Origin of the sequence: Acinetobacter sp. 22301 (assembly GCF_052045285.1) — a bacterium.
Lineage (GTDB): Bacteria > Pseudomonadota > Gammaproteobacteria > Pseudomonadales > Moraxellaceae > Acinetobacter > Acinetobacter pittii.
Genome location: NZ_JBQEOR010000003.1, coordinates 173,015 through 288,357, shown reverse-complemented (window position 1 = coordinate 288,357; position 115,343 = coordinate 173,015). Strand labels below are relative to the sequence as shown.

The following is a 115,343-nucleotide window of genomic DNA, read 5'->3' as shown; positions in this document are numbered from 1 at the left end:
GTAAACATTCGAAGTAAGCCATTTCTGGTGCATAACCAGCTTCAACTAAAGTTTCGAAGCCCATTTTCACCAATTCAACCGCGCCACCACAAAGAACTGCTTGCTCACCGAATAAGTCAGTTTCAGTTTCTTCACGGAATGAGGTTTCGATAATACCTGTACGGCCGCCACCTACGCCAGAAGCGTAAGAAAGAGCAACGTTACGTGCATTACCAGAAGCATCTTGGTGGATTGCAATTAGGTCAGGAACACCTGAACCACGTTGGAACTCTGAACGTACAGTGTGACCTGGTGCTTTTGGAGCAACCATGATTACGTCTAAATCTTTACGTGGAACAACTTGGTTGTAAAGAACAGAGAAACCATGAGCAAATGCAAGAGTCGCGCCTTCTTTGATGTTTGGCTCAATCACGTCACGGTAAAGTTGTGATTGGAATTCATCTGGAGTCAAAATCATTACGAGGTCAGCTTGCTTAACAGCAGCAGGAACTTCTGCAACTTTAAGACCTGCGTTTTCAGCTTTCTTCCAAGAAGCTGAATCTGCACGTAAACCTACAGTTACGTCTACGCCTGAGTCTTTAAGGTTAAGTGCATGAGCATGACCTTGAGAACCGTAACCAATAATCGCTACTTTCTTGCCTTGGATGATTGATAAGTCACAGTCTTTATCGTAAAAAATTTGCATTTGTGTTCTCCGCTAAAATACTTTTTAAAAAATTAAATGGCTAATACTTTTTCGCCACGGGCGATACCAGATACACCTGAACGAACGACTTCTAGAATAGTGTTTTCTGCAAGCGCATCGATAAAACCATCTAATTTTTCAGTTGTCCCTGCTATTTGAATGGTATAGGTAGTTGGTGTCACGTCTACAATCTGCGCACGGAAAATATCCGCTGTTCGCTTAATTTCAGCACGTGAAGCACCTAACGCTTTTACTTTAATCAGCATCAGTTCACGCTCAATGTGTGAACCTTCTGATAAATCAACTACTTTCACAACTTCAACAAGTTTATTGAGCTGCTTTGTAATCTGTTCAATCTTATGGTCATCACCATAGGTTGTTAATGTTAAGCGTGACAAAGTTGGGTCTTCGGTTGGCGCAACATTCAATGTTTCAATGTTATATCCACGTTGGCTAAATAAACCAACAAGGCGAGAAAGCGCACCAGCTTCGTTTTCAACGAGTACAGAAATAATATGTCTCATTATGTACGCTCCCCTTTACCTAACCACATATCCTTCATAGACTGACCTGCGATCAGCATTGGATAAACATGTTCCGTGCGATCAACCATGACATTAATGAATACACATTTATCATTAATCGCCATTGCTTCAGCAAGCTTCGACTCTAGTTCATCGGCATGATCAATCTGGATACCAACGTGACCATAAGCTTCCATTAATTTGCCAAAATCAGGCAATGATTCAACGTATGAGCTTGAGTGACGGCCCTCATAGTTCATATCTTGCCACTGCTTCACCATACCTAAAGCACGGTTATTCAAGCACAAGATCTTCACATTCATGCCGTATTGCTTACAAGTCGAAAGCTCTTGAATACACATTTGAATTGAAGCTTCGCCAGTAATACAAACAACTTGTTGATCTGGGAAAGCGAGCTTCGCAGCCATTGCATAAGGTAAACCTACGCCCATGGTGCCCAATCCGCCTGAGTTAATCCATTGACGTGGACGTTTGTATTTGTAATACAACGCACCAAACATTTGGTGTTGGCCCACATCTGAAGTGATGATAGCATCACCATTGGTCGCTTTATATAAAGCTTCAACAACTTGCTGCGGCTTCATTGTGCCATCAGTCGGAGTTTCAAACTTTAAGCCATGAACTTTACGCCATTCATTAATTTGATCCCACCACGCAGCAATTGCTTCAGGGTTTGGCTTAGACACATTTAATTGTTTCAATTGCGTCAACATTTCCTGAAGTACAGGCTCAACTGCCCCTACAATTGGAATGTGCGCCATAATTGTTTTTGAAATGCTCGCCGGATCAATATCAATATGAATAACTTTAGCATTCACACAGAATTTTGCTGGGTTATTGGTTACTCGGTCATCAAAACGCGCACCAATTGCAAGAATGACATCAGCATTATGCATCGCCATATTTGCTTCATAAGTACCGTGCATACCCAACATGCCTACAAACTGTGGATCATCGCCAGGGAAGCCACCAAGGCCCATAAGTGTGTTAGTTACTGGATAACCTAGTAAATGTGCGAGTTCAGTCAATAATGCCGATGCATTACCTTGAACAACACCACCACCCGTATAAATTACAGGGCGTTTTGCACTTAAAAGCTCATCAATCGCTTTACGAATTTGGCCAGAATGACCACGTGAAGGTGGCTGATAAGAACGCATCTTCACTTTTTCAGGATATTCGTACGCAAATTTTTCTGCAGGATTTGTCGCATCTTTAGGAATATCGACTACAACTGGACCAGGGCGACCACTTGCTGCGATATAAAATGCTTTTTTGATAATTGCAGGAATTTCGCTTGCATGACGAACTTGGAAGCTGTGTTTCACGATTGGACGTGAAATACCTACCATATCAGTTTCTTGGAAAGCGTCTTCACCAATAAGATGTGATGCAACCTGGCCAGACAAAATCACCATTGGGATTGAGTCCATATAAGCTGTTGCAATTGGAGTCACAGTATTAGTTGCGCCAGGTCCAGAAGTGACCAGTACTACGCCTGTCTTACCTGTGGCACGCGAGTAAGCATCTGCCATATGACCAGCAGCTTGTTCATGACGTACGAGGTAATGATTAATTTTGTCTTGTTGAAATAGCGCATCATAAATATGTAATACAGCGCCGCCTGGATAACCAAAAACATGTTCAACGCCTTCGTCCGCAAGAGCACGAACGAGCATTTCACCACCAGATAAAAGTTCCAACGTGATTCACCCTAAAATCTTTATCACTATTTATGGAAGGCACAAATAGTGTTTCATTCATTGAATTGTCTGCACTGTTATAGCACACATATTGTCTAGTTTTCGTTGCAATAGAAAAATTTCTGTTTTTCAGCCGTATAAGCTTTTTTAACATTAATAAAGCATGTCTGGATATACATACTTTAAGTAAAATCAATCTCTCGGCTAGAGAGAATGTCTATTACAAAACATGACGGTTATTCGAAGGGTGATCAAATAATCGCATATAAAACTAAAGGAAGCATTTTTGTTGTTTAATTCACTAAAGTCAAGATTAAAGAAACACTTTTCTATGATTATTTTTTAACTGACTATTTTTTCATCTTATTTGATTTTTCCACTTTTCTTTTTTTATGATTACCCCGCTTTTTTCAGGTTTATTCTTGTTTAATTTTTAACGGAAAATAAATCCATCCCAAAACTGCATTTTTGTCGATTTTGCGCTATGCTGTGCAACAATCTTTAATATCAATTTTTGTTGTATAGCTTACGTCTATGACTATTTCTCACATTGACCCCGAATATCAAGCAAACACGATTGAACCATCAGTTCAACAAGATTGGGAAAATCGTAAAGTCTTTAAAGTTGCCGACACTGTCGAAGGTAAACATCGTTACATCCTGTCAATGTTTCCTTACCCAAGCGGCAAGCTGCATATGGGGCATGTGCGTAACTATACAATTGGCGATGTGATTAGCCGTTTTTACCGTTTAAAAGGTGAAACTGTATTACAACCTATGGGTTGGGATGCATTCGGTTTACCTGCGGAAAACGCAGCAATTGCCCATAAAGTTGCTCCAGCAAAATGGACATTTGAAAACATTGCGTACATGCGTGACCAATTAAAAAAATTAGGTCTATCTGTAGACTGGGATCGTGAATTTGCAACTTGTACACCAGAGTATTATCACTGGGAACAATGGTTATTTGTTCAGCTTTATAAAAAAGGCCTGATCTACCGTAAACTTTCAACAGTAAACTGGGATCCGGTTGACCAAACTGTTTTAGCAAACGAACAAGTTGAAAATGGTCGCGGATGGCGTTCTGGTGCATTGGTTGAAAAACGCGATATTCCAATGTACTACTTCCGTATTACTGACTATGCACAAGAATTATTAGACGACCTAGACACTCTACAAGACGGCTGGCCTCAACAAGTGTTGACCATGCAACGTAACTGGATTGGTCGCTCTACAGGCATGGAAATTACTTTCCCATCTGCCAATACCGAAATTTATGCTGATGGCTTAACTGTTTATACAACACGTGCTGACACGCTTATGGGCGTGACATATGTTGCCGTTGCAGCAGAACACCCTCTTGCGCTTAAAGCTGCTGAAAACAACTCTGAATTGGCTGCATTTATTGAAGAGTGCCGCATGGGTTCAGTTGCAGAAGCGGACTTGGCAACAGCCGAGAAAAAAGGCATGGCGACAGGTTTGTTTGTAAAGCATCCTGTAACTGGTGAAGAGCTTCCTGTCTGGATCGCAAACTACGTATTAATGTCTTACGGTTCTGGCGCAGTGATGGCTGTACCAGCGCATGACGAACGTGATTTTGAATTTGCTAACAAGTTTAACTTGTCAATTAAGCAAGTGATTGATGCCAAAGGCGCTGACGATGCAGACTACTCTGCAACTGAGTGGCAAGAATGGTACGGTTCTAAAGAAGGTAAACTTGTTAACTCTGGTGAGTTTGATGGTTTAGAATTCCAAGCTGCATTTGATGCATTCCTTGCAAAATTAGAACCACAAGGTTTAGCAAATTCTAAAGTTCAATTCCGTTTACGTGACTGGGGTGTTTCTCGTCAACGTTACTGGGGTTGTCCAATTCCAATGATTAACTGTGATACTTGTGGTCAAGTCACAGTTCCAGAAGACCAGCTTCCAGTTGTATTACCAACTGACGTTGTTCCAGATGGTTCAGGTAACCCGCTTAATAAAATGCCTGAATTCTATGAAACTAAATGTCCTTGTTGTGGTGGTAATGCACGTCGTGAAACAGATACATTGGATACATTCGTAGAGTCATCTTGGTACTACGCACGCTATGCGTCTCCAGACTTCACTGGCGGAATGGTGAAACCTGAAGCTGCTCAAAACTGGCTTCCTGTAAACCAATATATTGGTGGTGTTGAACACGCGATTCTTCACTTACTTTATGCACGTTTCTTCCACAAATTAATGCGTGATGAAGGTGTAGTACAAGGTAATGAACCATTTACCAACTTGTTAACTCAAGGCATGGTGCTTGCGGATACATTCTATCGTGAAGCAGAAAATGGTAAAAAAACTTGGTTTAACCCTGCTGATATCGAATTAGAACGCGATGAAAAAGGTCGTATTCTTTCTGCAAAATATTCAGGTGACGGTCAAGAAGTTGTGATCGGCGGACAAGAAAAAATGTCTAAGTCGAAAAACAACGGTATCGACCCACAAGCGATTATTGATCAATACGGCGCAGATACAGCACGTGTATTTATGATGTTCGCTGCTCCACCAGATCAATCTTTAGAATGGTCTGATGCAGGTGTTGAAGGTGCAAACCGTTTCTTAAAACGTGTGTGGCGCCTTGTAGCGAGCTTCCTTGAAAAGGGCAACCAAGCTTCTACGATTGATGCAGCTAACTTGTCTAAAGACGCTCAAGATTTACGTCGCAAAACACACGAAACTATTCAAAAAGTAAGTGATGATATCGAACGTCGTCATGCATTCAATACTGCGATTGCTGCTTTGATGGAATTGTTAAATGCGAGCAACAAGTTTGAAGCAAAAGATGATAATGACGTTGCTGTAGAACGTGAAGCGATCACCACACTGTTAACTTTACTTGCTCCATTTGCACCACATTTAAGTCAAACATTATTGGCTCAGTTTGGTACAGATGTAACAGAAGCGACATTCCCTGAAGTCGATGCTTCTGCATTAACTCGTAATACACAAACGATTGTTGTACAGGTTAACGGTAAACTTCGCGGTAAACTTGAAGTTTCGGTTGATATTTCTAAAGAAGATCTATTAGCTCAAGCTAAAGCTCTTCCAGAAGTTCAACAATTCTTAACAGGACCAACAAAGAAAGAAATTGTGGTTCCAAATAAATTAGTTAACCTCGTGGTTTAATTAAAGTTATTAATGAGAGGATCAAGCATGCACTTTGCCAAACGTTTAGCCGCTGTTGTTTTGACCTTAGGCCTTAGTGCAGGCTTAGTCGGGTGTGGATTTCATTTAAAAGGAACCAACCCGACTGCAACTCCGCTTGTTTATAAAAAATTAAGCCTTGAGTTACCAGCTAAAACTGATGATTTAGAAACCCAGTTAAAAGTTTATTTAGCTGCAAATGGTGTTCAATTCAGCAATGATAATGATGCCTACGTACTCCGTGTTTTAGAGTACACACCACGTCGTCAGCTTTTAAATGGAAAACTAACGGAAGTATTATTACGCTTAACCGTAACCTTCCAGATTGAAGACCGTCAAGGTAATAAAATTACTGAACCACGTTCATTAACTGCATCTCGTAGTTACCAATATGATCTTGCAACGGTTAACACCGAAAATCAGCAAGAATCTTATTTGCAACGTATTGTGATCGATGACATTGCACAGCAAATTACTCGTCAGATTTCAGCAAATCGTTTACCAAAAGCTCAGCCTTAATCTTTATTTTTACCAGCAATGAAAATTGACTATTTACAAGCCTTAAAACGCATTCCGGAAGCACGGGGTGCGTGGATTTTACATGGCCAAGAACCTTTGCTGGAACAAAATTTATTAGATGCTTTTCGTAAAAGTTGGCAACAACAAGAAGTTGAAAGACAGCGCTACGATATTAGTAGTGTAAGCGACTGGAAAAATGTTTTTAACGCTCTTAACAGCTTATCTTTATTTTCTCAGCAGCTTGCCATTGAAGTACATGGCAATATAAAGCCTGACGCAAATGGGCTAAAACAACTTAAAAGCTATATTCAGCATAATGAAACTAACCTGCTTTTAATTGTTCTACCTAAGCAAGATAGTAGTAGCTTAAAGTCTGCTTTTTTCCAAGTTGTGGAAGCAAATGGTGTTGTTGTTGCCCTTACGGCAAACTATCCGCAAGACCGCCAAAGAATTTTATCTGCCGAAGCAGAGAAACTCGAAATTCAACTCGATAATGACGCATGGCAGTGGCTCATGCAGCATCATGAGCATAATCTGCTCGCAGCTAAGAATAGCTTGATGCGTGTAAGAGATACTTTTCCAGACCAGCAACTGATTCAAATTGAACAGTTGTATGCTTGTTTACAAGATCAATCTCGTTACACCACTTACGATTTAAGCGATGCTTTATTAGAAGGTAATCTCGCTCAATCTATTAAAATTTTTCAATATTTAATTGCTGCTGGCGAACCAGAAAGTCTGATTTTATGGACACTAAGCAAAGAAATGCGTTTACTGATGCAATTATTTGAACAGCCTCATAATGCATTACAACTTGGTATCTGGAAAACTAAAGTCAGTTTATATCAACAAGCGTTAAGAAGATTAAATCCTCAACAGTTTTTAGGCTGGTCCACCCTTCTATTGCAAGTTGATGCAGCAATTAAAGGAATGTCGAATGAAAATGCCCAACATTTGATGCAGCAGGCCATTGCTGAATTATGTGGGAAAACGCTATTTATACAATAATTCGGCGGAATCATTTTTCTTCATTCTTGAAATATAATAAAAATTCACGTTTTATCCTCATTTCGCTTTTATACTAAATTAAATTTTAAACTTTTCGACCTCTCACCATGCCAAAAATAAAGCCAATCAAACTTGTTATTATTATCCTCTGTATAGCAGTTATTGCTGTATTAGCTTGGAAGTTTTTAAAGCCTAAAGAGCAGCAACCTCAATATATTACTGCTGAGGTAACACGGGGGGATATTGAAAATAATGTACTTGCGACAGGTACACTAGATGCAACCAAACTCATTAGTGTGGGTGCACAGGTATCTGGTCAGGTTAAAAAGATGTATGTACAGTTGGGTGATCAGGTTAAACAAGGTCAACTCATTGCACAAATTGACTCAACAACCCAAGAAAATAGCTTAAAAACTTCTGATGCGAATATTAAAAATTTAGAAGCACAGCGTCTTCAACAAGTTGCTTCATTAAATGAAAAACAACTTGAGTACCGCCGTCAGCAACAAATGTATGCGCAAGACGCAACGCCGCGTGCAGATTTAGAATCGGCCGAGGCAAGCTATAAAACAGCTCAGGCACAAATTAAAGCATTAGATGCACAGATTGAATCTGCAAAAGTCACAAAATCTACGGCACAAACCAACATTGGTTACACACGTATTGTTGCTCCAACTGATGGAACGGTTGTCGCGATTGTGACTGAAGAAGGCCAAACCGTAAACGCAAACCAAAGCGCACCAACAATCGTCAAAATTGCAAAATTACAAAACATGACGATTAAGGCTCAGGTCAGTGAAGCTGACATTATGAAAGTTGAAAAAGGACAACAGGTTTACTTTACAACTTTAGGTGATGAAACCAAGCGCTATGCAACTTTACGTCAAATTGAACCAGCTCCCGACTCAATTTCGAGCGAATCAACCAGTACAACAAGCTCAACAACCAGTTCAGCTGTTTACTACAATGCCTTATTCGATGTGCCAAATACTGATGGTAAATTGCGTATTGATATGACTGCACAAGTTTATATCGTATTAAATTCAGCTAAAAATGCTTTATTGGTTCCATCTTCTGCTTTAAGTAGTAAACAATTTTCTGGTCAAAGAAAATCAGGTCAATCATCTGAGAAAGCAAGTTCTACCCCAAGTACAGAACGCAAACATGAAGGTAATGGTGCTCGTTTAGAACGCTTAAATTTAACTGCTGAACAAAAACAACTGGTTGAACAAGGTAAAGCAACGCTAAGCGTAGTACGTATTTTACAAGCAGATGGTACAACCAAACCGACTCAAATTTTGGTGGGTATTAATAACCGTGTAAATGCGCAAGTTCTTGCTGGTTTAAAACAAGGTGACCAAGTTGTAATTGCAGATAGTTCAGATACTTCTGCTGCTTCTGCAAATAGTGGTAATAACCGCCGCCGTGGCCCAATGGGAATGTAAGCATGACAAAACAAGCTTTGCTTGAAGTCAGCAATCTAGTCCGGGAATTCCCTGCTGGCGAAAGCACGATACAAATTTTAAAAGGTATTGACCTGACCATTTATGAAGGTGAACTGGTTGCGATTGTCGGCCAGTCTGGTTCCGGCAAATCGACCCTCATGAATATTTTGGGGTGTTTGGACCGACCTACGAGTGGTAGTTACAAGGTTAATGGACAAGAAACCGGTAAACTTGAGCCAGATCAACTCGCTCGACTACGCCGTGAATATTTTGGTTTTATTTTCCAGCGCTACCATTTATTGGGTGATTTATCTGCTGAAGGTAACGTAGAAGTTCCGGCTGTTTATGCAGGTGTTACCCCTTCTGAACGTAAACAACGCGCAACGGCTTTACTGACCGAATTAGGTTTAGGTACTAAAACCCTCAATAGACCAAGCCAACTTTCTGGTGGTCAGCAGCAACGTGTTTCTATTGCCCGTGCGCTGATGAATGGCGGTGACGTTATTCTGGCAGATGAACCAACAGGGGCGCTTGACTCTCATAGTGGTGTTGAGGTGATGCGTATTTTGCGTGAACTCAATGCCGCAGGCCACACTATTATTTTAGTCACCCACGATATGCAAGTTGCAAAAAATGCGACTCGCATTATCGAGATTAGTGACGGAGAAATTATTAGTGACCGCCCTAATGTTCCAGATCAAGCAGCTGAACCAATCAAATCTGATCCTGATGCGGCGCCTGCTTTGCAAGGTAAACAGAAGAAAGGCAAAAGTATTTCTGCATGGCGCTCTACTTTAGACCGTTTATCTGAAGCCTTTCAAATGGCTTTACTGTCTATGAATGCCCACCGCATGCGTACTTTTTTAACCATGCTGGGGATCATCATTGGTATTGCATCGGTTGTTACTGTTGTCGCATTAGGTAAAGGCTCTCAACAGCAAATTTTAAGTAATATTAGTAGCCTGGGAACAAATACGATTACGGTGTTTCAGGGCCGTGGTTTTGGTGACAACTCTAAAACTGCAAGTTTTAAAACCTTGGTGCCTGCCGATGCCGATGCGTTAATGACTCAACCATATGTTAGTGCAGTCAGCCCAATCGTCAGCACATCCAAAACCATGCGTTACCAACAAAATGAAGCGAACGCGACCATTAATGGTGTGAGTAACGATTATTTCGATGTGAAAGGTTTGGTCTTTAAAGATGGACAAACTTTTGATCAACGTAGTGTCCGTGATCGCTCACAGGATGTGGTCATTGATACTAATACTCAAAAGCAGTTCTTTAGTGACGGTACCAACCCTATCGGTCAAGTAGTATTACTCGGTAGTGTACCTGCTCGTATTATTGGCGTTCTAGAACCGCAAACGAGCGGCATGGGCTCAGATGACACTTTAAATGTCTATATGCCTTATACAACCGTGATGAGCCGTATGTTAGGACAATCTAATGTACGTAATATCGTGGTTCGTATTAATGACAAATATTCAACTGCTGCCGCAGAAAATGCGATTGTGAATTTATTAACCCAGCGCCATGGTGCACAAGATATTTTCACCATGAACAGTGACAGTATCCGTCAGACTATTGAGAAAACAACCAGCACGATGACCCTTCTGGTTTCAGCAATTGCCGTAATTTCATTGGTCGTTGGTGGTATCGGGGTAATGAATATTATGTTGGTTTCGGTGACTGAACGTACTCAGGAAATTGGCGTACGTATGGCTGTAGGTGCTCGTCAAAGTGATATTTTGCAGCAATTCCTGATTGAAGCAATTTTAGTATGTTTAATTGGTGGTGTGCTTGGCGTCTTATTGTCGCTTGGACTTGGACAACTTATTAATAAATTTGCTGGCGGTAACTTTAGCGTAGCTTATTCAAGCACTTCTATTATTGCCGCATTTGTCTGTTCAACACTGATTGGTGTCGTATTTGGTTTCTTGCCTGCCAAGAATGCCGCGAAGCTTGACCCTGTTGCCGCACTATCACGAGAATAAGGAAAATTGCATGTCTTTCTCTATGACTAAACTCAGCACAGCACTTCTTCTCACAGGTTCTCTTGTAGGATGTGCAGCTGTAGTAAAAACACCTTATGAAACACCTGCAGTACAAGTTCCGGGTAGTTTTCAGTATGACACAACAAAAACAAAAACCATGTCTGCCGCTCAATATTCTGACCGTTGGTGGACACTCTTTAACGACGCACAGCTCAATCAGCTTGTAAGCAATGTATTAGAGCGTAACAGTGATTTAGCAGTTGCAGGTATTGCTTTAAAGCAAGCCCGTCTACAAGCTGATTTAACCGCTAATAAGCAAGGCTTGCGAACTAGCTCTAGTGTTTCTACTGGACATTCTTTCGATTTAAATTCGGGAGATGACAGCGCTAATGGTCTTTCCATGAGTGCGGGAGTAAGCTATGAGCTTGATTTGTTTGGCAAGCTTGCACGCCAAACCGAAGCAAGTAAATGGGAAGCTTTAGCGACAGAACAAGATTTACAAGCTACTGGGCAAAGTTTAATTGCAACTACTGCCAAACTTTATTGGCAACTGGGTTATTTAAATGAGCGTTATACAACCGCACAGCAAAGTCTAGCAACCTCTCAAAAGCTTTATGACTTGGTACAGATTCAATATAAAGCTGGTGCCGTTTCCGGTGTAGATCTGACTCAAGCAGAACAGTCGGTACAGAGCCAAAAAGCGAGTTTAAGTCAGATTGAACAACAACTGGTTGAAACACGCACAGCCATTGCAGTGTTATTGCATGAACCATTGCAGCAATTAAACATTCAAGAGCCAAAGCGTTTACCACGCACTGCTCTACCTGCAATTGGTGCTGGTTTACCTGCCGATATTTTATCACGCCGCCCTGATTTGCAAGCAAGTGAACTACGCTTAAGAAAAGCATTAGCGACTAAAGATGCTACTAAGGCGAGCTACTACCCGTCGATTAGCTTAACCAGCAGTCTAGGCTCAAGCAGCACATCGTTAACGGAGTTATTACGTAACCCTGCTCTCACGCTTGGTGCAAGTTTAAGCTTACCGTTTTTGCAATATAACGATATGAAGAAAGATATCGCGATTAGCAATCTAGATTATGAAAAAGCGATTATTCAATATCGTCAAACGCTTTATCAGGCTTTTGCTGATGTAGAAAATGCTTTATCGAGTCGTACCGAACTCGATAAACAAGTAGCGTTACAAGAGCGTAATGTTGAACTTGCAGAAAAAACTGAACGTTTAACAGAAGTCCGTTACCGTTATGGTGCTGTCGCATTAAAAACGCTTCTTGATGCACAGCAGACCACACGTACTGCACGATTAAGCCTCGTTGAAACCAAGCAAAGCCAATACAATGCTTATGTCACTCTCATGCAAGCTCTAGGTGGTTCACCTGTAAAAGAACTACCGCAATAACTTGCACCAATTAAAAAAGCCGTAGTCCTTCAACTACGGCTTTTTTATGGCTAAATAAATTTTAAAACTTATTCATCATCCATCATAGATTGGCTCATACCTACAGTATTGAAACCAGCATCTACATATAGGATTTCACCAGTAATACCTGAAGCCCAAGGTGAGCATAGGAATAATGCTGCGTTACCTACTTCTTCAATGGTTACATTACGCTTTAACGGCGCAACTTTTTCATTGGCATCTAACATTTTACGGAAAGATTTAATACCAGAAGCAGCTAAAGTACGGATTGGGCCCGCAGAAATCGCGTTTACACGGATACCATCAACACCAAGGCTTGATGCCAAGTAACGAACACCAGCTTCTAAAGAAGCTTTTGCCATACCCATAACGTTATAGTTAGGCATAACGCGCTCAGAACCTTGGTAAGTCAAAGTTAATAAACAACCTTGGCGAGCTTGTAATAAAGGTTTTGCAGCACGTGCCATTGCAACAAAGCTGTATGCACTGATGTCATGAGCAACTTTAAAACCTTCACGGTCAGTCACGTCAGTGAAGTCACCGTCAAGTGTATGTGCAGGTGCGAAGCCAATTGAGTGTACAACACCGTCTACACCATCCCAATGTTTTGCAAGTTCTGCAAATGCATTATCAATTTCAGCATCAACAGCAACATCACATGGAAACACAAGCTTAGAACCGAATTGCTCAGCAAATTCATCCACACGTTTTTTTAATTTTTCGTTTGGATAAGTAAACGCAAGCTCTGCACCTTCACGGTGTAATGCTTGTGCGATACCAAAAGCAATTGATAATTTACTAGCAACGCCTGCAATCAAAAAGCGCTTACCTGCTAAAAGTCCTTGTGTCATGCCGATCTCACTCAAAACAATTTCAAGCATAATGCCAATATTCGGCGGTTTTCGAAATTGCATAATGCATCTTTTTTCAAAAATCGCACGAAAAAAAATCGCTCCTGATGAGGAGCGACTTCTAGATGAATGCAATCTTAGTCGTCAGACAGTAAGCCCAGTAAACGTAAGAAAGAAATATACATCCATACTAAAGTTGCAAGTAATGCGATACCACACAACCATTCCATGAATTTTGGTGCACGATATGCTGCATTAGTTTCGATTAAATCAAAATCTAAAATCAGATTAAGCGAAGCAATGACCGCGACGAATGCAGCAAAACCAATGCCTAACCAGTTACTTTCAAAAATATAAGGAACACTTGAACCAAATGCTAAACGCATGACCATCTGCACAATAAATACAATAAAGATTGCCAAAGATGCAGAGATTACAACTGACTTAAACTTTTCAGTTGCGCGGATAATTTGGAATTTATATAAACCAAACATCACCAAAGTCGTAACGAAAGTTGCTAATAAAGCCTGAAGTGGAACACCTGGGTATTTCAACTGGAAAGTAAACGAAATACCACCTAAAAAAGCCCCTTCAAATAAGGCATACGGAATTGCCAATGTTGGCGCAGTCGTTGGTTTAAACGTTGTAATTAAAGCTAAAACCAAACCACCAATTGCACCCACAATTGAAGCTGCGTAAGCAATACCAACATTTGCAGTAAAGGCTGCATAGAAAAATAAAGCGACACCCACCGCAGCTGCAATGACCGTCAACATAACAGATTTTTGAATCGCACCTTGCACAGTCATCGGTTGACTATAGTCACTGACCGTTTCAACACGAGTCAGTATCGGGTTATTACTTTGCATAAATGCTCTCTTTTTATAATAAAAATTTAAAACATCATTTTAAGCAAAATGAATATGAAAGCCAAATCAGGCGATCGGCATTATTGTAACAATGTCCTTTATGCAATAAAAAAAGGAGGCCTAAGCCTCCCTTTCATATCACATCTACAACGTAATCAATCTTTACCATCTGTATTCATGATAAAGAAATATTCGCGGTAATATTTCAACTCTGAAATTGAGTCACGAATATCATCCATTGCCAAATGTGATGCATTCTTTTTCAGGCCACTCATAATTTCAGGGCGCCAGCGTTTTGAAAGCTCTTTTACCGTAGATACATCAAGATTACGATAGTGGAAATACTGCTCAAGTTCAGGCATAAGACGGTGTAAGAAACGGCGATCCTGACAGATTGAGTTACCGCACATTGGTGAAACTTTTGGATTCACCCATTTTTTTAGGAATTCTAAAGTTTGTAACTCAGCATCACGAGCTGTTAATTTACTGCGACGAACTCGTTCAATCAGACCAGACTGCCCATGTTGACGAGTGTTCCATTCATCCATTGCATTTAAAATACGATCAGGTTGATGAATAGCCAAAACGGGACCTTCAGCAAGTACATTTAAATGATCATCTGTAATAATTGTTGCGATTTCAATAATTTGGTCATTATCGGTATCTAATCCGGTCATTTCCAGATCAATCCAAATTAATCGTGTATTTAAAGTACTGCTCATGAATGTACGTTCTAAAATGCCGTAAAAACATCAATAGTAGCAAATTTCTTGCTTCCGCGCTGTAATTCTATAGCTGCTTCATGCTATTTTTGCGGTCTTCAAACAATGGTTTTTTTGGGATATGAATGGCTTTAATTCGTAAGCGTCGTTTAACTGAACAACAGCAACGTCGTATTGAAAAACAGCATAAAACTCGCCAAGAAGAGATCGATACTTCACAGGATCTAGACGGACTCGTTGTACAACATTATGGCCGTCAACTTGAAGTACAAGCCCTCTCTGTACCGGAGCATCACCCAGAAAAACCACAAGTTGCCGAAGGAGAACCAGAACCATTCTGGAAGCCGATCGAGCTCAATAGTGTTTGGCGTTGCCATACTCGAACTAATCTTGAGTTACTTGTAACTGGTGATCGTGTTAAATGGCAGGCAGACCCAAATACGGGTTTAGGCATTATTACAGCCATTCACCCACGTACATCTTTACTTACCCGTCCTGACCGCTATCACAAAGTTAAACCAGTAGCCGCGAATATCAGTTTGATTGTGATTGTATTTTCACCGCTTCCTGAACCAGCTCCAACGCTAATCGATCGGTATTTAGTTGCTTGTGCAGATGCAAATATTCCTGCTCTTTTGGTCCTCAATAAGTCTGATTTACTCACTGAAAATGACCCAATTCTTACCCTATTAGAAGAATATAAAACCTTGGGTTATGAGGTGATGATTTGTCAGTCTAAGAAGGGAGATATCTCTGCTTTATCTGAGCGTTTAGATGGTGAAACCGTAGCATTTGTAGGGCAATCAGGCGTAGGAAAAAGCTCTTTAATTAATGTGCTCATTCCAGATGCAGAGCAAAAAACTAATGTTATTTCTGAAAACTCTGCACTTGGACAACACACGACAACCTCTACGCGCTTAATCAACTTCGGTAAAAATGGTGCCTTAATTGATTCTCCGGGAATTCGTGAGTTTGGGCTTTGGCATCTCGATTTAGAAAAAATTCGTATGGGCTTTCCTGACATTGCAGCACATCTAGGATCTTGCCAATTCCGTAATTGCACACATACTCATGAAAAGAATTGTGGGCTTAAACAGGCCGTTGAAGCGGGTGAAATTTTGCCACGACGTTTAGATAGCTTTTTGCGTTTAATCGATGAGATTCAAGAAGCGCAGCAAAAAAACTGATTTTCTGCCCTATTTGCCCTTGAAGTGGTGATTTTGATCACCATCTATATACGCTATACTCTAGGTCAATTTTGTTTTTTAATTTTTTTAGGTGACTTGTGGAACGCTGGTTAGAGTTTATGGGGAATCACCCCATTTTGTTTGGTACGCTCGGAGTCTTGATCGTGTTGTTCTTCATTTTTGAAGGTCAACGTAATGGTCGTAAAATTTCTCCACAGTCGCTTGGTATTTTAGTGAAAGCGAAAAATGCTCTTTTGATTGACTTACGCGATAGCAAAGATTTCCGCGAAGGTCACATTAGTGGCAGTCGCAATATTCCGTATAGCCAAATCGCAAGTCATGCTGACGAATTAAAAGCAAGTGACCGTCCACTGGTATTTATTTGCAACTTGGGGCAAGTTGCTGGAAGTGCTTTGCAAAAAGTTGCTCACCACGATAGCTATCGTCTTGATGGTGGTATTAGTAACTGGAAAGCACAAGGCTTACCTCTTGTTAAAAGCAAACCAAAAGCTTAAGGAGAATTATCATGGCTGCAAATGTCATTGTTTACTCAACTTCTGTATGCCCGTATTGTGTTCGTGCTAAACAGTTACTTGAGCGTAAAGGTGTTGCTTATAAAGAAGTAAATCTTTCTGTTGAAGCACCAGAAGTACGTGTTGAATTAATGCAACGCACAAATCATCGTACTGTCCCACAAATTTTCATTAACGATCAGTTTATCGGTGGTTTTGACCAACTTTATGCTTTAGAGCGTGAAGGTAAACTCGACGAATTATTGGCTTAACATCGCATCCATATTAAGGAAAAAACAATGAGCGAAGAACAACAAGTTCAACCACAATTAGCTTTAGAGCGTATTTATACAAAAGATATTTCTTTTGAGGTTCCTGGGGCGCAGGTTTTTACTAAACAATGGCAACCTGAACTTAATATCAATCTTTCTTCTGCTGCAGAAAAGATTGACCCGACTCACTTTGAAGTTTCTTTAAAAGTTGTGGTACAAGCCGATAACGACAACGAAACAGCGTTCATTGTAGATGTAACTCAATCAGGTATTTTCTTGATCGACAACATTGAAGAAGAGCGTTTACCTTATATTTTAGGCGCATACTGCCCGAATATTTTGTTCCCGTTCTTACGTGAAGCTGTAAATGATTTAGTAACTAAAGGTAGCTTCCCACAGTTACTTCTTACTCCAATCAACTTTGATGCCGAGTTTGAAGCGAACATGCAACGTGCTCAAGCTGCTGCTGTTGAAGGTCAAGCTTAATATTTTAGCTTTCCCTTTTAATAAAAAAACCGCGTAATACGCGGTTTTTTTATGTGTGCTATTAAAATTATTAAAGATCAAGTGAGTGAAGCTGAATAGATGGAAATTGAAAGCCACGGCAAGATAACTCTGAACGCCATGCAACGGTTAATATCATATTGCCCACAATAAAATTTTGATAGGCAAATGTCCCATTAAGTGGATGAGAACAGACTCCACCATGATCGGTAGGATGTGCCTGAGTATTTAACGTGTTTAAATCTAAACGTATGCCTAATCCTGAAGCTTTTAAAACAGCTTCTTTCGTGGTCCAGACTTTGAACCAATATTCTCTATCTTGTTCTAAGCTTAGCCATGTTTCATATTCATCAGGATGAAATGCATGTTTTGCTAAAGCGTCTAAGCGTACATTTCGATCCAGTTCCTCAACATCTACCCCAATATCTTCAACATGTTCACTCATGGCTAAAGCGTAGTAATGTTGGCTATGTGAGTGATTAAAATGCAAAGTGTGATTCAATAAATAAGGTTTGCCATGTTCATGCTTGGCAAACTCCAACTCCGTTGAAGTGAGTTGTAGTTTCTCTGCAATCAGTCTATTTCTGACACTCTGTATTTGTTGTTTTTTATAATGATTAAATGAACGGAAGTCTGGAAAATCTTGTTTAGACTTTAAAAGAAGCTGAGATAATGCCTGTGTATAGACTTCAATTTTACGCTTAGACATTATCTCGACCTTACTTAAAATTATTAGAATTTAACGACATCGCCTTTTAAAGCAACACCCGCCATCATGGTGCCTTTATAGCAATCGTAAGTTGTCGTACTCGTTGTTTCATTGGCTTTAAAATAGCTCACAATATTGGTCACGGCGTTTGCCCCTTGTGCTTTGGCATTGTTTTGCATTTGGATTAGTGCTGAACGCAAAACCCAGTCACAAGAAGTTGCTGCCGACTTACCAAAACCATTGGTCTTTTTATTCGTCACAGCATCTTTTTGAATAACTTTACCACCAGACTTTGTACCCTTTAAATAAAACTTTACCGAACCATCCAAAGTTCCATCTGCAACCGCACGGTCTACAGCTTCTTTAAAATTTAACTGATGTACTTCATCTCCAGCCTGAACAGTGGCAGTAAAACCCGCACTTAGCATTGCTACAAATAAAAGTTTTTTATTTAACATTGTTGTGTTCCTTATTGTTTAACACGTTTAAAAATAAGCGAAGTATTAATTCCGCCAAAAGCAAAGTTATTGCTCATAATAATGTCAGCATCCAAATTTCTCGGCTGCTGAACGATATAATCTAGTTCACCACATAGCGGGTCGATTTCATCTAGATTTAAAGTTGGAATAAAACGGCCACGATTCATCATTTCGATGCTTAACCAAGCTTCAATAGCCCCACACGCCCCCAGCGTATGTCCAAAATAACTCTTTAAAGAGCTGATTGGTTTATAGCCTAAAACTTTTGCAGTGGCTTGGCTCTCTGCCACATCGCCCTGATCAGTTGAAGTACCATGCGCGTTTACATAGGCAATGTCTTTAGCCTCTACAGATGCATCTTTAAGCGCTAACTCCATACAGCGCCCCATCATTTCTGACTCAGGACGAGTTACATGTTGACCATCGGTATTGCTACCATAGCCAATCACTTCTGCATAAATATGAGCACCTCGTGCTTTGGCATGTTCATATTCTTCGAGAATTAAACAGCCTGCTCCTTCACCAATCACCAATCCATCTCGTTTAGCATCAAAAGGACGTGGTGTTTTTTCAGGTTGATCATTCATTCCACTGGTCGCGAACAATACATCAAAAACCGCTGCACCTGCCGCACTGAGTTCCTCTGCACCACCCGCAATCATGACCTGCTGTTTGCCATATTTGATTGCTTCATAAGCTTGCCCAATGGCCATGGAACCAGAGGTACATGCACTTGAGGTAGGTAAAGTTAATCCTTTTAGGCCAAAATATACGGTCATGTTCACTGCACTGGTGTGGGCCATCATGCGAATATAAGTGGTGGCATTAATCTTACTCATGCTCTGGTGAAGCAACATGCTTGCAAACTCACCCACTGCATCTACGCTACCCGCAGATGAACCAAAGGCAACACCCGCTTCGCCACTAGACAAAATTTCATGCCCAAGCAACCCAGCATTTTGTAAAGCAGTTTCGGCACAAACCACAGACATGAGCGCTACACGTCCCATCCCACGGGTAACCTTACGGTTAAAATGTTTTGGAACATGAAATGTTTCAACAGGCCCAGCAAGTTTGGTCCGAAGGTCAACATATTGCTCCCACTCCGGCATGTAACGAATACCGCTTTTAGCAGCTTCAAATCGCGCAAAGATATCATCGGTAGTTTCACCTAAAGAGGTAATTCCTGCCATTCCTGTCACAACAACACGTTTCATCAGATGACTCCTCCATTCACAGAGATCACCTGTCGAGTTACATAAGAGGCTTCATCTGAACATAAGAATTTTACTACGCTCGCCACTTCACCGGCCTGTCCCATGCGCTGCAGCGGAATCATTTTAAGCGCATGTTCTTTGACTTCATCTGTCACCATTTCGGTTTCGATCAGTCCAGGGGCTACACAGTTCACAGTAATTTTTCGCTTCGCCAATTCGAGTGCCAAAGCCTTGGTCGCACCAATCAGACCTGCTTTTGCAGCACTGTAGTTGACTTGTCCACGATTACCCATAATTCCAGACACAGAAGATAAAGTGACAATACGACCACCTTTGCGTAAGTGAATCATTGGCATGATGAGTGGTTTTAAAACATTATAGAAACCATCTAAGGAAGTCGAAATCACTTCATCCCAGTCTTGATCTGTTAACGCAGGAAAAGCACCATCATGAGTAAGGCCTGCATTCAATACAACGCCATAGAATCCGCCATGCTGCTCTACATCTTGCTCTAAAATTTGTTGTACCGTCTGGCGCTCATTCACATCAAACATTAAATAATGGCTATTTTGCCCTAAGGCTTGAATCTCTTGTACGACTTGCTCAGCCTCTGCCTGACGTGAACGCGCGTGCACAGTTACATCAAAACCAGCCTTTGCCAGCTGTAATGCAATCGCCTTTCCAATTCCTCGACTTGAACCCGTTACTAAAATTCGTCTTGTCACAATGTATTCCTAATTCTTTGTGGTTATTCAAATGGTGTTTCTGTAGGTTCAAATACACTTAATGTTGCCTGAATGCAGTGCTCAGCATATTGAATTTCACAGGAAAATTGCCCAAGTCCTTCATGAAAATATTGTTGCTCTATTTGAATGATCAATCGTGAACCTAAGGCGAAATAAGGGATGGGTAAATTTAATTTACGTGTTCCCAATAAAAAACCGACTTTTGGTGCTTGTTTTGACTGTTGGCCTTGCCAGCCTGAGTAAGCACTAATGGTTTGTGCCATAATTTCAATGCTTGCCCATGTCGGCAAACCTTCTGCTTCACAAAACATCAGCTCTGGCGTAATCGTGAGCTCTGCTTGCGCCCGCCCTTCTGCAACCTCGGTTAAATGGTCGATAAATACCATCGGTTGCTCATGAGGAATATATTGAATTGCATCTAGTTTCACTAGGGCTTAACTCCAAAAACAAGACTAATATTACTTCCCCCAAAAGCGAAAGAATTACTCATGACATAGCGAATGGATTGTTTTAGTTCAGCTTCTTGCACATAGTTTTGGTCAGCCAAATCTGGATCAACCTCAACATTTTGATGTAAAGGCAACCAGCTTTGATCCTTTAGAACCTGTTCACAAATGAAAGCTTCTATGGCACCCGCTGCACCGAGACAATGTCCAGTTTTATGTTTTGTACTACTTAAAGCAACTTGGTAATCACCAAAAACTTGTCTTACAGCCTTAATTTCCATTGCGTCATTTTGTGGAGTTGCTGTCCCATGCAAGTTGATATAACCCACCTCTTGAGCGGAAATATGTGCCATATCTAATGCACGTTGCATAGCTAAAGCAGCACCTTTACCTTCAGGGTGCGGGGCTGAAATGTGCCATGCATCCATGGACTCACCCACCCCCATTAACATGACAGGTGCTTGTTCTTTACTTAGTACAAAAAACGCAGCGGCTTCACCAATATTAATACCATCACGGCTTATGCCGCAGGGTTGGCAAATATGTGCAGATAAACTTTCTAGACTATTAAATCCATTTAGAGTCAATTTGCACAAGGTATCGACGCCACCAACCAGCACAACATCTGCTAAGTCTGCGTGAAGTAATCTCTGCCCTGCGGCTAATGCTTTAGCGCTTGAAGAACAAGCTGTTGAAATCGTATATGCAGGCCCTTCCCATCCTAAGTACTGCTGTAATGCTTTCGCTAAACAGCTCATTTCTTGAGGATAGTGTGATATCGATAGATCTGTTTGCCCTTGAAAATATTGCTTAAGTAATAATTCATTATCTGCAATACCAGAAGTAGAGGTGCCTACCACAATGGCTAAACGTTTATTTTCAAAGGAAGCAGTATAAGCTTTTAACTCTGTTTCGATTTTAGATAATGCGGTTAATGCAAAACGTAGATTACGTGAATCTACAGACTGCAAAGCATCGGGTACGTACGAACATAATGGGTGCGTATATTGTCCCACCCAAACATCACGATCAGCGATTAAATCATCTCGCAAACTCAAGGTTTGCTGCAGCTGTTGTAATGCCTGTTTAATTTGATTAAGTTCACTGCCTAAAGCGGACAAACCAACACTAAATTGTATGCCTACTGCCATTGCGACTTTATTTTCTGAAGGTAACTGTTTCATGGCGTAGGGCTTTCTTCTGTCTGCAAGGTGTTCTCAATCGAACTCAGCGTCATGGTATAAGGGACTTGTTCATTAATCAATTCAATGCTTCCTTGTCCCTGTTTAAGCTGCAACACAGGTTGCTTTTCAATATAAACAACTTGCTTATCTGCTTGTTGTTTCATCTCTACAGCTTGCTGCCCTAAATGCGAAAACTGAGGGTATGTCGCAAACAAAAGATCACGTACCACAAACTCAAAAGGCAATAAACGCATCTGATCAATGCGCTGCTCAACATGAACTCGATGCCCATCAAACTGTAACTTAAATAATTGTTGACCTGTTAGGCTCAAAGCAACCATATCTAGTACAGCGCCCTTTTGCTGTTGATATAGCAAGAAGCTAAAACTTTGCTGCTTCCACTGAACCTCAACCTGATCTTGCCTTTGATAAGTCTGAGCCTGCCACAGTGGACTTTGCAGCCCTTTGGCATGTGGCATGATCTGACAACCATTTAAAAATATAAAGCTACTGAGTAATATCGTTGCCCATTTGCGTTGCATGGTTATCCCTCAAGTACCTGTTCTTGCGCCAAGCCTTCACGACAATATTCTGCCAAGGTGGTAAGTCTACGCTTGGCATTTTTATGGATCGGGTTTTGTTCATCCCACGCGTAACCAGCCAATAATGAAGAAATCATACGGCGAATGCCTTCATTCTGATTTTGTGAGAACACCACATCTTGGAACTCGCCTTCGTACCATGACTCAACATAGGCACGAAATACTTGAATGCCGCGGCGTAATGGCTTTTCATATTCTTCTAACCAGTCGACTTGTTCACCATTTAAAACTCGTTCAACTAAAGGAACCGCCAAACTTGAAGATTTAAGAGCAATCGTCACACCTGATGAAAAGACTGGATCAAGAAACTCACCCGCATTACCTAATAGCGCATAGTTGCGGTCTGCCAGATGCTTTACATTCGCTGAGTAGCCCACCAAGGTCCGCACTGGTGTATCAAACTTTGCACGACGCAATACATGTGACAAGCTTGGTTCATCGGCCAAAATGCGTTTGAATATTGCTTCAGGTTCATTATCCGAAGCATTTTCGACCATGTATTTGTCAAAAAAGTCTTGTTCTGCAACGATACCAAAAGAAGCCCGTCCATCTGCAAATGGAATCAGCCAATACCATGCGCGATGATCTTTTTCATGAACAGTAATTAAAATTTTATTACGGTCAAACTCTAGGGGATCTGTAATTCCGTCTTGAATATGGGTAAACAGCGCACGTCGTATCGGAAAATTTGATGGACTCTCTAGATCTAATAACTTTGGCAAAATTCGCCCAAAGCCACTCGCATCTAACAAAAATTTAGTTTGAATCTGATAACGCTGTTGTTCTTCATCTAATACAGTTAGTACAGGCTGTTCAGATGTAACATCAACATCTAAAACTTCATGCCCAAAGCGTATATCAGCACCATAAGCTTGAGCCTGTTTTGCTAGTAAGTTGTCAAAATCTGCACGGCGAACTTGCCAAGTTGTGCCCGGACCATCGGTAAATTTTTCTGTAAAGTCATAAAAGCTACGTTGTTTACCACGTAGAAAAGCCGCCCCGTTTTTAAATTGAAAAGCGTATTGTTCAACATGTTCACGGACTGTTTCTAATAAACCAGCCTCTTCTAAAAATGCCATAGATTGTGGTAGCAATGACTCACCAATCGAAAAACGAGGGAAATACTGTTTTTCAATGACCGTAACGGTGTAGCCCTTTTGTCGAAGAAGTGCAGCAGCAGAACTACCTGATGGCCCAGCCCCAATAATCACGACGTCAATTTTTTCTATAGTGCGCATAGCACAACTTCCTTTTTAATTTATTCAAATTATGAATGGTCTTGTAAATTTACAATATGTTTTTCATCTGCAGGGGTTAACAAAGTTGCATAGATAAACGAGAAAATAACCCCGTATAAAACCGTTAAACCAAAACAATGAATTGCGTAAGTATGGCTAAATGAAAGTAATCCGAAGCCGAGTAAGGTCGACATCATACATAAAAATAAAGCCATTCCAACTACTTGTGGGTGATCATGTCCATGTCGATAAAATATTGCATAGTCGACGCCAATCCCGATAATCAGAAAAGTCGCCATAATACTAAACAGGTTAATTTCGACACCTAACCATGCCTGAACAGCAAAAGTGCTTAGTAAAGCCAAGCTGACTGGCAGGACCAAAGGCACAATCGAACTTAGTCCATAAATAAGCGCCAAACCAACTGCCAGGCCAATTAAGGCATAAATCAGAAGATGTTGAGCCTGCACTCGATGTTCAGCAAACATTTGCGACATTTCGGTAATCGGTTGTTGGAAATGTATATGCTCATTCTGAAGCTGCTTTAACAGTTCAGGCTGTTTTGCCCCTGTCACCATGACTAATCGTTCATTGGCTTGAGGTTGTAAAAAAGCTAAAGGGTGATCTTTAAATACTGAAAAATCTAATAACGGTTGTGCCGCTAGTTGCTGTTGCCACTGTAAAACGTCAGTGACATTTAGGCCCATACTTTGTGCATATTGCTGCAAAGTCGCTTTTGGAATATTTCTTAATAGTTGTAGATTATTTTGCTGCTCTGCCAATGGTGGAATCCATTGACCTAAAGCTTGAAATGCACTGATTTTTCCGTTTGTTTGCAACTGTTGTAATTGTCCTATCAGTTGCTGCTCTTGTTGCTGCATTTCATTTGCAGATGCTGCACGCACCACAAAATAATCACTACTTTGCTGCTGGCCAAATTGCTCACGAACAGCTTGGTCCTGCTGTTTTAAGCTCGCGTCCATACCTTGTAAGTTACGAATATCATCGTTACTTTTAAGATAGAAAAGACTCGAAGTACCTACTGCTAAAATGACTGCAATCAAGCCATAACGAACTTTGGCACACTGTTGAAACCATAACCGTGCTTGTCCAATCCATGACAGTGCTTTTATTGCTGGCTGGGCATTGAGCGCAGGTAATCTTGGTAATAGTAGAACACTACTGATCCACGCCGCAGTTAATCCTACAATTGAAAAGACCGCAATCTGCTTGAACCCAGGAAATGGAGTAAAACTCAAAAAGATGTATGCAACTAATGTGGTCATTAAGCCCATAAACAAACTTGGTAATAGCGGTTTTAAAATTTGAAAACCACCAAGCTTTCTATGCTGCGATTGCATTGCCATAAAATAAAATGAAAAATCAACACAGACACCTATCAGACTCGCACCAAAGACTAACGTCATCAGGTGAATTTCACCAAACATCCAATGTGTGACCGCAAACGCCACAAAGCTTCCAGTCGAAACGGCAATAAATTCGGTCGCCAAAGGCCGCAGTGAGCGAAAGCCAAACCAAACCAGAAAGATTAAGCCTAATGTTGAGCCAACACCAATGGTTGAGATTTCCTGTTTAGCCGATTGGGTCCCAAAATTTGAAAATAAAATAGTTCCAGTCCAATGAGATTTTAATCCCATTGCCGCTAGTTTTTGCTTAGTTTGTTCAATCCAAGTAGAGGTCTGTTCTTGATAATCAATATTGTATGGGCTTTGCGTCAACTGTAAGACGAAAAGCCGAGAAATGCCTTGTTCATGATGAATTGTGGCAAAGCCCTGCTCCATTTCAGTATCTTGTTGTGACGGGTTTGCCAACTGCATGGCATAGCGAGGAAACAACAGTAGTGGGTCTTGCTTAAGTGACTCCGCAGTGACAGGCATGCCTGGACTCATCATCTGCATCAGACTTTGTTCAGTCAGTGCAGTATAGTCCTTTTTTTGCAATAAGGCTTGATCTTGAGCACTCAACAAACCTGCTCGATGTTGATACAACTGTTTTGCAAATTGATCAAAATCAAGTTGTGGCTTTAATGGTTGCCACAACTGGCTTTGCTTGGCCTGCGCTGTTAAGAAATGAGTCGCTTGTTGTGTCGCAGTCTCATCTTTGGCATCTACCACCACAAATACTTTATTGTTGAGTTGCTCATTCATGTACTGCTGAGTACGTGCAAGTTCTGGGTCCTGCTGAACTTTAGGCAATAACGCAAAAATATTGGTCTGAATATGAATATCTTTATTCAGCCACGTCACACCAAGCCCCACCGCAATCAGTAGCAGAGCAATTAACCAAAGCGCGGTGAACTTATTTTGCCAGTTGGAAAATCGCATGCTCAGCAGCCGTTAGATTCGTCGGTTGAGAAGTCTGGTGACTAAAGCGAATAGTCGTTAAATTATTTGCTTTCTCGGTAATCACAATTTGGTTGACGTACTGTTGTCCTTGAGCATCAACACGCACAAATAACTTTTTAAACAAGCTATTTTTCGGAGTTAAGCTCATGCTCCAACCCGCTGGACTATAATTCGCACTTACCACATTAAAATTCTTTGCCAAAGCCTGTTCATTACCAGACATGAGCTGTAAGAATAAAGTCGCGACCGAACTATATGGCGATTGATCAACTTGTATTTGGCTAAATGTACGCTGAGTTTTCTGTACCAATTTGGTTGGGGTAACAATCAAATCTGCTTGCACAGGCCGTTTGATTTGCCACGCTACACCATAAGATTTTGAGAACAATAAAGAGCCATTCGATACAAAAGTTTTATTCAATGATGGCAATTTTTTTTGTTGTTCGAAATCAGCACGAACCGTAGGAGACTGTGACAATTGCTGAAAAATTTGAGTGATCTGTGCTGGTGCTGCATAGACTGCACTTAAACTACCCATCCAGATTGCAGCACCTAAACCTAAAGTTTTGATGAATTTAGACATCACGCATTCCTCTTCGGTTGAAACTCAGACCATGCATTCAAGCGATCAAACAAAACTTGAGGCGACTGAAAACACATTTCACGCGCTTCAATATTCACCGCAACCTGCGTGGTATAACCTTTAGTTAAACGTTTCCCAGACTCAGCATCAAAAATCAAATAATCGATTTTCAAACGGTTTTCCCATTCCTTTAAAATAGCTCGAACCCGAATCTTTTGTTCAAACTCAATACCGTATGCATAGCGAACATGGCTTTCAATCACAGGCCATGCATAGCCTGATTCTTTCATCTGCATATAGTTGTAATGAAATTGATCGAGCAATTTACAGCGCGCAATCTCAAAATATTTTAAATAGTGTCCATGCCAAACCACATTCATGGTATCGACATCATGAAATGGAATTTCAATGATTACATCTGCATGCATTGGCTCACCTTATCCCATAAATTCTGGTTGATTAAACAATTCAAGTTGGTCTAAACGATCAACAATCTGTTGTAATTCGGTTTGTAATGGTCGGTCTTCTTCGACAAATGCAAAGCTTTGTAAGGTCCATTGCATAAATGTCTGCAATGTTGGACTTAACTGTGTAGTTAAACCTTTCAGATGAATCGCCTGCACACTCGCACAGCAAAGAGCTGCAATGACTTGCTGTGTTAAGGTAATTACTCGGCTCGCATCACGCGCAGCAATGGTTCCCATACTGACTTTGTCTTGGTTATGACATTCGGTTGAACGTGAAAAAATTGAAGCTGCCAAAGTATTTTTCAAGGCTTCAGCCGTCCACGCCGACACCCCAATTTGTACCGCTTTAAAACCATGATTCAGTGGTAAACGTTCAGCTGTCGCACCTGTTAGATTACGTGGCAAACCATGATTCATTTTGTGGTCAACCAACTGTGCAATTTGTCTGTCCATCAAATCAGCAATATTGGCAATCATAATTTTTAAGCTATCCATTGCTTGTGCAATATGTCCACCGTAAAAATGACCGCCATGCAATACACGCATCCCTACTGGATCAATCAATGGATTGTCGTTACTTGAATTCAGTTCATTTTCAATAAACTGACGTAACCATACTTTTGAGTCTTCAAACACACCAATAATATGCGGTGCACAACGAAGCGAATAACGGTCTTGCAAACGTGGGCTTTGATGTGCTGTTTGTACTTCACTGTTCAGCCAGTCACGTAATTGCTTGGCAATCTGTTGCTGTCCCGGATGGGGCTTCTGTGCAAACAGCACTTTGTCAAAATGACTAGGATTACCTTCCAAGGCCAACACATTTAGAGCAGTAATTAAAGTACTAGCAAGTGCTATCTGTTCTGCTTTTTTATAGTTCAGACAAGCAATTGCCGTCATCACCGCAGTACCGTTCATGAGTGCCAAACCTTCTTTTGGTCTGAGCGTTAAAGGCTGCAAGCCTTTTTCAGCATACACCTGAGCAACTGGAACAATATTCCCATCAACATACACATCACGCTCACCGACTAAAGTTCCCGCAATGTAAGACAAAGGCGTTAAGTCCCCGCTTGCCCCGACTGAACCTTCAGAGGGAATGACTGGAATTACATTTTCGTTCAGCAACCATACCAAGCGCTCAAGTAGTGCTATTGATACACCCGAATAACCGCGAGCTAACGAACATAAACGCGTCACCACCACTGCACGTGCAGTGATGACATCTAAATCTTCACCTAAACCACAACCATGAAAACGTGAAAGATGCAGCGGCAGTTCATTGACCTGATGTAATGGCACTTCAACCAAACATGAGTCGCCATACCCCGTAGTTACACCGTAGATTACCCCTTCTTCTTCAAGGAGCTGATCGAGAAAATCAGCACCTTTCTGAATTAGTTCACGCCACTCAGACGTTTCAGGTAAAGCAACCTGACATTCGCTTCTTGCTACAGAAACGACATCTTCAATACTCAGTGGCTGTTCACCTACGGTTAACACACGCATGTTATTTCGTCCAAAAATTATAAAAATTAAACCATTGATAAGGCGCACGCAGACAATGCTGTTCTAGTACGGCAACATATGTCTTAGTGATGGTTTGCATACTTTCAATACGGTTAGCACGAGGTAAACTCACCTGCTCAGCAATTGAATGAATATGCACTTGAAAATGCTGCTGTACCCGATAGCAAAACACAGCAATAACAGGCACTTTGAGTAAATTTGCTAAAATCCATGCACCTTGTGGGAAAGCTGCTGACTCCCCTAAAAAATCAACATGCTGTACACGATCTGACTGCACAGGCACTCGGTCTGCCGCCACAATGATCCACTCACCTTGCTGCATTTTGTCTTGCAGCAGCATGGCAGTTTCAATACCCAGCTCATCAACTGATAAAAGACACACATCTGCCTTATCATTTATTTTTTTCAAAAACTCATTAAATTTTGTCGCGTGCTTTTGGTAAACCAACACATTAATTTTCTGCGGATGCTCTGACTTAATGGCTCGAAGTAATTCAATATTGCCAAAGTGAGAGACAATAATCAGAGCACCTTTTTGATAATACTGAGAGAAGTTTTCATGTCCAAAAACTTGTAATTCCTGCTCGGGAATATTACCCAACCAACCCTCAATCTTATCTAAAATACATTCGCCAAATTGCATGAAATGCGCATAGCTATTTGTCCAATTTGGTTGGTGGCTAAAGGGAGACTGCGATCCAGCAAAATGATGCAGTTTTTGTAAATAGAGTAAAGAAGCCTGTCTTGCTGTGGCTGCAAATAACCAATACCACATAATGACAAAATACATCACCAACTTGCATAACCAACGTCCACCAAAACGGTAAAACCACAACATCAGCATAAGGGGCAACATGCCACCTCGCTCTTTAATGTCATTCCATTTTGGTGAAGCTGAATCTGTCATAATTAACCTTGCAGCTTTTGTTTTAATAGCTTCGGTAAGCGAATCAGCATGCCCATAAACAAAGTTGCATGCGCTTTACTTAGCCCTAAGTTATCTCGCCAAGCATGAAAATGAGAAATACCCTGCTCTGGATAAACCACAGGCGTTGGTACATTAATAAAAGGGGTATTTTCCCATTTTAAACGTACTAAAATTTCACTATCAAAGCCCATACGTGGCTGAAATTTAGCACTATTCAATACCTTTATCGTGCTCTCGAGCGGATATACGCGAAACCCGCACATGCTATCTTTAATTTCAAAAGATAAGCTATTTAACCAGACCCAAAAATGAGTAATGTAACGGCCATATAAGCGCTTTTTAGGAATAGAGGCATCAAAGTATGGCTGACCAATCACCATTGCATCAGGATGTTGCCGAGACTGCTCAATAAATTTTGGAATATCATCCCAGCAGTGTTGACCATCTGAATCGAGTTGTAATGCATGGCTTAAACCAAGCTCATAGGCCGCACGTAATCCCGTCATGACTGCCTGACCTTTACCCTTATTCACCTCATGCTCAATAAGATGAATTTGGGAATATTGCTCTGCCAACACTTTTAAAATTTGGCTACATGCATCATCACTGCCATCATTGACCAAAACAATCGGTAGATCAAAACTGTTCAGATAAGAAATTAAATCTGCTAAATAATGTGGATGGTTATAAACCGGAACAACAAAGCCGTAATTGGTCTGCATTTTTAACCCTCTACTTCCGTTTGCAAAGCAAATAATAATCGCCCTGAAGCCAGAATTTGTTCTGAATCACGTAGTTCAAAACTCACTTTATGCTCTTTTCGAGAAAACTTGAGTTGTACTACAGCATAAGGGCGAATCAGGTTTTGGAATTTTACCTGCTCATATCCCTGACACCAGCTCAAATCAGACCAAATAGATTTAGCAAATTGTTGTAAAAAGCCTATTTGCCCAACCCCAGGATAAATGGGTTGTGTTGGGAAATGCCCTTTAAAACAAGCCAACTCAGGTGGAAATTCCAACTCCCAAATGTAGTCATCTGAATTTTGAGACTGTGACAGCACCACGGGTTGCAACATAGGCTTAAATAGAGTTTTCAAATAGTTTTTATTGAGTTTGGACTGAGTATTTTGTGGTAACTGACTTAAGAACCGCCACTGACGTGGAATCGCAATCGTTTCCAAGCCGTCTTTCAACTGTTGTTTTAAATGGTTAACAAAAGCTGATTTACCCTGTTGCTGTAACTGTCCACGAGCTTGTTCTGTTAGAACGACAATACAACCCAACATTTGGCGTTGCTCATGTTCAAATACCAATACATGGCATTGCTTTACGACATCTAAAGCTTGGATGCTTTGCTCGATCGCATCTAGACTTAAACGCTTTTCTTCAAGTTTTACAATTCGATCTGTACGCCCCATCAGCTTAAAGGCCTGACATGTTGCATCTGTCCATGCCGCACCGTCACCTGTGGTAATCCAATCATTCTCGAAGGCATGATTACTCTTGACCATAAGCTGTTGGTCTTCAATACGAATAGCCACAGTACTAAATGCAGTCCAAGCATCTTCATCTTTAGCGCGATGGGCAATACCACCAGTTTCCGAACTTCCCAAAACTTCAATAATCGGACGATTTAGTAAAGGACGAACACCACTTTCTAGCTTGCCCCCGGAACTAAAGACCATCTGGCAGTGTTGTAAAACAACATCGGTTGTCCAGCGTTTTAATAAAGCAGGACTTGAGATCAAATAATTGCTTAACCCCATTGTTTCTAATTGTTTTTGGACTTGTACCACATCTTCAGGGAATGCCATTTGAGGATTATAAAAACTTCGACCTGTAGCAAGTGGTAGTAATAATTTAAACAGTAATCCATAAATATGTTGATGACTAACTGTTGCAATCGCAGTTGCATGTTCATCAAAGCTAAAACTCTGACTCAACCCTTGGACTTCGTTAAGTAATTGTCTAAGTGTCCTTGGAATTTTTTTAGGTTCCCCAGTTGAACCCGAAGTATAAAAATAGAGTTGAGCCTGCTCTAAAAAAGTATCATCTAAGGTTAAAGATAAAGGTACAACTTCTCCAATTTCTTGACGCTTTAAAAAATAGATCTGCTGTGCTGAAAAATCCTGTTCTAATTCACGCACTCGATTGGGTGGCAAAAGTATTTGCTTTTTCGCTAACAAAGCAGCAAAGAATAAAACCATAAATTCATAACTATCTGCTTCCCATAAAGCCCAAGTTAGATTTTCCATTTGAGCAATTGCAGCAGCTTGTAATGCCACATCTTGCCAAAATTGATTAAAACTGGTCGAGTTTAGAGTACCGTCTATACAAAGTGGCTGAGCTGAATCGATGAATTTCTGAAAGTGGCAATACATAGTTTTTAATTAATGATTTGAAGAATGTAAACGCTGATGTCGCTTACGCAAAATAAATTCACCAAGGAACAAAATGCCCATCAGCACATAAGAAATAAAGCCATTATAAATGACCCAAACCTGAGTTGAGGTAAAAAGCACAGTGCTTAAAGCAATCAATGCATTACAAAAAAAGAAAACACACCAAACTTTGGTGACCTGTCTGGTCCACTGTACGCCAGAAGCAGGTAAATCAGGTTCAACGAGTCGGGCAAAGCGCTCAATCATAGACGGCGGCTTAATGAGCGTCAGCGCAAAAATAATTAATGCACCTAAACTCATACCCACTGGATATAGCTTTAGCCAAGCATGGTCATGTGACAATAAACTCAGGCTACCGCAAACGATGGCAAAACCCGTTAATGGCCATAATAACGAGTTGCCTTTGCTAAAAAGTCTGACGACACCCAACCCGATGAGTAAAGCACTCACCCAGACAAATTGGCCGTGAGTCAAACTCCAGCCCACAATAAAGGGATACAGCACAAAAAGTGCCGTCATTATCCCTTTAAGAATAAACTTCATTCAGCAGTCATATTCTGAATAACCGTCACCACATCAAGTACGGTTCTCACATTTTTAAAGTCTTCAGGCTTTACTTGCTTGCCTGTTAACTCTTTAATTTTTACAACTAAATCGACCGCGTCAATACTGTCTACATCAAGGTCTGAATAAAGGTTCGAATCGAGTTGAACAGTCTCTGGTTCAATCTCAAACAAATCTTCCATCCATTCGCGGAGTTTAGTTAATACTTGCTCTTGAGATAACATCATCACGCTCCTTATGACTTCTGTTGTGCTTCAACTAAAGCAACCAAGCTCTGGATTGACTTAAAATGCTGTTTGGTTTCATCCGATTCTGCATTTAAATGAATGTTGTAACGCTTTTTCAAAGCCAGTCCCAACTCAAGTGCATCAATCGAGTCTAATCCTAAACCTTCTCCAAATAATGGAGCTTCTGTATCAATATCGGCAATAGTAATATCTTCTAGTGCTAGAACATCAATAATCATTTGCTTTAGTTCATCAGCAAGATTGCTCATTTCAAGATAACTCTTCATCAAAAATTTTATAAAAACTACGACTTAACTGACGAACTTGTTTAGGTCCTACTGTTAAATCATCTAACAGATCTGATACTTGCACAGCATCTAGTACCTTGACCTCGATATGAAATGGTTGAGATGGTACGTGGTACCATTTTTCATTCTTGGTTAAAGTTGATGGTGTACAAGTAATAATTACTGGGCGAATTGGTACATTTGCACGAATGGCAATATTGGCTGCGCCTCGCTGAAACTCGTTTAGGGTCATCCCTTTTTCAGTGCGCGTTCCTTCCGGAAAAATTAAAAGAGAAGCCGCATTATTTTCTTTTAGACGCTTTACACAGTCTTCAACAAACTGCTGAGAGCCTGCATTTAAAATATAGCCTGCGCTTTGTACGGGTCCTTTTGTAAATGGGTTCGACCAAAGAGACTGCTTCACGACACAATTAGCCTGCTGCATCATACCAATTAGTACTACAACATCAATCAAAGTCGGATGATTGGCAATCACCAGCTCTTGACGACTATTTTGTAGTTTTTCTAGCCCCTCTACCGAATAAGTCATGATGCCAAGTTTGACCATCATGTCGGTAAAGCCTTTGAAACTATGTTTAATCACATTTTGCGCACGTTGCTGTCGCTTTTGCGGATCAGAAGTGGTTGCATTTAATACTGGTGCAATCACTGAGGCGATTGCCATACCACCCAGCCCAAAACTGGCAAAGCTAAAGCCAGTAGCAGCCACACGCCAGCAATAATTACTTTTTTGCTTGAGATTTTTAAGATTTAGCATTTGTTCCACCCAAATGCAGATGTTAACTGGTCAGCGTCCTGCCAAAAATGAGCAAAAGCAGGAGCATCTGCTTCATCTGTATGCGTCCACGCAGTAATTTGTAAATTAGGTTGCTCTAGAGTAACGACAGCAGCCATCGCATAGGCAGGAAAATTGATTGCCTCAGCATAAATATTAGGTAATGGCTCATCATAAGCGACGACTAAAACCCGCTTAATCTCAGGCATTGACTTTAAAAGTGCATAAGCCTCAATCAAACCTTCAGTCCATGAACAGCTTAAGCTTGTAGAGGGAGTATCATCCTGACATAAAATTGAATAGAGACCAGAAATTGCATTATGCACAGACGTTGAAAATTGTGTTGGCGATGGAGTTTGATCACTTAAAACGTCTTGCAAGATATTTAACGTTTTGGCCTCATCACCATATTTTGATACCCAAACAATATAATCGGCCTTATTACTTTCTAATGCACCGATCGCACTATTTAAAGCAAGTTTAGCCAATGGTGATAAACGTCTACGCTGCATAGCTGGGATGCTGTCGAGAGCCGCATAGGAAGGCTGAGCATGTGTAAATATAAGCTGAGCAAGATGTAATGTTACCATGCTAAAAAATGAACCCTAAGCCGCGTTATTCTGTCGAAATATAAATTATTTTATAAAGATGCTGATTATAGCATTCGTTATAAAATTTACAAAAAATTACGTTTATCACTCACACTTTTTCATAACTCTTATGATTAGCTCATTTATTTGCAAAAAAAACCCAAAGAAAACTTTGGGTTTTTGAACAGTAAAAAACTTAACGATTAAATTTTTTCTCTGCTTTCTTAAATTTCTGAATATAACGACGGCGACGTGCAGCAGTACGTTCATCAACCTGACTCTTACGACCTTCAAACGGGTTTTCAGAAGTTTTAAAGTCAATACGAACTGGTGTACCTTCAAGTTTATATACTTTACGGAACACGTTTTCTAAATAACGGCGATAATCGGCAGGTGTCTTATCAACCTTATTACCATGAATCACAATAGTCGGTGGATTCTGACCACCCATATGTGCATAACGCATTTTAATACGACGACCGCTAATCATTGGTGGTTGATGGGCTTCTGTCGCATCACTCAAAATTTGAGTCAATTTAGCTGGTGATACTTTTAAGTTCGCAGACTCATAAGCACGGTGGATAGAAGGATATAAATCACCTACCCCAGTTCCATGTAAAGCAGAAATTAAATGGATTTTTGCCCATGGAATAAAGTCAAAACGACGTTCAACATCAAGCTTACACTGCTTGCGGTCGTATTCAGACATGTTATCCCATTTGTTGATGGCAATAACCATGGCACGACCAGCTTCAAGCGCATAGCCAATTAAATGCAAGTCTTGCTCAACAATACCTTCACGCGCATCGACTACAACTACGACAACATGTGCATCTTTCATTGCTTGCAAAGTTTTAACAATTGAGAACTTCTCAATCATTTCATCAACCTTACCTTTACGACGCACACCTGCTGTATCAATTAAAGTGTATTTACGGCCTTCACGCTCAAAAGGAATGTAAATCGAGTCACGAGTTGTACCTGGTTGGTCAAATGCCACCACACGGTCTTCACCAAGCAAACGGTTGACCAGTGTTGACTTACCAACGTTAGGACGACCAATAATTGCTAAACGTAAGCCAGTATCTTTGTCATGTTCTTCAGGATTTTCATCTTCTGGAACTTCCGCAAGTACATCTTCCAGCATTTGCTGTACACCACGACCATGGCTAGCAGCAACTTGTAATGGTTCACCCATACCAAGTTTGTAGAATTCAACCAAAGCTGCTTCAGCATGAACACCATCTACCTTGTTCGCAACAAGATAAATTTTCTTACCTAAAGTACGTAGTTCACGAGCAATTTGCTCATCAGAAGCTAACAATCCCGCACGAGCGTCAACCACAAAAATAATAATATCTGCTTCGTTGATCGCTGTTTTTGACTGCTCGGCCATGTAGTTATCGATACCGCCTTCACTCTCACCGATACCACCAGTATCAACAACAATGAAAGACTTATTTTGATAAGTCGCATCACCATATTTACGGTCACGAGTCAGACCCGCGAAGTCGGCTACAAGTGCATCACGACTCTTGGTAATCTGGTTAAATAACGTTGATTTTCCGACATTCGGACGACCAATGAGCGCAATAACGGGTTTCATACAATAACCTTAATTCAAGACCAGCCATATCTCATGGCATGAGCATTAGAAACAATACAGGAGATATATTTTAAGGTCAGATATGACCATAATAAAAGACGGGGCTTTGAACTGATTTAATTCAAACACCCCGATATTTTTTTAACAGCGTAATTTGTTAAGCGGCTATTTTAGCACAAGCAAACGAAATTAACGATTCTGCCAAATACTTAAATCGCCTTTTCTGGTCGAAACGTAAAGTTGGTTCTCAATAACACGTAATGTATTGACCTCACCACTTGTTTTTGAACGACCAATCAACTTACCTGTTGCAGGATCAACAAGATGTAATACGCCATCTAAATCACCAACAATAAGATCCGATCCCAACACAACAGGGTTACTTAAATGACGGTTTAATAAACTATCATTTTGCCAAACTTGTTCGCCTGTCGTTAAATCATAAGCAGTTAACTTACCATCAGTTGATGAAACAAATACTTTATTGTCATAAACTTCTGGACGCTTCGTGCTACTTGAGTCTTCACTCCAAACTACACGTTGAGAAGCTAGATCAGTTACGGTCACTTGTCCTTGGAAACTAGTCGTTACCATAAACTGTCCAGCAACTGCAGGATCACCATCGATATCAATCAAACGTTGAATATCAGAACGGCCTTCACTTACTGCAACACGGCGTTGGAAACGTGGAATACCACTAATCGTATCAATTGCATAAACATACGCATTAGCAGATGCGATTAATACGGTACGCGGGTCAAGACTCACCGGTGAGGCCTGACCACGTAAACTAAATTGGACATTTGGTAATTTATAAGCCCAAACTTGTTGGCCTGAACCAGCATCATGCGCAAATACAGTACCATCATTAGCAATAGTAATAACGCGTCCAGACTGAACTAAAGAAGGACTTAATAGTGCACCAGATAACTGCGCAGTCCACTTTTGTTCACCTGTTGCCTGATCTAAAGCAAAAAGTTGACCTTTACTATTACCAACAACAACAATTCCTTCAGCAGCTTCAACACCAGAGCTCAAGCCTAATTTGCTGACTTTTTTCTCCCAAAGACGCTGCTTACCACGATATGCAGCGACTTCACCTTTTGGGTCAAGCGTAAAGACCACGCCCTCACTTGCGTCAAGCTGCAAACGTAACGGATCTGCCTTATCAGTAGAAGAAACACTGCGCGAAAACACGGGTACTAGAGTCTTTTTCGACTCAGTCAATTTCGGTAGTGGATTTGGTTTTGCTTCTTTTACTTTGTTGCTAGAACATCCCACCAGTACAGCTGATGCGATTGCAATTGCCAAAGGCAGTTTGAATTTCTGATTCATTAAGACTCTTCCACCTGTGTTTCCAAAATTGGGCGCTCAATCTGTGGATCTTCAACTAAAACGCCAACACTTTCGAGTTTAATTTGTAAAATTTGTCGTTCTTGTTTACGTTCCAGTAACGAATCCCATGCTGCCTGATACGCTTTTTTAGCAGAATCAACATCTTTCTTAGCAACAAAGATATCACCACGTAACTCTTCTACTGTTGCTTTAAATGCAGGATCGACGTTACCAGACAAGGTTTTTAGTGCTTCATCATATTTGTTTTGCGCCAATTGTGCATCTGCTAAACGCAATTTTACAACCTGAATCAAACCTTCATCTTTTACTTTTGAATTTTCAACTTTCTTCAATGCTTTTTCAGCAGCAGCATAATCCTGTTTTTCATAGGCTAATTTTGCTAATACAAACTGAGTCTGTATCGCCTGAACAGAATTGATATCATCTTTTACGATTTTATCTGCCGATGCAGTGACCGAAGTTAAAGCATTAGGATTATCAGCACTTGCATTTGCCTCATCCATTAACTGCTGTACTTTTGCAGTTTCTGTCTGGCTGCTCGCAAGATTTCTTTTTTGCCAATATTCCCACCCAAAAAAGGCAATCAATGCAATGAGAATCCCGCTAATCATGGCAGAACCATATTTTTTGGCGAACGACTTTAAGCTGTCGAATTGTTCTTCATCACTTACACTCATGTGATTGTCCTTTTCCAGATGTTTCAGTTTATTTTGTAAATTTTTCGATTAAGAATGGTACAAGCTCAGCCAGCGCAACTTGAGACTGCTCAGCTGTTGCTAACTCTTTGATAGCAAGTTGCTGTGCTTCCCATTCACGCTCACCTAAAATCATGGCGTAAACAGCCCCAGCCTGATCAGCTTTTTTCATCTGACTCTTCATGCTGCCTTGTGAACCTGTTTTGATTCGAATACTGCTATTTGCAGCTTCTAACTGGTCACGTAATTGCTCCGCTAAAATCAAAGCTTTAGTTTGATAAGCAGGTTCTGCAACCAAGAAGACTTCACAATCACGTATAACTTGAGCCTGTTCAACCTGCTCAAGTAGAAGCAATAAACGCTCCATACCCATCGCAAAACCAACAGCTGGTACAGATTGATCGGCCTTACCTTTTAGCTGACCAACTAAACCGTCGTAGCGACCGCCAGCACATACAGTACCTTGCGAACCAAGTGCAGTTGTTGTCCATTCAAAAACGGTTTTATTGTAGTAATCCAGACCACGCACCAATTTTTGATTAATGACAAATTGGATGCCAGCAGCAGTCAAATAATCTTGTAACTGCTTAAAATGATCCAAGCTTTCTTCTTTCAAGAAGTCATGTAATTTCGGTGCATTTTCTAAAATTTTCTGAGTAGATTCAATTTTAGAATCCAAAATACGTAATGGATTCGTTGTTAAACGACGCTGTGAGTCTTCATCCAACGCATCTTTATGCTCGTTTAAAAACGCAACTAAAGCATTACGATACTCTGTACGCTCATCAGTTTCGCCCAAAGTATTTAACTCAAGCTGAACCTTATCAGCAACGCCCATACGTTTCCATAAACGAGCGGTCAACATAATCAATTCAGCATCAATATCAGGAGTCGCAACACCGAAAGTTTCCACGCCAAATTGGTGGAACTGGCGGTAACGTCCTTTTTGTGGCTTCTCATAACGGAACATAGGTCCCATATACCACACGCGTGGAGTAGCACCGCGCAACAAATTATGTTCAACCAATGCACGAACACAACCTGCTGTACCCTCTGGACGTAAGGTTAATGACTCTGGTGGGTTACCTTTGTCAAAAAAGGTATACATTTCTTTTTCAACAATATCGGTAGCATCACCAATAGCACGTTTAAACAAGCCCGTTTGTTCAACGATCGGCAAACGAATTTGTTGATATCCATAAGCATCCATTAAAGATGCTAAATGTTGCTCGAGACGTCTCCACGCTACTGTTTGCGATGGCAAGATGTCATTAAAACCTTTGATTGCGACGATTGAACTCATGATGAACTACGAATAATTTCTTTAGATTTAGCTTCTTCAAGCTCTTGGACACGTTGACGAACCATAGTTTCGATTTCATCAACCAATTGATCGGTATCGATTAAATGACTTTTTTCACCATTACGATAAACCAATGAGCGAGGCGCAGCCCCAACAACCCCGATGTCAGCTTCTTTTGCTTCACCCGGGCCGTTTACTTTACAACCAATTACCGACACATCCATTGGAGTACGAATATCTTCTAAACGCTCTTCCAATGCTTGCATTACCTGAATAACATTAAATTCTTGGCGAGAGCAACTTGGGCAAGCAATAAAGTTAATCCCGTTAGAACGAAGCCCTAGCGATTTTAAGATATCAAAACCAATCTTGATTTCATCTTCCGGTTCGGCGGCAAGCGAAATACGCATCGTATCGCCAATACCTTCCATCAACAATCCACCAAGGGCAATTGCTGACTTCACAGTACCTGTACGATAAATACCAGCTTCAGTCACACCAAGATGTAATGGGTTATCAATTTGCTTTGAAAGTAAACGATAAGCATCCATGGTTAAAAACACATTTGATGCTTTTACGCTGACTTTAAATTCATGGAAGTTGAGACGATCTAAAATATCAATATGACGTAGTGCTGACTCAAGCAGCGCCTCACCTGTAGGCTCGCCATATTTCTTTTGTAAATCTTTTTCTAGAGAACCCGCATTGACCCCAATACGCATAGAAATGCCATGATGACGTGCCGCAGCAACAACTTCACGCACTTTCTGATCTGAGCCGATATTACCTGGGTTAATACGTAAACAGTCTGCACCATAGTCTGCAACTGCCAGAGCAATTCTATGGTCAAAGTGAATATCAGCCACCAATGGAACTGAAACACGTTTACGGATCTCACCAAATGCCTCAGCAGCCTCCATAGATGGGACCGAAACACGCATAATATCAGCACCTGCATCAACGCAACGCTCGATTTGAGCAACGGTTGCATCGACATCGCAAGTTTCGGTATTTGTCATACTTTGCACGCTAATAGGTGCATCGCCACCGACATACACCGAACCAACACGGATTTTACGTGTTGGTCGACGTTTAATTGGGTTCTCTATCATTGTATCGCTCAACTCATGGTATTAGCGGGATAAACGGAATTCTGCTTTACCGTTTACCGTATATGGAGACAATGAAATCTGTTCTTGGTTTAGACTTAATGACACAGCCGTTGCATCATCAAGACGAATCTGGAATGGAGACTCACCAGTTAAGTTTAAAGTTGATGACTGACGACCTGTCGCCAAAACTTTACCTGTTGCATCAACAATATGAACAGAAGTTGGTCGGTTAAAGTTTAACACCAATTGATCACCCACTGTTGAGGTGGTAGCTCCTTGCATAGGTAAAACTTCAACATTCGATTGATTTACTTTAGGTAAATCAGCATCTTCTTTCTTTGAAGTCCATTTTTGGACACCCATAACAAGCAATGACACAACAGCAAGAATTACAACAGCAAGAAGTGCGCGCTTTAACCATTTTTTATTACGATCACTATTAGAACCCGGGAGTTTACCCATGATTTTAATTGGTGAATTATTTAAGGCATGATTTGGTAACAGCCCAGTATCATTTGCATAAATCTCATCGAAACGCTGAATAATTGCCGTCGCGTCCGTATTTAAATATTTTGCATATGAACGGTAATAACCCTTAATGAAAGTCGCTTCCGGCAATGATTTATAGTCATCTTGCTCTAAAGCGGTCAAGGTCTTAACCGGCATATTTAAATCTGAAGAAACTTGCCCTAACTCTTTATTCTGAGCAACTCGAATTTGACGTAAATACTCACCAGGACGTTGAATATTTCCTAAAGCAGAAGTCGGTAAGCTTGAGCCAGTTGGCTGCTGTGAATTAGGATTTATTTCCATACGGCCTCAGTACTATACTGTAATTGCAAATAACGTTGATATTCTGGACTTTCTGGGAACAAAGCACGTAACTGGTTTACTAACACTTGCATTCCCATTTTATCCGCATTGGCTCGAGCCACTCTTACACCAATCCAAAGTGCTCTTGCACCCTGATTTTTCTGCCCCACTGTACGAACATATTGCTCATACATTTGTGTAGCAGCCGGAATCTGCTGCTGCAAATAAAAAATTTCCGCTAACTCTAACATTGAAATATAAGAGTCGCGGTTAGCAAGGAGTGCTTGTTTGAATGTTTTTTCAGCATTCGCAACATCACCCAATTTTAAATAAATACGCCCCAGATTTTCTAATGCCTGATAGCGTTGGTCATAACCTAATGTTGCGCCAGCAATACGAAATTGCTCAACCGCATCATTATAACGCTCCATTTGATATAAATAAGTACCATAATTATTATGTGCTTGAGCATTATCCGGTTCAGATGAAATTGCTCTTTTAAAATAATGTTCTGCTTTTTCTAAATTGGGTTTGCTACCTTCTTGCTGTAGCAAAATACCCATCATCATATTTGCAGTAGCATCGCGGCTATCTACACTTAAAGCTTGATCAAGAGCTCGCTTTGCTGAGTCCAAGTCACCCGAACGGATATGTTCAGCAGCAAGTTGTGTACGTACCTTTACTGCTTTCTCTGGGTCTTTTTTTTGCGTATGCGTTGTCTGGCAACCACTTACCAGAAATGCAACTGCAATCCCCATACATAAGACCGTTTTTAACTTTGGAATACTCAAAGCCTGCCCTCAATTTATCCTTGTGTACGTAAAATCTCTTGACGCTGTGTGACTTTTTTCTGCCACTGTTCAGCACGGCGGGTTCTGTCAGCCACTTGACCCACTAACTGCCCACATGCAGCGTCAATATCATCACCACGTGTTTGACGAATCGTACACACAAATCCCGCATCAGACAAAGTTTTTTGGAACGAGATAATACGATTTCGGCTTGAGCGACCATATGGCGCATGCGGGAACGGGTTAAACGGAATCAAGTTAATTTTACTTGGTAAATTTTTTAATAATTTAATCATTTGCTGTGCATGTTCAGGCTGATCATTCACGCCTTCTAACATCACATATTCAATCGTCACATGTTTACGCGTACTTTCATTACCATCTTTGGCAATATAACGCTGACATGCTGCAATTAATTGAGCCAATGGATATTTTTTATTAATAGGTACTAATTCGTTACGTAATTCATCGTTTGGCGCATGTAAAGAAATGGCTAAAGCCACATCAATATCTTTTGCAAGCTGGTCAATTTTTGGTACAACACCCGACGTTGATAAAGTCACACGACGCTTTGACATGCCATAAGCAAAGTCATCAAGCATTATCTGCATTGAGCTTAATACAGCATCATAGTTGAGCAATGGCTCACCCATGCCCATCATCACAACATTGGTCACTGAACGTTCGCGCTCCGCAACAGGCACTTCTTCCATATAAGAATAGTTTGCCATCCAAAGTTGCCCAATAATTTCATCTGGCGTTAAATCACGTTGGAAACCTTGTTTACCTGTTGAACAAAATGAGCAATCTAATGCGCAGCCCACTTGAGAGGAAATACAAAGCGTTTTACGTAATCCAGTTTTATCTTCGGCAGGAATTAATACAGTTTCAACTAAAGAACCTGCACCCTCACCTACGCGAAACACCCACTTACGTGTACCATCTTTTGAGTAATGACGGTGAACCACTTCAGGGGCTTTAATTTCACAAATCTGTTCAAGCTTCGCACGTAATTTGCCTGAAATATTGGTCATTTCAGCAAAGTCAGTAACAAAGTATTGATGTATCCATTTCATGACCTGTCCGGCACGAAACTTCTTCTCACCAATATCTTCAAAGAATTTTTCTAACTCAGGACGAGACATGCCGAGTAAATTCACTTTATTTTCGGCAGCAGGGATTACCGGCGTGGACGAAGATTGCTGCTGTCCATCAAGATTTTCAGATGAAACGACCTCTGCAGAACTCATGTGTATTTACCTAAACCATGTCAAAAAACTGAAGATATTGTTCAAGAATCAAACAATATTCTCTTAAGAGAATAAAAAAACCAGATAAGTAGTATACCACTTATCTGGTTTGAATGCTTTCGATTAACGAGTGCGTGGGCAGATCTCGTTGTCAGCAAAGAAGTAAGCAATTTCACGCTCTGCAGAAGCAACTGAGTCAGAACCGTGAGCAGCGTTTTCGTCGATGCTTACAGCAAAGTCAGCACGGATAGTACCAGGAGCAGCTTCTTTAGGGTTTGTAGCACCTAAGATTTCACGGTGTGCAAGAACTGCGTTTTCACCTTCAAGAACAGATACTACAACTGGACCAGAAGTCATGAATGCAACTAAGTCACCAAAGAAACCACGTTCTTTATGCTCAGCATAGAAACCTTCAGCATCAGCTTGAGAAAGGTGTTTCATTTTAGTCGCAACAATTTTTAAACCCGCTTTTTCAAAACGAGCAAAAATTTCACCGATGTGGTTTTTAGACACTGCATCAGGTTTTACGATAGACAAAGTACGTTCAATAGCCATGAGTGGCTCCTTTATTTTAAGATTTAAACTTTAAAAAATTTGCCGCATTATACCGATGTCATAGGCAATAATCAGCTTTGAATGTGTAAAAGTTGCGATTTTTTCTACTGTTTTTAGCGAACTTCGTCTATCCAGGCCATCTGAATGCCTTCTAGCAATCCTTCTGTCGATTTATTTGGGTCATCACTGAAGTCTGGCAATGCACACACCCATGCATGTAAATCGGTAAAACGGATCCATTGCGGATCAACTTCTGGATGTGCTTCTAACAATTCAATGGCAATATCAATCGTATCTGTCCAACGTAAGCCCATAGCGGCTCCTATCTGTTTAATCTGCTAAATCACGAACTGTGTACTTTAGCAAATCCACAAACCTAATCGATAGCTTAAGCTGATAAAAATTACCGATGCTTATAAAGCGATGTTCAATAATGGCGCCACAAAAATAATCGTAGCCGCGACCGCTGCACCAATTAGCGCACCAACAATCACATCACTTGGATAATGAAGACCCAGTACCATACGAGATAAAGCGACAAGTACCATGAAAGGAAACATCGCCGCAAGCAGAACTGGCTGAATGTAACCCAATACAATTGTCACCATGACCGCATGCAGCGTGTGACCTGATGGAAAACTAAAGTGATCAAGTGGTCTTTCACCGAGCACAATCACCTGATGCACCTGATAAGGACGTGGTCGCGTTGTTTTATGTTTTAAAAATTTATAGATTGCTGTGCCGACAGAACCACCTAATAACAAGTAGATGATTTGCAAGCTATAGTTAATGCCTTGCATACCCCACACGATTGCCAACATGAGATACCAAAATGGACCATCACCAACACGACTGATAATTTTGAAGAAAAGGGCAACACGCTGTGAGTGAGAGAAATTATTCAGATATAAACAGCCTCTCAAATCTAAATCGAGTATTTTTATTTTTGCATTCTTAAATTTCATGGTCATTCTCCTATCTTAGGATACTTAGGTGAAGTCCAACGAGGGCTCCTTCACTACCTGATAAAATGCCTGCTCCAATTGCTGAACCGGAAGTTGCCAACCGCTTTGCTGTACTTTATGACAGGCTTGTACGCCCATTTCTCTAAGTTGTTTTACTGAAGGAAGCTGATAAATTTGTTGTATAAAGTGGTTTTTTTGTCCAAGTGGGCTTAACCAGCCATTCACACCATGTGTTAAGTATTGATGTGCACATGCATAATCATACGCTATAACTGGTAAACCGCTTGCCATTGCCTCTAAAACTACGTTACCAAACGTTTCAACTTGACTCGCAAATACGAATACATCTGCACTCGCATAGGCAGCCGCCAAATCTTGACCTCTCAGACTTCCGGTAAAGATAACACCCTTCGCTTCAGGTAGTGACTTTAAACGAGCAAAATCTGGGCCATCTCCTACAATTACTAATTTAGTTTTATGTGGCTGAATGGTTTGTAGGTTCGCATAACTTTCAATGAGAACTTGCACTTCTTTTTCGGGAGACAAACGCCCCACATAAAGCATAACGCGAGTATTCTCATTAGCATCCCATTGTTTTCGCAAATTTTCAGAGCGATGCTTCGGTGAAAATCTGGTCGTATCTACGCCACGTCCAACAACAACCAGTGGACAAGTAATACCAAAACCGCGTAATGCTTCTTGAGTATCTTTACTCGGCACACAAGTTACTTGAGTGTTATTGTGAAACCAGCACAGGTATTTTTGAATCGGTTTGACTAAAAAAGCCAAATCGAAGAAACGACTAAAGTCTTGAAATGGTGAATGAAAGCCGCTCGAAACAGGAATAGCTTTTGCCTTAGCAGCCTGCATGGCGGTTAAACCTAACGGCCCTTCAGTCACGATGTGCACGACATCTGGCACAAACTTTTCAAAAGCTTTCGATACTTTTAAATATTGTGGCCAACCAAATTGTAAAGTTGGATATTTTGGAATAGCTTGTGACATCACCAGACATTCTTGCTCTGGCGTAAAGTCATGACATTTCGCTTTTTGCTCTGGGCGAATCAGTAAAATCTTATGCCCCTGTTTTTGTAAACCTTGGCATAACTGTAATAATGATAGTGCCACACCATTGATTTCGGGTGGCCAAGTTTCCGTCACAATCGCAATTTTTAAACGTGGGCGCACCAGATCATGCAATGAATGTGCATTAGATAGCTGCTGCTTTTGTTTAAAAAAGAATTGGAAGCTTTCAGGAAGTTGCTGTTGTTTTAATAGTGCTGTCGCATATGAACTTTGCATAGCGCCATCCATCAATGTATTTATTTTCATGCTTAAAGATTAAGCAATTTTTTTGACATTTTGATGATAAATGCATGACAGTTTACTGACATGAAAAATAAAAAAAGCACACTGATGACAGCATGCTTTTTCTTAAATTCTAGTAACTCTTAGCGATTTTGCAATTTTGCATAATCCATGAGTACATTAGCAGCTTCAGTCACAAAAGTTTCCTCTTCAGGTAACGCTGGACGTTGAGATGCTTTCATTTTAGCGCGAGATTCAGCTAGAGCGTCTAATGAAGCTTGATAGCTTTCCCAGTTTGCAAAAGGCTTTTGACCCGTTGCAGCACGGCGCTCATTCTCTGCATCTAAAGTTTGTTTCTCTAAACCAAGTAATTCAGCACGGCGCTTATCAATATCAAGTACTACTTGTTTTTGATCACTCGTCACCTTAGCAATCGCAGTACGTTTATTTAGATATTTAAACTGAGCGTCATTGCCAACACGTTGTTCAGAGAATTGGGACAACTTTGTCACATAAGGTTGAACAGAACCTTCGCGCTTAAATGGTGCAGTAGGAATTGTGTCCCACTTCAATGCATTCTTCGATTTACGCTCACCAAACTCTTCGTTATAGATATCAACGAGTTTAATGTCTGGCACTACACCTTTATTTTGTGTACTACCGCCAGTAATACGATAGAACTTACGCTGAGTTAAAGTCGCTTGACCATATGCCAGAGTATCAAGTTGTACCTGAGCTGTACCCTTACCAGTGGTTGTACTACCAATAATAATACCGCGCTCATAATCTTGAATTGCAGCAGAGTAAATCTCACTTGCTGACGCCGATGCCAAGTTCACCAATACTGCGAGTGGACCTGTATAAATTTGCTGACCGCCATCGTTATCTTCAAACACGCTTACGTTGCCATTGCCATCACGAATTTGTACAACTGGACCAGATTTAATCACCTGTCCCAACATACGTGCAACTTCTTCTAATGAGCCACCCGGGTCATTACGTAAGTCAATAATAATACCTTCTACTTTCTTCGCTTTTAGCGCTTCAAAAGCATTTGCGGTATCTTCAGAAACCGAACGATATTGTTTACCCGCACGACGTGAACGATAGTCAAAATAGAACGATGGAATTTCAATTACGCCCAACACATGCTTTTTACCCTCACGTGTCACTTCAACTGTGCGTGAACGAACACCAGCATCTTCTTCTTGAATAACATCGCGTACTAAAGTCACATTACGAGCCTGACTCATTGATGCGCCAGCACCAAGAAGTTTTAGCGTGACTTTCGTTCCGCGCTTACCACGAATAAGCCCAACAATTTCAGAACTTGTCCAGCCAATCACATCAATCATTTTCTCGCCTTCTTGAGCGACACCAATGATTCGATCTCCTGATTTCACTTGACCAGACTTACTTGCAGGGCCACCTTCTACAATGGTTTCAATTTTGGTGTAATCTTCGTTGCCACGTTCTGGACGAATCGACACACCAATACCTTCAAGCTGCAAGGTAGTTTGGCGATTAAGTTCTATCGCATCAATTGGCGGGTAATAGTTACTATGTGGATCATAAGTTGCCAACATTGCATTTAATGTTTTATCCAAGACGTCATCGCTTTTCACACGACTAATTCTTTCAAGCTGACGCGTATAACGTTTAGTTAACGTTTGGGCTGGCGTTAAATCTTCTGGGCCAGTTAAGTCTTGCCCATTTGCAAGTGAAGGATTCTCTTTAAGCGCTTTTTGCTTCGCCTGCTCTTCTTCACGGCTAATGGTTAAGTTGATTAACTGTGAAACCAACATTTTTCGCCAATGATTCTGTTGCTCAGCAGTCGTTCTAAAATACGGTGCTTTTTCACGATCAACTTCAATATAACTATTTGGCTGCTTTAAATTTTGCTGTTGTTTTAACTCAGCTAACATGAACTCATAAAATTGTTTTAAGCGTTCACGATATTGCTGATGAATTGCAAACGGTCCAGTTAAATTCCCCGCTTTTAATGAAGCACCAAAATTTGAACCATATAGCTTTTTATAATTTTGAACTTCAGAATCTAAAAATAGTGAGTGATCTGGATCAAGACTATCTAAATACATATCTAGAATACGATTTGATGTGGTCGCATCCAAACGCATATTTAAATAATGTTGACGATCAACTAAAGTTGCCAGTTGGCGAGCCACCAAAGCCTGTTCTTGCGTTGGCTGGATTGATTGAGAAACCGCAGCAGTATTGGTTGCCGCTCTCGCTTCATTCATCGTATGAGAGAAGAATAAACCGCCAGTCGCGATCGCTACTGCACAAGCTATAGTTTGAAGTTTCATAAATTTTTAATACTTCCTTGGGTGTTCCTATCTTACACGCTCTGTTTTCGATATGAACTAAGCAGATTCAAAATCTTAACCAACTAAATTGTTTATACCGTGTAGTTTTATCATATTCTGTACTGACAAAATGTAGCAAAACATTGCAAAATTCGCTTATTGTTTTTCAATCAAAATTCAAATGGAACCAATATGATTGGCGCATTGATGCTGGACATCGCCGGCACAGAACTTACTCAAGAAGATATTGAACTATTACGCGCTCCGCAAGTCGGTGGCATGATTTTATTTGCACGAAATATTGAATCTCCACAACAAGTGCGTGCTTTAACCGACCATATGCGTCAAATTCGCCCAGATATTTTGATTGCTGTTGACCAAGAAGGTGGCCGAGTTCAGCGACTAAGATCAGGTTTTACCTTATTACCAGCCATGGGCCGTTTCGGAGAGTTGTGTTTAACTCAACCACAAAAAGCACTTCAGCTAGCTGAACAGTGCGGCTGGTTAATGGCAACTGAAGTTCTTGCTGTCGGTATCGATTTTAGTTTTGCACCAGTTCTAGATCTGAATGCAATTAGTGACGTGATTGGTGACCGTGGCTTCTCTAAAAATATTGATGATATTGCTCCACTTGCCGGCGCATTTATGCAAGGCATGAAAAAAGCTGGAATGGCAAACACGGGCAAACACTTCCCAGGCCACGGTTCTGTAAAAGCTGACTCGCATGTTGCAGCTGCAATCGACAGCCGTAGCTATGATGAAATTTATAACCACGATATGCAAAGCTTCATTAAGCTTATGCCTCAGCTTGATGCGCTCATGCCAGCACATGTGATTTATGAGCAAGTTGACCCAAATCCAGCAGGTTTTTCACCTTTCTGGATTCAAGAGGTTCTACGCAAACGTTTGAATTTTAATGGCGTACTTTTCTCTGATGACTTAAGCATGCAGGCTGCTTGTGTCGCTGGGGGTGCAGATGCGCGTATTCAGGCTGCTCTAGCGGCTGGGTGTGACATGGGACTAGTGTGTAATGACCGAAGTGCAGCCTGTACAGCACTCGAAGGTATTACAAACTTAGAACTACCAAACCAAGAGCGTTTAGAACGCATGCGCGGCCAAATTCCACAAATTCAGATCGGTGAAACCTTATCGCTTGGAAATGAGTGGCAAGCTGTCAAAACAGCCATTGAAGAGTTTAAAAATTCGATTTAAGTTAGTAAAAATTTTAATTGGCTACAAAAACCTATTCACTATCTGATACGCGGTTAAGTCATACGCAACCTGCTCATCTGCTGAAGGATATTGATTGCTTCAATATATTTGATAGATTCAGAAAGTGAACAGGTTTTGCGTATGACAATGGTTTTAGTTACTTTTCCCGAAAGAAAAGTAACTCCAACTGAAAGTTCATCCCAAAATGCTAACCTAATTCACAGGACTCCGTCATGCAGGTTCATTCAACATCAATGCAGTAAAAATTCTTCATTTTTATAAATAATGAAGATCACACAAAAACAATAAATCGAGTTCAGGACGAATGACACAACAACTTTCAAAACACCGCCACATCTCTTTTACAGCCCACTATACAGGCTACATCTGGTATCAAATGGGGATTTCTCATGAAGCTCTTGCCACAACGAAAGGCAAGTCACTGGCGTATTTGGTTCACCCGCTAGAATCATGGGCAGAGAAATATGTGGGTGGCAGCATGCGCAGCACACTAAAACAACGCCACATCATGCTTGATCATCATTTAGAACAACTCATTCAAGAAAATCCTGATTTACAAGTTTTAGAAATAGCATGCGGATTATCGCCACGTGGCTGGTGGTTTAGGCAACATTACCCTTCGATTACCTATCGGGAGCTTGATTTGCCCGATATGGCACAAACCAAACAAAATGCGTTACAGCAAATTGAAAAAAATGCACCTGAAATCTTATCAGTTGATTTATTTACAGAAGCTTTTGCTCAGGCATTTGAAGTGTTTGACCCGAACCGTCCACTGGTTGTAATCAGTGAAGGCTTGATTAACTATTTTGATAAAGATTTATTAAAACAACTGATTCAGTCAATTGCGCACCATGGTTCGTCTTTTAAAAATTTTCACTATTTAACTGATCTCTACCCTGAACCAGTAAAAAACAAACTTGCCAGTATTATCTGGAATAGCAGTAAATTATTGAAATTAATGTCTCGAAGCTCGTTTAGTTTTCACTTCAAAAGTCCACAAGAGGTTAAGGACTTTTTTAAAGACACGGAGTTTCAGCAGGTGAATGTGGAACAACCTCAAATATTCTTTGGGCAAGTTTCTCAAGATAGCCATGAAGAGCATTTAGGCGATTTAGTCTGGACTATTCACGCGCAAATAAAATAATAAATATAAAAAATGGAAGCTCGAAATAAACGAGCTTCCATCTATAACTATATTATTAAGCTGCTTGTTTTTGACGAGCAATAAAACGGCTTAACCGATCAGCAAGCTCAAAACTACCATGTTTAAATAAAGCTCGAATACCCTGCGCTGTACTTTCAAAAATTAAGCACTCAATTGCAAAACGACCTTCTTCATCTTCTAAATGCAGTGCCAAATCACGTGGATGATCATTCACAAAATCAAGCTGAGAAACATCATCCATTTTTAAATACATACCAAAGAAAGTCACATCAACAATCGTCACTGGCACTTCTGTTTTATATTCACGGTGGCTCAGTTTAGTTTTAGGTTGCAAAACTGGAACTCGCTCCTCACCACGGCGCTCCATGTTTTGCATTTGTTCACGTGTCATAGGAATAATACCATCCAAATTGTGGATAGATTCACCTTTCAAGAATGAAGTGAACAAACTCATGGTTTCTTTACGACGCTGGAGCTGTGGCACATGATCAGCGTTTGCAATAAGTGCAAATTCCATATCTGGACATTGCAAAGCAAAATTGGCATTTTCATGAGGCAGAGTAAAACTGTCGTACTGCCCTGCTGCAACCAGCGTTTTGCACTCTGGAATAGGTACATCTGTTAAACGCAAAAGACGATTACAGTTAATTTCATAACGTTCTCGCTCAGTCCCCGTAAACTCGGCCATTTGTCTAAAAAATAACTTCTTAGCGGTTGGTGACATACGAGTTTTATCTAATTTTGCATGATTAACTAAATACAAAATAACAGCTTGCCCAAACTCTTCCATGCGGTTTTCTTGCATGAGTTTGAGCGACTCTTCCAAAATCATTCGCCAACTTTTACGAGTCTTTTGCATAACTCCCATCAAGATCATACGATCCATCAAATCTGGGCGGTGATGAGCAAAACAAGAGGCAATCACGGACCCTAAAGACATTCCCATTACAGAAACTTTTTGTATTCCAACGATATCTAACCAACGTCCTAACATTTCAGATAAATCAGGAAGTTCTAAAGTACCCGCAGATACTCCTGTGTCGCGATTAGTAATTTGCTGATTTGCACCCATCGAAGGTAAATCAATTAAAATAACCGGACCACTTTCAAACAATTGTTCAACACAATATTTATAAGAATTAAAATTCTGGAAAGCACCACCAACAATCACAATCGGTGTTTTGTGAATCGTTTTAGGATCGGCAATTGCCATATATTCAATTTTCCAACCGTCAATCCATGTTGTACGAGCAGGTTGTTTAAAACTATCTCTATGGTAGATATCGAAAAAGCCAAAACCGGCATAAGCTTGGTTGATCTCCGAATCCATTTGAATAATGGAATTCATATCCTTGCTTCCTCCTTGCTGTAATTTTTTTATGCTGCAAGAGTTCCTTCTTGAACACGTAATCTTTTATGCACAAAACTTTAAAATTTGTATTAGTTTGTATTGCACAATAACATTCTAAACAATTGTCTGAAATATACGCAATCGCTGAAATGACCGCTCATCTTGTTTAAGTCGCTAATAGTTTGCAAAATATTTAAATGTTTTTTTATGGCGGTCACATTTTTCAAAAAAAGCCATTCATTGTTCCGCATTTGACTGCTACTATCTTACTCATTGGTAAATGATTAAAAAATGCTATGCAAGATTCAATTGAACAATATATGCAAAAAGTTGGGCAACAAGCACGCGAGGCCTCACGCGTCTTAACAAGTGCTTCTACCTCACTAAAAAATCATGCACTCTCTGCTATTTATACTGCTTTGGAAAATAATCAAGCAGCAATCTTGGCGGCGAATCAAATCGACATGGATAAAGGTCGTAGCAATCAGCTCGACAGTGCCTTACTTGATCGTCTTGAGCTTACGCCCGCACGCTTTAAAGGGATGTTGCAAGGTTTAAAAGATGTGATCGCGCTTGTCGATCCAATTGGGGAAATTACCGATCTTGCATATCGCCCCACAGGCATTCAAATTGGAAAAATGCGTGTACCTTTAGGTGTAGTGGGTATGATTTACGAATCACGTCCAAACGTAACACTTGAAGCTGCATCTTTAGCGATTAAATCAGGCAATGCCATTATTTTACGCGGTGGTTCAGAAGCACTCGAGTCAAATAAAGCAATCGCAGAAGCAATTAAGCATGGTTTAAAAGTTGCTGGTTTACCTGAGCATTCAGTACAAGTCATTGAAACTTCTGACCGTGCAGCTGTTGGTCACCTCATCACGATGGCTGAATATGTAGATGTAATTGTTCCACGTGGCGGTAAAAGCTTGATTGAGCGCGTAACCAACGAAGCGCGTATTCCGGTGATTAAACATCTTGATGGTAACTGCCATGTATTTGTTGAAGCACAGGCAGACTTGCAAAAAGCATTACCAATTACTTTAAATGCCAAAACACATCGTTATGGCGTTTGTAATGCGATGGAAACGCTGCTTGTTGATGAAAAAATTGCAGACGTTTTCTTACCACGCATTGCCGAACTATATGCTGAAAAACAAGTTGAGTTACGCGGCTGCCCAGAAACACGCCGTATTTTGGGTGCCTCTGTAAAACCTGCAACAGAAGAAGATTGGTACACCGAATATTTAGGGCCAATTCTTGCTGTTAAAGTGGTTAGCGGTATTGATGAAGCAATTGACCATATTAACAAATATGGTTCACATCACACCGATGCAATTGTGACTGAAAACTATACTTTGGCTCGTCAGTTCTTGGCTCGTGTAGATTCAAGTTCAGTTGTAATCAATGCTTCAACTCGTTTTGCTGATGGTTTTGAATATGGCTTAGGGGCAGAAATTGGTATCTCTACAGATAAAATCCATGCCCGCGGTCCTGTTGGCTTAGAAGGCTTAACTTCTCAAAAATGGATTGTGTTAGGTGACGGTCAAATTCGTCAATAATTAATCTATGAGTTCAAACAAAAACGCCTGATCAATTTCAGGCGTTTTTTATTATTCAAGTTATTAATTAGAAAATAAAGTCGGTATTCACGAATTTAGAATAGTGCTCAGACACCATAGAGGCCAACATGCCTTTGCTATCATCTGTCTGCTTAGCAGCAATCATAGAACGGATAGAGAACGCTCGCAGAGCATCATGCACAGACAATGTACCTTCCGCAGAATCTTTACGACCACCGAACGGGAATACATCAGGGCCACGCTGACATTGACAATTGATGTTTACACGACAGACCTGATGGACCAACGGATCAACTAAATGACCAATTTGCTCAGGGTCACTACCAAAAATACTCACCTGCTGCCCATGATCAGAAGTAGTGACATATTCCAGTACAGTTTCAATGTCATCATAAACAGAGACTGGTATCACTGGACCGAACTGTTCTTCACGATACAGTCTCATCCCCTCAGTCACTGGATAAACTACGGCTGGATAGAACATGGTTTTGCAGAACTCACCACCTTCCGGATTAACTACTTTTGCCCCTTTAGCCACAGCATCTTCAATCACTTCAGTCATGTAGGCCGTACGGTGCATACCTGGTAATGGGGTGATAAATACACCTTTTTCCCACGGCATACCCACTTTAAGTTTGGCCAGTTCAGCCGTTAAGCGGTTAACAAATTCATCGGCTATCGAGCGGTGTACCATCAGCATTTTGAGCGCAGTACAACGCTGACCATTAAATGACAATGCACCCAACAGACACTCTTTCACTGTCAGATCCAAATCAGCATCTGGCAGAATAATAGCGGCATTCTTCGCATCTAGCCCCAAAATCGCACGCAGACGGTGAGATTTAGGATGTTGCTTCTTCAAATGATCAGCTACTTTACTAGAACCAATCAGTGCCAGTACATTAATTTGCCCAGATGCCAGTAGATGGGGTACCACTAGAGAACCTGGTGCATAAATGGTATTGATCACACCTTTTGGAAATGAATCACGGAACGCTTCTAGTAACGGTTCAAACAACAATGTCCCAAATTGAGGTGGTTTGAAGATGATCGTATTCCCCATCAGCATGGCTGGGATCAGAGTCGCAAAGGTTTCGTTCAGTGGGTAGTTGTATGGTCCCATACACAACACGACACCTAATGGAGTACGACGGATTTGTCCAATCGTACCTTCAGCAATTACAAAGCGGGAGTTGGCATTATCCAAATCTTTCAGGGCATCAATCGTTTGACGCATGTAGGTAATCGTACGGTCAAATTCTTTCTCTGAATCCGCCAAGCTTTTGCCAATTTCCCACATGATCAGCTTAATAATTAGATCTCGCTGTTCCACCATGCGCTGAATAAATTTTTGCATACAGGCAATGCGCTCACCAACCTTCATCATAGGCCATTCGCCACGACCATTGTTGTAAGCCCTTACCGCTGCCTCTAGTGCTTCATCGCTTTCTTTTTCGCCCATGACCGGATAACTACCAAGTTCAACTTGCTCTAGGCTACCGTCAGGCTGCTGAATCCAGATTGGAGATAATGTTTTCTTGGTTGCACCAGCCCATAGCTTCAACTCACCATCCACGAGTGAGACACGCTGATGAATTTGGGAGGGCAGACGCACACTTTCAGGAATACTGTCTACTACTGGGAATTTAAGCTGTAGATTATTTAACTGATTCATTCTTCTTAATACCTTATTATTCGTATGTCTTTTATATATTCCCGAACTCGCCACTGTAATCAGGTTTTATTCGGGTCAATATCACTATTATTATCCGTACTCACCTTGCTTGAACCGTAAACCACAAGGTGAATATCTTAAAGCGTTGGTAATCTTTCTAGATGAATTTACCCCCGACACACACTATCAGTCACCCCTAGCTTCTGGATGACTTGTTCAATGATCTGTTCTGGTGTGAGAGCAATATCAATAGCAATTGCTTCATTCACATCAGGTTCCTCTAATGTGTCTAGCTGTGTTTGTAGCAACGCTGGGTCAAAAAAATGACCTGATCTTTCTGCAAGTCGTTGCTGTAATAACTCATAAGAACCTTTTAAGTAGACAAACTTAACATTTTGGTCCTGCCCTCTTAAAATATCGCGATACATGCGTTTTAAAGATGAACATGTAAATACAGCTGTTTCACCGTCTCTTTGTTTGGTTTCAATGACCTGACGAATTGCTTGTAACCATGGCAAGCGGTCTTCATCAGTTAAGGGAATGCCTTGACTCATCTTACTTTTATTTGCAGCTGAATGAAGCGTATCGCCATCAAGGAACTCACAAGCCAAACGCTCTGATAACAATTCACCAATTAGGGTTTTACCTGTTCCACAGACACCCATTGCAATCACAATCATGGATTACTCACCTTTAATTATAAAATAGTGCTAAGCAGTAGCGTGAAAGATAAACCCAACACTGAAATGATCGTTTCTAATACTGACCAAGTCTTGAGTGTCTGCCCTACTGTCATACCGAAATATTCTTTGATTAACCAGAATCCTGCGTCATTTACATGTGAGAAAACTAATGAACCTGAACCTGTGGCAAGTACTAAAAGTTCTGGCCTAACTGCGACACCCGCCGTAGCTGCAATTGGAGCGACAATACTACACGCTGTAGCCATAGCCACCGTTGCCGATCCTGTTGCCAAACGAATCAGTGCTGCAACAAACCAGCCTAACAATAACGGCGATAAATTTGCCTTCAACGCTGTAGAAACAATCTCATTAGAAATACCGGTGTCACGCAAAATGCCACCAAAACCACCACCAGCACCTACAATCAACATAATCCCAGCAATAGAAGCTAAACACCCGCCACAGAATTTTTCAATTTGTTCACGGTTAAAGCCCTGCATCGTACCGAAAGTAATAAAACTGACCAGTACAGCAATAAGCAATGCGATATCAGAAGTACCAATGAAACGTAGCAAATCATTTGCGAAAGTCTGTGGTGCAAAGAATAGATCAGCCCAGCTACCGATCAACATCAATACTACAGGCAGCATAATTGTGAATAAGGTAATCCCAAAGCTTGGTAATTCACGTGTCTTACTAGCATCTGCTTCAACAAACTGCTTTGCTAAAGGATTATTTTCAGGCAATTTGACGTATTTATTGATCCAAAGTGCATACAATGGTCCAGCAACAATTGCCGTTGGCACACCCACTATCAGACTATAAGCAATCGTTTTACCGATATCAGCATGATAAGCCTGTACTGCCAACAATGCTGCTGGATGTGGTGGAATTAAGCCATGCACAACCGACAAACCTGCAACCATTGGCAAGCCCACAACCAGTAAGGATTTGCCTGTTCGCTTCGCAATGTTGAATGCAATTGGAATGAGTAGAACGAAACCTACTTCGAAAAATACGGGAAGCCCAACAATAAGGGCAATAAACATCATGGCCCAGTGAATATTTTTCTCACCAAACCACTTAATTAAAGTAATCGCTATTCGCTCTGCGCCACCAGACTCGGCCATCATTTTACCGAGCATCGTTCCTAGTGCGATTACAATCGCGAGGTGACCTAAGGTTTTACCTGTACCGGCTTCATAAGACTTAACAATATCACCCATTGGCATGCCAACAGCCAAGGCTAAACCGAGTGAAACAATAATGAGAACTAAAAATGGATAAATTCTAAACTTCGCGATCATGACCACTAAAGCAATAATCGCGATTACAGTGTAGATCAGTAACATGCCACCCTGAACCGTCTCCATGGGACACTTCTCCTTGGAATAATTATTTAGGCACACTGCCTAAACAAGGGTCTTTAACCACAGTAATTCCTACTGTTAAGACATTAAATTTTTATATTTAGGTGTGACCAGCACAAACTGGTCACATCAATACAGCCTTTAAAGCACATAAAATGCACTTCATTTTTTATAAATATCGACTACATCTACGGTGCTCTCAACTGACTCGCGATTTGTGCCAAGCGAGTAATTTCAGCCCAGTCTTGGGCAGCTACAGTAGCTTTAGGTGTTAACCATGAACCACCTACACAAACCACGTTAGGTTGCTTTAAGAAATCCGGTGCTGACTCTGCAGTAATTCCACCTGTAGGGCAAAAGCGTAAGTTTGGAAATGGACCATAAAATGCTTTTAGCATCTCAACGCCACCTGCTTGTTGAGCTGGGAAGAACTTCACAATGTCATAACCTAATTCAATCGCTTGAATCAGGTCACTTGGTGTCATCACACCAGGCAATAGAGGTAAACCAGCATCTTGCGCAGCCAAATGTAGGTCTTTAGTTAAACCAGGAGATACCCCAAATTGAGCACCTGCTTTTTTAGCTTGAGCACAGTGTTCTGGCTTAGTAATCGTACCTACACCCACCACAATGTCATCAGCTAATTGACTAGCACGCTCAATAGCAGCAAGACCAGCAGCGGTACGCAATGTAATCTCAAGAACTTTCACGCCACCTGTATGTAAAGCACGTGATACATCCTCACCTTGCTCAGCAGAATCAAATGCCAATACAGGAATAACTGGGCCTAATTTGAGGATATCTTCAATTTTAATCATTATTTTTCAGTTCCTTTGACTCAAATCTGCTCTGGTGAATTTTCACCAACTAATGCACCAAATACAGATGCCCCATGTTCAGCTGGCGCAGCAGCAGCACGGAAAACACCAAATAATTCACGGCCAAAGCCAACTTCGTTTTCAGCCTGATGTTCTGGCTGTGCAACAGGGCGCGACTGCCATACATCATCATCTATTTCAACATCGAGTACGCCAGCTTCGGCATCAATGATTAACATATCGCCTGTTTGAACTTTAGCAATCGGCCCATTTAGTAAGGCTTCTGGAGATAAATGAATCACCGCAGGAACTTTACCTGAAGCACCAGACATACGCCCATCAGTCACTAAAGCAACGTGGAAACCTTGATCTTGTAAAACACCCAACACAGGCGTCAAACGATGCAATTCAGGCATACCGTTAGCACGCGCACCTTGGAAACGAACAACTGCAATAAAGTCTCGGTGTAACTCACCACGATCAAACGCAGCTTGCACCGCTTCTTGAGAATCAAACACAATTGCGGGTGCTTTAACTTTACGATGCTCTGGCGCAACAGCAGAAATCTTGATTACACCACGGCCAAGGCGACCTTGCATTAAGCGCAAGCCACCATCTGGTTGAAACGGCGCATCAATGCTACGTAAAACTTTGTCATCAAGGCTTTGAACCACACCATCAACCCAAGTGAGCTTGCCATCAATCAGTTTTGGTTCTTTGGTGTAGTGCTGTAAACCTTTACCAGCCACAGTCGTTACGTCGTTATGCAACAAGCCAGCTTCAAGTAAGTTACGAATGAGGAAAGCAACCCCACCCGCAGCTTGGAAATGGTTTACATCGGCCTTACCATTTGGATAGATTTTTGCGAGTAATGGAACAACAGCTGACAACTCATCGAAGTCATCCCAGTCAATCAAGATACCAGCAGCGCGAGCAATCGCAATCAAATGCAAAGTATGGTTGGTTGAACCACCGGTAGCGAGTAACGCCACGATACCATTGATAATGGCTTTTTCATCAATAACATGACCAATCGGTGTATAGTTTCCGCGCTCAACTGTCAAATCAAGTACACGAATCGCAGCTTCTGCAGTAAGTGCATCACGTAATGGTGTATGAGGATGAACGAATGCGGCACTTGGCAAATGCAAGCCCATTACTTCCATCAGCATCTGGTTACTGTTAGCTGTACCGTAAAAAGTACAAGTTCCTTGTCCATGATAGGCAGCTGACTCAGCTTCTAGCAAAGCATCTCGGCCAACCTGGCCCGTTGCAAATTGCTGACGAATTTTAGCTTTCTCATCGTTAGATAACCCGCTGGTCATTGGGCCAGCTGGCACAAAAATAGTAGGTAAATAGCCAAACTGCAAAGCACCAATGAGCAAGCCCGGTACGATCTTGTCACAAACACCCAGACATAAAGCTGCGTCAAACATGTTATGAGACAATGCAATCGCTGTACTCATCGCAATGGTTTCACGAGAGAACAATGACAGTTCCATGCCAGCATTACCTTGGGTAATACCGTCACACATCGCAGGCACACCACCTGCAAACTGTGCCACGCCGCCATTCTCACGAGCGGCTGTTTTAATTAAATCTGGAAATGTTTTATACGGTGCGTGAGCCGACAGCATTTCGTTGTATGAAGATACGATGCCAATATTTGGTTCACGGCCTACTTTAATAATTAATTTTTCATTATCGTCCATACTGGCAAAACCATGAGCCAGATTGGCACATGAAAGTGCTCCACGAGCAGGAAATTTGCCTTGTGCATGTTCAATACGTTGTAAATATGCAGAACGAGTTTTTTGACTACGTGCGATTACACGCTCGGTCACTTTTGCCAATACTGGATTCGGCAAGTCCATGCTGGACGCTCCTGTACAACCGGATAAGCCGGAACATAAAAATAGACCAAATGATATATTTCATCATCATTTGATAAGGGGAAGGAACAATATTATTAAGGCAAAAAGCGACATGCAAGCCCTAGTCAATTTTACGGTAATACCCGAGCATGGTTATTAAATACAAATTATGTTTAAGTTTTAAACAAGAAGCTGGTTTTATTTTTGACTATATTTACTGGTATATTAGCTTCTAATAACTACGAGAAAATTCTCATAATATCAAAGCAATAAAATATTCTTATAAATGTATTTATACCGGCTTTTTTATACTAAGTTTTATATTAAAAATGTTTATGATTTATATATTTTAACCTATATATAAACGATTAAAATTTAATTTCATTTACGTATATTATTTGTAATACTCCCCTATAGTTTGATTAAAATAACAGCACTTCTTTTTTCTTAAAAAATTTATACCAAATATTTGAAAAATACATTAAATAGAAATTTACCTTTCATAAATATATACAAAAAACTCGTTTCTACACGTATAAAAAAACAAGGAATACAGTGGTTAAGCTTTATACTGGACAAATGTTAGTTACAAATAATTTGATGGTCGATAGTGCTTAAGTCTAATGGGCTAAAGTCTATCTTGGACAGAAAAACAACACATGTTAAAACATGACAACCCGTTCAATCTGTATCGAAAAATAATACATGTTGAACAGGAAGTTAGGAAAACTATTTTAAATCAGGACTTGGGTATTTCAACGTGGCTACATCAGTATTAGTTATCAATTGCGGCTCTTCATCTATTAAATACGCACTGGTTTCAGAGCGTCGTGAAGATCGTATTTACGGTTTAGCAGAAAACTTGGGGGCAGCTGATGCTCGTATTAAGGGAATTACTGTAGGTGGTGAACCACTTGAACTTTCAATCCCTTATGCTGACCATGCCAAAGCTTTAGAAACTTTACTTGCACGTCTTGCCAACTACAAACCGCAAGCAATTGGACATCGTGTTGTACACGGTGGTAGTTTAACCAAAGCAGAATTACTCACTCCTGAAATTATTGAACGTATTCGTGCTGCGACACCTTTAGCCCCACTTCACAACCCAGCACATTTAATTGGTATTGACGCAACCGTACGTCTATTTCCTGAATTACCGCAAGTTGCCGTATTCGACACTGCATTTCACCAAACCATGCCACCGCATGCATACCGTTATGCAATTCCTAAATTTTTATATACTGACCACAACGTCCGCCGTTATGGCTTCCATGGTACAAGCCACGCCTATGTGTCTGACAAAGCGAGTGAGCTGGCAGGTAACCTGAAAAAAGGTGGATGGTTAACAGCCCACTTAGGAAACGGCAGTTCAACTTGCGCAGTATGGAATGGACAAAGTGTTGATACCTCTATGGGTCTCACTCCACTTGAAGGCGTAGTGATGGGAACACGTAGTGGTGACGTTGATCCAAGCTTACATAGCTTCCTTGCGAAAAACCTCGGTTGGGATTTAGCAAAAATTGATAAAGTTTTAAATAATGAAAGTGGCTTACTAGGTTTATCTCAACTGTCTAACGACATGCGTACAGTGATTGAAGCTGCTGAAAATGGTAATGAAGATGCTAGTCTTGCAATTGAAGTGTTTAGCTATCGCCTTGCAAAATCACTGGCTGCATTAAGCTGTGGCTTACCGACTTTGGACGGTCTAATCTTCACAGGCGGTATTGGCGAAAACTCAGCTTATATTCGTGAAAAAACCTTAGCTTATTTACCTCATTTTGGTTTGCAGCTTGATAAAGATCAAAACAACAACCTAAAACGTGGCACTGAAGGACGAATCGACAATGGAACAGGACCTCAAATTTGGGTCATTCCTACAGACGAGGAAGGCCGTATTGCCAAAGAAACTCGTCAAGTTGTTGAAGCAGCAGAAAATACAGCATCTGTAGCAAGCCTTGCCTAATTAGAGCTTAGCGAAAACTCGATATTCGTTTATTTATAGGTTTATATGAATACAATTTTATTGATTCCTACAGGCGAAGGGGTTGGTTTAACCTCTGCCTGCTTAGGCATGATTTACGCACTTGATTGTAACGGGATTAAAGCAGGCTTTTTAAAACCATTTTCTCAAGAAGACCAAGAACATCTTGACCGAACCACTTCATTATTTGGTCATTTATTTCAAAGTAAAACTGTTCAATCTATTTCGCATGAAAAATTAACTCAGCTTATTGCCGCTGGGGAAGTAGATGAATTACTTGAAGAAGCTGTTAGCCTCCACCGTAGCGTTGCAGCAGACCATGATGTCATTATTGTGGAAGGCTTATTACCTAACGGACAAGATCACTTCGCCAGTGAACTTAACGCAAGTCTTGCACAAGCGCTTGATGCAGAAGTCGTATTGGTCAGCACAGCAGATATTCAAAACCCGAAAAAAGCCGCAGAAAAAGTAGATGCTCATTTACGTCAGTTTGGTGGAGCAACATCAAATCGTACTGCTGGCGTGCTTTTCATGCGTACCCGTGGATTAACTGAAGAAACAGCACAAATTCCTGTTGCATTTGATCCATCGTTACGACCGACTGAAGAAATCGCAAAATTTACGACTGAACTGCAAAAATATAATCGTTATTTTGGTTCTAGTGATTTACCGATTATTGGACTGGTTCCATTTAGTAACACGCTAAGCGTACCTAGAACACTTGATATTGCAAATGTCATTGATGGGCAATGGGTACATCAAGGTGAAGCTAAAACACGTCGAATTTTGCATTCGAGTTTAATTGCTTCAAGCATTGAATATGAACTGAATAAATTTATTGCAGGCGAATTAATTATTAGCGCATCTGAGCGTACCGACGTTTTACTTGCAAGTAGTTTGGCAACCAGCAATGGTATTCCTCTTGCAGGTTTGGTTCTTACCGAAAGAGAAGCGCCAGCACCAGAGCTTTTAGAATTTTGCCAAAGTGCAATTAAACAAGGGTTACCGATTTTACATACCCGTTTAAATACACTTGAAACCGCACAGCGCCTATCTAATTTTGGTAATGAAATTCCAACTGACGATACTGAACGTGCTGAGCAAGTGACTCGATTTGTTTCAAGTCATATTGATGTCGAATGGCTTAAGCAGCACAGCAACAATGCCGCTACCCCTCGCCTGTCGCCATCTGCTTTCCGTCATGAACTGGTGCAAAAATCAATTGCAGCAAAAAAACGAATTGTGTTACCAGAAGGTGATGAACCGCGCACCATTCAAGCTGCGGCAATTTGTCAGGCACGTGGTATTGCTGATTGTATTTTGTTAGCTAAACCAGATGCTGTGCACGATGTTGCCAAAGCACGTGGTATTGAATTACCTGCCGAATTGGCAATTGTCGACCCCGATAGTATTCGTAACCAATACGTTGCACCAATGGTTGAGCTACGTAAAGGTAAACTCAACGAGCTTCAAGCGAAAGAACAACTTCAAGATACCGTAGTGCTTGGCACCATGATGTTAGCCTTAGATCAAGTCGACGGTTTAGTTTCAGGTGCGGTACACACCACAGCAAATACGGTCCGCCCAGCATTCCAGCTCATCAAGACAGCACCTGAATATTCACTGGTTTCATCAATATTCTTTATGCTTTTGCCAGATGAAGTTTATGTATATGGCGACTGTGCGATTAATCCAGATCCAACCGCAGAACAACTTGCTGAAATTGCAATTCAGTCGGCTGACTCAGCGAAAGCTTTTGGAATTGATCCGCGTATTGCCATGATCAGCTACTCAACTGGTACTTCTGGAACAGGTGCTGATGTTGAAAAAGTACAGCAAGCAACTCAAATTGCTCAGCAACGTCGCCCGGATTTACTGATTGATGGTCCACTTCAATACGATGCAGCTTCCGTTGAAAGTGTGGGACGTCAAAAGGCACCTGACTCACGTGTTGCTGGCCGTGCCAATGTATTTATTTTCCCAGATTTAAATACGGGTAATACCACTTACAAAGCAGTACAGCGTGCTGCAAATGTTGTGAGCGTTGGACCAATGCTGCAAGGCCTCAACAAACCAGTCAATGACTTGTCTCGTGGAGCATTGGTAGATGACATCGTCTTTACCATTGCGTTAACGACAATTCAGGCAGAGCAGCAAGCCGCTGCCAAATAATTAATAAATTCGCCTTTACTACCTCTCGCCATTTGATATCCGCTCAAATGGCTTTTTTTATTTTAGTCATTAAAAATAAATAATTTTCCGATTTCTCTCTTTTAAATCTCATCAATATGTTCTTATGCGACTTTCGGTCAAAAGATCAACCAATCTCCCACAACACTGTCTTTTTGTCATATAATTTAGCCCGCTAGCTAACAGCCCGCTCAAGAGATTTTCTGGTATGACAACGATTATCAAACAAGATGACTTGATTACATCGATCAAGGACGCCCTACAGTTTATTTCGTACTATCACCCGCAAGACTTTATCCAAGCGATGAGCCGTGCTTATGATCGCGAAGAAAACAAAGCCGCAAAGGATGCAATTGCACAGATTCTAATTAACTCTCGCATGTGTGCGGAAGGTCATCGTCCAATTTGCCAAGATACTGGTATTGTTAACGTTTTCCTTGAAGTGGGCTTAGATGTTAAATTTGATTTAACGATGAGCTTAGACGATGCAGTAAATGAAGGGGTTCGCCAAGGTTACCTTGAAAACAGCAACGTTCTTCGTGCATCTGTACTTGCCGACCCTGCATTTGGTCGTAAAAATACAAAAGATAATACCCCTGCTGTAATTCACTACAAACTCGTTCCGGGTAACAAAGTAGATATTACTGTTGCTGCTAAAGGTGGCGGTTCAGAAAACAAATCTAAACTTGCGATGCTTAACCCATCTGATTCGATTGTTGACTGGGTTCTTAAAACTGTTCCAACTATGGGTGCAGGTTGGTGTCCTCCTGGTATGCTCGGTATTGGTATTGGTGGTACTGCTGAAAAAGCCATGATGCTTGCTAAAGAAGCACTCATGGAAGAAATCAACATGGACGAATTACTTCGCCGTGGGCCAGAGAACAAAATCGAAGAGCTTCGTATCGAAATCTTTGAAAAAGTAAACGCACTTGGTATTGGCGCACAAGGTCTTGGCGGTTTAACGACTGTTCTTGATATTAAAATTAAAGATTACCCATGTCATGCTGCTGGTAAACCAGTAGGTATGATTCCTAACTGTGCTGCTACTCGTCATGCTCACTTCCAGCTTGATGGTACAGGTGTAGCTCATATCCAAGCACCAAAACTTGAAGACTACCCTTCTGTAACTTGGGACTCTTCACAGTCTAAACGCGTAAACCTTGATACCATTACTCAAGAAGAAATGGACTCTTGGAAACCAGGTGATACCTTACTTCTTAGCGGAACAATGTACACAGGTCGTGATGCTGCGCACAAACGTATGGTTGAAATGATCGACAATGGTGAAGAATTACCAGTTGATCTTAAAGGTAAGTTTATTTACTACGTTGGCCCTGTTGATCCAGTGGGTGATGAAGTCGTTGGTCCTGCTGGCCCTACAACTGCAACACGTATGGATAAATTCACACGTAAAGTATTAGAACATACTGGTCTATTCGGTATGATCGGTAAAGCTGACCGTGGTCCTACAGCAATTGAAGCAATCAAAGACAACAAAGCAACTTACTTAATGGCAGTTGGTGGTGCGGCTTACCTCGTATCTAAAGCTGTTCGTGAAGCTGAAGTTGTTGCGTTTGCAGACTTAGGTATGGAAGCAATCTACAAATTCGTAGTTGAAGATATGCCTGTTTCTGTTGCAGTTGATGTAAACGGTACTTCAATTCACGCAGTAGCTCCAAAAATCTGGCAAGCGAAAATTGGAAAAATTCCAGTAGTCGATGCAGCAGCTGGCTAATCAAGAAAAGCACCGAATTCGGTGCTTTTTTTATACATTCTTTTTTTATTTTAAAATCTGAAAAGAATTGTAACAATTACTTCGTCAATCTGTGCTATTAATGAAAGCACCCTCTCGCCAAATATTGAATATAGGTCATTTCATGACTATTCGCCCTATTCTTAAAAATCTCTCAATCAGCCTCTGCCTAAGCTGTATTACCACAAGCTTATTTGCCTCTCCTGCCAAATTAAGTTCAGTTAAAGAACTCATGCAAATGAGCCAAATTGATTATCTGCTTAAAGAATCAATTAATGAATTAACACCTTACTATGATCAACAGGCAGAACAAATCGTTAGTAATATCACGGGTATCAAAACTTTAGGTCCAAAAGAAAAAGAGGCCGCGAAGAAGTTAGGTTCTCTCCTAAAAGATTCGAGTAATCAGCTGATTAGCAACCCCAAAACTGCCCAAGCCTTACAGGATATTTACCTAAAGACTTATACTGAAGAGGAAATTCAGGCTAATCTGAAATTTTTAAAAACCCCAGAAGGCCAATCAATTACGCGCAAGAACGTACAGATTATGGGGCAAATTTCAGAATATATGATGGAGTTGGGACAGCAAACATTTAATGACCCTAAAGCACGAGATCATATGCAAGAAGAGATGCTTAAAATTCTTGCACCATTGATGAAAGATAAAGAAAAGTCTTAACTTTTCTTTATCTTTTTGCAGCTCATTACCAAGTTAAAGGATTCCATAATTTAAATGGTTTAATCAGATGTACATCTGATTTTTCATCATATTTGGCTGGCTTTAATTCTTGTGGTTTATGGCGGATCTTTCCTGAAGCATCTTCAGCAACAAAATTATAGCTAGAAGATTTAAGCTCGGTAAATGCTATCTCTCTACGTCCAATATTGTCTTGCATTAACATAAATGGACCAGTATGTTCACTTCGGTCCATTTTATTTTCTTCATCATATTTCAAATAATAAGACGTTCCCGCCTCAACAGTGATATCAATATATTTTGGTTCTTGAAAATGGATACCAAGTAAAGGGCGACTTGCTGAAAGACGATACGTTCCTGCTGGTAACTCAATCCAGTAATAATGATTATGTAATAGACTCGGAATGCGCTTACCATTCACAAAGAGATTAATCGCTGCAATTTCCTGACGATTCCATTTTGTGTCTGGTCGATATAGATAAACTACAGCTGCCTGTTCATTTTGTGGTTTGATTGGAGCAAAAGTCTGACCCAATTTTTGGTTGACCCACCCTCCCACAGTAAAACCGCCTAAATGATATTGATCTAATAAACCAGGTTCTTTTTCAATATCAACTTTAGGTAGAGTCGCGGTCAATTCACTCGGATTTTTTTCTAAATGAGATGAACTTTGACAGCCCACAAATAGTCCGGCACAACACAAAGATACGATTAAATAACGCATGGCATCCCTCAAAGCGTTTTGTTTTTGATTTATTTTTTACACCGCAAAACTATGCGTATTTTGTATTTTTAAGATTAACACTACCCATATAAATTGAAAACAAAAAAAGCATGAATCACTAACGCGATTCATGCTTTTTAGATGAATGAAATCTATGCAGACTTCGAATCAATAACCTTTAAATCTGCCTTAGCAACACTTTCATGCGTTGCAGCTTCTTTAGGTTGGCGTTCAGCTTGATAAACAGGTTCTGCTTCACCATTAATAACTGCTTCATTAATAATGACTGTTCCAACATCTGTACGACTTGGTAAATCATACATAGTTTCAAGCAGTACATTTTCCATAATAGAACGTAGACCACGCGCACCCGTATTACGTTCAAGCGCTTTTTTAGCAACAGCACGTAATGCAGAATCTTCAAAGATCAGATCAACATTTTCCATAGTGAAAAGATATTGATACTGGCGTGTTAATGCATTTTTTGGCTCAGTCAAAATTTGCATTAAAGCTTCTTCGTCTAGCTCTTCAAGTGTCGCAATCACTGGTAAACGACCAATGAATTCTGGAATTAAACCAAATTTCACTAAGTCAGTTGGCTCAACCTGACGGAACAATTCAGCAAGCTTTTTGGTTTCATCTTTGTTTTTAACGTCAGCTGTAAAACCAATACCGCCTTTCTCTTGACGCTGTTGTACAATTTTTTCCAAACCAGAAAATGCACCACCACAAATAAATAAGATATTTGAGGTGTCAATTTGGATAAACTCTTGCTGTGGATGCTTACGACCACCTTGAGGCGGAATCGAAGCAACTGTACCTTCAATCATTTTTAATAATGCTTGTTGTACACCTTCACCAGACACATCACGCGTAATTGATGGATTTTCAGATTTACGAGTAATCTTATCAATCTCATCAATATAGATAATGCCCTTCTGAGCTTTCTCTACATCGTAGTCTGCTTTTTGCAAAAGCTTTTGCACAATATTTTCAACATCTTCACCCACATAACCCGCTTCGGTTAATGTTGTTGCATCTGCCATCGCAAATGGAACATCTAAAAGGCGAGCTAATGTTTGCGCAAGTAAAGTTTTACCTGAGCCAGTAGGTCCAATCAGTAAGATATTACTTTTAGCAATTTCTACTTCTTTAGACACATGGCCATTATGACCAACTTTTAAGCGCTTATAATGGTTATAAACCGCAACAGATAATGTCTTTTTGGCAAGATCTTGACCAATAACATATTGATCAAGCGCAGCACGTATTTCATGTGGTTTTGGCAATGCCTTACTCGCCCAGTCACCTGCTTCAACCTGTTGGCTGGTTTGTACAAGGTCTAAGCAGACATCCACACATTCATTACAAATATATGCGTCCTCACCTGCAATCAGTTTCCCGACTTCAGACTGCGTTTTACCGCAAAATGAACAATGTTTTTGTCCTTGAGGATGTTCGGACATATTCACTCCACAAATAGAATCTTAAATATTAGGGCAAGATGCACTGCATAAATAACTAAATGGAGATCTTTTTCAACATCTCAAGTTATTTATATAAGAAGGTCCTTATGGACGCTTACTTAACACCTGATCAACCAGACCATATTCTTTAGCAGCTTGGGCTGTCATAAAGTTATCACGGTCAGTATCACGAGCAACGGTTTCATAGTCTTGACCACTGTGCTCTGCCATTAAGCGGTTCAAACGTTCTTTAATAAAGAGAATTTCACGCGCATGGATTTCAATATCCGATGCTTGACCACGGAAACCACCCAATGGTTGATGAATCATGACACGGGCATTTTCTAAACAATAGCGTTTGCCTTTAGCGCCCGCATTTAATAAAAATGCACCCATTGAAGCAGCTTGACCCATACAATATGTCACGACATCAGGCTTAATAAACTGCATCGTGTCATAAATGGCCATGCCCGCTGTCACAGATCCACCTGGAGAGTTGATATAAAGGTGGATATCTTTATCAGGATTCTCAGCTTCTAAAAACAACATTTGGGCAACAATCAGATTTGCCATGTTATCTTCAACTTCACCTGTCAAAAAAATGACGCGCTCACGTAAAAGTCGTGAATAAATATCAAAAGAACGTTCGCCGCGAGAAGATTGTTCAACCACAACAGGAACTAAAGCATTTTCAATTGTTGGAACATACATACGTTATTTATTCCTAAATTTTTTGTGACTTAACCTATGGCAACAATATGCGGGATAATTTCTCAAATTGCAAAAGGTTCGCACTGAAATATTATATTATTTATACCTAAGTACTTAATGCCGCACTCTAATTGACCACATAAAGAAAAACAAAAAAGGCGCCTCAGGCGCCTTTTTCTGACTTCTTAAAAGATTAGCCCATACGGCGAGCTTGTTGTTCTTTCAATAAGTCATCATAAGATACAGCTTTGTCAGTCACTTTAGCACCAGCTAAGATGTGATCAACAACTTGATCTTCTAATACAACTGCTTCGATTTGAGCACGTTGTTGAGCATCATTTTTGAAGTATTCAATCACTTCAGTTGGATCTTCGTAAGAAGAAGCCATGTCGTCAATGTAAGCATCAACGCGAGCTTGATCAACTTCAAGTTTAGCATCAGCTAAAACTTTGCTTACCAATACGCCAAGCTTAACAGAACGCTCTGCTTGTTCTTTGAACAATTCGTCAGGAAGCATGCTCTTGTCAAAAGATTGCGCGCCTGCACCACCAAATTGTTGAGTGAACTGTTGAACCATTTGTTGACGTTGACGGTCAATTTCTTGAGCAACCATTGCAGTTGGAACTTCAACTTCATTCGCAGCAACAAGAGCATCAAAAGCAGCTTGTTTAACTTGGTTACGTAAACCATTGCGAACTTCACGTTCCATATTCTTACGAACGTCAGCTTTTAACTTCTCAACGCCTTCCTCTTCAGTTACACCGAAGATTTTTAAGAATTCAGCATCAATTTCTGGAAGTTTAGATTTTTCAACTTGCTTCACAGTGATTTTGAACTGAGCTGCTTTACCAGCCAAGTTTTCAGCTTGGTAATCTTCAGGGAAAGTAACGTCAATTACTTTCTCTTCACCAGCTTTCATGCCAATGATGCCATCTTCGAATCCAGGGATCATACGACCTGAACCTAACACAAGTTTAAAGTCTTCAGCAGAACCGCCTTCAAACTTCTCACCATCGATAGTGCCTTCAAAGTCAAAAGTCACTTGCATGTCTTTTTTCGCCATACCCTTGGTTACAGCCCAAGTTTGACGTTGTTTTTGCAAGTTTTCGATCATAGCGTCAACGTCAGCGTCTTTGATTTCAGCTGATTTACGTTCAACTTCTAAGCCGTCAAATGCTTTTACTTCAACTTCTGGATAAACTTCTACAGTTGCTTCAAAAACTAAAGCGTCTTCTTTATGTTCAACTTTCTCAATGTTCGGCATACCTACCGCATTGATTTTTTCTTGTTGAATTGCTTCAAAAACGCTATCACGAATGATGTCATTTACAACTTCTTGATAAATGCTTGCACCGTATTCGCGACGAACAACGTTTTCAGGTACTTTACCTGGACGGAAGCCGTTGATCTTCACAGTTTTGGCAGTGCGCTTCAAACGAGCTTCAAATTGCTCGTTAATACGGCTCGTCGGTACAGACACATTTAAACGACGGGCAACGCCCGAAACCGCTTCAGTCGTTACTTGCATGGCTTCCTCGATAAAAATTAGTTAGTAGGAACAGTTTTTAAAAAAGTGCTGTATTATATGACAACTTTCAAGATATACAAAATTAACCGATCACTTCATGTAAGTGAAGGACATTATTCTAGTAAATTTCACAGTAATTTTATGATTCTTTAAATATTTTTCATAAGTACTTAAGTAAAACTAATTTTTTAGTTATTCTTTATAAATCTAAATTTACAATCATTTTTCATAAATTTATCGCTTTTTAAAACAATTAAACACAATCAAATAATTAGCTATTTTTTAATACTAAAACCCATCCAACCTTTCACATTTCCTTCACAATTCTATCGACAAATCCAATTAACACAAACTGTACATATAAATAAGAATTATTATTATTCGCATAACCTTTATGATTTAAAGTCCTGAAATTATGTCTTTCATCAAAACCCGCAAGAAAATTGTATCGTCTGCAATTGCTTCTTCTCTCTCTGTGATAGCAACCGCTGCTATCGCACAAGAACAAGTTGAAGTATTAAAAACTATTAATGTGCATGCTGAAGCAAATCAAGCAGAATCATTGAAAATAGATCAGTCTGCGAACGCGAAATTTGTAGCTCCGCTAAAAGATACGCCAAAATCGGTGTCAATTCTTTCCCAAAAGCTACTTCAAGAAACGAATTCAAATACCCTACTCGAAGCTCTACGCAATGAACCAGGTATTACACTTGGTGCTGGTGAAGGCGGCGTTCCATATACAGATATTCCTTATATTCGTGGTTATAACGGCCAATCTTCTATTTATGTTGATGGTGTTCGTAATGCAACAGCTCAAACTCGTGACATGTTTGCGATTGAACAAGTTGAAGTCATCAAGGGCTCAAGCTCTGCTTTAACTGGGGGAAGCGGGATTGGTGGCAGCATTAACCTTATTCCAAAAATTGCCCATGAAGGTAATGTTTATCAAGGATCTGTTGCGGGTGGTACAGACAACTACCGTCATATTCAGCTTGATGCCAACAAAGACTTTGGCAATGGTGTTGCTGGCCGTGTTGTTGTTATGGGCCATGAAAATGACAAACCTGGTCAAAGTAATGGAGCCGAATACGCTCGTGTTGGTATTGCACCGAGCCTAGCGCTCGGCTTAGGTTCTGCAAACCGAGCTACATTAAGCTATTACTTCTTAAAAAGTAATGATGAACCTGATTCAGGTATTCCATTCAATAACCCAAACCTTGTTAATAATGATGGTACACCGAAATCAAATGTTCCTGCTGGTGCAGAAAAAGGAGATGGTAAGCCTGTCACTGTTAAGCAAGGAGCATATTATGGTTGGAAAGCGCGTGATTTCGACAAACGCGAAAACCATATTGGCTCATTGAAGTTAGAACATGACTTTAATGATGATCTAACACTTAGTAACACAGCAAGCTATAGCCGCTCTAAAGCAGACTATATCTACACTAACCCAGATGACTCTAAGAGCAACATTTATAAAAATCAAGTTTGGCGCCGTGTTACACAATCTATTCGTGAAACAGAAGCGTTCACAGATCAACTATCTTTAGCCGGGAAACTTAAAACTGGTCAGCTTACACATAGTTTTAATGTAGGTGCTGAATATAGTCGTGAAGAGACTGAGCGTGGCTCATATAACATCATCTACCCTGGTTATAAGGGAACAACGACAACTGGCTTTGATAATACGTGTAAAAATAATGATGGGTGGTGTACCAGTTTAACAAATCCATCTGGGAATGCTCCATGGTTAGGTTCATTAACAACGAATCCAAAACAAAGAACATCAACCAATGAAACAGTATCTATTTATGCTTTAGATAGCATTGAATTCAATAAATACTGGTTGCTCAATTTAGGTGCGCGTTGGGATAAATTCGATTCAGAGTTAAAGTTCAATAAGGACTACGTAAGTGGCAGCACTACTACGCCTGCTGGAACTGTGTATACCAATGACTCTGATTTCTTCTCGTATCAAGCTGGCGTAGTATTCCGTCCAACTGAACATGGCAGTATTTATGCAAGCTATGCTACCGCTGCTAACCCAGTAGGTATGGATGCTGATATTGATGGCCTGTCTGCATCGAATCAGGCTTTAGATCCAGAAAAAGCTCGTACTTATGAAGTGGGAACAAAATGGAGCCTTTGGGAAAATCGCGCGAATGTTACAGCCGCAATTTTCCGTACCGAAAAGCAAAATACGCGTATTGCAGTTGATGCAAACACCACAACCAATGCTGGTGAAAGTAAAGTTGATGGTTTTGAGCTTGGTTTAACTGGTCATATTACCGATAAATGGGAAATGGCTGTAGGTTATAGCTATCTTGATAGTGAAGTTGAAAAAGCTGCCTACAATGCTGTTGCTCAAGAAGGCAAACCTCTACCATTCGTTGCAAAAAATAGTGCAAGCTTATGGACCACTTATAAAGTTCTACCAAAACTAACCGTAGGCGCAGGTGCACAATACCGTGACCAAGTGTATGCAAACACAAATCCAAATACCGCATTGACTTCAACCAAAATCTTACCTGCATTCACTATTTACAATGCAATGGTTCAGTATAAAGTTGATGAAAATGTAGATCTACAATTAAATGTTAATAATATTTCTGACAAACGTTACTTTACTAGTGCCCATGCAGCTCATTATGCAAATGAGGGTGAAGGTCGTAACGCAGTGTTAGCAATTAACTTTAAATATTAATCCTAAATCCCATAATATTTTTATGGATTTCATTTAGTTTTCTATAAAATAGCCTCATCATGAGGCTATTTTTACAAATAGAATATATCTTAAAAGGTGTTTGCCGTGATTCATCATATCCCCAGTGTTTTAAGCAAAGAGCAAGTTGCCGAGTTTCGTAAGCTCATGGAGGACGCCAATTGGGTAGGTGGGAAAGTGACTGCCGGCACCTTGTCTGCTTCAGTGAAAAGAAATCAGCAACTCTCAGAAGAGGACCCACTTACTCATCATTTAAGTGAACTTGTCATCAAAGCAATTTGGCAAAATCCAGTGTTTCAGGCCGCAGCCCTACCCCACAAAATTATTCCACCGCTTTTTAATCGTTATGATGAACATGAAAGCTTTGGTTTCCATGTAGATAACTCGATTCGCCTTATCCGTGGAACTTCTGAACAGCTACGCACTGATTTATCTTGTACATTATTTTTAAGTGAACCAGATGAATATGAAGGTGGTGACCTAGTGATTGAAGACACTTATGGTTATCACGAAGTCAAATTACCGGCAGGTGATGTGGTGCTCTACCCTTCTACTAGCCTACATGAAGTCAGCAGTATTACCTCTGGTACTCGTTTTGCTTCTTTTTTCTGGGTACAAAGTCTGGTTCGAGACGATAGTAAACGCCATCTCTTATTTAATCTTGATGAGAGCATTCGAGAACTACGCAAATCACACGGCGATAACTACCCAGAAGTCATGAAGCTCACCAACATTTATCATAATTTAATTCGTATGTGGTCAGAACTGTAACTATATTTATTTTTGCCTTTTTAATTCTTAACAAACTTTTTTTCCTTAAAAAGGCAAGAATATGAAAATAATTTTCCATAAAAAATAAAATAGCGCAAAATTAGAAAATTATTTTCTAAACTATTTAACTAAAATTATGATAAGAATTTTGCACAAGGTGTAATCATTGTTTAGATGTGATATATCTAAATATCAAGATTACCCCCGCAAACCATCAAACTTATTATTCTACGGTCTAGAGATGAAAACGAATTACTTGTTTGCCCCGCCTACTCAAGCAAGACATCATCTGCAACTCCTGATGCTGCGCCAAGCGCGCGTATAAAAATTTTGTCTGCTTTTTAAAGCAGCACTTTGAAATTCCCTTTAATTTTTCTGAATTAGATACCATATATTAAGTAGAGACGTTGCCTTTTAAATATATCCAGAGCAACCGCGCTACGAGACAAGGAGTTTTCTCATGATGTTGGCTGACCCTAGCAAAAAATACCGCCGTATGTACCAGCGTGTGGATTTACCAGATCGCCAATGGCCAAATAACGAAATTACAAAAGCGCCAATCTGGATGAGTACGGATTTACGTGACGGTAACCAAGCAATTTTTGAACCGATGAACATGGAACAAAAATTTAAAATGTTCAAAATGCTTGTGAAAATCGGTTTTAAACATATTGAAATCGGTTTCCCTTCTGCATCTCAAATTGACTTCGATTTTACTCGTATGTTGATCGAAGAAAATCATATTCCTGATGACGTATACATTGAAGTTTTGGTTCAAGCACGTGACCATTTAATTGAACGTACTTTTGAATCTTTGGCAGGCGCTAAACGAGCGATTGTACATATTTATAACTCGAACTCTCCAACCTTCCGTCAAAAGGTGTTGAATGTAGATGTTGATGGCGCAAAACAATTAGCAATTAATGCTGCTCAAAAAGTTAAAGAGTATGCAGCTCAATATCCTCAAACAGACTGGATTTTCCAATACAGCCCAGAATGTTTCTCTGCAACTGAATTGGAAGTGGCTAAAGATGTCTGTGATGCCGTCACAGAAATCTGGGATGCACGTCCAGATCATAAAGTTATTTTAAACTTGCCAGCGACTGTCGAGGTTTCTACACCAAATGTTTATGCAGACCAAATTGAATGGATGCATCGTAATTTGGCACGTCGTGATGGTGTAATTATTTCTGTTCACTGCCACAATGACCGCGGCTGTGGTATTGCTGCATCAGAACTTGCCATTATGGCAGGTGCTGACCGTGTTGAAGGCTGTGTGTTCGGTAATGGTGAACGTACAGGTAACGTTGACGTTGCAGCAATTGCATTGAACATGTATACCCAAGGTGTCGCGCCAGAGTTAGATTTTTCTAATATTAATGAAGTGATTGCAACGGTTGAAGAATGTACTGGTTTACCTGTACACCCTCGTCATCCATATGCAGGTGACTTGGTATTTACTGCATTCTCTGGTTCACATCAGGATGCGATCAAAAAAGGCTTCGAGTACCAGAAAAACGAAGAAATCTGGGATATGCCTTACTTACCAATCGACCCGAAAGATTTGGGCCGTGACTACGATGCTGTAATTCGTGTAAATAGTCAGTCTGGTAAAGGTGGTATCGCTTATTTATTAGAATCAAACTACAACGTTGTATTACCACGTCGTTTGCAAATCGAATTCAGTCAGGTTGTTCAACAATATGCTGATGAGAACGGTACAGAAATTAACGCTAAAGAAATCTGGACGTTATTTAAAGATGCGTATGTTGATGTGAAGAATCATCATTACACAGTCAAACACTACAAGTTATCTGACATTAATGGTACTCAGATTATCGAACTTGATATTGATGTCGAAGGTGAAACACAACAACTTCGTGGTGAAGGTAACGGGCCAATCTCTGCGTTCTTAAATGCACTTCAATTACCAATTGACGTATTGAACTATGAAGAACGTAGTATTAGTTCAGGTGCAAATGCGAAAGCATTAACCTTAATTGAACTTCAAGTAAAAGGTACAGGTAAAGGTTCATTTGGTGCTGGTGTTCATGACAATACAGTCACCTCGTCAATCGAAGCAATTATTGCGTGTACCAACCGTTTGATTGATCAAGGTGTTTTAAGTACAGATCAGGTTGTTGCTGCCGCTGTTTAATTAAAAAAAAGACTTTGGAAAGGATACCTAGCTTGGTATCCTTTCTTTTTATTCCTGAAAGATTTAAAAGGCGAAATGTTCCCGTGTCTTTTCCAGCTGATTCAGTGGGGTTAGTCACTCCGCAAAAGTTCCAATTTGAAGAACCATTACACCTTGAATGTGATCGTGTTTTGCCACGTTTTGAACTAATGGTCGAAACTTACGGCACTTTAAATGCTGATAAATCAAATGCAATTTTAATCTGTCATGCTCTTTCCGGACATCATCATGCAGCGGGTTATCACCACGAAGATGATAAAAAAGCTGGATGGTGGGATAGTTGTATTGGCCCGGGTAAGGCAATTGATACGAATAAGTTTTTTGTAGTTTCGCTAAATAATATTGGTGGCTGTAATGGCTCAACTGGCCCGACCTCACCAAATCCTGAAAATGACAATCGCCCTTATGGACCTGATTTCCCATTAGTAACGGTACGCGACTGGGTTAAAACTCAGGCCATGCTTTCTGACCGTTTGGGTGTAGATGTCTGGTATGCAGTGGTCGGTGGATCATTAGGAGGCATGCAAGCACTACAATGGTCCGTAGACTACCCTGACCGCCTACAAAAATGTGTGATTATTGCCAGTGCACCAAAGCTTTCAGCACAAAATATTGCATTTAATGAGGTTGCTCGTCAGTCAATCTTGTCTGATCCAGATTTCCATCATGGCCGTTATTTAGAAAATGATAGTTATCCGAAACGCGGACTAATTCTGGCTCGCATGGTAGGTCATATCACCTATCTTTCAGAAGAAGCCATGAAACAAAAATTTGGCCGTGATTTAAAATCTGGCAAATTTATGTACGGTTTTGATGTCGAGTTTCAGGTCGAAAGCTATCTACGTTATCAAGGTGAACAGTTCAGCCGTAACTTTGATGCCAATACCTATCTGATCATGACTAAAGCTTTAGATTACTTTGACCCATCTCGTGAATACGGCCATTCTTTAACTGAAGCAATGGGCAAAACTAAATGTCAGTTCTTGATTGTCTCATTTACAACTGACTGGCGTTTTGCACCAAGTCGCTCACAAGAAATTGTAGATGCGCTTATTACCAATCATAAGCCTGTAAGTTATCTCGACATTGATGCTGAACAAGGTCATGACTCCTTCTTATTCCCGATTCCACTGTATGTCAAAACCATGCGCGCTTTCTTAGGCGGTGAAGAACACTTGAAATCGACGTCACTGGAGGCAAGCTAATGCGTATTGATCAACAACTGGCAGAAAAGTGGATTAAACCCGGCTCAAGCGTACTCGATTTAGGGTGTGGTGACGGTGAATTACTCGCTCATATGAGCCAAAAGCATCAAATTCGTGCTTATGGTTTAGAAATTGATCAAGAAAAGATTGCAATTGCCGTCAGTCGCGGGTTAAATATTATTCAACAAGATTTGAATCTCGGCTTAAGCCGCTTTGCAGACCAGTCCTTTGACTATGTGGTTATGGCACAAGCTTTGCAAGCCGTAGATGCACCCGATGTTTTATTAAGAGACATGGTGCGTGTGGGTAAGCAGGCAATTATTACTTTTCCAAACTTTGCACATTGGAAGACTCGCTCTTTTCTTGCATTAAAAGGAATGATGCCTGTATCGGATGCTCTACCATATATGTGGTATAACACCCCCAACATTCATTTATGTACATTTAAAGATTTCGAAGCACTATGTGCTGAAAATCAGATACAAATTATTAATCGACTCGCCGTCAATGGAAATCAGCAGGGAAGCCTGTTAAGCAAACATGTTCCTAATTTGTTTGGTGAAGTCGCTATTTATCGAGTGAGTGCACTATGAAAAAGACATTATTTAGCACACTATTTGCAGGACTGCTAAGTATGCAGGCTCATGCAGATTATATCGCCCAGCCACAATCGGTTGCGAGTCAGGCTGCACGTTTTTCAACAATGGGGATTAACGATCTTCAGAAAGCAGCAAAAGCTGGTCAAGCAGGCGCACAGTTTTATCTTGGTACACACTATCAATATGGTAAAGATGTAGCAAAAGATGACAAACAGGCTTTCGCATGGTTTAAAGCAGCAGCGGATCAAGGTTTATCGCCAGCACAATTAAACGTAGGCCGCATGTATGCCGATGGTATTGGTGTTAAAAAAGATGAGTCTATGGCTCGTAAATACTTTGAAAAAGCAGCAAGCAATGGTGATAACCGTGCAAGCTATAACCTTGCGATGATGGAAGAGCAAAAGAAAAACTACGTTGGTGCTTACCAATGGTATGAGCTTTCAACTCGTGATGGCATGCTCGACAATAAAGTGATTAGCTTATCTGAAGGTAAGAAAACTGCTCTAGCAGCAAACTTAACTCAAGAACAAATCCGTACAGCACGTGACCGTGCGGACAAATGGATTCAAGCACAATAATAACGGTTCATCCGTAAAAAACCTTACTCGACTAAAGCCACCTTGTATGCTCTACAAGGTGGCTTTAGTTTAGGTTGTCCCATTTTATATTCTATTTATTTCCCTCTATATCCCCTCTTAAAAAACACGTAACATAACTCACGTTCGATATTAGCTATAAAGTTTGGTTTTATTATGTCTACCCCACATTGGTTTGATCAGGGCAGTTTAGTTCTTGCCAGCAATAACAAAGGTAAAGTCGCAGAGTTTGAAAAACTTTTTGAACAGCTTAAGTTACCAGTAGAAATTATTCCTCAAGGTCGCCTTAATATTCCTGATGCAATTGAAGATGGTTTAAGCTTTATTGAAAATGCCATTATTAAAGCTCGTCATGCCTCTAAAATTTCAGGTAAACCTGCTATGGCTGACGACTCTGGTATTTGTGTACCAGTCTTAGGCGGCGCACCTGGTATTTATTCAGCACGCTATGCTGGAGAACATGGTGACGATGCAGCCAACAATGCCAAATTATTAAATGACCTTTTACCCTACCGTAAGAATGGTGAAGTAATTGAAGGTATGTTTGTGTGCGTACTTGCTTTAGTTACTCATGCTGAAGATCCTTTACCACAAATTTTCCAAGGCATTTGGCACGGCGAAATTTTAGAAGCTGCACGTGGTGAAAATGGCTTTGGTTATGACCCATTGTTCTGGTTGCCTGAGCTACAAGTGTCTAGCGCTGAATTGTCTAAAGAAGACAAGAATAAGATTAGTCATCGTGGGCAAGCGATGCAGTTATTTAAAGAGAGCTTACAGAAGTAAAACTTCATATCGGTTTTAGTTTAACGTTAAAGCCACTTGCTATCGTGCTAGGCGACATGGATGTCGCCTGTCGAACTGCGACATCAAGGATGTGTCGTTAGTTCGACAAATGGTTTTGTTACTTTTGACGAAACAAAAGTAAATATTGCCTACATACACAAAATAAGCATATAACCACTATTCAAAGGCCGTCTGGTCTAACCATCGTCCTTAGAAATAAAAATGCAAAAATACCGCATAAATCGCAATAAAAACACAACTCACAATCGTCCCTGAAGCAATATAAGCCGCCGATCTTCCCGTCCCTTGATAATGTGTTTCTAACGCTACAATATTGGCTGCTGGCGGCAGACAGAACATTAAAAACATCACTCCAATTTGCTGACTGATATTTGGAATGGGTAAAAATCTATAAGCTAAGCCACAAAGAATAAACCCGCACACTACTTTAAATGCTTGAGCTTTTGTACTGTAAATTAAGTCTTTTAAATGCACTCGGGTACGGCGTAGCCACATTCCCAGCACACACATACCAGCAAAAGTCATGACAAACTTGGCAACTTCATATACCCAATGTATAGCAGGATACTCGATATGTTGAGCACCTAACGACCTAAGTAAAAGTGCACAAAATATTGAAATACACGGTGGAGAAGTTAAAACCTTTTTTAATATGTTGAGCTTACTTTGTGGTGCAGTGGTGACTGCAGTAACAGCCCATGCATTTCCAAAAAGAGACATACCAATATATAAAGCTACAATAGGAGCCGTAGCATCAGGGCCAAATAAAGCCATGGCAAAGGGAAAGCCAAGCCACCCCATGTTGGTATAACTCACGCAAAGCGCTAATAATCTGTCTTTAAATAGAGCTAAATAGGCAAAGAAAATAAGAAATGCTGAACCGAAGCTAAACAGCATCAAACTCAAACTACCTGGCTGATAAAATACCATGTTGTAAATAATCACAATCGGAATTAGTAAGCGGGCAAGCCAAGCTGAAAGAATAGGTTTTATGGTTTCTGCAATGGAAGTCTGAGCAAGTAGAAGTCCTGTGATAAATGCCAATACAGGCAGTAGTAGCGCCACGCTCTCTCCTCTTGCTCATTAAAACCAGCTTGCTATGCTACACCTTTTCAAAATGAAATGTACTCTCCATTTCAAGTAATTTAAGTGACTCTTTTCAAACTATGTATAAATAAAAAAAGAAGATATTCAGTTTATAAAATGAACTTTTTAGGTTTTGACAGTCATTCATTGTCTTAAAAATGACATATAAATGTCACATTCCTGTCATGGCAACCTGTTGATATAAAGCAAACTGAAAAGAGGTATAAGATCATGGCCGGTTTATCTATTTGGCATGTCGTTATTTTTGCAATTGTCGTTATTTTATTATTCGGTACGTCTAAATTAAAAAATATCGGTAAAGACGTAGGTGGTGCAGTAAAAGACTTTAAAAAATCAGTTCGTGAAGAAGATGAGACTACTGCTCTTAATACTCCACGTACAATTGATGCCCAAGTCAAAACACCTGACAGCACATCAGTAAAAAGCTAAAGGTTTTCGACCATGCTTGATGTAGGAATGACAGAGCTACTCTGTTTTGCAATTATTGCAATTTTAGTTTTAGGTCCGGATAAACTTCCAGAAGCTGCACGCTTTGCTGGTCGTTGGTATGTTCGCCTAAAACGTTATATTACCAATTTGCAAAATGAGATTGATCAAGAGTTGCGTCTTTCTGAGTTTCGAAAAGAAATGCAAGAAGAACTCAACCGCATTGAAGCACTAGAACGTAAAGTACAACAACAGCTTGAAGAAATTCAAAAGCAGAATATTTCTGAAAATATAGATAAGGCTGAGGCAACCAAATCAGTGCCCCAACCTATTCGGATATGTCTTCCTATATCAGGCCATTATAAAGTCCCATACATTAGAAAATTTATGCCTTTAGTATCATCAACTGATATTTCAGAGACATCACCTGTTAAATTGAAGATTGCCGTATGAACCAACTGCCTTCAACCACTGTAAATAATCAGGAAAATTTAGACCAAATGCCAATCATGAGCCATTTGGTCGTTTTACGACGTCATTTATTTAGGATTGTCGGAGTAACCTTATTTTTATTTTTTTGCTTATTACCATTTAGAAATAATACTTACCAATTACTATCCGAACCTTTGAGGCTGCAACTTCCAACCTCCTCGTCAATGATTGCAACCGATGTCACTGCAACATTCATGGCGCCTTTTAAACTCAATTTATTTGTCGCACTTGTGCTGGCAATGCCATTTATTCTGTATGAAATCTGGTCATTTGTTCGTCCAGCGCTGTATCAAAAAGAACGTCATTTAGCACTACCATTACTCATCGGTAGTATTGTCTTGTTTTATGCGGGTGTTGCTTTTGCATACTACATTACTCTTCCGGCAATTTTACATTTCTTTATTAGTGTATCGCCTGAAACTGTTGCACCGATGACGGATATTAATAGCTACCTAAGCTTCTGCTTAAAGTTATTTTTAGTATTTGGACTGACTTTTGAAATTCCAATCGCGACGCTCCTCCTTATTTTAATCGGTGTGGTAAATACAAAAAGCCTTGCTGAAAAGCGACGTTTTATCATTGTAGGATGCTTTTTCGTTGCAATGTTTATTACACCGCCAGATGCAATTTCAATGGTGATGTTAGCAATTCCAATGTGGTTGCTTTTTGAGCTCGGCCTGCTCTTTGGTAAAATTCTTGAGAAAAGAAAAGCCCATCCTGCTGAATGAAATAATTTCTAAGAAAAAGCCTGAGCCTACAAGTTCAGGCTTTTTTATGTAGAACACTTTTTAATCTACAAAGCAATAAACTGTCTTCAAAGTGACTTAAAAATGTAAGAAAAGTGTCATTTTCAGTCCATAGAATCAACTCAACAAATATACCCACAAAATTTACGGATTTCTTATGACAACTGCTTCTACTCAACCAACGCGTCGCGAAATTTTAAAATGGTTTTCGGGGATTCCTTTTCTACCATTAGGAGCGATGGCTACGGCAGCAACATTAGCAGGTTGTAATGATAGTGATGACAGCTCAGTAGTCACTCCAACACCACAGCCAAGCAAATTTAAAAATGCAAAATTCACAGCAATGTCTGCGCCTACGACTGCAGCAGATCGCGCAACAACTTTAGTGAATTCTAAATTAAAAATTGACTGGGAAAACTCAACCAGTACTGAATACCAACTTGCTTATAAACCTTTCTTTAAAACAGGCGATAGCGTACCAAAGCACGGTGGTGGAACTATTATCGCGGGTGGTTATTTTGATGTTAACGGCAATCCAATTATGGATAAGTCGGTTGCTGGTAAAGAACGTCAGTTCTTTTCTGACTGTCCAGATGGTTCGTCTTTAATTCAATTAGAAGGTGCGAAAGTTGAAGGCGTAGCAAACCCTGTGTTCCATGTTGTTCAATTTGAATATAACTCTAAAGACCAAGCAGGCGGCGACACTTACGGTCAACTACCTTCTCCAATCGCAATTTTGACTTTAGATCAAGACCCGAAAACAGGTCACTTAGAGCTTAAAAAATACTTCAATGTTGATACTGCTCCTGTTCATGGCTTATGGATCACTTGTGGTGCAAGTTTATCGCCTTGGAACACTCACTTATCGAGTGAAGAATATGAGCCAGATGCATTCAATCAAGGTATTGGCGGTACAGATCCAAAATATCTTGGTAAATACTTCTTTGGTGATGAAACTAAAGCAAACCCATATAACTACGGTCATTTACCAGAAGTAACAGTTAACCTTGATGGTACTGGTAGCATTAAAAAGCACTATTGTTTAGGTCGTATTTCTCACGAACTTATCCATGTTATGCCAGACAACCGTACAGCACTTATGGGAGATGACTACACCAACGGTGGCTTCTTCATGTTCGTTGCAGATAAAGAAAAAGATTTATCGGCAGGTACGCTCTATGTTGCTAAATACATTAATACCCTAACTGAAACCTCAACTGCTAGCATTCAATGGATCAAACTTGGCCATGCGACTAGTAAAGAAATTGAGGATTTAGTTGCTGGTGGGATTAAGTCAACTGACATCATGGAAAGTTTAACAACCAATCCAAATGATGCGAGCTATACTGAAATCACTTTGGCAAAGAAACAGCTTTGGGTCAAACTTAAACCAGGCATGGAAAAAGCAGCAGCTTTCTTGGAAACACATCGTTATGCAGCACTAAAAGGTGCAAGTATGGCGTTCACCAAGATGGAAGGTACTAACGTAAATATTAAAGATAAAGTTGCTTACTCTGCTTTAGCTAATATTCAAGATTCAATGGTCATTGGCGGTAAAGGTTATGTCGCTGGACATAATGTCGCGTTCTCTAAAAAGATTACTGCTGGTGGCGTGCTTGCACACAAGTTAGGTAATAGCTTTACAGACAACGAAGGTAGCGCAATCAATAGCGAGTGGGTTCCTCTTTACTCATATATGCTACTCATGGGTGAAGATCTTGCTGCGAAAGATAGTTTAGGTAATACAGCGAATCCAGAAAAAATTGCTAGCCCAGACAATCTGAAGTTCTCTGAAACTTTACGTACATTATTCATTGGTGAAGACTCAGGTAACCACGTGAACAACTTCTTGTGGGCATACAATGTAGATACCAAAGAATTAACACGACTGCTTTCTACACCTGCAGGTGCAGAGTCAACAGGTTTACATGCTGTAGATTCAATCAATGGTTGGACTTACATCATGAGCAACTTCCAACATCCAGGCGACAGTAGTAGTGTACCTGAGGATGTTAAGGCATTAATTAACCAAAATTACAACAATGGTTATAGTGCTAACGTCGGCTATATTACAGCTGACCCAATTGCCCCTTCAGTCACAACTAAATAATTTTTCATAATCTCTCTAAATATTAAAGCTGGCTAAGGTCAGCTTTAATATTTTTACATTCAACTTTTAATTTTTATGAAAATTAAATGAAAAATTACAGAACTTTTCATTAACTTATCATCAAAACGTCAACGCCTCGTCACATTCACAAACTAAGCTCATGAAGAATTTTAGAACAATCTCTTTATTTACTTAGGAATTTCCCATGACAGAGCTGACGCCATATCATGAAGACCAAGAATTGGATAATAATACTTCTGACAATATCCACTTCCGCGACATTTTAGAACAACACATCAGTCGCCGTAGTTTAATTACTAAAGCAGCAAGTGGTGCTGTAGCGTTAACTTTAGCCTCTACATTAACAGGCTGTAATGATAGCGATGATGATTCAGGTTCTAACAACGGTGGAACCACACCTGTAGATCCAAATAAAAAACCAGAAAAATTAACTTTTACCGCAGTTGCGAAAAACCATAACGACATCGTGACTGTACCTGAAGGTTATGAAGCGAATGTCATTTTTGCTTTGGGTGATTCAATCAACCCTAATTTTGGCGAATGGGACGATAATAATATTCCATCTGGCCCAAGCTTCCAGTTCCGTTCAGGTGACTGTCATGATGGTATGCATTATTTTGGCTTAAATACTTCAACAAACCGCTTTGACGAAAGTGTTTCAGCTGAAGGTTTGTTGGTCATGAATCACGAATATATCAATCAAACTTTCCTTCACCCAAAAGGCCCAACAAAAGTTGATGGACGCCGCCCTGAAGATGAGGTCATTCGTGAAACCAATGCGCATGGCGTTTCTATTGTTTACATCAAAAAAGATGCTGCAACTCAAAAAGTAACAATTGATAAAAATTCTATTTTTAACCGCCGTATTACAGCATCAACAGAAATGGATTTTGCAGGTGCTGCAGCTGGTTCTGCCTTGCTTGCAACTCGCTTCTCCCCGACTGCTCGTAAAACACGTGGTACCCATAATAACTGCGGTAACGGTTATACGCCTTGGGGCACATACTTAACTACTGAAGAAAACTTTATTGGTTACTTTGCTCGTAGTACGACTGATGACGCATTACGTACTCCAGAAGAAATTATTGCACTGAAACGCTATGGCTTAAAAGCAGGATCTGGCTCACGTTATGGCTGGGAAACAGCAATTGGTCAAGTAGAGTCACAAGACTTATATGACCGCTGGAATGCCGACGTAAAAGCTGCACAAGCTACCCAAGATTATCGTAACGGTCCAAATACATTTGGTTGGATGGTCGAGATTGATCCGTTTGATGTTCGCCTAAATCCGGTTAAACGTACCTCATTGGGACGTTTTGCACATGAAGATAGTGCTTGTCGTGCCGTAGCAGGTCAACCATTAGCATTTTATATGGGCGATGATTCTCGCGGTGAGTACATCTATAAATTCGTCTCTACCGCAGTGTGGGATGTCAAAGATGTAAATCGTGGTTATGCGGCTGGCGACAAATACATGAACGCAGGTAAATTGTATGTTGCCAAGTTTAATAACGATGGTTCAGGTCAATGGATTGAACTTGCCTATGGCAAAAATGGCTTAAATGAAAGCAACACGACCTACCCATTTAAATCTCAAGCGGACGTTGTCACATTTGCACGTTTGGCTGGCGACTCAGTCGGTGCTACAAAAATGGACCGCCCAGAATGGTGTACGGTCAACCCAGTGAACGGCGAAGTTTATGTTACCCTAACCAACAACTCAAATCGTGGTAAAGATTACGCAACCGATGCTGCAAACCCACGTAACTACACAGACCTCTACAACGGCACTAAAGAGCAAAAGGGTAACGTTAACGGTCATATTATCCGTTTTAAAGAAACTGATGACAAAACGACTGCTGAAACCTTCAAGTGGGATATTTATCTATTTGGTGCTGAAGCATCTATGGCTTCAAACATCAACTTATCTGGTTTAACAGACAACAATGATTTGTCATCTCCAGACGGTATGTGGTTTGACCCACGTGGCGTACTTTGGATTCAAACAGATGATGGCGCATACACTGATGTCACTAATTGTATGATGCTTGCTGCGCTACCAGGCCAGATTGGAGATGGTGCTCCTGCAACTACTTCAAATGGTCAGCAAACTTTAGTGGGTGCTAAAGTTACAGACTCAACTTTGCGCCGTTTCTTGGTGGGGCCTAAGCAATGTGAGATTACAGGTATTGCGATGACACCTGACTACAAAGCAATTTTCATTAATGTTCAACACCCTGGTGAAGATTCTGCAAGTTACGCGACACCAGAAAGTAACTGGCCAGCAACCCAGAAAGATCCAAGTAACAAAACTGCGCGCCCACGCTCAGCAACTGTTGTGATTACCCGTAAAGATGGCGGTGTGATCGCGGGTTAATTCGTTTATAACTATAAATGCCGGTCGATTGATCGGCATTTTTATTATCATCGATTTAAGAGAACCTGCTGCTGAACAATTTGCCCACTATGCTCGCCTTGCTGAGTCTTTTCCAGCCAAAGCGATTCATTATTGGTCATTCTTAGAAAGTTTGAACAACGTGTGCCATACACGGGGCTTTGAATAAAAGTCGATGACAATAACTCTTCCATTTCTGGCTGAATGCCCGTATTGGGTAATAATGCAGTTGTGACCTTACGTTCATCTTCAAGAATATCCCATGCAGCATGTTGCAAAGTTAACTCTTCCGTCTGGTGCTGAAGCATAGGCAAAAACTCTTGCGTAAAACGTGTTCTTAAATGTCTGGTTTTTTCCCAATGTTCAGACATCAAACCATTTGAAACCACATAAACACCATTTGCTAATACTTGCGGGGCTTCACCACGGTTACTCATATAAACCGCTTGATCAGCATTTCCCATAAACAGGTTAAAGCCAGCAAAGTTCTGTTGCTGCTGTTCTAATTGTTGAGCAAATCGAATCGGCAATAAATCTGACTCTAAAAAAGCCTGAACTAAGTGCCCCCGAGAAGTTTCATATGATTTTTGATCTCGTCCATCACGAAAATTGGTCAAGACAGCCCATCGGCCTTGAGGTGTAACGCCCATCCAAGTCCCACCCGACTGTAAATCTTGCCCAGCAATAATCGGTGTATGTTGCCACTGATGTAACAATGCTGTTGGTCGATGATAGAACTCATCCCGATTTGACATAAGACATAAGGGCATATCATCCAGAACATGCCATGCTAAAGCCACAATACACATCTTTTCTTATTCCCTATCTTTACACATTGAATGTACAACATTTTTCACATCATTCCGCTACAATCTGTCAAAACGTAAGATCAAGGAGCAGCAATGCTGACCTATCCTAATATCGATCCGGTCGCAATACATCTAGGACCTCTTCAAGTCCATTGGTATGGACTCATGTATTTATTGGCATTTTTATGTGCTTGGGGGCTTGCTTCCTACCGTGCCAAACAGCGTGATGGCTGGACATCAGAAATGGTTTCCGATCTGGTGTTTTACGGTGCTTTAGGTGTCGTTCTGGGCGGTCGTGTCGGCTATGTCCTTTTCTATGAGTTTGATAAATTCCTTGAAAATCCGATTTGGCTATTCCAAGTCTGGACAGGCGGTATGAGTTTCCATGGCGGCTTCTTAGGCGTCATGATTGCGATGTTATTTTGGTGTAAAAAATATCAAAAAACATGGTTCCAAACCCTCGACTTTATTGCCCCATGTGTACCGACTGGCTTAATGTTTGGGCGCTTTGGTAACTTTATTGGTGGAGAGTTATACGGTCGTGCGGTAACCGACCCAAATTATCCATTTGGTATGATCTTTCCAACTGATCCATTACAACTGGTACGCCATCCATCACAAATTTATCAAGCAATTTGTGAAGGCTTAATTCTATTTATTGTCTTGTGGTGGTTTAGTTCAAAACCACGTCCACGCATGGCGGTTTCTGCCCTATTTTTAATGGGCTACGGTGTTGCACGCTTCGTAATGGAATTCTTCCGTCAACCAGATGCCGACCAAGGCTTTATTCTGTTTGGCTGGATGACTAAAGGTCAGATCCTCACCGTTCCAATGTTGCTGATTGGCCTTTGGATGATGTGGTATGCCTACCAAAAGAAAATCTATGACTGGGGCCCACAAAAGAACAGTTAATATGATAAATCAGAGGAGTTTCGGCTCCTCTTTTCTTTTTTATGCTACAGTTTTTACTCTCCTAAAAATGAAGATACGACATGCTGGAATTCTGGTTTAACACTCAAGTCCCTACATTTAAAAAACTAGTAATTTTAATTATTACACTGTTGATCTGTATTGGATTATATCAATACCAACCACTGCCTTTAGATACCATTCTAATGTTTACAGGAACTGGGGTTATTTTTTTAATCTGTCGCTATTTTAAATTGCATTTTGCTCAAAAAAATCCAACTGGCCTACTTTATCGCCTGCTGACTTGGATCCCTATCGCACTGTTATTTGCACTTATTTTTGTTAAAACAATGCCGAACTTGCTGATCTGGGGTGTGCAAGGAATCGCTTTTATGGCGCTTGCTGCTTTTATTTTTTCACCTCAATCACTTTTTAATAAATAGGCTCAATATATGTTGGCTTATTGGTACAACGCACCACGTCACATCAAACTTATCTTCATTATTGTTGTTTGTGTTGCAGTTTATGCTGCTAATCAAGTTCAGGCCCTATCTCCTATTTATACAATACTCAGCCTTATTTTCGGGTTTGGTTTACATATTGGGCATTACTTGAATACCAAACTTTCAAACAACACATCAGGTAAATCGAGCTTGGGACTTTTAATCAAAATCTACCCTATTTTGATCATTATTATTTTGATGTATTTGCTCCCTGTTCAGCATAAATGGAGTCATCTCATACAAGCTTTAGGCTTTGTACTGATTGGCTTTTTTCTTGTCTCGATTTATCAAAATCGCGCTAAACGATTTTAATTACAAACTATTGCTCGCTTTCCTACCTGTCATTAAACCATGTTATTATCTTCCACGGTTTATTGATCCAGAAACCATCTCCCCTTCTATTTTATGGAATTAATCCGAACTCGAGAGTGTTATGCGTGCATATTTAGACCTACTACAACATATCCTTGATAATGGCGGTGACAAAGGCGACCGTACAGGCACAGGAACCCGTTCTGTATTTGGTCATCAAATGCGTTTTGATCTCTCTAAAGGTTTTCCTTTACTCACCACCAAAAAAGTTCACTTCCGCTCGATTGTGATTGAGTTGCTTTGGTTTTTAAAAGGCGACACTAACGTCCAATACCTAAAAGACAATAAAGTTTCAATTTGGGACGAATGGGCAACAGCAGAACAAACTGCTCGCTTTGGCCGTCCAGAGCATGAACTTGGACCAGTCTATGGTCATCAATGGCGTAATTTCGGCGCAACTAAAAATGCTGACGGTACTTATAATCAAGATGGTTTTGACCAGATTAAATGGTTAATTAACGAAATTAAGACCAATCCAAACTCGCGCCGTTTAATTATTTCTGGCTGGAACCCAAATGAAGCTGGACAAGTTGCCTTACCGCCTTGCCATACGCTCTTCCAATTTTTCGTACAAGACAACAAGTTGTCATGCCAGCTTTATCAACGTAGTGCTGACGTGTTCTTAGGCGTGCCTTTTAACATCGCGAGTTATGCTCTACTCACCCATATGATTGCTCAAGTGTGCGGTTTAGGTGTAGGTGATTTTGTCTGGACTGGTGGTGATACACATCTTTATGCCAACCATTTTGAACAAGCTAAACTTCAATTGACACGTGAGCCTTTACCGCTATGCCAATTGAAACTAAATCCAGAAATAACTGACTTATTTGATTTCAAATTTGAAGATATCGAGATTGTAGGTTACGAGTCACATCCGGCAATTAAAGCACCAGTTGCAGTATAACGACGGCTTAAATTTCATTAGATTACGGTTTAGAGAATAAGATTATGGCATGGCAAAATGTAGAAGTTGTCCACGTTGTGGCAATGGACAAAAACCACTGTATTGGTAAAGGCAATGCGTTGCCATGGCATATTTCTGCCGACTTAAAACACTTTAAGGAAATTACCCAAGGCGGTGTGGTCGTGATGGGCCGTAAAACCCTTGAGTCTATGGGCCGTGCTCTACCAAACCGTGTGAATTGGGTGATTACCCGTGACATTAACTGGCAATTTGACGGCGTTAAAGTTGCGTATTCAATTGAAGATGCCTTAAATGCAGCTTTAGAAGATGTAAAAAATACCGAAAAACAAGCTTTATTCATCATTGGTGGCGGCGAGATATTCAAGCAAACCTTGTCGATTGCAGACCGTCTTGAACTTACTCATGTTGACTTAGATGTGCAAGGTGATGCACATTATCCAACAATACCGAGTGAGTTTCATAAAACTGCAAGTGAACAGCAAGTTGATGAAAAATCAGGAACTTCATTCGAGTTTGCTACTTATAAAAAATAATTTTATGGATGCCTATGCACAATATCGGAACACGTGAATTTATTATTGCTCTACTTTTTGGGCTGCTACATAGTCTATTCACGCTGTTTATTGTGTTCTCTAGTATTTGGGTATGTGTAGCGCTTTGGGTTCAACAACCTTTTGGCTGGTTAGGCAGCCGCATACTCATTGGCGTCTGGATTGCTTTTGCTCTCAGTATGGCTGGCTTATATGTTGAAGGTCATATTATTAGCCGCCGTACCGATATCCTGATTTATCTTTTAGCGTTTGTCTGCTCTCTTGTTTGGTATTTTTCGATTACTGCACGTCAAGATCGAGACTGGAACCCTGAAGTTGCCAATATACTGAGTTACGAAAAGCACGGTGATGTGATCACTTTGCACAATGTTCGTAACTTCAACTGGCATCCTGACGGAACCTATGATGTGCGATGGGAAACCCGCACTTTTGACCTCAACCAGTTAAATGGAGTAAATATCATTACTTCTTACTGGATGGGACCACAAATTGCTCACACACTGGTAAGTTTCGAATTTGCACACCAACAACCACTAGTCTTCTCAATCGAGATTCGTAAAGAAAAGACTGAAGAGTTTTCGGCAATTGGCGGTTTTTTTAGAAAATATGAACTGAGCTTAATTGCTTCTGATGAAAAAGATATTGTCTACACGCGCAGTAACATCCGCAAAGAGCAGGTTTATAATTTCCCAGTCAATATGCCGCGTAGCGAGCAAAAAGCGCTATTTTTAGAATATCTTAAGAAATCGGATGAGCTACGCAAAAAGCCTGAGTGGTACAACACACTTACGAGTAACTGTACAACTTTAATTTTTGATATGGTTCAAGCAATTAACCCCTATGAACTTCCTAAAGATTATCGTCTAATCGCTTCCGGTTACTTACCTAATTATTTATATGACCTTAAAGCACTTAATCAAAATATCAGTTTAAAACAGTGGTATCAAATTGCGCATATCAACCCAAGAACTGAAAATTTTGAACAGCTTTCAGATCAGAGTAGTGAACACTTCTCTCAAATCGTTCGACAAGGTTTACCTAAAGATAAATGAAATAAGTAATGCACTTTTCTTTACTTTTTTATACATGCTTTACTTTGTATTTTAAATACATAAACCCTATTGTAATAGGCAGGAAATAGAGGGAAAGACAATGCAACAGGCATTATTTGGCGGCGGCTGTTTTTGGTGCGTCGAAGCTGTATTTTTACAAATACGCGGTGTAGAAAAAGTAACGAGTGGTTATGCAGGTGGGCACACGACTAACCCTACCTACGAGCAAGTATGTCAAGGAGATACCCAGCACGCTGAGGTGATCTTGGTTGATTTTGATGAAGAGCAAGTAACATACTCCCAGTTACTCGATGTATTCTTCGCGACTCATGATCCAACGACTTTAAATCGCCAAGGTAATGATATCGGCACACAATACCGCTCTGTTATTTACTATTATAATGAAGAGCAAAAGCAGGCAGCGGAACACACGATTCAGACTCTAAAAAATGACGATCTTGATATTGTGACTGAGCTGTCCCCTGTTCCGACATTCTATCCAGCAGAAGAATATCATCAGAATTACTATGCAAAGAATCCTTCACAAGGTTATTGCAACTTTGCGATTCCACCAAAGCTGCTCAAGCTATATAGTAAATTCCAGCATCTGATGAAAGATCAATAAATCAGAACAATAAAAAAGCAACCAGTTTGGTTGCTTTTTTATTGAGTAAACTAAATTTTAGTTTTCACTTACAAAGGCAATATCGCTCAGTCCGGCTTCACTGGCGCGAGACATTACCTGAGCAACAGTATCGTACTTCGACTCTTTATCAGCACGAAGTTGAACTGTTGGTTTAACATCGCCTTGACCTGCTTCTTGAAAACGTTTTTGAAGCTCATCTAGGCTAATTACTTGAGTATCCCAAGCCACTTCACCATTTGCATTGATACTAATCGTAATTGCTTTTGGTGGTGGATCAATAATTTCAGCAGTTGTTTTAGGAAGCGTTAATGGAATCGATGGGTTGGCAACTGTTGCTGTGACCAAAAAGATGATCATTAACACCAACATAATGTCGATTAGCGGAATGAGATTCATCTCATTCATGCCACTATCGTGGTCTTCACCCAATTGAAAAGCCATTAAGCTTGACCTCCAACGTAACTTTGCTGTGCAGTTTTAACATCAGACTTTACAGTTGAGTCTTGCTGCAACATCGTGTCAATTAACAAGCTGTGCGCTTGGTCTTGCAAGTCGTGAGCAAGACCACGGTTTGCACGTACACAAATGTTATAAGCCAATACCGCTGGAATCGCAACTGCAAGACCAAGACCTGTCATAATAAGTGCTTCACCTACTGGTGTAGCCACTTGAGCCAAACCTGCTTGTCCGCTTTTACCTACCGCAACAAGTGCATGGAAAATACCCCAAACAGTACCAAACAAACCTACGAATGGTGCAATTGAAGCAATTGTTCCTAAAACAGAAATACCTTTATCAGCATTGGCCTTTTCAGCAGAAATCTGACGAAGTAATGCCTGCTCTGCAACCGCTTTACGCTGTTCAAAACTCAAAGGTTGTAACTTTGCTTTTAGCGAAGTAATAGCCTGAGAAAGTTGAGCATAAGCTTGTTGTTTTAGCTGGCGAGTCCCCATCAAACGTAAGATGAAAACTGTCCAGGTAGCAATCGACATTGCCAATAAGATGAAATACAGGGTTTTACTCACTGCATCTGCATGTTGCCAATAGATTGAAAAGTTCATATTGAACTCCTGATTAAGGTTAGCCGTTGGGACTCAAATTCATTTAAGGGGTTAAATCAAAGGGTTGCTCTGCTTTAATTGGATAAGCAACACCATTTTCCATATAAGGTTTAAATTTCGCACCGCGAACAGCACGTACAACTTTGTCATCTAGACTTGAAATACCACTACTTCTAGTCACTCGTACATTAATAATTTTGCCTTTCTCATCGGCTTCAATAAGTACCATGACAGAGCGTGCTTCGCCTTGTAAATCTTTTGAAGAAACTGTTAAACGTGGTGAGCGGCTCCACTGTACACCCGAACCACCAATTGAAACGCGTTTCGGTGATGGATCTGGGGCAGGTTGAGCTTTAGGCGCTTCTTGTACCACTGGTTTTGGTTTTTCGATAACTTTTTCAGTAACAGTTGTCGTTACCACTTTGGTTTCAACTTTAGGTTCTGTCTTTACTGTTTCTTTTGGTGTTTCAGCTTTTTTCACCTGTTGAATTTTTTCCACTTTTTTAGGTGGTGTCACAGGTTTTTCAACAACTTTAACTTCTTTTACCTCTTTTTTAGGTTCCGGCTTTTTAGGCGGTTCCTTTGGCTTAGGAGGTAGTGGTTTTGGTTGCTCTTGAATTTTTACGAAACGTACCTGTAAAGGCTTCTTCTCGATTGGCTTTAATTCAGCAGGCTTAATATGGCTGACCGCCCATAAGACCCCGATATGACCAATTGCAACCGCAATTAGTGCCGTGATGACTTTCTTTTTCATCGGATTGGGAGAGTTTAAGGCTGCGGAAGATTGACTCATAAGAATCTAATTACCTAATGGATGATGATTTCAGATTTCTATTTGTAGAAACGATTTCAAACATCGGATAGAACAATAAAGTGCCACAATAATAAATGAGAAGTGTTTTCATTTGCAACTATTTTTTGAGAAAAACATTTGCTCAATATCACTAATTTGTATCAGTTGAGTGTCTTTGCTTTTGTTTTCTCATAGTTACATGAACGCGTATCTCTTGTTCACAAAGTGTTTAATCTAACTTATATAGTTAGGCTAATTTCACTATGAAGAGATCGAATCTTACCATAAACTCATTCAATATTGTTACGTTATATCATTTCAATATTTTTTTTGATATAAAAAAACACGCATGAAGCGTGCTTTTTTTAAATAAGCGTTATTTAAAAAACAACCGTCTTGTTACCATCAACAATAATACGGTCTTCTAAATGCCATTTTACTGCGCGAGCTAATACATTACGCTCAACATCTTCACCTAGCTCACGAAGTTGCTCAACATTATAGTCATGGCTTACACGCTCAACGTCTTGCTCAATAATTGGGCCTTGGTCTAGATCAGCCGTCACATAGTGAGCTGTCGCACCAATCAACTTCACACCTTTTTCATAAGCTTGCTTATATGGGTTAGCACCAACGAAAGCTGGTAAGAAAGAATGGTGAATATTGATGATTTTCATTTCCCATTTCGCAACAAAATCTTCGCTTAAAATCTGCATGTAACGTGCAAGAACTAATAAGTCATTGCCCTGCATCATTTCATCAATTTGTGCATAAGCTTCAGCTTTATTGTCTTTAGTTACTTTAATTACAGTAAATGGAATACCGAAGTTCTCAACAGATTCACGTAAGTCTTCATGATTTGAAATCACGTGTGTAATTTCACAAGGTAATGACCCACGTGCATGACGCCACAATAACTCAAGTAAAGCATGGTCGACTTTAGAAACTAAAATACCAACCTTTTTAATTTCGTTTACGAAAGCAAGACGCCATTGCATGCCATAACGCTCAGCAACGTTGGCAGCAAATGTTTGAATTAATGCATCTTTACGTGACTGTAAATGGTCAAGTTCAAACTCAACACGCATGAAATAACGTCCACCCTGAGCTTCCGTCGCATACTGATCAAGCGCGGTAATGTTTGCACCTTGGTGGTACAAAAAGCTCGATACAGCCTGTACGATCCCAGGCTTGTCTTCACAAGTAATCAGTAAACGGGCTGTATTGGCAGTGGTCATATTCATTTGGTTAATATCACTTAATTGAGTCAAATTTTTAATAAGCCGAGTATTCTAGCGCTCTAAATAGGCAAGTACAACTATTCATCTTTTAACGATGACAAGCTGGCGAATAGATCAGAAGGCCCCAGTGAATCAAGCAACTGCTCGTAAGTTGCTCGGCTTTCCCCCATAAGATAAGGACCTTCAAGGAAAACCATTTGACGTAATGCCTGCCAAACCCATTTTTCTTCTAAGTGGTTATTGTCACTAATGTGACCAGACATATATAAAAAGTTTGTCCAGTTTGTTAATACAATCCATAAGTTAATAATGAGCGCTTCAATTTCAGATGGCGTCATTTTCATAAGGCCGGCATCGACAAAGGCTTGATAAATCTTTTGCCCCTGTTGCATGACCTGTCCCGCAAAACGAGGATAAATCTTTTTAAAATCTTCGTTACTTTCAACTAAATGATAGACATCACGATGGATAAAACGGTAACTCCAAAGTTGACCACTTAATACTTGAAAATAGTTGATTTTGTCATTGGTCGTTAATGGTCTGTCTTCAGGTAATGAAAGCATTTCCAAAGTCTCAACCTGATATTGGTACATTAATTCTTTAATAATTTCATGCTTATTCCGGAAATGGTAATACAAGTTTCCAGGACTAATACCTAACTCCGCCGCAATATGATTGGTTGTAACCGACCGTTCACCTCGCTCGTTAAAAAGCTGCAAACTGATTTGTAAAATCCGGTCTTTTGTCTTCAGAGCTTTAGGTAGAGACATTTTAATAACCTTTAATAATTCACATGGTTAAGACTTAAACACATAAACCGACTTGACTATTTAGAGTATTTACTCTAAAAAATAAGTATATCAGTATATTTGGTAAGTACCGATGAACAGTCAAACAAAAACAAATCCAGAGACTCAGCTTCCTTATGATGTTAAGCATTTACATGATTTGCTTGAACAACAAAAGCTCGCTTATTTACGTCATCCGGTACCCACTGCTAAAGAGCGTATTGATCGTTTAGCTCGTCTTAAAAGAGTCTTGGTAAAATATCAAGATCAGATTGCCGAAGCAATTAACCTTGATTATGGCAATCGTGCAGTTATGGAAACAAAAATTGGTGAACTACTCACGAGTTTGGAACAAATCAAGTATTACAGTAAACATCTGACTGCATGGATGAAACCATCAAAACGCCACATCAGTGTATTACATCAGCCAGCAAAAGGTTGGGTACAATATCAGCCTATGGGTGTGATTGGTATTATTACACCATGGAATTACCCATTATTACTTTCAGTTGGACCTCTGATCTGTGCACTAGCTGCAGGCAACCATGCCATGATCAAAATTTCTAGCGCCTCACCAAACTTTGGACGTGTCCTTGAAAGTGCATTGGCAGAAGCATTTCCACAAGAATTAGTTGCTGTGGTAAATGGTGGTGGCATTATTTCAGATGCGTTTAGTCATTTGCCTTTTGACAAAATGATTTTCACAGGCTCAACTTCTGTTGGTAAAACAGTGATGGCAGCCGCAGCTCAAAACCTAGTTCCAGTAATTCTCGAGTTAGGCGGAAAATCTCCTGCTCTTGTGCATGCATCTATGGATATGAAAGATGTGGCTCAACGTATTGCTGTAGGTAAATTGTGGAACGCAGGACAAACTTGTGTTGCGCCGGATCATATTTTCTTACCACGAGGCAAAACTGCCGAGTTCATCGAAAACTTTAAATTGATTGTAGCTGGAATGTACCCTCATTTCCGAAACAACCAAGACTACACTTCTATTATTAATGATAAACAGTACAACCGCATTCAGGGTTATCTTGAAAATGCCCGTGATCAAGGCGCACGTATTGTTGAAATTAATCCGCAAAATGAAATTTTAGATGATGTCCGTAAAATTGCGCCGACTTTAGTCACTGGCGTGACGACCGCAATGGATATTATGCAAAATGAAATCTTCGGGCCTATTCTACCGATTTTAGAATATGACCAAATAGAAGAAGTCATCGAATTCATTAATAGTCGTCCACGTCCTTTAGCGATGTATTATTTTGACTATGATCAAGCGCGTGCTGACTATATTGCACAGCACACCCATTCAGGGCATTTCGGAATTAACATGGTGATTACCCATGTTGCACAAGATGATTTACCGTTTGGCGGAATTGGCGCATCAGGTATGGGTAAATATCACGGACCAGAGGGCTTTTTTAGCCTTTCTCATGAGCGTTCGATGATGTCAAATCCAAAACTTTATAGCCTTAAATACATTCTTCCACCGTTCAATAAGCCTATTCATCGTTTCATTTCGAAAACCTTGTTGCGCTAACTGATCAAGGCATGATCTGTTATACTAAATCATGCCTCGTTTTTACCAATTTCGCTTGTCTTTTAATCGTATTTTTGGTATAAAACGCCCCTTGAATGAATTCATCCGTTTACATTTAGTATGACTGGCCACAGATTTGCTGTTGGCTGAATCAATGGAGTTACACCATGTCTAAGGTTTGCCAAGTTACCGGCAAGCGTCCAGTCGTTGGTAACAACGTCTCACACGCCAACAACAAAACCAAGCGCCGGTTCGAGCCGAACCTGCACCACCACCGTTTCTGGTTAGAAAGCGAAAAACGTTTTGTACGTCTTCGTTTAACCACTAAAGGTATGCGTATTATTGACAAATTGGGTATCGAAAAGGTTGTTGCAGACCTTCGTGCTCAAGGTCAAAAGATCTAAGGAGTCTGAGCAATGCGTGATAAGATTCGCCTCGTTTCTTCAGCTGGTACAGGTTACTTCTATACCACGACTAAAAACAAACGTACTATGCCGGAAAAAATGGAAATCAAAAAATTTGATCCAAAAATCCGTCAACACGTGATTTTCAAAGAAGCTAAAATCAAATAATTTTAGCCTCGAAAAAAACGACTTCTTTATGAAGTCGTTTTTTTTTGCATTTTTTTTATACCTACCTTTTTGTTAAACTTTCTCTACATTCCGCCTTGGCATTTTTTATGCTTGTTTTTAGCCTAACTCACGTAAAAGGAGTTTTTAGTGCCGCATGACGTAGATTTAATTATTTTACTTGCTGTTGGTTTCGGCGTTGCCCTCATTTTTGGCTACATTGCAGCCCGATTACGACTCCCCCCTCTTATCGGCTATTTAATTGCCGGAATTATTATTAGCCCAAATACACCCGGTATAGAAGCAGATATCCACCTTGCCAACCAGCTTGCAGAACTCGGGGTCATGTTCCTGATGTTTGGTGTAGGGATGCACTTTTCATTAAAAGACTTATTACTGGTTCGTCGTATTGCCTTGCCTGGCGCAATTTTACAAATCGCTGTTGCAACCTTACTTGGTATTGGCGTTTCAATGCTATGGGGATGGAGTTTCGGGTCTGCACTTGTTTTTGGCTTAAGTCTATCGTGTGCGAGTACAGTTGTATTATTAAAAGCATTAGGAGACCGAGGTCTTTTAGACTCAGTCAACGGCAAAATTGCTGTGGGTTGGTTGTTAGTCGAAGATTTAGTGATGGTGCTAGTTTTAGTGCTTCTTCCGGCTACAGCTGTTTTACTCGGTGGAAAAGCGCCAGCAGGTGCAGACGGTAATATCTGGTTAACCCTTGGAATCACCTTATTAAAGGTGATTGGCTTTATTGCCTTTATGCTCATTGTAGGCAAGCGCGTTGTACCTATTATTATGCAATTTGTTGCTCGTTTAGGGTCACGAGAGCTATTTACGCTGACTGTCGTCGCTGCTGCAGTTTCGATTGCCTACGGTTCTTATGCCATCTTTGGGGTTTCAATGGCTTTAGGAGCATTCTTTGCGGGTATGGTCGTTAAAGAATCAGACTTTAGCCATCGTGCAGAAGAAGAGACTCTCCCACTACGTGAAATTTTCTCGATTTTATTTTTCGTTTCTGTGGGTATGCTGTTTGATCCACATATTCTTGTTGAGAGTCCGCTCCATATTTTAGCTGTTATCGCGATTATTATGGTGGGTAAGACACTTGCTGCAATGGCATTGGTTTTATTCTTCCGCTATCCAATCAATACAGCTTTAACAGTCGGGGCAAGCCTTGCACAGATTGGTGAGTTTTCATTTATTTTAGCGACACTGGGTGTTTCTTTAGGCTTATTAAGCTTAGAAGCTCAGAATCTAATTCTAGCAGGCGCTTTATTTTCAATTACGCTTAACTCTTTCATCTTCTCAGCGATTGAACCTGTACAACGCTGGATTCGTGAACGCTCTCACTTAGCTCGACTGCTTGAACGTAGCGGTGACCCATTGGCAATGTTACCCGATGAAGTTGATCAAGCTTACTTACGTGATCAGGTCGTAATTGTGGGATATGGCGGTGTAGGACGACGCATTACTGAAAATTTAATTAATGAGAATATTAAGGTCGTTATTGCAGAAGAGAATCGTGAAATCGTAGAAAAACTACGTAACGCAAATATTGCTGCTGTGAGTGGTGTTGCTACTGAACCAAGTGTTTTAATTCAAGCACATATCATGCATGCACGACTCTTGGTAATCTCACCTATGGATATTTTAGATATTCACCGTATCGTGGCGATTGCCAAGCAATTAAATCCTCAGATTCAGGTATTAATTTGCGCAGAAAGCAAAGAAGAAGCAGCGGTTATCCGTGATGAAAATATTGGCGAAGTGTTCTATGCAAAAGAAGAAATGGCAAAGAATATGAGTCACCACATCTTAAATCAGATCGAGCTTGCTCATCAGTCAACAATTCATTAACCCATATAAAAAGCGTACTCAAGAGTACGCTTTTTTTAACTCAAGAATTTAGGCTGTTCGTCTAATACCTCAGCCTGCCACTCGTTTACCTGCTTTTCCAGCAGTCCAAATAATGCAGCCTGAATCATATGCTGAGCAACAACTGGAGTCTGCTCACCCAAGATTGCTTTGACTTCATCGCTAAATTGAATTTTAACCAAGGGTTCATTCTCAGAACCTGCATTACGCAAGGCGAGTTCGCCACCTTCGAGTTGAACTAATTCCAACACTGCTTCTTGATTTCCAAATAACTCTTTCAATTGCTGTATAGACATATACTTCCTCCATGTTTCAACATGGTGGCAAAGCACCCTTGCACTTTGCATCTCTTGTCTTATTTATATAGGCACACCTAGTCTAAATTTCAAGCATCTAGGCAGTTTAATTTTAGAACTCGACCATTTCGTTACGAAAACCATCAATTAAATGACTTAATTCTCGGTGCCATTCACGCAAGATTTTAACATCTGGCAACCAAGACTGAGGCCCTTGTGTCACTTTAATAATAAGGTTAGAAGAAGTTTCTTCTTCAGGAGTCGGTTCTTTTGGTTCTGGGGCGTATTGGCACATACGATAAGCTCGTTTTAACTCTGCAACAAAACCATCTTTTGCCAATTGCTGCAAAACGGACACTTCAGGGGAAACCTGTCCTTTTGCCGCCATATGTTCCTCAATAGATTTTAAGGTGGGTTGCAAATCATTTAAACGGTAATAACGTACCAATTCTTGTAAGAACGCTAACATTGCGCCATGTAAATGAAATACAGCTGCTTCACGGTAAGCTTGTACCTGCTGCACATGATCAGTCTGCTCTGCCTGTTGACACGCTAAACGTGCAAAATAGAGCTTCTGATTGGTACGATCGGCATGATAACGAGCAACACGTGACATAATTAAACTTTCCTGTTCTAAAATCGCCATTGCAATAGCTATTCTTAGCTTAACGACTCCATTGATAAAATCAACGTTATTTATGGTAAATCCAGCTCAACTTGATAAATTTTACGTTTAGCTAAAATTTTCACTGGCTGTTTTATAGGACGAACATTACTTAAGACCCAAGCAAAATAGCCTTCACTCCAAGCAGATGCACAGGCTAAATTGACCTCGTCATTTCGCCAAGTATGAACTGAGTCGACATCAACTAAAGCGACAGCAACTCCTTCCTCTTCATCAGTATCTTTAACCAGAAAGTTCTGGTTTTCGACAATTAATAGATCTTTCACTGGTAACTGCGTAGGTATCCATGAACGCACTTCAAGTGTTTTTATACCTTCAGCAATACGAGTACCATTCGGCGTTACAATCGAGAGAGCTAAAAATTGTCTTTTCATCAGAAAAACTTATTCTTCGGCTGCTTTAACTCGAATTCCATAGCCTTTAACTTTAAGCGTATTTAAGCCTTTAATTGCCTTAATCGCTTCACGGGGATTAGGCATTTCAACAAAACCAAAGCCCTTCGATTTACCTGTGTCTTTATCAGTCACCAGAACACATGTATCAACTTTACCATATGCCTTGAATAACTCTAAAACTTCAGCTTCATTTACAGCACGATCTAAATTACGAACTAATATCTTCATTTTCTAACCTTAATTGGCAATAAAAGGGAGGGCCAATATACATTTAAGTAATCACAGCGTCTTATACAGTAGTTTAGTCCAGATCGATACCAAAACCTAAATTTACTGCAGGAGATCTGTTCCATTGTTTTTTAGTAAATTGCTGAGGTACTTGCCTATGAATTTTTGCTTGAACCAAGTGTGAAGGCAGATCATTTAAGAAATAACTCTCGACTTTACGACCTTGCTCATCATAAGTGTCTTGCGACCACGTATTAAGATTTTGCTTAGTCAAGATTAATTCATTTTCAGCACGCGTTAAGGCGACATATAGCACACGGCGCTCTTCCTCAACATCATCAAAATCACCCTGTGCCCTTGCATAAGGATATTGATTTGGTGATACGTGAGGTACATAACAAACTTTCTGTTCGGCACCCTTAGCTGAATGAATCGTAATTAAAGTCACTAAATCTTGATCAGCAGCTTTTTCAATTTCAGAAACTGAAATCGGCTCAAGCACATATTCCTCAAGGAATTCACCTAACGATGCATGTTTGCGTGCAAGTTGCTTAACCAAATCAAAGTCTTTTAAACGGCGTGACCAGTCTTTAGTTTTATAATTTTGCTCTAACTGCTCACCTAAAGCATCGAGAGCCAAGCCAATACTTGCCTCGACATGCTGCTGTAATACATCCAGTTGTTTTAAAATTAAAATCGCTTGTAGAGGTACCTTGCCATGGCGTTCAAGTCGCTGACAACGCTCCTCGACATCAACAATTCCCATCAGCTCTTGGGCTAACTTACTGGCACCAACATCACCGATACCATCCCACAAGGTTAGAAAGCGCATCCAAGCCAAATCATCGTGAGGGTTACTCACAATACGTAGCAGGCTCAGTACATCTTTTACATGGGCCGACTCAAGAAGCTTTACCCCACCAATAAAACGATAAGGTATTTCAGCAGCAATAAAAGCCCCTTCTAGATATCGGGCACTATAACCAGAACGAACTAACACCATATGGTCATGCCAGTTTGCACCTTGCTGATGGCGCGTTATTAAATCTTGTGCAATCCAGTTTGCTTCTTCAAACTCATTACCAAACAAATGTAGCTGTGGCTTTTGCCCTTGGCCACGATGCGCTTGTAGCTGTTTTTGATAATCAATTGGGCTATGTGCCAACAACCAATTTGATAAATCTAGAATTTCTTGAGTCGAGCGATAATTTAAAGCCAGTGTAAGTACTTGTGCATCGGGTATTCGTTCTTTAAAAGAATGAATATTTTCAAAGTCTGCGCCACGAAAGCCATAAATGGACTGAGCGTCATCACCCACGCAAAATAACTTCACTTTACCAATTAAAGGCTGCAACAAAGCCCATTGCAAAGGATTTGTATCTTGCATTTCATCAACGAGCAATGCCTGACAAAAACCTGCCACCCAATTGGTCAACGCTTCTGAGTTTTGTAAATGAACAGCCACAATCGACAAGATATCGTCGTAATCTAAAAAATTACGCTCTCTTTTGCGTTGCTCATAAGTTTTCATCAACTCAGCAATTTGAGTTTTATGCTCATATGCATCTGGAAGCTGTTTGATTAATGCTTCAGAAAGCTTAGATTGAGTATTTCTTGCATAGGAATATAGATCACACAACTCTGCCGCTTTAGGTAAAACATTATCTTTGTCTTTACCTCTTAATAAACGGAACATCAGCAACTGATCATCACGATCAATAATACTAAATTGATTTAAGCCAAAAGCTTGTGGATTACGGCGCAGTAAATACATACAAAAAGTATGAAAAGTTGAAGCTCTTAGACCCTTTGCCTGTGCTCCTACATGCTGCTCTACTCTTGCAACAATTTCACTCGCAGCACGTCGAGTAAACGTTAAAATCTGAATTTGGTTTGCTGGTAAGCCTTGATCAATTAAATAGGCAGCACGGGCAACAATCGTCTTAGTCTTGCCACAGCCAGCACCTGCCAAAACTAAACAGTTCTGCGCAGAGGTCGTGGCTGCTTTTTTTTGCTGAGCATTTAGTTCATTAATTAATTTTGCAAGACTCATAACACATATCGCTAAAACACCAAGACATAGTTTAACAGACCCAACCACTGATGCGTCTGCTCGTCCTAAAAACAAAAAGAGCACCTAAAGTGCTCTTTGATTCAAAAATATTATTTAAGATACTGTTTTTGAACTAGATGGCAGATGCTTAATCGCAGAAGCCAAACCTAGAAAATTAATGCCTTGAAATAAGATATCTATGGCAAGGAACATGCCTAACACCCAAAAAGGTGAATCTTTAGAAACCAAAATCAAAATACCTGTAGCGAGTGTTAATAATCCTGAAAATAAGGTCCATCCCCACCCAGTAATTGGTTTAAGTAAAATCGCGTTTACTGTACGTATAGCTCCGGCAATAATCAGTGCTATTGATAATAAGCTCGTCAAAACTACCGCAGTCGTTACGGGAGTAGAAAAGGCGTAATAACCTGCCATTAGATAAAGCACACCAAAAAGTGCCCATAACCAACGGCTTGCACCTTTAAATACACTAATGGCTGCGACAAGATGTAAAACACCTCCGACCATCATAAGTATTCCAAATAAAAAAACCACAGAAAAGGTCGCAAATGGTAATGAACTAAACAAAATCAGACCGAAGCCAATAAGCACAAAGCCTAATATCAAATACCACTTACGATCAGCATGTAACTGATTACGCACCAAATCATTACCGACAGTTTTCATCATGGCCACTCTTATTATCAGGTATTAGAATTTCATCTACCTAATAATAGTGATCCACTTCACATTTTTTGTCTGTATAAGATCTGCATCGTTTCTTATCAATTAATGTGGATAAAGTAGTATTTATCCACAATTTTATTTCACCCAACCAATTTCCTGAGCTGTAGGTAAACCTATTATCGTTTCATGTAAACCATTCGGCATTTTACTGCTCTGCTCAGATAATGGTGTTCGACCACCCATGATTTCAGCGTCAGTTTGCGGATATAAAGGCACTTTTTCAGGTTGCGCATAACCTAGAGGGTAAAGCGGTTGACCAGTTTTTAAATCATATTTGTCTTGTGCCCCAAAGCCATGTAATAGCTCATGAACAATCACAACCTGATTTTGGGAAGCTTGTGTTTTAGTCGCAAATAAATTCACACTACCAATACGACCTTTTTCCAAAGCAGTCGAATGGATCAAAACTTTTTGATAATTAGGATCGTAATAGTTTAAGTAAAGTTTAAGTGATACCCCATTGTCTTCAGGTTGTTGATGTCGCCATGCATAAAAACGAAACTTTAAACTCCACCACATCACATGAAAGATATTGGTATTTTGAGGAACCTCAGGAGGTCGTTGCTGTAATGGCTGACCTAAACGAATTACAAAGTTTCCTGATTGACCACGATAGTGTTGCGACCATTCTGCCAAATAATTTCTTATTCTCTCAAAATCAGTGTATTGCAACTGATGAATATAGCTCTGCGTTGTCTGAAAACCATCTGCATTAATAGGATGTAAAACGACAACAATAGGTTGATTCCAGTCTTGGTTTTGATCTCGCCATGCTTGAACAGCAACAATCAGTAAAATAATTAACAAACATAAAACTCGAATGTTTTTCCACATTCTTTTTCCCCATAAAATTAAAATTTTCTTTTATTGTTTTAGATATAAAAAATGCTAGCTGAGCTAGCATTTTTTATTGTGGACTTAATTAGCCCTCAACCCATTTACCATTTTGATAAATTAGGCTCCATTTGGTTTGTTTACCTTCTGGAGTTTCCGAGCCTACATATTGTGATTGATTCTTACGACTGAATTTCACAACTGTCGGATTACCTTCAGGGTCTACGTCTGGCGCTTGTAAAATAAATTGATATTTAGGATCAAGCTGAGCAGCAACACTACGCAATTCCGCAACTTTTGGCGCACGTGTTTCACGAATTTTCGGGAATTTACTTGCAGCCAAGAATAAACCAGCAGCACCATCACGCAACACGAAATAGTCATCATGCTTTGTTGAGCGCAAATGTTCCATTTTGATCGGTTCTACACGTGGAGGTGCAGGCTGACCGCTTTTCAAGACCTTACGAGTATTGTCACAGCTTGTACAAGCGAAATACGGACCAAAACGGCCAGTTTTAAGCTGCATTTCACCATCACATTTATCACACGGAATGGTTGGTCCATCATAGCCTTTAATCTTGAACTCGCCTTCTTCAAGCTCAAAACCGTCACAGTCAGGGTTGTTACCACATACGTGCAGTTTACGACCACCATCAATTACATAGCTGTCCATGGCTGTACCACATTTTGCACAACGATGTTTTGACATCAAGTCTGCAGTTTCAGCGCCATCATCATCAGACAGGGCAGCTAAGGACTCAACAGGCGTTAAGTTCAAAGTACCTTTACAACGCTCTTTAGGCGGTAAGTTGTAGCCAGAACAACCTAAGAATACGCCTGTTGTACCTGTACGAATCTGCATTGGACGTGAACATTCAGGACAATGTACCGCTGGCACTTCAACCGGCTGGTTGCGGCGCATGCCGTGCTCGCCCTGAGCATTGGTAAGACGTTTCTTGAAGTCACCGTAGAAAGCATCAAGTAACTCTTTCCAGTTACGCTCGCCTGTTGCAACTTTATCGAGCTGCCCTTCAAGGTCTGCTGTAAAGGCATAGTTCATCAAGTTATTGAAACTTTCATCAAGTCGATCCGTGACAATTTCACCCATTTTTTCGGCGAAAAGACGACGGTTTTCTAACTTAACGTAGCCACGTTCTTGAATCGTAGAAATAATCGCTGCATAAGTCGAAGGACGACCAATACTACGTTTTTCAAGTTCTTTAACCAAAGAAGCTTCAGTAAAACGTGCAGGTGGTTTAGTAAAGTGCTGACTTGGGTCTAACTTCTCTAATTTTAAAATTTCACCTACTTTAATTGCAGGCAAAATAATATCGTCATCAGACTTGTTAGCACCACGCACTCGTGTAAAACCATCAAATACAAGCGTACGGCCTTTTGCTTTTAATTCAATATTTGCAGCTTCAACCGTTAAAGTTGAAGATAAATATTCTGCTGGAGTCATTTGACATGCAACAAACTGACGCCAAATCAAATCATACAAACGCTGAGCATCACGCTCTACACCTGCAAGTTGGTCACCTGTAAGCGCAACATTAGAAGGACGAATTGCTTCATGGGCTTCTTGAGCACCGGCTTTGTTACCATAGCGGTTTGGCTTCGCCGGTAAATATTTCTCACCAAATTGGCTTTCAATATGAGCACGTACCATGCTTACTGCATCATCACTCAAGAACGTTGAGTCAGTACGCATATAGGTAATAAAACCTGCTTCATATAGACGCTGTGCCAGCATCATGGTTTTCTTTACAGAAAAACCTAAACGTGTACTTGCAGCTTGTTGCAGCGTTGAAGTGATATATGGTGCGCTTGGATTTACCTTAGTCGGTTTATCTTCACGCTGTGCAACTTTATATTCAGCACCCTTTAAAACATCCAATAAAGCATCAGTTTCAGCTTTATTTTTCAGTTTAAGGGTTTTACCAGCTTGCTTAACTGCTTCAAGACGAATGTCATCTTTCTTGGCTTGCGTGTCTGCAAAAACTTGCCAGTATTCTTCTGGAATAAAAGCACGAATTTCTCTTTCACGCTCTACAACCAGTTTCACCGCTACAGACTGTACACGACCTGCCGATAAACCACGGGCAATCTTTTCCCACAGCAATGGTGAAACCATAAAGCCAACAACACGGTCTAAGAAACGGCGTGCTTGCTGAGCATTAACTCGGTTTAAATCTAGGCGCGTAGGTTGTTTAAATGCTTCTTGAATGGCATTTTTAGTAATTTCGTTAAATACCACGCGATGATAACGACTGTCATCACCACCAATAACTTCTCTTAGGTGCCAAGCAATGGCTTCCCCTTCTCTATCCAAATCCGTTGCGAGGTAGATTGCATCGGCATCTTTGGCGAGTTTTTTTAGTTCAGCAACAACATTTTCCTTACCTGGCAGAACTTCGTAATGAGCTTCCCAACCATGTTCAGGATCAACCCCCATACGATTAACTAAAGCCTGACTGGCTTTTTGTTCTTTTTCTGCTTCAGTGAGTTTCGTCCGGGCAGCCGGCTTTTTCTCAGTTGATTTGCTGCCACCTGTTGGCAAATCACGTACGTGACCTACAGAAGACTTTACAATGTATTGCGAACCCAGATATTTATTGATGGTTTTCGCTTTGGCAGGCGACTCCACAATCACTAAGGCACGTTTATGTGCAGCAGGTGCAGTAGATGCTGTGCTTTGAGATGCAGAGCGCGAGGTATTCGCCATATAAAATGTTATTCCTATACCAATAAATTTAAAAATCAGGCTTTAGCCAAGTTCAACAGATAAGCCTTCATCTCATCTAATTGTGTTGCTCTCAGGTCTGATTCCTCATCCCAATAAAGCCCTACACAGTTTGCCTGCATATCAATAGCATAAATCCCTTTTAATGCAATGGGAGAATCATTAAATTTCTCATCACCCTGAACCACTTTTAATTTGCCGTCTACAACGCGAGCACGCATTAAAGATAAACGGGCATCGGGAATCAATACACTATAATAAGCAACCATGCTGGCACGCTTTTCAGTCGCCATTGGGACATGTGTCCATTCAGGTGCAACGATTACACGTGGGTGTAAACCCATTTTACGAGCTTTATCACGCATAATACCAAGTGCCTTTTCACGTGGGCTCACTCTTAAACCAAAAATGGAGCCTAGTACGAAAAGAACAATGATAACGGTAACCCAAATTCCCATATTGTCCATAGCAAAACCTATTAATCTCTTTTATTAGAGTTGCATAAGCTGACCAGAAAACGCAAGTTTCATCATAAAAATAATGCCCGATACAGGGGCAAGCTTCAAAATAGTCAGATTTCACCATGCAAATTGCAATGAGTGGACTCAAATATCATTAAGGATTCGGATGTCCATCAACAAGTGTCAGCTTTCCAAACTGGTCAATATGAGCATCCCCCCATTGTTTTAAAGCAAACAGAATTTTTTCAAGACTTTGCCCCAAATCAGTCAGGCAGTATTCTACTTTAGGTGGTACCTGAGGATAGACTTCCCGATGAATAATTCCATCTTGTTCCAATTCACGTAGCTGATTTGTCAGCATTCTTTGGGTAATACTCGGAACACGCTTTCGAATTTCGTTAAACCTCAAGGTGCCTTCATTAAATAAATGCCAAAGAATGACGCATTTCCATTTCCCATCAATCAAGCTAATCGCTGCCTCCACTGAACAACCCGGAGAGCAATCAAAACTTGAGTGTCTTGCTTTTGCCATTTTACAGTATCCTTTTTGACACTATGAGCGTTATTTGTCTGTAGTCACTTATTTTAAGCTTACGTTATGATCAAACTCTCAACAAGAGGAATGATAATTATGAAAGCTGTGGCATATCAAAAAGCTGGTCCCATTACATCGCCAGAAGCACTCGTTGATATTGAACTCGATGCACCTATTGCTGAAGGACACGATTTACTTGTTCGTGTACAAGCTGTCTCAGTAAATCCGGTAGATACTAAAATTCGAAAGAATGTAAACCCTGAGAATAATCAGTGGAAAACGCTTGGCTGGGACGCAGTAGGTATCGTTGAAGCGATTGGAGATAAAGTTACTCAATTTAAGATTGGCGATATCGTTTGGTATGCAGGTGCTCTTAATCGTCAAGGTAGTAATCGCGAATTACAACTCGTTGATGAACGCATCGTTGGCCATAAACCAAAAACTTTAGAAGCAACCGAGGCTGCAGCTCTTCCTTTAACTGCAATCACGGCTTGGGAGATGTTATTTGATCGTCTACAAGTTCCAAAGAAAGCGCCAGAAAACACAACAATATTAGTGATTGGTGGAGCTGGCGGTGTAGGTTCAATCACCATTCAACTTCTTAAACAGCTGACTAACCTAACAATTATTGCAACAGCTTCACGAGCAGAAACTCAAGACTGGGTTAAGCAACTTGGAGCAGATTATGTGTTAGATCATCGTCAACCTTTAGCAGCCCAAATCAAGCAATTAGGTTTAACTGCACCTTTATATGTGTTCTCAACTACTCAAACAGATCAGCATTTAGCAGATATTGTAGAGTTGATTGCACCGCAAGGCCGTTTTGGACTCATTGATGATCCTGAACAGTTAGATATCAAACCGTTTAAAACCAAGTCTGTATCTGTGCATTGGGAATTTATGTTTACACGTTCAATGTTCCAGACCGAAGATATGGCAAAACAAAGTGAACTATTAAATGAAGTCAGCAAGCTGGTTGATGAAGGAAAAATCAAAACAACTGTGACAGAAGTTATAAGTCCAATTAATGCTGAAAATTTAAAACGAGTTCATCAGCAAATTGAAAGTGGCACAACAAAAGGTAAGATCGTCTTACAAGGTTTTTAAACAAAATTGAAAATATTCCCAAATAAAAAGGCAAGTATCGAACTTGCCTTTTTATTAATAGTGAGGAGGTTTATTCGTTAATGGATCAAAAGGGGCAATACCTTCTGACAAATCCGACGATTCCACACGTTGATAAAGAAATTGCATTTGTTTTTTCAAATCAGCTATTTCTTGAGTTTGAATAGCGAGTTGTTGATTTAATTGTTCAACTAAATCATCCAAAAATGTAATTCGCACTTGCAAATCTTCAATGGGTGCGGAAAATGACGCTTGATCATCATGATATGGTGGTTTAGTCATTTAAATCCTCATTTGAGATTCTGGAAAACATTATGGCCTATATTACCCTAAGGGATGTCCAACTTGCTTTTGGCGGACCTGCCCTGCTCGATGGCGCGAACTTTAATCTAGAACGTGGCGAACGAGTCTGTTTAATTGGGCGTAATGGTGAAGGTAAGTCTACTTTACTTAAACTGATCGAGGGAAGCCTATTACCGGATTCTGGTGAAGTTTCTATTCAAAATGGTTTAACTGTTTCAATGTTAGCCCAAGATGTTCCAATGGATTCAGGTAAGGTTGCTGACATTGTGGCTGATGGTGCAGGAGAAGCTGCCGAAGTACTCAGAGCTTATCATGAAGCAACTGATGCTTGTATGCTGGGAGATATGGAAGCTTGTGACCGTATGGGCAACCTACAGCATAAGCTCGACCAACTCGACGGCTGGGCCCTCGAAAACAAGGTCAATGCCCTGTTAAGTAAAATGGGACTCGATCCAAATGCAGATTTGGCAGATCTTTCAGGTGGACGTAAACGCCGTGTTTTACTCGCTCGTGCTCTTTTAACACAACCAGACGTATTACTTCTAGACGAACCGACCAACCATCTAGATGTTGAAAGTATTGAGTGGCTAGAAAAATTCTTACTCGATCAAAATAATTTAACGCTTCTATTTATTTCGCATGACCGTTCTTTTGTAGACAGCATTGCGACTCGAATTGTTGAACTTGATCGCGGCATTTTACGCGGCTACGAAGGCAACTATTCACGCTATTTAGAGCTTAAAGCTCAGCAGATGGAAGCAGAAGAGAAACAAAATGCTTTATTTGATAAAAAATTAGCTGAAGAAGAGGCTTGGATTCGCCAAGGGATTAAAGCTCGTCGTACGCGTAACGAAGGCCGTGTGCGCGCCTTAAAAGCTTTACGTGAAGAATCGAAAGCTCGCCGTTCACAACAGGGCAAAGTGAGCATGGCGACTCAAGAAGCAAATCGCTCTGGTAAATTAGTATTTGATATCGAGCACTTAAGCGTATCTTATGATGATAAACCGCTTATCAAAGACTTCTCTACGCTTGTCATGCGTGGCGACCGTATTGGTCTAGTCGGTGATAACGGTGTCGGTAAAACGACTTTAATTAAAGCCATTTTAGGTGAAATCAAGCACGGTGGTTCTGTTAAGACTGGTACACAGTTAGAAGTAGCCTATTTTGATCAATTACGTAATGCCTTAGACCTTGAAAAGACAGTGATGGCAAACGTTTCAGAAGGTTCTGACTTTGTTGATGTAAATGGTAACCGCCGTCATATCTATAGCTATTTACAAGATTTCTTGTTTTCACCTGAACGTGCACGTACACCAGTAAAAGCCCTTTCTGGCGGTGAGCGCAACCGTATTTTGCTTGCTAAATTACTGCTTAAACCGTCGAATCTAATTGTGATGGACGAACCAACCAATGACTTGGATATGGTGACTCTTGAGCTACTTGAAGAGATGCTTTCTGAATATAAAGGTACCCTATTACTCATTTCGCATGACCGTGCATTTATGGACAATGTCGTAACATCGACTTGGGTCTTTGATGGTAAAGGCAATATTGCAGAGTACATTGGTGGCTACCAAGACTATTTGCTGCAACGTCCAGATGATAAAGTCGTAGACCAAAAGTCTGATGTTAAAAAAGCTCAGGCAAAAGCCGAAGCTGAAAAAGCCGCTGCACAAAGTAACATTAAAAAGGTCAAACTGAGCTATAAAGACCAACGTGAACTTGAACAACTTCCTGCTGAAATCGAGAAACTGGAAGTTGAACAAGGAGAACTTTCTGACAAGCTGGCAGATGGTTCATGGTTTGTCAGTAATGCCGATGAAGCAACTAAAGCAAGTCAGCGTCTCGCAGAAATTGAAGAGGTATTACTTGAAAAATTAGAACGCTGGGATGAACTTGAACAAATGAGCAAAGGAAATTAATTTGTGTTCTTTCCTACAATTTAAATAACAAAAAAGCCTCCTTAAATTAAGGGGGCTTTTTTGTTATTTAAATTTTAAAAGCACAAAAATCTATAAAAAACACTTGATGAGTGATTAAGTTTAGTCAGCATTAATACTTCAAAATGTCACTCTAATTGAATATAAGACTTATAAAAATAATTATGTTATATCTACCAATATAATAATATTCGAGTATTTTTCATGCTAGATCTTTCTCAAATTTTAGCATTCGGATTAATCTGCTTGGCGATGGTGCTTACCCCTGGCCCAAACATGATTTACCTTATTTCTCGTTCAATTTGCCAAGGAAAAACGGCGGGATTTATTTCACTCGCTGGTGTTGGCGTTGGCTTCGTATTTTATATGCTTTGCGCTTCTTTCGGGATTACAGCGCTTATTGTTGCAGTTCCTTATGCTTACGACACCATTCGTATTGCAGGAGCAATTTATTTACTCTGGCTGGCATGGAAAGCACTACGTCCCAATGCATCCCCAATTTTTGATGTAAAACAATTATCGGTAGACTCCCCAGCTAAACTATTTTTAATGGGTTTTGCTACAAATCTACTTAATCCTAAAATTGCGATTATGTATTTATCGTTATTGCCACAGTTTATTCACCCACAACAAGGCAGTATTTTATGGCAATCCATTCAGCTCGGTACTATTCAAATTTTTGTTAGCGTCTCGGTAAATGCGCTGATTGTGCTTTCTGCGGGTAGCATTGCCCTTTTTCTTCAACAGAAACCTCTTTGGGCAAATATACAACGCTGGCTTATGGGAACAGTGCTAGCTGGACTTGCAGTTCGTATTCTTTTAGAAAATCGCCGATAACCGCGTTTTACTTCCTCATCTTAACCGCTCAATTCAACAGTGTATTACGACGATAAATTCAGTTCGTGATACACTTTTGCCAGTTTTAATTTTGAATTCTTTATATCGTTATGAGCCAAAAGCAGACTTATACGCCCGGTGAATTTCAATGGTCCTTTTTATTACCTAAATATTGGGGTATTTGGATTGCCATTGTTTTTTTAATGCTTTTGGCTATTTTGCCGTGGGCAATTCAGTGGCGTCTGGCTCATGGCTTAGCAAATCTGGCTTGGAAATATTTAAAATCTCGCCGAAAAACGACTATTCGTAATTTAGAAGTTTGCTTTCCTGAATGGTCAGCCGAAAAAGTACAGCAACAAGCTAAGCAAGTTTTTGTCGATATGATGCTTGGTATTTTTGAGACATTAAACGCATGGTATAAGCCTTACTGGTTTAAAAACCGTGTCACCATTGAAGGCTTAGAACACATTACCAATGCTCAAGCTCAGGGCAAAGGCGTTTTATTATTAGGTACTCATAGTACGCTTCTTGATGCGGGTGGCTATGTTTGTGCTCAATATTTCGAGCCAGATGTTGTCTATCGACCTCAAAATAATCCATTACTCGATATGCTGATATATCGTTGCCGTGACACCATTTATAAAGCGCAA

At 40.4% G+C, this 115,343-nt stretch carries 111 protein-coding genes and 1 pseudogene (2 of these 112 running past the window's edge); 45 read left to right on the top strand and 67 right to left on the bottom strand.

The genetic code is table 11. From position 1 onward, the window contains the following. The 3 genes in view from ilvC to ACTJJH_RS07820 are tightly spaced (at most 32 nt apart) and all read right to left on the bottom strand, a layout consistent with a single transcriptional unit that may run on beyond the window. On the bottom strand, window positions 1–685 hold the 5' portion of the coding sequence (gene ilvC / locus ACTJJH_RS07830; protein ID WP_002115094.1) for a ketol-acid reductoisomerase. 332 nt of this gene lie to the left of the window's left edge; only the first 685 of its 1,017 coding nucleotides appear in the window; it begins with the start codon at window positions 683–685; its stop codon lies off the left edge, out of view. 32 nt (window positions 686–717) lie between these two features. After that, window positions 718–1,209 (bottom strand): acetolactate synthase small subunit, encoded by a 492-nt coding sequence (ilvN, locus tag ACTJJH_RS07825; protein WP_002114824.1) that lies wholly within the window; start codon window positions 1,207–1,209, stop codon window positions 718–720. Beyond that, window positions 1,209–2,933 carry an acetolactate synthase 3 large subunit gene (locus ACTJJH_RS07820; protein ID WP_002115026.1) on the bottom strand — a complete coding sequence of 575 codons (1,725 nt, stop codon included), beginning with the start codon at window positions 2,931–2,933 and terminating at the stop codon, window positions 1,209–1,211. The genes ilvN and ACTJJH_RS07820 overlap by 1 nt, the downstream gene beginning before the upstream one ends. A 534-nt stretch (window positions 2,934–3,467) precedes the next feature. On the opposite strand from ACTJJH_RS07820, the gene leuS reads away from it, so the two are divergent. The 6 genes from leuS (at window position 3,468) to ACTJJH_RS07790 (ending at window position 12,496) form a co-directional block, all read left to right on the top strand. Continuing rightward, entirely contained in the window at window positions 3,468–6,092 is a 2,625-nt protein-coding gene (leuS, locus tag ACTJJH_RS07815; protein ID WP_440600962.1) for a leucine--tRNA ligase, read from the top strand. Between the two features lie 27 nt (window positions 6,093–6,119). Continuing rightward, window positions 6,120–6,629, top strand: coding sequence for an LPS-assembly lipoprotein LptE (locus tag ACTJJH_RS07810; RefSeq protein WP_002115142.1), 510 nt, complete (start codon window positions 6,120–6,122; stop codon window positions 6,627–6,629). An 18-nt stretch (window positions 6,630–6,647) separates the two neighbouring features. Then, entirely contained in the window at window positions 6,648–7,637 is a 990-nt protein-coding gene (gene holA / locus ACTJJH_RS07805) for a DNA polymerase III subunit delta (protein WP_002114918.1), read from the top strand. A 107-nt stretch (window positions 7,638–7,744) separates the two neighbouring features. Beyond that, a complete protein-coding gene (locus tag ACTJJH_RS07800) occupies window positions 7,745–9,082 on the top strand; it encodes a MacA family efflux pump subunit (RefSeq protein ID WP_141315706.1) in 1,338 nt (445 codons plus the stop codon). Window positions 9,083–9,084: 2 nt separating this feature from the next. After that, the gene (locus tag ACTJJH_RS07795) at window positions 9,085–11,079 is read left to right on the top strand and encodes a MacB family efflux pump subunit (protein WP_320124142.1); all 1,995 of its coding nucleotides are present in this window, start codon (window positions 9,085–9,087) and stop codon (window positions 11,077–11,079) included. Between the two features lie 22 nt (window positions 11,080–11,101). Continuing rightward, on the top strand, window positions 11,102–12,496 hold the full coding sequence (locus ACTJJH_RS07790; protein ID WP_440600979.1) for an efflux transporter outer membrane subunit: 1,395 nt from the start codon (window positions 11,102–11,104) through the stop codon (window positions 12,494–12,496). Window positions 12,497–12,564: 68 nt separating this feature from the next. Here ACTJJH_RS07790 and ACTJJH_RS07785 read toward each other — a convergent pair whose 3' ends face one another. From ACTJJH_RS07785 to orn, 3 genes are all read right to left on the bottom strand, one after another. Beyond that, a complete protein-coding gene (locus ACTJJH_RS07785) occupies window positions 12,565–13,368 on the bottom strand; it encodes an enoyl-ACP reductase FabI (RefSeq protein ID WP_031944198.1) in 804 nt (267 codons plus the stop codon). A 137-nt stretch (window positions 13,369–13,505) separates the two neighbouring features. Further along, window positions 13,506–14,237 (bottom strand): Bax inhibitor-1/YccA family protein, encoded by a 732-nt coding sequence (locus tag ACTJJH_RS07780; protein WP_004794670.1) that lies wholly within the window; start codon window positions 14,235–14,237, stop codon window positions 13,506–13,508. Between the two features lie 155 nt (window positions 14,238–14,392). Further along, complete coding sequence (orn, locus tag ACTJJH_RS07775; RefSeq protein WP_000099436.1) at window positions 14,393–14,959, bottom strand: oligoribonuclease; 567 nt, start codon at window positions 14,957–14,959, stop codon at window positions 14,393–14,395. A gap of 125 nt (window positions 14,960–15,084) precedes the next feature. On the opposite strand from orn, the gene rsgA reads away from it, so the two are divergent. The 4 genes from rsgA to secB all read left to right on the top strand — a co-directional run bounded on the left by rsgA (window position 15,085) and on the right by secB (window position 17,416). Continuing rightward, complete coding sequence (rsgA, locus tag ACTJJH_RS07770) at window positions 15,085–16,146, top strand: ribosome small subunit-dependent GTPase A (protein WP_005066188.1); 1,062 nt, start codon at window positions 15,085–15,087, stop codon at window positions 16,144–16,146. 98 nt (window positions 16,147–16,244) lie between these two features. Continuing rightward, window positions 16,245–16,661 (top strand): rhodanese-like domain-containing protein, encoded by a 417-nt coding sequence (locus tag ACTJJH_RS07765; RefSeq protein WP_000443006.1) that lies wholly within the window; start codon window positions 16,245–16,247, stop codon window positions 16,659–16,661. Between the two features lie 11 nt (window positions 16,662–16,672). After that, entirely contained in the window at window positions 16,673–16,930 is a 258-nt protein-coding gene (gene grxC, locus ACTJJH_RS07760; protein WP_002114715.1) for a glutaredoxin 3, read from the top strand. Window positions 16,931–16,957: 27 nt separating this feature from the next. After that, window positions 16,958–17,416, top strand: a complete 459-nt coding sequence (gene secB, locus ACTJJH_RS07755) for a protein-export chaperone SecB (protein ID WP_002115005.1) — start codon at window positions 16,958–16,960, stop codon at window positions 17,414–17,416. 70 nt (window positions 17,417–17,486) lie between these two features. On the opposite strand, the gene ACTJJH_RS07750 is transcribed toward secB, so the two are convergent. The 33 genes from ACTJJH_RS07750 to ACTJJH_RS07590 form a co-directional block, all read right to left on the bottom strand. Next, on the bottom strand, window positions 17,487–18,143 hold the full coding sequence (locus ACTJJH_RS07750) for a 4'-phosphopantetheinyl transferase family protein (protein ID WP_063098096.1): 657 nt from the start codon (window positions 18,141–18,143) through the stop codon (window positions 17,487–17,489). A gap of 23 nt (window positions 18,144–18,166) precedes the next feature. Further along, window positions 18,167–18,601, bottom strand: a complete 435-nt coding sequence (locus ACTJJH_RS07745) for a hypothetical protein (RefSeq protein ID WP_016144319.1) — start codon at window positions 18,599–18,601, stop codon at window positions 18,167–18,169. An 11-nt stretch (window positions 18,602–18,612) separates the two neighbouring features. Next, the gene (locus ACTJJH_RS07740; protein WP_440600961.1) at window positions 18,613–19,839 is read right to left on the bottom strand and encodes a beta-ketoacyl-ACP synthase; all 1,227 of its coding nucleotides are present in this window, start codon (window positions 19,837–19,839) and stop codon (window positions 18,613–18,615) included. Beyond that, window positions 19,839–20,564, bottom strand: a complete 726-nt coding sequence (locus ACTJJH_RS07735) for a 3-ketoacyl-ACP reductase FabG2 (protein WP_440600960.1) — start codon at window positions 20,562–20,564, stop codon at window positions 19,839–19,841. Before ACTJJH_RS07735 ends, ACTJJH_RS07740 begins: the two co-directional genes overlap by 1 nt. A gap of 23 nt (window positions 20,565–20,587) precedes the next feature. Continuing rightward, window positions 20,588–21,013, bottom strand: a complete 426-nt coding sequence (locus ACTJJH_RS07730) for an ApeP family dehydratase (RefSeq protein WP_042894862.1) — start codon at window positions 21,011–21,013, stop codon at window positions 20,588–20,590. Further along, window positions 21,013–22,215 carry a beta-ketoacyl-[acyl-carrier-protein] synthase family protein gene (locus tag ACTJJH_RS07725; RefSeq protein ID WP_440600959.1) on the bottom strand — a complete coding sequence of 401 codons (1,203 nt, stop codon included), beginning with the start codon at window positions 22,213–22,215 and terminating at the stop codon, window positions 21,013–21,015. Before ACTJJH_RS07725 ends, ACTJJH_RS07730 begins: the two co-directional genes overlap by 1 nt. After that, entirely contained in the window at window positions 22,212–22,757 is a 546-nt protein-coding gene (locus tag ACTJJH_RS07720; protein WP_322977170.1) for a DUF3261 domain-containing protein, read from the bottom strand. The genes ACTJJH_RS07725 and ACTJJH_RS07720 overlap by 4 nt, the downstream gene beginning before the upstream one ends. Window positions 22,758–22,759: 2 nt before the next feature. Then, complete coding sequence (locus ACTJJH_RS07715) at window positions 22,760–24,055, bottom strand: NAD(P)/FAD-dependent oxidoreductase (protein WP_440600958.1); 1,296 nt, start codon at window positions 24,053–24,055, stop codon at window positions 22,760–22,762. 29 nt (window positions 24,056–24,084) lie between these two features. After that, window positions 24,085–26,400 (bottom strand): MMPL family transporter, encoded by a 2,316-nt coding sequence (locus tag ACTJJH_RS07710; protein WP_440600957.1) that lies wholly within the window; start codon window positions 26,398–26,400, stop codon window positions 24,085–24,087. Then, window positions 26,375–27,004: a LolA family protein gene (locus ACTJJH_RS07705; protein ID WP_440600956.1), complete on the bottom strand. Its 630-nt coding sequence runs from the start codon at window positions 27,002–27,004 to the stop codon at window positions 26,375–26,377. Before ACTJJH_RS07705 ends, ACTJJH_RS07710 begins: the two co-directional genes overlap by 26 nt. Continuing rightward, window positions 27,004–27,432 (bottom strand): acyl-CoA thioesterase, encoded by a 429-nt coding sequence (locus ACTJJH_RS07700; protein ID WP_000542808.1) that lies wholly within the window; start codon window positions 27,430–27,432, stop codon window positions 27,004–27,006. The genes ACTJJH_RS07705 and ACTJJH_RS07700 overlap by 1 nt, the downstream gene beginning before the upstream one ends. A gap of 9 nt (window positions 27,433–27,441) precedes the next feature. After that, a complete protein-coding gene (locus ACTJJH_RS07695; protein WP_440600955.1) occupies window positions 27,442–28,977 on the bottom strand; it encodes an HAL/PAL/TAL family ammonia-lyase in 1,536 nt (511 codons plus the stop codon). Window position 28,978: 1 nt separating this feature from the next. Then, complete coding sequence (locus ACTJJH_RS07690; protein ID WP_440600954.1) at window positions 28,979–29,905, bottom strand: LpxL/LpxP family acyltransferase; 927 nt, start codon at window positions 29,903–29,905, stop codon at window positions 28,979–28,981. 2 nt (window positions 29,906–29,907) lie between these two features. After that, window positions 29,908–30,648 (bottom strand): glycosyltransferase family 2 protein, encoded by a 741-nt coding sequence (locus ACTJJH_RS07685; RefSeq protein WP_069122358.1) that lies wholly within the window; start codon window positions 30,646–30,648, stop codon window positions 29,908–29,910. A 2-nt stretch (window positions 30,649–30,650) separates the two neighbouring features. After that, window positions 30,651–32,309 carry an AMP-binding protein gene (locus ACTJJH_RS07680; protein ID WP_440600953.1) on the bottom strand — a complete coding sequence of 553 codons (1,659 nt, stop codon included), beginning with the start codon at window positions 32,307–32,309 and terminating at the stop codon, window positions 30,651–30,653. A 9-nt stretch (window positions 32,310–32,318) separates the two neighbouring features. Continuing rightward, a complete protein-coding gene (locus tag ACTJJH_RS07675; protein WP_057070007.1) occupies window positions 32,319–32,873 on the bottom strand; it encodes a septation protein IspZ in 555 nt (184 codons plus the stop codon). Beyond that, window positions 32,870–33,124, bottom strand: a complete 255-nt coding sequence (locus tag ACTJJH_RS07670) for an acyl carrier protein (RefSeq protein WP_001987856.1) — start codon at window positions 33,122–33,124, stop codon at window positions 32,870–32,872. Before ACTJJH_RS07670 ends, ACTJJH_RS07675 begins: the two co-directional genes overlap by 4 nt. Before the next feature lie 5 nt (window positions 33,125–33,129). Then, complete coding sequence (locus ACTJJH_RS07665) at window positions 33,130–33,390, bottom strand: phosphopantetheine-binding protein (RefSeq protein WP_000067033.1); 261 nt, start codon at window positions 33,388–33,390, stop codon at window positions 33,130–33,132. Between the two features lies 1 nt (window position 33,391). Then, a complete protein-coding gene (locus ACTJJH_RS07660; protein WP_014208347.1) occupies window positions 33,392–34,195 on the bottom strand; it encodes a lysophospholipid acyltransferase family protein in 804 nt (267 codons plus the stop codon). Then, window positions 34,180–34,794, bottom strand: coding sequence for a beta-ketoacyl synthase chain length factor (locus tag ACTJJH_RS07655; protein ID WP_440600952.1), 615 nt, complete (start codon window positions 34,792–34,794; stop codon window positions 34,180–34,182). The genes ACTJJH_RS07660 and ACTJJH_RS07655 overlap by 16 nt, the downstream gene beginning before the upstream one ends. 196 nt (window positions 34,795–34,990) lie before the next feature. Further along, entirely contained in the window at window positions 34,991–36,400 is a 1,410-nt protein-coding gene (gene der / locus ACTJJH_RS07650; protein ID WP_005066184.1) for a ribosome biogenesis GTPase Der, read from the bottom strand. A gap of 189 nt (window positions 36,401–36,589) precedes the next feature. Beyond that, window positions 36,590–37,735, bottom strand: a complete 1,146-nt coding sequence (bamB, locus tag ACTJJH_RS07645) for an outer membrane protein assembly factor BamB (RefSeq protein ID WP_086400271.1) — start codon at window positions 37,733–37,735, stop codon at window positions 36,590–36,592. Continuing rightward, entirely contained in the window at window positions 37,735–38,433 is a 699-nt protein-coding gene (locus ACTJJH_RS07640; RefSeq protein ID WP_005066180.1) for a YfgM family protein, read from the bottom strand. Before ACTJJH_RS07640 ends, bamB begins: the two co-directional genes overlap by 1 nt. Before the next feature lie 28 nt (window positions 38,434–38,461). Further along, the gene (hisS, locus tag ACTJJH_RS07635; RefSeq protein ID WP_039764397.1) at window positions 38,462–39,754 is read right to left on the bottom strand and encodes a histidine--tRNA ligase; all 1,293 of its coding nucleotides are present in this window, start codon (window positions 39,752–39,754) and stop codon (window positions 38,462–38,464) included. Further along, complete coding sequence (gene ispG / locus ACTJJH_RS07630) at window positions 39,751–40,866, bottom strand: flavodoxin-dependent (E)-4-hydroxy-3-methylbut-2-enyl-diphosphate synthase (RefSeq protein WP_174722978.1); 1,116 nt, start codon at window positions 40,864–40,866, stop codon at window positions 39,751–39,753. Before ispG ends, hisS begins: the two co-directional genes overlap by 4 nt. Before the next feature lie 21 nt (window positions 40,867–40,887). Continuing rightward, complete coding sequence (locus tag ACTJJH_RS07625; RefSeq protein ID WP_002114935.1) at window positions 40,888–41,679, bottom strand: helix-turn-helix domain-containing protein; 792 nt, start codon at window positions 41,677–41,679, stop codon at window positions 40,888–40,890. Further along, window positions 41,670–42,470: a type IV pilus biogenesis/stability protein PilW gene (gene pilW / locus ACTJJH_RS07620; RefSeq protein WP_002114699.1), complete on the bottom strand. Its 801-nt coding sequence runs from the start codon at window positions 42,468–42,470 to the stop codon at window positions 41,670–41,672. The genes ACTJJH_RS07625 and pilW overlap by 10 nt, the downstream gene beginning before the upstream one ends. A gap of 14 nt (window positions 42,471–42,484) precedes the next feature. After that, the gene (gene rlmN / locus ACTJJH_RS07615; protein WP_440600951.1) at window positions 42,485–43,720 is read right to left on the bottom strand and encodes a 23S rRNA (adenine(2503)-C(2))-methyltransferase RlmN; all 1,236 of its coding nucleotides are present in this window, start codon (window positions 43,718–43,720) and stop codon (window positions 42,485–42,487) included. 123 nt (window positions 43,721–43,843) lie between these two features. Beyond that, the gene (gene ndk, locus ACTJJH_RS07610) at window positions 43,844–44,275 is read right to left on the bottom strand and encodes a nucleoside-diphosphate kinase (protein ID WP_000963851.1); all 432 of its coding nucleotides are present in this window, start codon (window positions 44,273–44,275) and stop codon (window positions 43,844–43,846) included. A gap of 113 nt (window positions 44,276–44,388) precedes the next feature. Then, entirely contained in the window at window positions 44,389–44,589 is a 201-nt protein-coding gene (iscX, locus tag ACTJJH_RS07605) for a Fe-S cluster assembly protein IscX (protein WP_440600950.1), read from the bottom strand. A gap of 99 nt (window positions 44,590–44,688) precedes the next feature. After that, complete coding sequence (locus ACTJJH_RS07600; RefSeq protein ID WP_005066176.1) at window positions 44,689–45,240, bottom strand: phosphatase PAP2 family protein; 552 nt, start codon at window positions 45,238–45,240, stop codon at window positions 44,689–44,691. A gap of 24 nt (window positions 45,241–45,264) precedes the next feature. Then, the gene (locus ACTJJH_RS07595; RefSeq protein WP_440600978.1) at window positions 45,265–46,554 is read right to left on the bottom strand and encodes a glycosyltransferase family 4 protein; all 1,290 of its coding nucleotides are present in this window, start codon (window positions 46,552–46,554) and stop codon (window positions 45,265–45,267) included. 137 nt (window positions 46,555–46,691) lie between these two features. Beyond that, window positions 46,692–48,875 (bottom strand): carboxy terminal-processing peptidase, encoded by a 2,184-nt coding sequence (locus ACTJJH_RS07590; RefSeq protein ID WP_440600949.1) that lies wholly within the window; start codon window positions 48,873–48,875, stop codon window positions 46,692–46,694. Window positions 48,876–49,067: 192 nt separating this feature from the next. Here ACTJJH_RS07590 and nagZ point away from each other — a divergent pair, with 192 nt between their 5' ends. Further along, the gene (gene nagZ / locus ACTJJH_RS07585; protein WP_440600948.1) at window positions 49,068–50,087 is read left to right on the top strand and encodes a beta-N-acetylhexosaminidase; all 1,020 of its coding nucleotides are present in this window, start codon (window positions 49,068–49,070) and stop codon (window positions 50,085–50,087) included. A gap of 325 nt (window positions 50,088–50,412) precedes the next feature. Then, entirely contained in the window at window positions 50,413–51,255 is an 843-nt protein-coding gene (locus ACTJJH_RS07580) for a class I SAM-dependent methyltransferase (RefSeq protein ID WP_372539605.1), read from the top strand. A gap of 55 nt (window positions 51,256–51,310) precedes the next feature. Here ACTJJH_RS07580 and ACTJJH_RS07575 read toward each other — a convergent pair whose 3' ends face one another. After that, window positions 51,311–52,624: an alpha/beta fold hydrolase gene (locus ACTJJH_RS07575; RefSeq protein ID WP_372539606.1), complete on the bottom strand. Its 1,314-nt coding sequence runs from the start codon at window positions 52,622–52,624 to the stop codon at window positions 51,311–51,313. Window positions 52,625–52,923: 299 nt separating this feature from the next. On the opposite strand from ACTJJH_RS07575, the gene ACTJJH_RS07570 reads away from it, so the two are divergent. Then, entirely contained in the window at window positions 52,924–54,189 is a 1,266-nt protein-coding gene (locus ACTJJH_RS07570; RefSeq protein ID WP_044101247.1) for a glutamate-5-semialdehyde dehydrogenase, read from the top strand. 67 nt (window positions 54,190–54,256) lie between these two features. Here ACTJJH_RS07570 and ACTJJH_RS07565 read toward each other — a convergent pair whose 3' ends face one another. From ACTJJH_RS07565 to edd, 5 genes are all read right to left on the bottom strand, one after another. Then, on the bottom strand, window positions 54,257–55,885 hold the full coding sequence (locus ACTJJH_RS07565) for an NADP-dependent glyceraldehyde-3-phosphate dehydrogenase (RefSeq protein ID WP_440600947.1): 1,629 nt from the start codon (window positions 55,883–55,885) through the stop codon (window positions 54,257–54,259). Between the two features lie 167 nt (window positions 55,886–56,052). Next, window positions 56,053–56,565, bottom strand: a complete 513-nt coding sequence (locus tag ACTJJH_RS07560; protein WP_009390752.1) for a gluconokinase — start codon at window positions 56,563–56,565, stop codon at window positions 56,053–56,055. Window positions 56,566–56,582: 17 nt separating this feature from the next. Then, window positions 56,583–57,941: a GntT/GntP/DsdX family permease gene (locus tag ACTJJH_RS07555; protein WP_016142252.1), complete on the bottom strand. Its 1,359-nt coding sequence runs from the start codon at window positions 57,939–57,941 to the stop codon at window positions 56,583–56,585. A gap of 185 nt (window positions 57,942–58,126) precedes the next feature. Further along, window positions 58,127–58,756, bottom strand: coding sequence for a bifunctional 4-hydroxy-2-oxoglutarate aldolase/2-dehydro-3-deoxy-phosphogluconate aldolase (gene eda / locus ACTJJH_RS07550; protein ID WP_276124337.1), 630 nt, complete (start codon window positions 58,754–58,756; stop codon window positions 58,127–58,129). 20 nt (window positions 58,757–58,776) lie between these two features. Next, window positions 58,777–60,630 carry a phosphogluconate dehydratase gene (edd, locus tag ACTJJH_RS07545; RefSeq protein ID WP_057075774.1) on the bottom strand — a complete coding sequence of 618 codons (1,854 nt, stop codon included), beginning with the start codon at window positions 60,628–60,630 and terminating at the stop codon, window positions 58,777–58,779. Between the two features lie 659 nt (window positions 60,631–61,289). Between edd and ACTJJH_RS07540 the strand changes: the two genes are divergently transcribed. From ACTJJH_RS07540 to ACTJJH_RS07520, 5 genes are all read left to right on the top strand, one after another. Next, window positions 61,290–61,409 (top strand): hypothetical protein, encoded by a 120-nt coding sequence (locus ACTJJH_RS07540; RefSeq protein WP_005804223.1) that lies wholly within the window; start codon window positions 61,290–61,292, stop codon window positions 61,407–61,409. Beyond that, on the top strand, window positions 61,391–62,593 hold the full coding sequence (locus ACTJJH_RS07535) for an acetate/propionate family kinase (protein WP_005066132.1): 1,203 nt from the start codon (window positions 61,391–61,393) through the stop codon (window positions 62,591–62,593). The genes ACTJJH_RS07540 and ACTJJH_RS07535 overlap by 19 nt, the downstream gene beginning before the upstream one ends. Window positions 62,594–62,638: 45 nt before the next feature. Beyond that, entirely contained in the window at window positions 62,639–64,783 is a 2,145-nt protein-coding gene (gene pta, locus ACTJJH_RS07530) for a phosphate acetyltransferase (protein ID WP_440600946.1), read from the top strand. Window positions 64,784–65,009: 226 nt separating this feature from the next. Then, on the top strand, window positions 65,010–66,536 hold the full coding sequence (locus ACTJJH_RS07525; protein WP_002115045.1) for a fumarate hydratase: 1,527 nt from the start codon (window positions 65,010–65,012) through the stop codon (window positions 66,534–66,536). Between the two features lie 142 nt (window positions 66,537–66,678). Then, window positions 66,679–67,233 carry a DUF2059 domain-containing protein gene (locus ACTJJH_RS07520; protein ID WP_002114716.1) on the top strand — a complete coding sequence of 185 codons (555 nt, stop codon included), beginning with the start codon at window positions 66,679–66,681 and terminating at the stop codon, window positions 67,231–67,233. Between the two features lie 25 nt (window positions 67,234–67,258). Here the strand turns inward: ACTJJH_RS07520 and ACTJJH_RS07515 are convergent, their stop codons facing one another. From ACTJJH_RS07515 to tig, 4 genes are all read right to left on the bottom strand, one after another. Next, window positions 67,259–67,975, bottom strand: a complete 717-nt coding sequence (locus ACTJJH_RS07515) for a DUF2846 domain-containing protein (protein ID WP_336031288.1) — start codon at window positions 67,973–67,975, stop codon at window positions 67,259–67,261. 152 nt (window positions 67,976–68,127) lie between these two features. After that, on the bottom strand, window positions 68,128–69,441 hold the full coding sequence (clpX, locus tag ACTJJH_RS07510; protein WP_002114726.1) for an ATP-dependent Clp protease ATP-binding subunit ClpX: 1,314 nt from the start codon (window positions 69,439–69,441) through the stop codon (window positions 68,128–68,130). A 105-nt stretch (window positions 69,442–69,546) separates the two neighbouring features. Next, a complete protein-coding gene (gene clpP / locus ACTJJH_RS07505) occupies window positions 69,547–70,152 on the bottom strand; it encodes an ATP-dependent Clp endopeptidase proteolytic subunit ClpP (protein WP_002114870.1) in 606 nt (201 codons plus the stop codon). A 193-nt stretch (window positions 70,153–70,345) separates the two neighbouring features. Beyond that, on the bottom strand, window positions 70,346–71,680 hold the full coding sequence (tig, locus tag ACTJJH_RS07500) for a trigger factor (protein ID WP_002114878.1): 1,335 nt from the start codon (window positions 71,678–71,680) through the stop codon (window positions 70,346–70,348). Window positions 71,681–72,095: 415 nt separating this feature from the next. Here tig and ACTJJH_RS07495 point away from each other — a divergent pair, with 415 nt between their 5' ends. The 7 genes from ACTJJH_RS07495 (at window position 72,096) to rdgB (ending at window position 80,553) form a co-directional block, all read left to right on the top strand. After that, on the top strand, window positions 72,096–74,384 hold the full coding sequence (locus ACTJJH_RS07495; protein ID WP_440600945.1) for a TonB-dependent receptor: 2,289 nt from the start codon (window positions 72,096–72,098) through the stop codon (window positions 74,382–74,384). A gap of 105 nt (window positions 74,385–74,489) precedes the next feature. Next, complete coding sequence (locus tag ACTJJH_RS07490) at window positions 74,490–75,173, top strand: Fe2+-dependent dioxygenase (protein ID WP_005066115.1); 684 nt, start codon at window positions 74,490–74,492, stop codon at window positions 75,171–75,173. A 460-nt stretch (window positions 75,174–75,633) separates the two neighbouring features. Further along, a complete protein-coding gene (leuA, locus tag ACTJJH_RS07485) occupies window positions 75,634–77,331 on the top strand; it encodes a 2-isopropylmalate synthase (protein ID WP_005066113.1) in 1,698 nt (565 codons plus the stop codon). An 83-nt stretch (window positions 77,332–77,414) separates the two neighbouring features. Further along, window positions 77,415–78,575: a homoserine O-succinyltransferase MetX gene (gene metX, locus ACTJJH_RS07480; protein ID WP_002114709.1), complete on the top strand. Its 1,161-nt coding sequence runs from the start codon at window positions 77,415–77,417 to the stop codon at window positions 78,573–78,575. Further along, a complete protein-coding gene (gene metW / locus ACTJJH_RS07475) occupies window positions 78,575–79,168 on the top strand; it encodes a methionine biosynthesis protein MetW (protein ID WP_001217230.1) in 594 nt (197 codons plus the stop codon). Before metX ends, metW begins: the two co-directional genes overlap by 1 nt. Continuing rightward, entirely contained in the window at window positions 79,165–79,752 is a 588-nt protein-coding gene (locus ACTJJH_RS07470) for a tetratricopeptide repeat protein (protein ID WP_005804213.1), read from the top strand. Before metW ends, ACTJJH_RS07470 begins: the two co-directional genes overlap by 4 nt. A 174-nt stretch (window positions 79,753–79,926) precedes the next feature. Next, window positions 79,927–80,553: an RdgB/HAM1 family non-canonical purine NTP pyrophosphatase gene (rdgB, locus tag ACTJJH_RS07465; RefSeq protein WP_002114893.1), complete on the top strand. Its 627-nt coding sequence runs from the start codon at window positions 79,927–79,929 to the stop codon at window positions 80,551–80,553. A gap of 210 nt (window positions 80,554–80,763) precedes the next feature. Here rdgB and ACTJJH_RS07460 read toward each other — a convergent pair whose 3' ends face one another. Beyond that, a complete protein-coding gene (locus ACTJJH_RS07460; protein WP_262440088.1) occupies window positions 80,764–81,639 on the bottom strand; it encodes an AEC family transporter in 876 nt (291 codons plus the stop codon). 252 nt (window positions 81,640–81,891) lie between these two features. Between ACTJJH_RS07460 and ACTJJH_RS07455 the strand changes: the two genes are divergently transcribed. The 5 genes from ACTJJH_RS07455 to ACTJJH_RS07435 all read left to right on the top strand — a co-directional run bounded on the left by ACTJJH_RS07455 (window position 81,892) and on the right by ACTJJH_RS07435 (window position 87,853). Then, window positions 81,892–82,110 (top strand): Sec-independent protein translocase subunit TatA, encoded by a 219-nt coding sequence (locus tag ACTJJH_RS07455; protein WP_002114991.1) that lies wholly within the window; start codon window positions 81,892–81,894, stop codon window positions 82,108–82,110. Window positions 82,111–82,122: 12 nt separating this feature from the next. Then, complete coding sequence (gene tatB, locus ACTJJH_RS07450; protein ID WP_202733133.1) at window positions 82,123–82,560, top strand: Sec-independent protein translocase protein TatB; 438 nt, start codon at window positions 82,123–82,125, stop codon at window positions 82,558–82,560. Further along, entirely contained in the window at window positions 82,557–83,327 is a 771-nt protein-coding gene (tatC, locus tag ACTJJH_RS07445) for a twin-arginine translocase subunit TatC (protein ID WP_032005632.1), read from the top strand. The genes tatB and tatC overlap by 4 nt, the downstream gene beginning before the upstream one ends. A 175-nt stretch (window positions 83,328–83,502) precedes the next feature. Next, window positions 83,503–85,455: a PhoX family protein gene (locus tag ACTJJH_RS07440; RefSeq protein WP_202733134.1), complete on the top strand. Its 1,953-nt coding sequence runs from the start codon at window positions 83,503–83,505 to the stop codon at window positions 85,453–85,455. A gap of 205 nt (window positions 85,456–85,660) precedes the next feature. Continuing rightward, the gene (locus ACTJJH_RS07435; protein WP_440600944.1) at window positions 85,661–87,853 is read left to right on the top strand and encodes a PhoX family protein; all 2,193 of its coding nucleotides are present in this window, start codon (window positions 85,661–85,663) and stop codon (window positions 87,851–87,853) included. 47 nt (window positions 87,854–87,900) lie between these two features. On the opposite strand, the gene ACTJJH_RS07430 is transcribed toward ACTJJH_RS07435, so the two are convergent. Further along, window positions 87,901–88,680, bottom strand: coding sequence for an NRDE family protein (locus ACTJJH_RS07430; protein WP_440600943.1), 780 nt, complete (start codon window positions 88,678–88,680; stop codon window positions 87,901–87,903). 93 nt (window positions 88,681–88,773) lie between these two features. Between ACTJJH_RS07430 and lgt the strand changes: the two genes are divergently transcribed. The 7 genes and pseudogenes from lgt to msrA all read left to right on the top strand — a co-directional run bounded on the left by lgt (window position 88,774) and on the right by msrA (window position 93,617). Further along, on the top strand, window positions 88,774–89,592 hold the full coding sequence (lgt, locus tag ACTJJH_RS07425) for a prolipoprotein diacylglyceryl transferase (RefSeq protein ID WP_005066098.1): 819 nt from the start codon (window positions 88,774–88,776) through the stop codon (window positions 89,590–89,592). 80 nt (window positions 89,593–89,672) lie between these two features. Next, window positions 89,673–90,032, top strand: a complete 360-nt coding sequence (locus ACTJJH_RS07420; RefSeq protein ID WP_002115133.1) for a hypothetical protein — start codon at window positions 89,673–89,675, stop codon at window positions 90,030–90,032. 9 nt (window positions 90,033–90,041) lie between these two features. Then, a pseudogene (locus tag ACTJJH_RS07415) lies at window positions 90,042–90,507 on the top strand (hypothetical protein). 18 nt (window positions 90,508–90,525) lie between these two features. Beyond that, entirely contained in the window at window positions 90,526–91,368 is an 843-nt protein-coding gene (gene thyA, locus ACTJJH_RS07410; RefSeq protein ID WP_032005162.1) for a thymidylate synthase, read from the top strand. 44 nt (window positions 91,369–91,412) lie between these two features. Further along, the gene (locus ACTJJH_RS07405; protein ID WP_003654807.1) at window positions 91,413–91,922 is read left to right on the top strand and encodes a dihydrofolate reductase; all 510 of its coding nucleotides are present in this window, start codon (window positions 91,413–91,415) and stop codon (window positions 91,920–91,922) included. 14 nt (window positions 91,923–91,936) lie between these two features. Beyond that, a complete protein-coding gene (locus tag ACTJJH_RS07400) occupies window positions 91,937–92,992 on the top strand; it encodes a DUF4105 domain-containing protein (protein ID WP_440600942.1) in 1,056 nt (351 codons plus the stop codon). Window positions 92,993–93,092: 100 nt separating this feature from the next. Further along, on the top strand, window positions 93,093–93,617 hold the full coding sequence (gene msrA / locus ACTJJH_RS07395) for a peptide-methionine (S)-S-oxide reductase MsrA (RefSeq protein WP_004794799.1): 525 nt from the start codon (window positions 93,093–93,095) through the stop codon (window positions 93,615–93,617). A 57-nt stretch (window positions 93,618–93,674) separates the two neighbouring features. Here msrA and ACTJJH_RS07390 read toward each other — a convergent pair whose 3' ends face one another. From ACTJJH_RS07390 to ACTJJH_RS07370, 5 genes are all read right to left on the bottom strand, one after another. After that, window positions 93,675–94,079 (bottom strand): ExbD/TolR family protein, encoded by a 405-nt coding sequence (locus ACTJJH_RS07390; protein WP_000885432.1) that lies wholly within the window; start codon window positions 94,077–94,079, stop codon window positions 93,675–93,677. Further along, window positions 94,079–94,699, bottom strand: coding sequence for a MotA/TolQ/ExbB proton channel family protein (locus tag ACTJJH_RS07385; protein ID WP_001011664.1), 621 nt, complete (start codon window positions 94,697–94,699; stop codon window positions 94,079–94,081). The genes ACTJJH_RS07390 and ACTJJH_RS07385 overlap by 1 nt, the downstream gene beginning before the upstream one ends. A 43-nt stretch (window positions 94,700–94,742) precedes the next feature. Further along, complete coding sequence (locus tag ACTJJH_RS07380) at window positions 94,743–95,492, bottom strand: energy transducer TonB (RefSeq protein WP_002114938.1); 750 nt, start codon at window positions 95,490–95,492, stop codon at window positions 94,743–94,745. 380 nt (window positions 95,493–95,872) lie between these two features. Then, window positions 95,873–96,736: a formyltetrahydrofolate deformylase gene (gene purU / locus ACTJJH_RS07375; RefSeq protein WP_005066088.1), complete on the bottom strand. Its 864-nt coding sequence runs from the start codon at window positions 96,734–96,736 to the stop codon at window positions 95,873–95,875. A 74-nt stretch (window positions 96,737–96,810) separates the two neighbouring features. Continuing rightward, a complete protein-coding gene (locus tag ACTJJH_RS07370; protein ID WP_002114968.1) occupies window positions 96,811–97,503 on the bottom strand; it encodes a TetR/AcrR family transcriptional regulator in 693 nt (230 codons plus the stop codon). 112 nt (window positions 97,504–97,615) lie between these two features. Between ACTJJH_RS07370 and ACTJJH_RS07365 the strand changes: the two genes are divergently transcribed. The 4 genes from ACTJJH_RS07365 (at window position 97,616) to ACTJJH_RS07350 (ending at window position 101,493) form a co-directional block, all read left to right on the top strand. Next, on the top strand, window positions 97,616–99,064 hold the full coding sequence (locus ACTJJH_RS07365; RefSeq protein WP_325795218.1) for a coniferyl aldehyde dehydrogenase: 1,449 nt from the start codon (window positions 97,616–97,618) through the stop codon (window positions 99,062–99,064). 167 nt (window positions 99,065–99,231) lie between these two features. Continuing rightward, a complete protein-coding gene (gene rpmB, locus ACTJJH_RS07360; RefSeq protein WP_000048256.1) occupies window positions 99,232–99,468 on the top strand; it encodes a 50S ribosomal protein L28 in 237 nt (78 codons plus the stop codon). Window positions 99,469–99,480: 12 nt separating this feature from the next. Continuing rightward, complete coding sequence (gene rpmG / locus ACTJJH_RS07355; RefSeq protein WP_001205031.1) at window positions 99,481–99,636, top strand: 50S ribosomal protein L33; 156 nt, start codon at window positions 99,481–99,483, stop codon at window positions 99,634–99,636. Window positions 99,637–99,783: 147 nt separating this feature from the next. Beyond that, window positions 99,784–101,493, top strand: a complete 1,710-nt coding sequence (locus ACTJJH_RS07350; protein WP_032005156.1) for a cation:proton antiporter — start codon at window positions 99,784–99,786, stop codon at window positions 101,491–101,493. A 35-nt stretch (window positions 101,494–101,528) separates the two neighbouring features. Here the strand turns inward: ACTJJH_RS07350 and ACTJJH_RS07345 are convergent, their stop codons facing one another. The 10 genes from ACTJJH_RS07345 to ACTJJH_RS07300 form a co-directional block, all read right to left on the bottom strand. Beyond that, entirely contained in the window at window positions 101,529–101,807 is a 279-nt protein-coding gene (locus ACTJJH_RS07345; protein WP_002114792.1) for a hypothetical protein, read from the bottom strand. A gap of 112 nt (window positions 101,808–101,919) precedes the next feature. Next, window positions 101,920–102,423, bottom strand: a complete 504-nt coding sequence (locus ACTJJH_RS07340; protein WP_005066079.1) for a DUF6586 family protein — start codon at window positions 102,421–102,423, stop codon at window positions 101,920–101,922. An 80-nt stretch (window positions 102,424–102,503) separates the two neighbouring features. After that, window positions 102,504–102,866 carry an ASCH domain-containing protein gene (locus ACTJJH_RS07335; RefSeq protein ID WP_033849499.1) on the bottom strand — a complete coding sequence of 121 codons (363 nt, stop codon included), beginning with the start codon at window positions 102,864–102,866 and terminating at the stop codon, window positions 102,504–102,506. A gap of 9 nt (window positions 102,867–102,875) precedes the next feature. Further along, on the bottom strand, window positions 102,876–103,115 hold the full coding sequence (locus tag ACTJJH_RS07330; RefSeq protein ID WP_325795216.1) for an RNA recognition motif domain-containing protein: 240 nt from the start codon (window positions 103,113–103,115) through the stop codon (window positions 102,876–102,878). A gap of 73 nt (window positions 103,116–103,188) precedes the next feature. Then, window positions 103,189–105,168, bottom strand: coding sequence for an ATP-dependent helicase (locus tag ACTJJH_RS07325; RefSeq protein WP_325795215.1), 1,980 nt, complete (start codon window positions 105,166–105,168; stop codon window positions 103,189–103,191). A 114-nt stretch (window positions 105,169–105,282) separates the two neighbouring features. After that, window positions 105,283–105,864, bottom strand: coding sequence for an HdeD family acid-resistance protein (locus ACTJJH_RS07320; protein WP_014208303.1), 582 nt, complete (start codon window positions 105,862–105,864; stop codon window positions 105,283–105,285). Between the two features lie 126 nt (window positions 105,865–105,990). Further along, entirely contained in the window at window positions 105,991–106,749 is a 759-nt protein-coding gene (locus tag ACTJJH_RS07315) for a hypothetical protein (RefSeq protein WP_440600941.1), read from the bottom strand. Between the two features lie 88 nt (window positions 106,750–106,837). Next, window positions 106,838–109,474: a type I DNA topoisomerase gene (gene topA, locus ACTJJH_RS07310; RefSeq protein WP_017385701.1), complete on the bottom strand. Its 2,637-nt coding sequence runs from the start codon at window positions 109,472–109,474 to the stop codon at window positions 106,838–106,840. Between the two features lie 35 nt (window positions 109,475–109,509). Then, a complete protein-coding gene (locus ACTJJH_RS07305; RefSeq protein ID WP_002114763.1) occupies window positions 109,510–109,959 on the bottom strand; it encodes a hypothetical protein in 450 nt (149 codons plus the stop codon). Between the two features lie 148 nt (window positions 109,960–110,107). Further along, a complete protein-coding gene (locus ACTJJH_RS07300) occupies window positions 110,108–110,485 on the bottom strand; it encodes a winged helix-turn-helix transcriptional regulator (RefSeq protein ID WP_032035382.1) in 378 nt (125 codons plus the stop codon). Between the two features lie 99 nt (window positions 110,486–110,584). Here ACTJJH_RS07300 and ACTJJH_RS07295 point away from each other — a divergent pair, with 99 nt between their 5' ends. Then, window positions 110,585–111,595: a zinc-binding alcohol dehydrogenase family protein gene (locus tag ACTJJH_RS07295; RefSeq protein ID WP_086393938.1), complete on the top strand. Its 1,011-nt coding sequence runs from the start codon at window positions 110,585–110,587 to the stop codon at window positions 111,593–111,595. Between the two features lie 54 nt (window positions 111,596–111,649). Here ACTJJH_RS07295 and ACTJJH_RS07290 read toward each other — a convergent pair whose 3' ends face one another. Next, window positions 111,650–111,895 carry a SlyX family protein gene (locus ACTJJH_RS07290; protein ID WP_002115104.1) on the bottom strand — a complete coding sequence of 82 codons (246 nt, stop codon included), beginning with the start codon at window positions 111,893–111,895 and terminating at the stop codon, window positions 111,650–111,652. A 32-nt stretch (window positions 111,896–111,927) separates the two neighbouring features. On the opposite strand from ACTJJH_RS07290, the gene ACTJJH_RS07285 reads away from it, so the two are divergent. From ACTJJH_RS07285 to lpxL, 3 genes are all read left to right on the top strand, one after another. Then, window positions 111,928–113,838 (top strand): ATP-binding cassette domain-containing protein, encoded by a 1,911-nt coding sequence (locus ACTJJH_RS07285; RefSeq protein ID WP_440600940.1) that lies wholly within the window; start codon window positions 111,928–111,930, stop codon window positions 113,836–113,838. A gap of 222 nt (window positions 113,839–114,060) precedes the next feature. Next, a complete protein-coding gene (locus tag ACTJJH_RS07280; RefSeq protein ID WP_032054347.1) occupies window positions 114,061–114,693 on the top strand; it encodes a LysE family translocator in 633 nt (210 codons plus the stop codon). A 110-nt stretch (window positions 114,694–114,803) separates the two neighbouring features. Next, on the top strand, window positions 114,804–115,343 hold the 5' portion of the coding sequence (lpxL, locus tag ACTJJH_RS07275) for an LpxL/LpxP family Kdo(2)-lipid IV(A) lauroyl/palmitoleoyl acyltransferase (RefSeq protein WP_320124103.1). Its footprint extends 396 nt past the window's final position; only the first 540 of its 936 coding nucleotides appear in the window; its start codon is at window positions 114,804–114,806; its stop codon lies beyond the right edge, outside the window.

What these genes read in the sequence shown, in the direction of transcription:
- ACTJJH_RS07295 (WP_086393938.1), top strand. Translation starts at nt 110,585, where the DNA reads ATGAAAGCTGTGGCATATCAAAAAGCTGGTCCCATTACATCGCCAGAA.
- ACTJJH_RS07690 (WP_440600954.1), bottom strand. Translation starts at nt 29,905, where the DNA reads ATGACAGATTCAGCTTCACCAAAATGGAATGACATTAAAGAGCGAGGT.
- ACTJJH_RS07810 (WP_002115142.1), top strand. Translation starts at nt 6,120, where the DNA reads ATGCACTTTGCCAAACGTTTAGCCGCTGTTGTTTTGACCTTAGGCCTT.
- ACTJJH_RS07745 (WP_016144319.1), bottom strand. Translation starts at nt 18,601, where the DNA reads ATGTTAAATAAAAAACTTTTATTTGTAGCAATGCTAAGTGCGGGTTTT.
- ACTJJH_RS07325 (WP_325795215.1), bottom strand. Translation starts at nt 105,168, where the DNA reads ATGAGTCTTGCAAAATTAATTAATGAACTAAATGCTCAGCAAAAAAAA.
- iscX (WP_440600950.1), bottom strand. Translation starts at nt 44,589, where the DNA reads ATGGGCTTACGTTGGACAGATACGATTGATATTGCCATTGAATTGTTA.
- leuA (WP_005066113.1), top strand. Translation starts at nt 75,634, where the DNA reads ATGATGTTGGCTGACCCTAGCAAAAAATACCGCCGTATGTACCAGCGT.
- purU (WP_005066088.1), bottom strand. Translation starts at nt 96,736, where the DNA reads ATGAATATGACCACTGCCAATACAGCCCGTTTACTGATTACTTGTGAA.
- rlmN (WP_440600951.1), bottom strand. Translation starts at nt 43,720, where the DNA reads ATGAGTTCTGCAGAGGTCGTTTCATCTGAAAATCTTGATGGACAGCAG.
- ACTJJH_RS07715 (WP_440600958.1), bottom strand. Translation starts at nt 24,055, where the DNA reads ATGCGCACTATAGAAAAAATTGACGTCGTGATTATTGGGGCTGGGCCA.
- ACTJJH_RS07405 (WP_003654807.1), top strand. Translation starts at nt 91,413, where the DNA reads ATGGCATGGCAAAATGTAGAAGTTGTCCACGTTGTGGCAATGGACAAA.
- ACTJJH_RS07420 (WP_002115133.1), top strand. Translation starts at nt 89,673, where the DNA reads ATGCTGGAATTCTGGTTTAACACTCAAGTCCCTACATTTAAAAAACTA.
- rpmG (WP_001205031.1), top strand. Translation starts at nt 99,481, where the DNA reads ATGCGTGATAAGATTCGCCTCGTTTCTTCAGCTGGTACAGGTTACTTC.
- ACTJJH_RS07305 (WP_002114763.1), bottom strand. Translation starts at nt 109,959, where the DNA reads ATGGACAATATGGGAATTTGGGTTACCGTTATCATTGTTCTTTTCGTA.
- ACTJJH_RS07430 (WP_440600943.1), bottom strand. Translation starts at nt 88,680, where the DNA reads ATGTGTATTGTGGCTTTAGCATGGCATGTTCTGGATGATATGCCCTTA.
- holA (WP_002114918.1), top strand. Translation starts at nt 6,648, where the DNA reads ATGAAAATTGACTATTTACAAGCCTTAAAACGCATTCCGGAAGCACGG.
- topA (WP_017385701.1), bottom strand. Translation starts at nt 109,474, where the DNA reads ATGGCGAATACCTCGCGCTCTGCATCTCAAAGCACAGCATCTACTGCA.
- ACTJJH_RS07665 (WP_000067033.1), bottom strand. Translation starts at nt 33,390, where the DNA reads ATGAGCAATCTTGCTGATGAACTAAAGCAAATGATTATTGATGTTCTA.
- ACTJJH_RS07600 (WP_005066176.1), bottom strand. Translation starts at nt 45,240, where the DNA reads ATGAAATTTAAGAATGCAAAAATAAAAATACTCGATTTAGATTTGAGA.
- ACTJJH_RS07580 (WP_372539605.1), top strand. Translation starts at nt 50,413, where the DNA reads ATGACACAACAACTTTCAAAACACCGCCACATCTCTTTTACAGCCCAC.
- eda (WP_276124337.1), bottom strand. Translation starts at nt 58,756, where the DNA reads ATGATTAAAATTGAAGATATCCTCAAATTAGGCCCAGTTATTCCTGTA.
- ACTJJH_RS07640 (WP_005066180.1), bottom strand. Translation starts at nt 38,433, where the DNA reads ATGAGTGTAAGTGATGAAGAACAATTCGACAGCTTAAAGTCGTTCGCC.
- tatC (WP_032005632.1), top strand. Translation starts at nt 82,557, where the DNA reads ATGAACCAACTGCCTTCAACCACTGTAAATAATCAGGAAAATTTAGAC.
- ACTJJH_RS07705 (WP_440600956.1), bottom strand. Translation starts at nt 27,004, where the DNA reads ATGTCTAAATTCATCAAAACTTTAGGTTTAGGTGCTGCAATCTGGATG.
- ACTJJH_RS07560 (WP_009390752.1), bottom strand. Translation starts at nt 56,565, where the DNA reads ATGATTGTGATTGCAATGGGTGTCTGTGGAACAGGTAAAACCCTAATT.
- rdgB (WP_002114893.1), top strand. Translation starts at nt 79,927, where the DNA reads ATGTCTACCCCACATTGGTTTGATCAGGGCAGTTTAGTTCTTGCCAGC.
- ACTJJH_RS07795 (WP_320124142.1), top strand. Translation starts at nt 9,085, where the DNA reads ATGACAAAACAAGCTTTGCTTGAAGTCAGCAATCTAGTCCGGGAATTC.
- ACTJJH_RS07720 (WP_322977170.1), bottom strand. Translation starts at nt 22,757, where the DNA reads ATGCAACGCAAATGGGCAACGATATTACTCAGTAGCTTTATATTTTTA.
- ACTJJH_RS07330 (WP_325795216.1), bottom strand. Translation starts at nt 103,115, where the DNA reads ATGAAGATATTAGTTCGTAATTTAGATCGTGCTGTAAATGAAGCTGAA.
- ACTJJH_RS07540 (WP_005804223.1), top strand. Translation starts at nt 61,290, where the DNA reads ATGTTAAAACATGACAACCCGTTCAATCTGTATCGAAAAATAATACAT.
- ACTJJH_RS07345 (WP_002114792.1), bottom strand. Translation starts at nt 101,807, where the DNA reads ATGTCTATACAGCAATTGAAAGAGTTATTTGGAAATCAAGAAGCAGTG.
- orn (WP_000099436.1), bottom strand. Translation starts at nt 14,959, where the DNA reads ATGAGCAGTACTTTAAATACACGATTAATTTGGATTGATCTGGAAATG.
- tig (WP_002114878.1), bottom strand. Translation starts at nt 71,680, where the DNA reads ATGCAAGTAACGACTGAAGCGGTTTCGGGCGTTGCCCGTCGTTTAAAT.
- clpP (WP_002114870.1), bottom strand. Translation starts at nt 70,152, where the DNA reads ATGTATGTTCCAACAATTGAAAATGCTTTAGTTCCTGTTGTGGTTGAA.
- ACTJJH_RS07695 (WP_440600955.1), bottom strand. Translation starts at nt 28,977, where the DNA reads ATGCGTGTGTTAACCGTAGGTGAACAGCCACTGAGTATTGAAGATGTC.
- hisS (WP_039764397.1), bottom strand. Translation starts at nt 39,754, where the DNA reads ATGAGTTCAATCGTCGCAATCAAAGGTTTTAATGACATCTTGCCATCG.
- ACTJJH_RS07700 (WP_000542808.1), bottom strand. Translation starts at nt 27,432, where the DNA reads ATGCATGCAGATGTAATCATTGAAATTCCATTTCATGATGTCGATACC.
- ACTJJH_RS07710 (WP_440600957.1), bottom strand. Translation starts at nt 26,400, where the DNA reads ATGCGATTTTCCAACTGGCAAAATAAGTTCACCGCGCTTTGGTTAATT.
- ACTJJH_RS07595 (WP_440600978.1), bottom strand. Translation starts at nt 46,554, where the DNA reads ATGGATGGCGCTATGCAAAGTTCATATGCGACAGCACTATTAAAACAA.
- ACTJJH_RS07335 (WP_033849499.1), bottom strand. Translation starts at nt 102,866, where the DNA reads ATGAAAAGACAATTTTTAGCTCTCTCGATTGTAACGCCGAATGGTACT.
- grxC (WP_002114715.1), top strand. Translation starts at nt 16,673, where the DNA reads ATGGCTGCAAATGTCATTGTTTACTCAACTTCTGTATGCCCGTATTGT.
- metW (WP_001217230.1), top strand. Translation starts at nt 78,575, where the DNA reads ATGCGTATTGATCAACAACTGGCAGAAAAGTGGATTAAACCCGGCTCA.
- ACTJJH_RS07290 (WP_002115104.1), bottom strand. Translation starts at nt 111,895, where the DNA reads ATGACTAAACCACCATATCATGATGATCAAGCGTCATTTTCCGCACCC.
- ACTJJH_RS07400 (WP_440600942.1), top strand. Translation starts at nt 91,937, where the DNA reads ATGCACAATATCGGAACACGTGAATTTATTATTGCTCTACTTTTTGGG.
- ACTJJH_RS07685 (WP_069122358.1), bottom strand. Translation starts at nt 30,648, where the DNA reads ATGCAGACCAATTACGGCTTTGTTGTTCCGGTTTATAACCATCCACAT.
- ACTJJH_RS07520 (WP_002114716.1), top strand. Translation starts at nt 66,679, where the DNA reads ATGACTATTCGCCCTATTCTTAAAAATCTCTCAATCAGCCTCTGCCTA.
- ACTJJH_RS07380 (WP_002114938.1), bottom strand. Translation starts at nt 95,492, where the DNA reads ATGAGTCAATCTTCCGCAGCCTTAAACTCTCCCAATCCGATGAAAAAG.
- ACTJJH_RS07525 (WP_002115045.1), top strand. Translation starts at nt 65,010, where the DNA reads ATGACAACGATTATCAAACAAGATGACTTGATTACATCGATCAAGGAC.
- ACTJJH_RS07655 (WP_440600952.1), bottom strand. Translation starts at nt 34,794, where the DNA reads ATGGTAACATTACATCTTGCTCAGCTTATATTTACACATGCTCAGCCT.
- ACTJJH_RS07570 (WP_044101247.1), top strand. Translation starts at nt 52,924, where the DNA reads ATGCAAGATTCAATTGAACAATATATGCAAAAAGTTGGGCAACAAGCA.
- msrA (WP_004794799.1), top strand. Translation starts at nt 93,093, where the DNA reads ATGCAACAGGCATTATTTGGCGGCGGCTGTTTTTGGTGCGTCGAAGCT.
- ACTJJH_RS07280 (WP_032054347.1), top strand. Translation starts at nt 114,061, where the DNA reads ATGCTAGATCTTTCTCAAATTTTAGCATTCGGATTAATCTGCTTGGCG.
- ACTJJH_RS07725 (WP_440600959.1), bottom strand. Translation starts at nt 22,215, where the DNA reads ATGAAACAGTTACCTTCAGAAAATAAAGTCGCAATGGCAGTAGGCATA.
- ACTJJH_RS07390 (WP_000885432.1), bottom strand. Translation starts at nt 94,079, where the DNA reads ATGGCTTTTCAATTGGGTGAAGACCACGATAGTGGCATGAATGAGATG.
- ACTJJH_RS07675 (WP_057070007.1), bottom strand. Translation starts at nt 32,873, where the DNA reads ATGAAGTTTATTCTTAAAGGGATAATGACGGCACTTTTTGTGCTGTAT.
- ACTJJH_RS07575 (WP_372539606.1), bottom strand. Translation starts at nt 52,624, where the DNA reads ATGAATTCCATTATTCAAATGGATTCGGAGATCAACCAAGCTTATGCC.
- ACTJJH_RS07315 (WP_440600941.1), bottom strand. Translation starts at nt 106,749, where the DNA reads ATGTGGAAAAACATTCGAGTTTTATGTTTGTTAATTATTTTACTGATT.
- ACTJJH_RS07385 (WP_001011664.1), bottom strand. Translation starts at nt 94,699, where the DNA reads ATGAACTTTTCAATCTATTGGCAACATGCAGATGCAGTGAGTAAAACC.
- ispG (WP_174722978.1), bottom strand. Translation starts at nt 40,866, where the DNA reads ATGATAGAGAACCCAATTAAACGTCGACCAACACGTAAAATCCGTGTT.
- ACTJJH_RS07365 (WP_325795218.1), top strand. Translation starts at nt 97,616, where the DNA reads ATGAACAGTCAAACAAAAACAAATCCAGAGACTCAGCTTCCTTATGAT.
- thyA (WP_032005162.1), top strand. Translation starts at nt 90,526, where the DNA reads ATGCGTGCATATTTAGACCTACTACAACATATCCTTGATAATGGCGGT.
- der (WP_005066184.1), bottom strand. Translation starts at nt 36,400, where the DNA reads ATGAAACCCGTTATTGCGCTCATTGGTCGTCCGAATGTCGGAAAATCA.
- ACTJJH_RS07285 (WP_440600940.1), top strand. Translation starts at nt 111,928, where the DNA reads ATGGCCTATATTACCCTAAGGGATGTCCAACTTGCTTTTGGCGGACCT.
- ACTJJH_RS07495 (WP_440600945.1), top strand. Translation starts at nt 72,096, where the DNA reads ATGTCTTTCATCAAAACCCGCAAGAAAATTGTATCGTCTGCAATTGCT.
- ACTJJH_RS07680 (WP_440600953.1), bottom strand. Translation starts at nt 32,309, where the DNA reads ATGTATTGCCACTTTCAGAAATTCATCGATTCAGCTCAGCCACTTTGT.
- ACTJJH_RS07785 (WP_031944198.1), bottom strand. Translation starts at nt 13,368, where the DNA reads ATGACACAAGGACTTTTAGCAGGTAAGCGCTTTTTGATTGCAGGCGTT.
- ACTJJH_RS07565 (WP_440600947.1), bottom strand. Translation starts at nt 55,885, where the DNA reads ATGAATCAGTTAAATAATCTACAGCTTAAATTCCCAGTAGTAGACAGT.
- ACTJJH_RS07455 (WP_002114991.1), top strand. Translation starts at nt 81,892, where the DNA reads ATGGCCGGTTTATCTATTTGGCATGTCGTTATTTTTGCAATTGTCGTT.
- ACTJJH_RS07340 (WP_005066079.1), bottom strand. Translation starts at nt 102,423, where the DNA reads ATGTCACGTGTTGCTCGTTATCATGCCGATCGTACCAATCAGAAGCTC.
- ACTJJH_RS07555 (WP_016142252.1), bottom strand. Translation starts at nt 57,941, where the DNA reads ATGGAGACGGTTCAGGGTGGCATGTTACTGATCTACACTGTAATCGCG.
- lgt (WP_005066098.1), top strand. Translation starts at nt 88,774, where the DNA reads ATGCTGACCTATCCTAATATCGATCCGGTCGCAATACATCTAGGACCT.
- ACTJJH_RS07440 (WP_202733134.1), top strand. Translation starts at nt 83,503, where the DNA reads ATGACAACTGCTTCTACTCAACCAACGCGTCGCGAAATTTTAAAATGG.
- ACTJJH_RS07370 (WP_002114968.1), bottom strand. Translation starts at nt 97,503, where the DNA reads ATGTCTCTACCTAAAGCTCTGAAGACAAAAGACCGGATTTTACAAATC.
- ACTJJH_RS07300 (WP_032035382.1), bottom strand. Translation starts at nt 110,485, where the DNA reads ATGGCAAAAGCAAGACACTCAAGTTTTGATTGCTCTCCGGGTTGTTCA.
- ACTJJH_RS07435 (WP_440600944.1), top strand. Translation starts at nt 85,661, where the DNA reads ATGACAGAGCTGACGCCATATCATGAAGACCAAGAATTGGATAATAAT.
- ACTJJH_RS07590 (WP_440600949.1), bottom strand. Translation starts at nt 48,875, where the DNA reads ATGAAACTTCAAACTATAGCTTGTGCAGTAGCGATCGCGACTGGCGGT.
- rsgA (WP_005066188.1), top strand. Translation starts at nt 15,085, where the DNA reads ATGGCTTTAATTCGTAAGCGTCGTTTAACTGAACAACAGCAACGTCGT.
- ACTJJH_RS07800 (WP_141315706.1), top strand. Translation starts at nt 7,745, where the DNA reads ATGCCAAAAATAAAGCCAATCAAACTTGTTATTATTATCCTCTGTATA.
- leuS (WP_440600962.1), top strand. Translation starts at nt 3,468, where the DNA reads ATGACTATTTCTCACATTGACCCCGAATATCAAGCAAACACGATTGAA.
- nagZ (WP_440600948.1), top strand. Translation starts at nt 49,068, where the DNA reads ATGATTGGCGCATTGATGCTGGACATCGCCGGCACAGAACTTACTCAA.
- ACTJJH_RS07790 (WP_440600979.1), top strand. Translation starts at nt 11,102, where the DNA reads ATGACTAAACTCAGCACAGCACTTCTTCTCACAGGTTCTCTTGTAGGA.
- ACTJJH_RS07625 (WP_002114935.1), bottom strand. Translation starts at nt 41,679, where the DNA reads ATGGAAATAAATCCTAATTCACAGCAGCCAACTGGCTCAAGCTTACCG.
- secB (WP_002115005.1), top strand. Translation starts at nt 16,958, where the DNA reads ATGAGCGAAGAACAACAAGTTCAACCACAATTAGCTTTAGAGCGTATT.
- ndk (WP_000963851.1), bottom strand. Translation starts at nt 44,275, where the DNA reads ATGGCTATTGAACGTACTTTGTCTATCGTAAAACCTGATGCAGTGTCT.
- rpmB (WP_000048256.1), top strand. Translation starts at nt 99,232, where the DNA reads ATGTCTAAGGTTTGCCAAGTTACCGGCAAGCGTCCAGTCGTTGGTAAC.
- tatB (WP_202733133.1), top strand. Translation starts at nt 82,123, where the DNA reads ATGCTTGATGTAGGAATGACAGAGCTACTCTGTTTTGCAATTATTGCA.
- ACTJJH_RS07515 (WP_336031288.1), bottom strand. Translation starts at nt 67,975, where the DNA reads ATGCGTTATTTAATCGTATCTTTGTGTTGTGCCGGACTATTTGTGGGC.
- bamB (WP_086400271.1), bottom strand. Translation starts at nt 37,735, where the DNA reads ATGAATCAGAAATTCAAACTGCCTTTGGCAATTGCAATCGCATCAGCT.
- pta (WP_440600946.1), top strand. Translation starts at nt 62,639, where the DNA reads ATGAATACAATTTTATTGATTCCTACAGGCGAAGGGGTTGGTTTAACC.
- ACTJJH_RS07470 (WP_005804213.1), top strand. Translation starts at nt 79,165, where the DNA reads ATGAAAAAGACATTATTTAGCACACTATTTGCAGGACTGCTAAGTATG.
- clpX (WP_002114726.1), bottom strand. Translation starts at nt 69,441, where the DNA reads ATGTCCGAACATCCTCAAGGACAAAAACATTGTTCATTTTGCGGTAAA.
- edd (WP_057075774.1), bottom strand. Translation starts at nt 60,630, where the DNA reads ATGGACTTGCCGAATCCAGTATTGGCAAAAGTGACCGAGCGTGTAATC.
- ACTJJH_RS07750 (WP_063098096.1), bottom strand. Translation starts at nt 18,143, where the DNA reads ATGTCTAAGCGTAAAATTGAAGTCTATACACAGGCATTATCTCAGCTT.
- ACTJJH_RS07740 (WP_440600961.1), bottom strand. Translation starts at nt 19,839, where the DNA reads ATGAAACGTGTTGTTGTGACAGGAATGGCAGGAATTACCTCTTTAGGT.
- ACTJJH_RS07780 (WP_004794670.1), bottom strand. Translation starts at nt 14,237, where the DNA reads ATGCAAAGTAATAACCCGATACTGACTCGTGTTGAAACGGTCAGTGAC.
- ilvN (WP_002114824.1), bottom strand. Translation starts at nt 1,209, where the DNA reads ATGAGACATATTATTTCTGTACTCGTTGAAAACGAAGCTGGTGCGCTT.